Annotated in this window: 105 protein-coding genes, 2 tRNA genes, 1 other RNA gene and 1 pseudogene (2 of these 109 running past the window's edge); 87 read left to right on the top strand and 22 right to left on the bottom strand. The window is 63.5% G+C overall.

The annotated features are described in order from the left end of the window. The 6 genes from AC1ZQA_RS14415 to AC1ZQA_RS14390 all read left to right on the top strand — a co-directional run. On the top strand, positions 1-122 hold the 3' portion of the coding sequence (locus tag AC1ZQA_RS14415) for a sulfurtransferase (RefSeq protein WP_482677531.1). Its footprint begins 670 nt before the window's first position; 122 of the gene's 792 nt are visible here — the last part of the coding sequence; its start codon lies off the left edge, out of view; it ends in the stop codon at positions 120-122. 105 nt (positions 123-227) lie between these two features. Continuing rightward, a complete protein-coding gene (locus AC1ZQA_RS14410; RefSeq protein WP_482677530.1) occupies positions 228-1,484 on the top strand; it encodes an RNA-guided endonuclease InsQ/TnpB family protein in 1,257 nt (418 codons plus the stop codon). 284 nt (positions 1,485-1,768) lie between these two features. Further along, positions 1,769-2,107, top strand: coding sequence for an IS66 family insertion sequence element accessory protein TnpA (gene tnpA, locus AC1ZQA_RS14405; protein WP_482676863.1), 339 nt, complete (start codon positions 1,769-1,771; stop codon positions 2,105-2,107). Beyond that, on the top strand, positions 2,107-2,454 hold the full coding sequence (gene tnpB / locus AC1ZQA_RS14400) for an IS66 family insertion sequence element accessory protein TnpB (RefSeq protein ID WP_482676862.1): 348 nt from the start codon (positions 2,107-2,109) through the stop codon (positions 2,452-2,454). The genes tnpA (AC1ZQA_RS14405) and tnpB (AC1ZQA_RS14400) overlap by 1 nt, the downstream gene beginning before the upstream one ends. A gap of 62 nt (positions 2,455-2,516) precedes the next feature. Next, a complete protein-coding gene (gene tnpC, locus AC1ZQA_RS14395; protein WP_482676861.1) occupies positions 2,517-4,112 on the top strand; it encodes an IS66 family transposase in 1,596 nt (531 codons plus the stop codon). Further along, positions 4,109-4,657, top strand: coding sequence for a hypothetical protein (locus AC1ZQA_RS14390; RefSeq protein ID WP_482676860.1), 549 nt, complete (start codon positions 4,109-4,111; stop codon positions 4,655-4,657). Before tnpC (AC1ZQA_RS14395) ends, AC1ZQA_RS14390 begins: the two co-directional genes overlap by 4 nt. 11 nt (positions 4,658-4,668) lie before the next feature. Here AC1ZQA_RS14390 and AC1ZQA_RS14385 read toward each other — a convergent pair whose 3' ends face one another. Together AC1ZQA_RS14385 and AC1ZQA_RS14380 are read right to left on the bottom strand one after the other, a co-directional pair. Continuing rightward, the gene (locus AC1ZQA_RS14385; RefSeq protein ID WP_482677529.1) at positions 4,669-5,607 is read right to left on the bottom strand and encodes a DMT family transporter; all 939 of its coding nucleotides are present in this window, start codon (positions 5,605-5,607) and stop codon (positions 4,669-4,671) included. 36 nt (positions 5,608-5,643) lie between these two features. Next, entirely contained in the window at positions 5,644-5,835 is a 192-nt protein-coding gene (locus tag AC1ZQA_RS14380) for a ribbon-helix-helix protein, CopG family (RefSeq protein ID WP_482677528.1), read from the bottom strand. Positions 5,836-5,910: 75 nt separating this feature from the next. Here AC1ZQA_RS14380 and hyfB point away from each other — a divergent pair, with 75 nt between their 5' ends. The 6 genes from hyfB to AC1ZQA_RS14350 are packed head-to-tail and all read left to right on the top strand — an operon-like array spanning position 5,911 to position 13,088. Further along, positions 5,911-7,902, top strand: coding sequence for a hydrogenase 4 subunit B (gene hyfB, locus AC1ZQA_RS14375; protein WP_482677527.1), 1,992 nt, complete (start codon positions 5,911-5,913; stop codon positions 7,900-7,902). Next, positions 7,899-8,861: a respiratory chain complex I subunit 1 family protein gene (locus tag AC1ZQA_RS14370; protein WP_482677526.1), complete on the top strand. Its 963-nt coding sequence runs from the start codon at positions 7,899-7,901 to the stop codon at positions 8,859-8,861. The genes hyfB and AC1ZQA_RS14370 overlap by 4 nt, the downstream gene beginning before the upstream one ends. 10 nt (positions 8,862-8,871) lie before the next feature. Further along, complete coding sequence (locus tag AC1ZQA_RS14365) at positions 8,872-9,600, top strand: formate hydrogenlyase (protein WP_482677525.1); 729 nt, start codon at positions 8,872-8,874, stop codon at positions 9,598-9,600. After that, positions 9,600-11,057, top strand: coding sequence for a hydrogenase 4 subunit F (locus AC1ZQA_RS14360; RefSeq protein ID WP_482677524.1), 1,458 nt, complete (start codon positions 9,600-9,602; stop codon positions 11,055-11,057). The genes AC1ZQA_RS14365 and AC1ZQA_RS14360 overlap by 1 nt, the downstream gene beginning before the upstream one ends. A gap of 2 nt (positions 11,058-11,059) precedes the next feature. Further along, positions 11,060-12,565, top strand: a complete 1,506-nt coding sequence (locus AC1ZQA_RS14355) for a hydrogenase large subunit (RefSeq protein ID WP_482677523.1) — start codon at positions 11,060-11,062, stop codon at positions 12,563-12,565. 4 nt (positions 12,566-12,569) lie between these two features. After that, entirely contained in the window at positions 12,570-13,088 is a 519-nt protein-coding gene (locus AC1ZQA_RS14350; protein ID WP_482677522.1) for an NADH-quinone oxidoreductase subunit B family protein, read from the top strand. Positions 13,089-13,118: 30 nt separating this feature from the next. Here the strand turns inward: AC1ZQA_RS14350 and AC1ZQA_RS14345 are convergent, their stop codons facing one another. After that, positions 13,119-14,117, bottom strand: a complete 999-nt coding sequence (locus AC1ZQA_RS14345; RefSeq protein ID WP_482677521.1) for a ChaN family lipoprotein — start codon at positions 14,115-14,117, stop codon at positions 13,119-13,121. Positions 14,118-14,197: 80 nt separating this feature from the next. On the opposite strand from AC1ZQA_RS14345, the gene AC1ZQA_RS14340 reads away from it, so the two are divergent. Further along, the gene (locus tag AC1ZQA_RS14340) at positions 14,198-14,770 is read left to right on the top strand and encodes a 2'-5' RNA ligase family protein (protein ID WP_482677520.1); all 573 of its coding nucleotides are present in this window, start codon (positions 14,198-14,200) and stop codon (positions 14,768-14,770) included. 38 nt (positions 14,771-14,808) lie between these two features. Here AC1ZQA_RS14340 and AC1ZQA_RS14335 read toward each other — a convergent pair whose 3' ends face one another. Continuing rightward, a complete protein-coding gene (locus AC1ZQA_RS14335; RefSeq protein WP_482677519.1) occupies positions 14,809-15,486 on the bottom strand; it encodes a cytochrome b/b6 domain-containing protein in 678 nt (225 codons plus the stop codon). A 16-nt stretch (positions 15,487-15,502) separates the two neighbouring features. Next, on the bottom strand, positions 15,503-16,516 hold the full coding sequence (gene hemB, locus AC1ZQA_RS14330; RefSeq protein WP_482677518.1) for a porphobilinogen synthase: 1,014 nt from the start codon (positions 16,514-16,516) through the stop codon (positions 15,503-15,505). 255 nt (positions 16,517-16,771) lie between these two features. Between hemB and AC1ZQA_RS14325 the strand changes: the two genes are divergently transcribed. The 5 genes from AC1ZQA_RS14325 to AC1ZQA_RS14305 all read left to right on the top strand — a co-directional run bounded on the left by AC1ZQA_RS14325 (position 16,772) and on the right by AC1ZQA_RS14305 (position 20,858). Further along, complete coding sequence (locus AC1ZQA_RS14325; RefSeq protein WP_482677517.1) at positions 16,772-17,215, top strand: CopD family protein; 444 nt, start codon at positions 16,772-16,774, stop codon at positions 17,213-17,215. 63 nt (positions 17,216-17,278) lie between these two features. After that, a complete protein-coding gene (locus tag AC1ZQA_RS14320; protein WP_482677516.1) occupies positions 17,279-18,415 on the top strand; it encodes a VanZ family protein in 1,137 nt (378 codons plus the stop codon). 19 nt (positions 18,416-18,434) lie between these two features. Then, a complete protein-coding gene (locus tag AC1ZQA_RS14315) occupies positions 18,435-18,773 on the top strand; it encodes a (2Fe-2S) ferredoxin domain-containing protein (RefSeq protein WP_482677515.1) in 339 nt (112 codons plus the stop codon). A 15-nt stretch (positions 18,774-18,788) separates the two neighbouring features. Beyond that, entirely contained in the window at positions 18,789-19,469 is a 681-nt protein-coding gene (locus AC1ZQA_RS14310; RefSeq protein ID WP_482677514.1) for an alpha/beta hydrolase, read from the top strand. A gap of 147 nt (positions 19,470-19,616) precedes the next feature. Beyond that, entirely contained in the window at positions 19,617-20,858 is a 1,242-nt protein-coding gene (locus AC1ZQA_RS14305; protein ID WP_482677513.1) for a D-alanyl-D-alanine carboxypeptidase family protein, read from the top strand. A gap of 76 nt (positions 20,859-20,934) precedes the next feature. Here the strand turns inward: AC1ZQA_RS14305 and miaB are convergent, their stop codons facing one another. The 5 genes from miaB to AC1ZQA_RS14280 form a co-directional block, all read right to left on the bottom strand. Beyond that, entirely contained in the window at positions 20,935-22,272 is a 1,338-nt protein-coding gene (gene miaB, locus AC1ZQA_RS14300; protein WP_482677512.1) for a tRNA (N6-isopentenyl adenosine(37)-C2)-methylthiotransferase MiaB, read from the bottom strand. A 14-nt stretch (positions 22,273-22,286) separates the two neighbouring features. Continuing rightward, entirely contained in the window at positions 22,287-22,664 is a 378-nt protein-coding gene (locus AC1ZQA_RS14295; protein ID WP_482677511.1) for a hypothetical protein, read from the bottom strand. Positions 22,665-22,788: 124 nt separating this feature from the next. Then, positions 22,789-22,865, bottom strand: a tRNA-Met gene (locus tag AC1ZQA_RS14290). Between the two features lie 31 nt (positions 22,866-22,896). Next, positions 22,897-23,682 (bottom strand): enoyl-CoA hydratase, encoded by a 786-nt coding sequence (locus AC1ZQA_RS14285; protein WP_482677510.1) that lies wholly within the window; start codon positions 23,680-23,682, stop codon positions 22,897-22,899. A gap of 37 nt (positions 23,683-23,719) precedes the next feature. Beyond that, entirely contained in the window at positions 23,720-25,582 is a 1,863-nt protein-coding gene (locus tag AC1ZQA_RS14280; protein ID WP_482677509.1) for a M61 family metallopeptidase, read from the bottom strand. 141 nt (positions 25,583-25,723) lie between these two features. Between AC1ZQA_RS14280 and AC1ZQA_RS14275 the strand changes: the two genes are divergently transcribed. The 13 genes from AC1ZQA_RS14275 to AC1ZQA_RS14215 all read left to right on the top strand — a co-directional run bounded on the left by AC1ZQA_RS14275 (position 25,724) and on the right by AC1ZQA_RS14215 (position 35,246). Then, positions 25,724-26,524 (top strand): EAL domain-containing protein, encoded by an 801-nt coding sequence (locus tag AC1ZQA_RS14275; RefSeq protein ID WP_482677508.1) that lies wholly within the window; start codon positions 25,724-25,726, stop codon positions 26,522-26,524. A 223-nt stretch (positions 26,525-26,747) separates the two neighbouring features. Next, a complete protein-coding gene (locus AC1ZQA_RS14270) occupies positions 26,748-27,677 on the top strand; it encodes an RNA-guided endonuclease InsQ/TnpB family protein (RefSeq protein WP_482677507.1) in 930 nt (309 codons plus the stop codon). After that, on the top strand, positions 27,602-27,940 hold the full coding sequence (gene tnpA / locus AC1ZQA_RS14265) for an IS66 family insertion sequence element accessory protein TnpA (RefSeq protein WP_482676863.1): 339 nt from the start codon (positions 27,602-27,604) through the stop codon (positions 27,938-27,940). The genes AC1ZQA_RS14270 and tnpA (AC1ZQA_RS14265) overlap by 76 nt, the downstream gene beginning before the upstream one ends. Further along, positions 27,940-28,287: an IS66 family insertion sequence element accessory protein TnpB gene (gene tnpB, locus AC1ZQA_RS14260; protein ID WP_482676862.1), complete on the top strand. Its 348-nt coding sequence runs from the start codon at positions 27,940-27,942 to the stop codon at positions 28,285-28,287. Before tnpA (AC1ZQA_RS14265) ends, tnpB (AC1ZQA_RS14260) begins: the two co-directional genes overlap by 1 nt. Positions 28,288-28,349: 62 nt before the next feature. After that, positions 28,350-29,945: an IS66 family transposase gene (gene tnpC, locus AC1ZQA_RS14255; RefSeq protein ID WP_482676861.1), complete on the top strand. Its 1,596-nt coding sequence runs from the start codon at positions 28,350-28,352 to the stop codon at positions 29,943-29,945. Further along, complete coding sequence (locus tag AC1ZQA_RS14250; protein WP_482677032.1) at positions 29,942-30,490, top strand: hypothetical protein; 549 nt, start codon at positions 29,942-29,944, stop codon at positions 30,488-30,490. Before tnpC (AC1ZQA_RS14255) ends, AC1ZQA_RS14250 begins: the two co-directional genes overlap by 4 nt. Before the next feature lie 162 nt (positions 30,491-30,652). Further along, the gene (locus AC1ZQA_RS14245) at positions 30,653-31,081 is read left to right on the top strand and encodes a zinc ribbon domain-containing protein (protein ID WP_482677506.1); all 429 of its coding nucleotides are present in this window, start codon (positions 30,653-30,655) and stop codon (positions 31,079-31,081) included. Then, positions 31,081-31,434: an MFS transporter gene (locus AC1ZQA_RS14240; protein WP_482677505.1), complete on the top strand. Its 354-nt coding sequence runs from the start codon at positions 31,081-31,083 to the stop codon at positions 31,432-31,434. The genes AC1ZQA_RS14245 and AC1ZQA_RS14240 overlap by 1 nt, the downstream gene beginning before the upstream one ends. Next, positions 31,368-31,919 carry an MFS transporter gene (locus AC1ZQA_RS14235; protein ID WP_482679339.1) on the top strand — a complete coding sequence of 184 codons (552 nt, stop codon included), beginning with the start codon at positions 31,368-31,370 and terminating at the stop codon, positions 31,917-31,919. Before AC1ZQA_RS14240 ends, AC1ZQA_RS14235 begins: the two co-directional genes overlap by 67 nt. A 52-nt stretch (positions 31,920-31,971) precedes the next feature. Then, positions 31,972-32,796, top strand: a complete 825-nt coding sequence (locus tag AC1ZQA_RS14230) for a hypothetical protein (RefSeq protein ID WP_482677504.1) — start codon at positions 31,972-31,974, stop codon at positions 32,794-32,796. Positions 32,797-32,897: 101 nt separating this feature from the next. Next, a complete protein-coding gene (locus AC1ZQA_RS14225; protein ID WP_482677503.1) occupies positions 32,898-34,184 on the top strand; it encodes an RNA-guided endonuclease InsQ/TnpB family protein in 1,287 nt (428 codons plus the stop codon). Positions 34,185-34,222: 38 nt separating this feature from the next. Then, positions 34,223-34,768, top strand: a complete 546-nt coding sequence (locus AC1ZQA_RS14220; RefSeq protein WP_482677502.1) for an adenine phosphoribosyltransferase — start codon at positions 34,223-34,225, stop codon at positions 34,766-34,768. Between the two features lies 1 nt (position 34,769). Further along, positions 34,770-35,246 carry an LEA type 2 family protein gene (locus AC1ZQA_RS14215; RefSeq protein WP_482677501.1) on the top strand — a complete coding sequence of 159 codons (477 nt, stop codon included), beginning with the start codon at positions 34,770-34,772 and terminating at the stop codon, positions 35,244-35,246. Between the two features lie 3 nt (positions 35,247-35,249). On the opposite strand, the gene AC1ZQA_RS14210 is transcribed toward AC1ZQA_RS14215, so the two are convergent. Further along, complete coding sequence (locus AC1ZQA_RS14210; protein ID WP_482677500.1) at positions 35,250-35,555, bottom strand: DUF3817 domain-containing protein; 306 nt, start codon at positions 35,553-35,555, stop codon at positions 35,250-35,252. A gap of 338 nt (positions 35,556-35,893) precedes the next feature. Here AC1ZQA_RS14210 and gspE point away from each other — a divergent pair, with 338 nt between their 5' ends. The 20 genes from gspE to AC1ZQA_RS14110 all read left to right on the top strand — a co-directional run bounded on the left by gspE (position 35,894) and on the right by AC1ZQA_RS14110 (position 59,762). Continuing rightward, positions 35,894-37,582 (top strand): type II secretion system ATPase GspE, encoded by a 1,689-nt coding sequence (gene gspE / locus AC1ZQA_RS14205; protein ID WP_482677499.1) that lies wholly within the window; start codon positions 35,894-35,896, stop codon positions 37,580-37,582. 3 nt (positions 37,583-37,585) lie between these two features. Next, on the top strand, positions 37,586-38,821 hold the full coding sequence (locus tag AC1ZQA_RS14200) for a type II secretion system F family protein (RefSeq protein WP_482677498.1): 1,236 nt from the start codon (positions 37,586-37,588) through the stop codon (positions 38,819-38,821). Positions 38,822-38,882: 61 nt separating this feature from the next. Further along, positions 38,883-39,284, top strand: coding sequence for a type II secretion system major pseudopilin GspG (gene gspG / locus AC1ZQA_RS14195; RefSeq protein ID WP_482677497.1), 402 nt, complete (start codon positions 38,883-38,885; stop codon positions 39,282-39,284). 5 nt (positions 39,285-39,289) lie between these two features. Beyond that, entirely contained in the window at positions 39,290-39,730 is a 441-nt protein-coding gene (locus AC1ZQA_RS14190; RefSeq protein ID WP_482677496.1) for a GspH/FimT family pseudopilin, read from the top strand. Between the two features lie 31 nt (positions 39,731-39,761). Further along, a complete protein-coding gene (locus AC1ZQA_RS14185) occupies positions 39,762-40,130 on the top strand; it encodes a type IV pilus modification PilV family protein (RefSeq protein WP_482677495.1) in 369 nt (122 codons plus the stop codon). Next, positions 40,127-40,795 (top strand): prepilin-type N-terminal cleavage/methylation domain-containing protein, encoded by a 669-nt coding sequence (locus tag AC1ZQA_RS14180; protein WP_482677494.1) that lies wholly within the window; start codon positions 40,127-40,129, stop codon positions 40,793-40,795. Before AC1ZQA_RS14185 ends, AC1ZQA_RS14180 begins: the two co-directional genes overlap by 4 nt. Next, a complete protein-coding gene (locus tag AC1ZQA_RS14175) occupies positions 40,792-41,706 on the top strand; it encodes a type II secretion system minor pseudopilin (protein WP_482677493.1) in 915 nt (304 codons plus the stop codon). The genes AC1ZQA_RS14180 and AC1ZQA_RS14175 overlap by 4 nt, the downstream gene beginning before the upstream one ends. 83 nt (positions 41,707-41,789) lie before the next feature. Continuing rightward, entirely contained in the window at positions 41,790-43,100 is a 1,311-nt protein-coding gene (locus tag AC1ZQA_RS14170) for a PilN domain-containing protein (protein ID WP_482677492.1), read from the top strand. Next, positions 43,097-43,684, top strand: coding sequence for a type II secretion system protein GspM (gene gspM / locus AC1ZQA_RS14165; protein WP_482677491.1), 588 nt, complete (start codon positions 43,097-43,099; stop codon positions 43,682-43,684). The genes AC1ZQA_RS14170 and gspM overlap by 4 nt, the downstream gene beginning before the upstream one ends. Then, positions 43,681-44,400, top strand: coding sequence for a type II secretion system protein N (locus tag AC1ZQA_RS14160; RefSeq protein ID WP_482677490.1), 720 nt, complete (start codon positions 43,681-43,683; stop codon positions 44,398-44,400). Before gspM ends, AC1ZQA_RS14160 begins: the two co-directional genes overlap by 4 nt. Before the next feature lie 86 nt (positions 44,401-44,486). After that, on the top strand, positions 44,487-45,404 hold the full coding sequence (locus tag AC1ZQA_RS14155) for a class I SAM-dependent methyltransferase (RefSeq protein ID WP_482677489.1): 918 nt from the start codon (positions 44,487-44,489) through the stop codon (positions 45,402-45,404). Beyond that, positions 45,385-48,483 carry an O-linked N-acetylglucosamine transferase family protein gene (locus AC1ZQA_RS14150; protein WP_482677488.1) on the top strand — a complete coding sequence of 1,033 codons (3,099 nt, stop codon included), beginning with the start codon at positions 45,385-45,387 and terminating at the stop codon, positions 48,481-48,483. Before AC1ZQA_RS14155 ends, AC1ZQA_RS14150 begins: the two co-directional genes overlap by 20 nt. Positions 48,484-48,846: 363 nt before the next feature. Then, complete coding sequence (gene gspD, locus AC1ZQA_RS14145; RefSeq protein WP_482677487.1) at positions 48,847-51,069, top strand: type II secretion system secretin GspD; 2,223 nt, start codon at positions 48,847-48,849, stop codon at positions 51,067-51,069. A gap of 393 nt (positions 51,070-51,462) precedes the next feature. Then, positions 51,463-52,410, top strand: coding sequence for a hypothetical protein (locus AC1ZQA_RS14140; protein WP_482677486.1), 948 nt, complete (start codon positions 51,463-51,465; stop codon positions 52,408-52,410). A 148-nt stretch (positions 52,411-52,558) separates the two neighbouring features. Continuing rightward, the gene (locus AC1ZQA_RS14135; protein ID WP_482677485.1) at positions 52,559-54,319 is read left to right on the top strand and encodes a hypothetical protein; all 1,761 of its coding nucleotides are present in this window, start codon (positions 52,559-52,561) and stop codon (positions 54,317-54,319) included. A gap of 63 nt (positions 54,320-54,382) precedes the next feature. After that, a complete protein-coding gene (locus AC1ZQA_RS14130; protein WP_482677484.1) occupies positions 54,383-55,159 on the top strand; it encodes an ABC transporter permease in 777 nt (258 codons plus the stop codon). Between the two features lie 71 nt (positions 55,160-55,230). Further along, positions 55,231-56,493, top strand: a complete 1,263-nt coding sequence (locus AC1ZQA_RS14125; protein WP_482677483.1) for an ABC transporter ATP-binding protein — start codon at positions 55,231-55,233, stop codon at positions 56,491-56,493. A 49-nt stretch (positions 56,494-56,542) separates the two neighbouring features. Continuing rightward, entirely contained in the window at positions 56,543-57,916 is a 1,374-nt protein-coding gene (locus tag AC1ZQA_RS14120) for a GNAT family N-acetyltransferase (protein ID WP_482677482.1), read from the top strand. Between the two features lie 9 nt (positions 57,917-57,925). Beyond that, positions 57,926-59,083 carry a glycosyltransferase family 4 protein gene (locus AC1ZQA_RS14115; protein WP_482677481.1) on the top strand — a complete coding sequence of 386 codons (1,158 nt, stop codon included), beginning with the start codon at positions 57,926-57,928 and terminating at the stop codon, positions 59,081-59,083. Beyond that, positions 59,076-59,762 carry a PIG-L deacetylase family protein gene (locus tag AC1ZQA_RS14110; protein WP_482677480.1) on the top strand — a complete coding sequence of 229 codons (687 nt, stop codon included), beginning with the start codon at positions 59,076-59,078 and terminating at the stop codon, positions 59,760-59,762. Before AC1ZQA_RS14115 ends, AC1ZQA_RS14110 begins: the two co-directional genes overlap by 8 nt. Before the next feature lie 37 nt (positions 59,763-59,799). Here the strand turns inward: AC1ZQA_RS14110 and AC1ZQA_RS14105 are convergent, their stop codons facing one another. Further along, complete coding sequence (locus AC1ZQA_RS14105) at positions 59,800-63,717, bottom strand: glycosyltransferase (protein ID WP_482677479.1); 3,918 nt, start codon at positions 63,715-63,717, stop codon at positions 59,800-59,802. Positions 63,718-64,501: 784 nt separating this feature from the next. On the opposite strand from AC1ZQA_RS14105, the gene AC1ZQA_RS14100 reads away from it, so the two are divergent. Together AC1ZQA_RS14100 and AC1ZQA_RS14095 are read left to right on the top strand one after the other, a co-directional pair. Further along, positions 64,502-65,461 carry a glycosyltransferase family 2 protein gene (locus AC1ZQA_RS14100; RefSeq protein ID WP_482677478.1) on the top strand — a complete coding sequence of 320 codons (960 nt, stop codon included), beginning with the start codon at positions 64,502-64,504 and terminating at the stop codon, positions 65,459-65,461. A gap of 99 nt (positions 65,462-65,560) precedes the next feature. After that, positions 65,561-66,370, top strand: coding sequence for a glycosyltransferase family 2 protein (locus tag AC1ZQA_RS14095; RefSeq protein WP_482677477.1), 810 nt, complete (start codon positions 65,561-65,563; stop codon positions 66,368-66,370). Here the strand turns inward: AC1ZQA_RS14095 and AC1ZQA_RS14090 are convergent. After that, entirely contained in the window at positions 66,355-67,941 is a 1,587-nt protein-coding gene (locus tag AC1ZQA_RS14090) for a DEAD/DEAH box helicase (RefSeq protein WP_482677476.1), read from the bottom strand. The genes AC1ZQA_RS14095 and AC1ZQA_RS14090 overlap by 16 nt on opposite strands. A 271-nt stretch (positions 67,942-68,212) precedes the next feature. Between AC1ZQA_RS14090 and ettA the strand changes: the two genes are divergently transcribed. Further along, on the top strand, positions 68,213-69,877 hold the full coding sequence (gene ettA, locus AC1ZQA_RS14085) for an energy-dependent translational throttle protein EttA (protein ID WP_482677475.1): 1,665 nt from the start codon (positions 68,213-68,215) through the stop codon (positions 69,875-69,877). A 12-nt stretch (positions 69,878-69,889) separates the two neighbouring features. Next, positions 69,890-70,240, top strand: a complete 351-nt coding sequence (locus AC1ZQA_RS14080) for a thioredoxin family protein (RefSeq protein WP_482677474.1) — start codon at positions 69,890-69,892, stop codon at positions 70,238-70,240. 135 nt (positions 70,241-70,375) lie between these two features. Here the strand turns inward: AC1ZQA_RS14080 and AC1ZQA_RS14075 are convergent, their stop codons facing one another. Next, positions 70,376-70,645: an acylphosphatase gene (locus AC1ZQA_RS14075; protein WP_482679338.1), complete on the bottom strand. Its 270-nt coding sequence runs from the start codon at positions 70,643-70,645 to the stop codon at positions 70,376-70,378. Between the two features lie 33 nt (positions 70,646-70,678). After that, positions 70,679-71,362: pseudogene (locus AC1ZQA_RS14070) on the bottom strand (YggS family pyridoxal phosphate-dependent enzyme); the annotation flags it as partial. A gap of 147 nt (positions 71,363-71,509) precedes the next feature. On the opposite strand from AC1ZQA_RS14070, the gene AC1ZQA_RS14065 reads away from it, so the two are divergent. From AC1ZQA_RS14065 to AC1ZQA_RS14055, 3 genes are all read left to right on the top strand, one after another. Then, positions 71,510-72,556, top strand: a complete 1,047-nt coding sequence (locus tag AC1ZQA_RS14065; RefSeq protein ID WP_482677473.1) for a type IV pilus twitching motility protein PilT — start codon at positions 71,510-71,512, stop codon at positions 72,554-72,556. A 44-nt stretch (positions 72,557-72,600) separates the two neighbouring features. Then, positions 72,601-73,239 (top strand): cyclic nucleotide-binding domain-containing protein, encoded by a 639-nt coding sequence (locus AC1ZQA_RS14060; protein WP_482677472.1) that lies wholly within the window; start codon positions 72,601-72,603, stop codon positions 73,237-73,239. A 62-nt stretch (positions 73,240-73,301) separates the two neighbouring features. Further along, positions 73,302-74,438, top strand: a complete 1,137-nt coding sequence (locus AC1ZQA_RS14055) for a PilT/PilU family type 4a pilus ATPase (RefSeq protein ID WP_482677471.1) — start codon at positions 73,302-73,304, stop codon at positions 74,436-74,438. Between the two features lie 176 nt (positions 74,439-74,614). Here the strand turns inward: AC1ZQA_RS14055 and AC1ZQA_RS14050 are convergent, their stop codons facing one another. From AC1ZQA_RS14050 to mutM, 4 genes are all read right to left on the bottom strand, one after another. Further along, positions 74,615-75,481 carry a DUF429 domain-containing protein gene (locus tag AC1ZQA_RS14050; protein ID WP_482677470.1) on the bottom strand — a complete coding sequence of 289 codons (867 nt, stop codon included), beginning with the start codon at positions 75,479-75,481 and terminating at the stop codon, positions 74,615-74,617. Positions 75,482-75,483: 2 nt separating this feature from the next. Continuing rightward, positions 75,484-76,608: an A/G-specific adenine glycosylase gene (gene mutY / locus AC1ZQA_RS14045; protein ID WP_482677469.1), complete on the bottom strand. Its 1,125-nt coding sequence runs from the start codon at positions 76,606-76,608 to the stop codon at positions 75,484-75,486. A gap of 78 nt (positions 76,609-76,686) precedes the next feature. Then, a complete protein-coding gene (locus AC1ZQA_RS14040) occupies positions 76,687-78,609 on the bottom strand; it encodes a dynamin family protein (RefSeq protein WP_482677468.1) in 1,923 nt (640 codons plus the stop codon). 79 nt (positions 78,610-78,688) lie between these two features. Next, entirely contained in the window at positions 78,689-79,528 is an 840-nt protein-coding gene (mutM, locus tag AC1ZQA_RS14035; RefSeq protein WP_482677467.1) for a bifunctional DNA-formamidopyrimidine glycosylase/DNA-(apurinic or apyrimidinic site) lyase, read from the bottom strand. Positions 79,529-79,631: 103 nt separating this feature from the next. On the opposite strand from mutM, the gene AC1ZQA_RS14030 reads away from it, so the two are divergent. The 6 genes from AC1ZQA_RS14030 to AC1ZQA_RS14005 all read left to right on the top strand — a co-directional run bounded on the left by AC1ZQA_RS14030 (position 79,632) and on the right by AC1ZQA_RS14005 (position 84,877). Then, entirely contained in the window at positions 79,632-81,338 is a 1,707-nt protein-coding gene (locus AC1ZQA_RS14030; RefSeq protein ID WP_482677466.1) for a tetratricopeptide repeat protein, read from the top strand. Beyond that, positions 81,338-81,925 carry an outer membrane lipoprotein LolB gene (locus AC1ZQA_RS14025; RefSeq protein ID WP_482677465.1) on the top strand — a complete coding sequence of 196 codons (588 nt, stop codon included), beginning with the start codon at positions 81,338-81,340 and terminating at the stop codon, positions 81,923-81,925. Before AC1ZQA_RS14030 ends, AC1ZQA_RS14025 begins: the two co-directional genes overlap by 1 nt. 20 nt (positions 81,926-81,945) lie before the next feature. After that, on the top strand, positions 81,946-82,938 hold the full coding sequence (gene ispE / locus AC1ZQA_RS14020) for a 4-(cytidine 5'-diphospho)-2-C-methyl-D-erythritol kinase (protein ID WP_482677464.1): 993 nt from the start codon (positions 81,946-81,948) through the stop codon (positions 82,936-82,938). Positions 82,939-83,012: 74 nt separating this feature from the next. After that, positions 83,013-83,089 (top strand) — tRNA-Gln (locus AC1ZQA_RS14015). A gap of 116 nt (positions 83,090-83,205) precedes the next feature. After that, a complete protein-coding gene (locus tag AC1ZQA_RS14010) occupies positions 83,206-84,177 on the top strand; it encodes a ribose-phosphate pyrophosphokinase (RefSeq protein WP_482677463.1) in 972 nt (323 codons plus the stop codon). Between the two features lie 91 nt (positions 84,178-84,268). Further along, positions 84,269-84,877: a 50S ribosomal protein L25/general stress protein Ctc gene (locus AC1ZQA_RS14005; RefSeq protein WP_482677462.1), complete on the top strand. Its 609-nt coding sequence runs from the start codon at positions 84,269-84,271 to the stop codon at positions 84,875-84,877. A gap of 64 nt (positions 84,878-84,941) precedes the next feature. On the opposite strand, the gene AC1ZQA_RS14000 is transcribed toward AC1ZQA_RS14005, so the two are convergent. Further along, complete coding sequence (locus AC1ZQA_RS14000) at positions 84,942-85,334, bottom strand: acyl-CoA thioesterase (protein WP_482677461.1); 393 nt, start codon at positions 85,332-85,334, stop codon at positions 84,942-84,944. Between the two features lie 135 nt (positions 85,335-85,469). Between AC1ZQA_RS14000 and AC1ZQA_RS13995 the strand changes: the two genes are divergently transcribed. The 6 genes from AC1ZQA_RS13995 to pyrC all read left to right on the top strand — a co-directional run bounded on the left by AC1ZQA_RS13995 (position 85,470) and on the right by pyrC (position 91,736). Continuing rightward, positions 85,470-87,314: an ABCB family ABC transporter ATP-binding protein/permease gene (locus AC1ZQA_RS13995; RefSeq protein WP_482677460.1), complete on the top strand. Its 1,845-nt coding sequence runs from the start codon at positions 85,470-85,472 to the stop codon at positions 87,312-87,314. 99 nt (positions 87,315-87,413) lie between these two features. Continuing rightward, complete coding sequence (locus AC1ZQA_RS13990) at positions 87,414-88,307, top strand: transporter substrate-binding domain-containing protein (protein ID WP_482677459.1); 894 nt, start codon at positions 87,414-87,416, stop codon at positions 88,305-88,307. An 86-nt stretch (positions 88,308-88,393) separates the two neighbouring features. Then, positions 88,394-89,122, top strand: a complete 729-nt coding sequence (locus tag AC1ZQA_RS13985; protein WP_482677458.1) for an amino acid ABC transporter permease — start codon at positions 88,394-88,396, stop codon at positions 89,120-89,122. Continuing rightward, positions 89,122-89,808, top strand: a complete 687-nt coding sequence (locus tag AC1ZQA_RS13980; protein WP_482677457.1) for an amino acid ABC transporter permease — start codon at positions 89,122-89,124, stop codon at positions 89,806-89,808. The genes AC1ZQA_RS13985 and AC1ZQA_RS13980 overlap by 1 nt, the downstream gene beginning before the upstream one ends. Positions 89,809-89,868: 60 nt before the next feature. Beyond that, entirely contained in the window at positions 89,869-90,603 is a 735-nt protein-coding gene (locus tag AC1ZQA_RS13975) for an amino acid ABC transporter ATP-binding protein (RefSeq protein ID WP_482679337.1), read from the top strand. 71 nt (positions 90,604-90,674) lie between these two features. Continuing rightward, on the top strand, positions 90,675-91,736 hold the full coding sequence (pyrC, locus tag AC1ZQA_RS13970) for a dihydroorotase (protein WP_482677456.1): 1,062 nt from the start codon (positions 90,675-90,677) through the stop codon (positions 91,734-91,736). Positions 91,737-91,742: 6 nt separating this feature from the next. Here the strand turns inward: pyrC and AC1ZQA_RS13965 are convergent, their stop codons facing one another. Continuing rightward, the gene (locus AC1ZQA_RS13965) at positions 91,743-92,534 is read right to left on the bottom strand and encodes an oxygen-binding di-iron domain-containing protein (RefSeq protein WP_482677455.1); all 792 of its coding nucleotides are present in this window, start codon (positions 92,532-92,534) and stop codon (positions 91,743-91,745) included. A 176-nt stretch (positions 92,535-92,710) separates the two neighbouring features. On the opposite strand from AC1ZQA_RS13965, the gene rnpB reads away from it, so the two are divergent. From rnpB to lpxC, 16 genes are all read left to right on the top strand, one after another. Next, an RNA gene (gene rnpB / locus AC1ZQA_RS13960) (RNase P RNA component class A) lies at positions 92,711-93,054 on the top strand. A 332-nt stretch (positions 93,055-93,386) separates the two neighbouring features. Continuing rightward, on the top strand, positions 93,387-93,815 hold the full coding sequence (gene mraZ / locus AC1ZQA_RS13955) for a division/cell wall cluster transcriptional repressor MraZ (protein WP_482677454.1): 429 nt from the start codon (positions 93,387-93,389) through the stop codon (positions 93,813-93,815). Between the two features lie 6 nt (positions 93,816-93,821). After that, entirely contained in the window at positions 93,822-94,775 is a 954-nt protein-coding gene (gene rsmH / locus AC1ZQA_RS13950; protein ID WP_482677453.1) for a 16S rRNA (cytosine(1402)-N(4))-methyltransferase RsmH, read from the top strand. Positions 94,776-94,782: 7 nt separating this feature from the next. Next, positions 94,783-95,115, top strand: a complete 333-nt coding sequence (ftsL, locus tag AC1ZQA_RS13945; RefSeq protein WP_482677452.1) for a cell division protein FtsL — start codon at positions 94,783-94,785, stop codon at positions 95,113-95,115. After that, positions 95,112-96,902 (top strand): peptidoglycan D,D-transpeptidase FtsI family protein, encoded by a 1,791-nt coding sequence (locus AC1ZQA_RS13940; RefSeq protein ID WP_482677451.1) that lies wholly within the window; start codon positions 95,112-95,114, stop codon positions 96,900-96,902. Before ftsL ends, AC1ZQA_RS13940 begins: the two co-directional genes overlap by 4 nt. Continuing rightward, complete coding sequence (gene murF / locus AC1ZQA_RS13935) at positions 96,899-99,826, top strand: bifunctional UDP-N-acetylmuramoyl-L-alanyl-D-glutamate--2,6-diaminopimelate ligase MurE/UDP-N-acetylmuramoyl-tripeptide--D-alanyl-D-alanine ligase MurF (protein ID WP_482677450.1); 2,928 nt, start codon at positions 96,899-96,901, stop codon at positions 99,824-99,826. The genes AC1ZQA_RS13940 and murF overlap by 4 nt, the downstream gene beginning before the upstream one ends. Then, a complete protein-coding gene (gene mraY, locus AC1ZQA_RS13930; RefSeq protein WP_482677449.1) occupies positions 99,816-100,994 on the top strand; it encodes a phospho-N-acetylmuramoyl-pentapeptide-transferase in 1,179 nt (392 codons plus the stop codon). The genes murF and mraY overlap by 11 nt, the downstream gene beginning before the upstream one ends. Continuing rightward, positions 100,991-102,514 carry a UDP-N-acetylmuramoyl-L-alanine--D-glutamate ligase gene (gene murD / locus AC1ZQA_RS13925; RefSeq protein ID WP_482677448.1) on the top strand — a complete coding sequence of 508 codons (1,524 nt, stop codon included), beginning with the start codon at positions 100,991-100,993 and terminating at the stop codon, positions 102,512-102,514. The genes mraY and murD overlap by 4 nt, the downstream gene beginning before the upstream one ends. Next, positions 102,507-103,742 carry a putative lipid II flippase FtsW gene (gene ftsW, locus AC1ZQA_RS13920; protein WP_482677447.1) on the top strand — a complete coding sequence of 412 codons (1,236 nt, stop codon included), beginning with the start codon at positions 102,507-102,509 and terminating at the stop codon, positions 103,740-103,742. Before murD ends, ftsW begins: the two co-directional genes overlap by 8 nt. Then, positions 103,739-104,839, top strand: a complete 1,101-nt coding sequence (murG, locus tag AC1ZQA_RS13915; protein ID WP_482677446.1) for an undecaprenyldiphospho-muramoylpentapeptide beta-N-acetylglucosaminyltransferase — start codon at positions 103,739-103,741, stop codon at positions 104,837-104,839. Before ftsW ends, murG begins: the two co-directional genes overlap by 4 nt. Beyond that, complete coding sequence (gene murC / locus AC1ZQA_RS13910) at positions 104,836-106,248, top strand: UDP-N-acetylmuramate--L-alanine ligase (protein WP_482677445.1); 1,413 nt, start codon at positions 104,836-104,838, stop codon at positions 106,246-106,248. Before murG ends, murC begins: the two co-directional genes overlap by 4 nt. Then, positions 106,245-107,219, top strand: coding sequence for a D-alanine--D-alanine ligase (locus AC1ZQA_RS13905; RefSeq protein ID WP_482677444.1), 975 nt, complete (start codon positions 106,245-106,247; stop codon positions 107,217-107,219). The genes murC and AC1ZQA_RS13905 overlap by 4 nt, the downstream gene beginning before the upstream one ends. Further along, complete coding sequence (locus tag AC1ZQA_RS13900; RefSeq protein ID WP_482677443.1) at positions 107,216-108,028, top strand: cell division protein FtsQ/DivIB; 813 nt, start codon at positions 107,216-107,218, stop codon at positions 108,026-108,028. Before AC1ZQA_RS13905 ends, AC1ZQA_RS13900 begins: the two co-directional genes overlap by 4 nt. Before the next feature lies 1 nt (position 108,029). Further along, positions 108,030-109,274, top strand: coding sequence for a cell division protein FtsA (ftsA, locus tag AC1ZQA_RS13895; RefSeq protein WP_482677442.1), 1,245 nt, complete (start codon positions 108,030-108,032; stop codon positions 109,272-109,274). Between the two features lie 97 nt (positions 109,275-109,371). After that, on the top strand, positions 109,372-110,559 hold the full coding sequence (gene ftsZ, locus AC1ZQA_RS13890) for a cell division protein FtsZ (protein ID WP_482677441.1): 1,188 nt from the start codon (positions 109,372-109,374) through the stop codon (positions 110,557-110,559). Between the two features lie 379 nt (positions 110,560-110,938). After that, entirely contained in the window at positions 110,939-111,865 is a 927-nt protein-coding gene (lpxC, locus tag AC1ZQA_RS13885; RefSeq protein WP_482677440.1) for a UDP-3-O-acyl-N-acetylglucosamine deacetylase, read from the top strand. A gap of 6 nt (positions 111,866-111,871) precedes the next feature. Here lpxC and AC1ZQA_RS13880 read toward each other — a convergent pair whose 3' ends face one another. Further along, positions 111,872-112,315 carry a DciA family protein gene (locus tag AC1ZQA_RS13880; RefSeq protein WP_482677439.1) on the bottom strand — a complete coding sequence of 148 codons (444 nt, stop codon included), beginning with the start codon at positions 112,313-112,315 and terminating at the stop codon, positions 111,872-111,874. 175 nt (positions 112,316-112,490) lie between these two features. On the opposite strand from AC1ZQA_RS13880, the gene secA reads away from it, so the two are divergent. Continuing rightward, positions 112,491-112,961: the beginning of a preprotein translocase subunit SecA gene (gene secA, locus AC1ZQA_RS13875; RefSeq protein WP_482677438.1), read on the top strand. Its footprint extends 2,319 nt past the window's final position; 471 of the gene's 2,790 nt are visible here — the first part of the coding sequence; the start codon lies at positions 112,491-112,493; its stop codon lies beyond the right edge, outside the window.

Here is a 112,961-nt window from a genome sequence, read left to right as displayed (position 1 = left end):
AGCAGGTCGGCGGCGCTCACTACCAAGGCGGGTGTTTCGTGTTCGACGCACGCGAGGTGCTCGGCTCCAACCTGCGGCCGATCGATGGCACCATCGCCCCGCCAGCAAGGCCGCACCGCTGATCAGTTGCGCGACAGACCCCGCCGTTCAGGGCGTGGAAGGATGGTGCGGCGGCGCAAGACGCCTCATTTTTGACACGCGAACTGGCTGCGTGTTACTGTGCCGCAATGCAAGTCCAGCGCGCCTATCGCTACCGCTTCTACCCGACGCCTGAGCAAGCCGAGCAGCTTGCAAGGACGTTCGGGTGTGTGCGCGTGGTGTACAACTGGGGTCTGGAAGAGCGCACGCGAGCGTTCTACGACCGCCAGCAGCGCCTGTACTACAAAGACCTGGCACTTGCCCTCACGCACCTCAAGAAGACACCCGAGCGGGCGTGGCTTGGCGAAGTGAGCAACGTCGCGCTGCAACAGGCGCTGCGGCATCTTGACCGTGCGTTTGGCAACTTCTTCTCCAAGCGTGCTGCGTATCCGGCGTTCAAATCCCGGCGCGACAGCGTGCAGTCGGCCAGTTACATGCGCAATGGTTTTGCGCTGCGTGATGGCAAGCTCACGCTGGCCAAGCACGACGCGCCGCTCGATGTGCGCTGGAGCCGTCCGCTGCCAGAAGGCGCGCAGCCGTCGAGCGTGACGGTCACGCGCACATCCGCCGGGCGCTACTACGTCTCGTTGCTGGTTGAGGAAACCATGCAACCTCTGCCCGCATCGTCCGCGCAGATCGGCCTGGACATGAACACCGGCGCGATTGTGGACTCCAGCGGCGGCGTGCACCGCCTGCCGCGGCGGCTTGTGGATCTGGAGGCCCGCAAGCGCCGGTATCAGCGCGCGCAGCGGCGCAAGATCGCTGCGGCCAAGGTGCGCATGGGCCTGACGCCCAACGCCCCGCTGGCCAAGGGCCAGCGCCTGCCGGTGTCGAACAACCTGCGCAAGGCCAGTCGCAAGGTCGCACGGGTGCAAGAGCGCATCGCTGCAATCCGCCGCGACTGGCAACACAAACTCACCACTCGAATCGTGCGCGAGAACCAAGTGATCGCGATCGAGGATCTGGCCGTGCGCGGCATGACGGCAAGCGCCCGTGGCACGGCGCAGCAGCCGGGCAGGCGCGTGCGCCAGAAGGCCGGCTTGAACCGCGCCGTGCTGAACGCAGGTTTCGCGGAACTGCGCCGACAGATCGAACACAAGGCGCAGTGGGCCGGTCGGGAGGTCATCGCGATCGACCGCTGGTATCCGAGCAGCAAGCGCTGCGGTGCCTGCGGTCATGTGCTGTCCAAGCTCGCCTTGTCAACGCGCCGCTGGACGTGTCCATCGTGCGGGCAGCTTCACGACCGCGACGTGAACGCGGCGAAGAACATCCTGGCAGCAGCCCTTGCGGTCAAAGCAGGCGCTGCGGCGCTCAGAATCGATGAACCCAGGGACGCTGGGGGATAGTCTGCGGAGCGGTGGCTGCGGGTGCGGGACTGGTTCCCGCATAGCAAGCGCCGCGTTGAGGCAGAAATCCGTGCCCGCGAGGACACGGCGGACATGCAACGACAGCATGGGAATCCTCGCCCGTCAGGCTGGGGAGGATGTCAACACATCCCTCTGCGCGCCAGGTAGATGCCCGCGAGCACCAGACCCGCGCCGAGCGTAACCGGTAAGCCAGCGGCGTTCTTTCGTTCGTTTCGGATCCCACGAAGAATGTTTCCCATCGCAGGGATGAGGAGACATTCGAGATGGAGAACGACGCGGCAGAGGTGGCCGAGGTCAAGCGGCGGCGGCACCTGGACGAGGCGTGCTGGCGCGACGTGATTGAGCGTTTCCCGGCCTCGGGGCTGACGCTCAAGAGCTTTTGTCGGCAGGAGCGAGTGTGTGTGAGCAGCTATCGGCGCTGGCGTGAGCGGCTGTCGGGCAAGGTGAAGGCTGCGCCCGTGACGGCCAAGACTGGGCGTATGGAGCAGCGTGCCGCGGGGTTCATCGAGTTGGGCGAAGTCGGTACCGGCGGCATGCATGCGCCCATGGAGTTGCGGCTGGACCTGGGCGGCGGCATGAGCCTGCATCTGGTGCGCCGCTGATGTTCTTTCCTGAGGGGCGCATCCGGGTCTTCTTGTATGGGCAGCCTGCCGACATGCGCAAGTCCTACGACGGGCTGTACGCGCTGGCGCGCCAGGGCTTTGAGGTCGACCCGCTGGGCGGGCATCTGTTCGTGTTCGCGAACCGTCGGGCTGACCAGATCAAGGTGCTGTACTTCGATCGCAGCGGCTGGTGCGTGTGGAGCAAACGGCTGGAGGCCGGCCGCTTTGTGCGCGACTGGGGCGGGCAGCGCAGCGCCGAGATCGACTTCACCGCGCTCAAGCTCCTGCTCGAGGGGCTGCAGGTGACGCGGCAGTTCAAGCGGCATCGACACGTGGAGTGGCGATAACGGGTTTTGCAATGTGGCAAAGCCCGATTCCCTTCGGGCTTTGCCATGGGCACAATGCTTTCATGCGTGCAGACCCCGCTCAAGTGCAGACCTATACCGCCCAGATCGTGGCGGGCATGGCGGTTGAGGCTCTCGTGCGGTTGCTGCAATCGCAAGCGCAGACCATCGTTGAGCAGCAGCGGCAACTGGCGTGGTTCAGGCGACAGATCTTCGGCAGCAAGAGCGAACGGCTGCAGAGCGTGGCCGATGCGCAGCAACTTCATCTCGGCCAGATTCTGGGTGATCTGCCGATCCCGCCACAAGCCCCCGAGGCTGGACGCCAAGTGGCCGGGCACACGCGGCGCGCACGCACGACAGATTGTGCTGGCGACCAGGACGCGACGGCGTTCTTCGACGCCGAGCGGGTCGAGGTGCAGGTCATCCACCTGCCGTGCGCCCAGGCGCAGGGGTTGCGTGCCGAGGAGTACGAGGTCATCGGCGAGAAGGTCAGCTACCGCCTGGCGCAGCGCCCGGGCGCCTATGTGGCGCTCAAGTACGTGCGCCCGGTGATCAAGCGGCTCGACACCGCGACCCTGCACTGCGCGCCGGCGCCGGCCAGCGTGTTCGAGGGCAGCCGCGCCGACGTGAGTTTCGTCGCCGGCATGGCGGTGGACAAGTTCCGCTACCACCTGCCGCTGTACCGCCAGCATCAGCGGCTGGCCGATGCCGGCTTCAAGCTCAGCCGGGCCTGGTTGACCCAGCTCATGCAGCAGACTGCGGCGCTGCTCGAGCCCATCGTGGATGCGCAGCTGGCCTCGATCCTGGGCGGGCATGTGATCACGATGGACGAGACCCCGATCAAGGCCGGCCGCGCCGGGCCGGGGAAGATGAAGGGCACGTACTTCTGGCCGGTGTATGGCGAGCACGACGAGGTGTGCTTCCCCCACTTCGCCTCGCGCCGCCATGAGCATGTGAGCCAAGTTCTTGGACAGTTGCCCAGTGGCACGGTGCTGCTGAGCGATGGCTACGCGGCCTATGCCCGCTATGCGAGGCAGACCGGAGTCACCCACGCGCAGTGCTGGGCGCACGCGCGGCGCCTGTTCTTCGAGGCGCAAGACGCCGAGCCGCGGGCGGCCACGCAAGCCTTGCAGCACATCACCGCGCTGTACCGTATCGAGGCCGAGATCCGCGCCGCCGGGTGGGAGGGTGCGGCCAAGCTGGCGCATCGCGCCACCCACAGCCGGGCGCGGGTGCAGGCGTTCTTCGCCTGGGTCGAGCAGCAGTTCGCGCAGCAGGGCCTGCTGCCGAGCAATCCGTTGACCAAAGCGCTGGCCTACGTGCGAGAGCGACGGGCAGCGCTGTCAGTGTTCATCGATGACCCGGCGGTGCCCATCGACACGAACCACATCGAGCGCGCGCTGCGTCCGATCCCGATGGGGCGGCGCAACTGGCTGTTCTGCTGGAGCGAGGTCGGCGCACGCCATGTGGGCATCCTGCAAAGCCTCATCGCCACCTGCGTGCTGCAGGGTATCGACCCGTACACCTATCTGGTCGACGTGTTGCAGCGCGTGGGCCGACATCCCCAGTCCCGGGTGGTCGAACTCACCCCCAGGCTGTGGACGCAGCACTTCGGGCAGGACCCGCTGTGCTCGGACCTGGACAGGGCCGCGCCCCGATGACGCAGCGGATCTCCACGCGCATTGTTGCCCAGGCGATCCTCACCGTCGACCGCATGGATCTGCGCGCGCGCGAGGCGCTCGCCGACGAGATCCATGCGCACCAGCCCACGCTGCTTGCCAGTGTGCTGGTCCTGCCGCGCCTGGGCGCCAGGCTGGAGCAGGTCGAGATTATCCTCAACATCCTCTTCGTGGTGTACCAGGCGATGAAGATCAGCGGACATGCATGGCCGATGGTCTGCGAGGATCTGCAAGATCGCTGCCTCGACCGCCTCGTGGCGAAGATGCTCTTCCTCGACGGCTTGACCACGCTGCAGCAGGCGCAGGCGCTGCAGCAGCAGATCGACTCCCACGCCGAGCCCAACCTGCTGGCGTTCGTCTACAGCCGCCTGCAGGATCACGACCTGCTGGACGTGAAAACCGATGCGATCATGTTCATGCTTCTGGCAGCGGTGAACCTCACCGAGTGCGTCGCAGCAGTATGCCCATCGCACACCACCAAGGCGGTGCAGCGGCGCACTGCCCGACGCGTGAAGACTGCTGCCTGATGCTGCTGCATCTACCCACCCAATAGCTCGAGCGCAATCACGCCGCTGGCTGAACGCTTACCGCCGAGCAGCTGCGCGGCGGTGAGCGCCTCGCCGAGCAGGATCCAGGCATAGACCACGGCCATTGCCGGCTGCACCAGCAGGCCGACCGACGACAGCGCCGGGTTGAGCCGCCGCACCGCGTAGGCGATGACCACCTGCCCGCCGATCTGCACCAGCAGCGCAAGCCCGATCACCCACACCCAGCCGATCGCCGCAGTCGGCCACAGCCGCCCCTCGGCCAGCGCGAACGGCCACAGCACGACGGCAGCGAGCAGCGTGACCACGGCCATCAGCGGCGCGGTGGACAGGCGCTGCCGCGCCTGCTGGATCCCGACCTGATACGCGGCGTAGAACACCGCAGAGAACAGGCCGCTGGCATCGCCCAGCAGCGCGGAGCGGTCGCCGAAGTTCGGGCCGATCATCAGCGCGGCGCCCGCGAGCGCCGCCGCCAGCCCGGCGAGGAACACCGGCCGGGGCGCATGGCGCGTGATGATCCAGAACGCCAGGGTGATGAACACCGGCGCGAAATTCGACTCCAGCGTCGCGTTGCCGACCGCGGTGGTGATCACCGCCAGGTGGAAAAACACCAGATCGAGCGCGAACATCGCCGCGGCAAACAGCGCCAGCGCCCAGGTCGGCCAGTGCGCGAGCAGCGCAGGCGGGGCAGGGCGGGTGCGGAAAACTTGCGGCGGCGCTCGCCCGGGGTCAGGGTCGGGCGCAGCAACCCGGGGTTTGCGCTGCAGCCGCCACTGCACCATTGCCCAGGCGAGCAGACACGGCGCAGCCAGCGCCATGCGCCAGAACGCGCTGGCAAACGGGCCGAGGTGGGCCGTGGTGTCGGCCAGGCGCACGAACACCCCGGCCAGCCCCAGCACCGCGCCGCCGAGCAGCAGAACGAAAAAGTCCATGCGGCATTGTCGCCTGCATAGCGGCTCAGACCGGGTTCAGCGGCGCAGCGCGTCTTCCGGGGTTTCGCCGGGTTTCCACGGCCGCCCGAGCTGCGCCTCGATGTACTCGCGGATCAGCCGCCGCACCACCTGCGACGGGGTTTGGTCTTCCCGCGCGCACAGGTGTTCGAACACCGCCTTTTTCTGCGGGTCGATCAACACGGTCAGCCGGCTGGTGCGTTGTTCCATTTGAATGCGAACAGGATTAACATTTCATGCACATCTTATGTGAATTGCATCATCATGCAACCCAACCAGGACTCCATGCTGCTCCCCGTCGCTCTCGGCGTGGCGGCGGCCTGGGTGTCGATGGGGCTGGCCGGGTTCGTGCATCCGCGCTCGGTGCGCTGGGTGGCGCGGGTGATCTTTCCGCTGGGCGCGGCAGGCAGCGTGGTCATCGCAGGTGTCGGTCTGCTCGGGCTGGTCGTGCCGCCGCAGCATCTGGTGCTGCCCATTGGTCTGCCGGGCTTGCCGATCCATCTGCGGCTCGATGCCCTCTCGGGCTTTTTCCTGCTGCTGCTCGGCGCAGCCAGCGCGGGGATTTCCATTTTTTCCGCCGGGTATTTCCGCGAAGGCGAGGGCACCGCGCCGGGGCTGCTCGGCATGCAGTACCACGTGTTTCTCGCCGCGATGAGCCTGGTGCTGCTCGCCGCCGACGCCTACGGCTTCATGCTGGCGTGGGAGGTCATGGCGATGGCCTCGTACTTTCTGGTCATTTCGCAACACCGCATCGCCGAGATCCGCAGCGCCGGCTATGTGTATCTGCTGCTTGCGCACCTCGGCGCGATTGCGCTGCTGCTGTGCTTTGGCGTGATGATGCAGGGCGGCGCTGCGGGCCTCACGTTCGCGGCGATGCGCCAGGGGCATTTATCGCCGCTGTGGGCGAGCGTGGCGTTCGGTCTGGCGGTGATCGGCTTTGGCGCCAAGGCGGGGCTGGTGCCGCTGCACATCTGGCTGCCCGAGGCGCACCCGGCGGCGCCGTCGCCGGTGTCGGCGCTGATGAGCGGGGTGATGCTCAAGACCGCGATCTACGGTCTGCTGCGCGTGAGCTTCGACCTGCTGCACGCGCCGCTGTGGTGGTGGGGTGTGCCGCTGCTGGCGCTTGGGCTGTTCGGCGCGCTGTTCGGCGTGCTGTTCGCCACGGTGCAGACCGATATGAAGCGGCTGCTGGCGTATTCCTCGATCGAGAACATCGGCATCGCCTTTGCCGCAATGGGGCTGGCGCTGGTGTTTCGCGGTGTGGGCATGCCGCTGCTGGCTGCGCTGGCGCTGGCCGCCTTGCTCTATCACGTGCTCAACCACGCGTTTTTCAAAAGCCTGCTGTTTCTCACCACCGGCGCGGTGCTGCACGCCACGCACGAGCGCAGCCTGGGGCATCTGGGCGGGCTGCTGCGGCAAATGCCCTGGGTGGGATGGACCGCGCTCGTCGGCACGCTGGCGATCGCCGGGCTGCCGCCGCTCAACGGCTTTGTCGCCGAGTGGCTGCTGCTGCAGGCCTTCCTGGTCACGCCGCAGATTCCGCAGCCGTTTTTCAACCTCATCATTCCGCTGGGCGCGGCAGTCCTCGTGCTCGCCGGGGCCTTGGCCGGGTATGTGATGGTCAAGTTCTATGGGGTGATCTTTCTCGGCCGCGCGCGCGAGGCGCAGCTCGCCGCGTCGCACGACCCAGGGTGGCTGGAGCGCGCCGGTCTGCTGTGGCTGGCCGCGGGCTGCGTGCTGCTGGGGCTTTTGCCCAGCACGGTGCTCACCGGCATCGATCAGGTCAGCGCGCTGCTGTTGCAGCAGCCACTGGCGCCCACCGGCAACTGGCTGTGGCTGGTGCCGGTGTCGGCGCAGCGCGCGGCGTACAGCCCGCTGGTCGTGCTGCTGGTCGGCGCGTTCGTGATCGCGCTCACCGTGCTGGCGACGCACCGGCTGTACCACGGCCGCAGCCGGCGTGCGCCCGCCTGGGACTGCGGCTCGCCGGGGCTGACCGCGCGCATGCAGGACACGGCCGAGGGCTTCGGACAACCGATCCGGCGGATTTTCGAGCCGTTCTTCCAGACGCATGTCGAGCTGCCGCGCCCCGATGACGCTGCGCCGCGCTACCGCGTGCAGGTGGCCGACCGCTTCTGGGCGCAGGCGTACCAGCCAGCGGCAGCCGCCGTGCTGTGGCTGGCGCGGCAGGCGGCGCGGCTGCAGCAGGGCAAGATTGCGATCTACCTGCTCTACAGCTTCGTCACCCTGCTGGTGTTGTTGCTGGTGGTGATCCGATGAACCTGTCGATCGGTCCGGCGGCCTTGTTCGTCCAGCTCGTCGCGGTGCTGCTGTCGGTGGCGGTGGCGCCCTTGTTCTCCGGCTGGGTGGCGCAGTGCCGCGCCTGGCTGTCCAACCGCAGCGCGCCGCCGCTGTGGCAGCCGTATGCGCGCATCGCCAAGCTGCTGCGCAAGGACGCGGTGCTGGCCGACGATGCCACCGCCCTGTTTCGCTTTGTTCCGTACATCCTGTTCGGCAGCATGGTCGCGGCGGCGGCGATCATCCCGTCGCTGTCGACCGATCTGCCGTTTGCGCAGGCGGCGGACGTGATCGCGCTGGTCGGCCTGTTCGCGCTCGCGCGGGTGTTCATCGCGCTCGCCGGGATGGACATCGGCACCGCGTTCGGCAGCCTGGGGTCGCGGCGCGAGATGTTGATCGGGTTTCTCGCCGAGCCGGCGCTGCTGATGGTGGTGTTCACCGCTTCGCTGATGACCGGCAGCACCCTGCTGCCGACCATCGCCGAGGCGCTGCAGTCGCAAAAGCTCGCGCTGCACGCCAGCCTGGCGTTCGCCGGAGTCGCCTTCGTCATGGTGCTGCTGGCGGAAAACGCGCGCATTCCGGTGGACAACCCGACCACGCATCTGGAGCTGACCATGATCCACGAGGCCATGGTGCTCGAATACTCGGCGCGGCACCTGGCGCTGATCGAATGGGCGAGCAGCCTGAAGCTGTTCAACTACGCCTGCATCGGCTTTGCGCTGTTCCTGCCCTGGGGTATGGCCGGGCGCGCCGACGGGCTGCTGTGGCTGCTGCCGGCGCTGCCGCCGTTGCTGCTCAAGCTCGCCGCCGCCGGCCTGGGCATTGCGCTGATCGAGACGCTCAGCGCCAAGCTGCGGCTGTTTCGCGCACCGGAATTTCTCGCCACCGCGTTTTTGCTCGCGGTGCTCGGGCTGCTGGTGCGGCTGATGCTGGCGCATTGAGGACAGGCCGATGACCGCTCCCGCCATTTCCGCCGCATCCGCTCCTGCTGCCGCCGTGCAGGCGATCGCGCCGCTGGTGAATCTGCCGCTGCCGGTGCAGATCATTCACCTGTGCGCGGCGCTGCTGCTGTTGCTGTCGTTTGCCATGCTGGCGCAGCGGAGGGTGGCCAATCTGGTGACTCTGTTTGCCGCGCAGGGGGCGTTGCTCGTGGTCAGCGCAGCGGTGGTGGGCTATTCGACCCATCAGGCCGAGCTGTATCAGTCGGCCGTATTGACCCTGGTGATCAAGGTCATCATCCTGCCGTGGGTGCTGTTCAAGCTCATCCATCGCCTGCGCGCCGACTGGGACATGGAAACGCTGGTCAACATTCCCAGCCTGCAGCTCCTCGGCATCGTGCTGGTGATTTTCGCTTTCGTCGTCGTGCAGCCGATTGCGCAATTCACCGGGGCGAACATGCGCGGGGTGCTGGGCATCGCGCTGGCGCTGGTGCTGCTGGCGTTTTTGATGATGATCGTGCGCCACACCGCGATCGCGCAGGTGGTCGGTTTTCTGTCGATGGAAAACGCCTTGCTGTTTGCCGCCACCAGCGCCACGCAAGGCATGCCGATGGTGGTCGAGCTCGGCATCGGGCTGGACGTGCTGGTCGGCGTGTTCGTGCTCGGCATTTTCTTTTTCCAGATCCGCGAGCAGTTCGACAGCCTGGATCTGCAGCAGATGGAATCGCTCAAGGACGACTGATGCCAGCGCTGCTCGCAACACTTCTTTTGCCGCTGATGGGCGGCGGGCTGTTGGCCCTTCTCGGACATCGGTGGTTTGCGCCGTGGATCAACATCGCGGCCAGCGCGGCGACCTTTGCCGCGGCGTGTGCGCTTACCGCACTCGTCATCGCGGACGGCCCGATGCAACTGCTCGCGGCGCAGTTCTTCCTCGATCCGTTCAATGTGTTTCTGGTGGCGCTCACCACGTTTGTCGGGTTGACCACGGCGATTTTCTCTGCGCCTTACATGCGCATCGAGCAGGATCGTGGGCGCCTCACGCCCGCGCGGCTGCGGCTCTACCACAGCATGTACCAGCTGTTCATGTTCACCATGCTGCTGGCGCTGACCACCAACAACCTGGGCCTGCTGTGGGTGGCGATGGAGGCGGCAACCCTGTCCACCGTACTGCTGGTGTCGCTCTATCGCACCAAGGCCAGCCTGGAGGCGGCGTGGAAATACTTCATCCTCTGCGGCGTGGGCATTGCGCTGGCGCTGTTCGGCACCGTGCTGCTGTACTTCGCCGCCGAGCGGGTGCTGGGCGCGCAGGGCATGAGCGCGCTGCTGTGGACGCATCTGGACGCGGTCAAGGGCCGGCTCGAGCCCGGCATCATCAGCATCGCCTTCGTGTTCCTGCTGGTCGGCTACGGCACCAAGGTCGGTCTGGTGCCGCTGCATTCCTGGCTGCCCGATGCGCACGCCGAAGGGCCCACCCCGGTGTCGGCGGTGCTTTCCGGGCTGCTGCTCAATGTCGCGCTGTACGCGGTGATGCGCGGCAAGGCGCTGGTCGACGGCAGCCTGCATGCCGCCTGGCCGGGGCAGATGCTCATGGCGTTCGGCCTGCTGTCGGTGCTGGTCGGCGCGCTGCTCATCTGGCGACAAAAGGATGTCAAGCGCATGTTCGCGTACTCGTCGATCGAGCACATGGGCATCATCACCTTCGCCTTTGGCATGGGCGGGCCGGTGACCAACTTCGCCGCGCTGCTGCACATGACCGGCCACGCGCTGACCAAGAGCGCCATCTTCTACACCACCGGGCACGCGGCGCAAAAGGCGCATTCGCAGCGCATCGACGCGATCGAGGGCTTGCGCGAAGTCTCGCCGCCGCTGGGCTGGGGCTTGATGATGGGGGTACTGGCCATCGTCGGCATGCCGCCGTTCAGCGTGTTCGCCAGCGAATTCCTCATCCTCACCACGGCGATGCAGCAACAGCCCTGGGCCGCGCCGGTGCTGCTGTTTGGGCTGGGCGTGGCGTTTGGTGCGCTGTTCCTGCGCGCGCAGGGCATGGTGTTTGGCCGCAGCAGCCTGCAGCGCCTGCCGCACGCGCCGAACATGCTGCCGGTGTTCGTGCATCTGGCGCTGGTGCTGCTGCTGGGCTTCTGGATTCCGCCGGTGCTGGTCGGCTGGTGGCACACCACTGCGGCGATGATCGGAGGCTAGTCATGCGCGCGCCCTGCCCCATCCTGCCGCTGTCGCACCACCACGTCGATGCGCTGCAATGGCAGGCGCTCGCACAAGATCTGCACCAGCGCGGCGCGCGGCTGCTCGCGCTCTGGGCCGATCGGCAGGCGCGTGCGGTCCATGCGCTATGGCTCGACGGTGGTGCGCTCGTGCTCGCGCAGCACGACCTGCCTGCGGGTGCGGTGCACTATCCCGGCCTGCACGAGCTGTTTCCGGTGGCCGATCGCCTGCAGCGCGCATTGCGCGACTTGAGCGGCCTGCATGCGCTGGGCATGGACCCGCGGCCCTGGCTGCGCCACACCGCCTGGGCAGAAGACGCGCGCCCGCTGGGCGACGCAGCGGTCGAAGTGCCGCCGTGCGGGGAACTCGCTGCCGACGCCTATCCCTTCGTCGCGGTCGATGGCGAGGGCGTGCACGAGGTGCCGGTCGGGCCGGTGCACGCCGGGGTGATCGAGCCGGGGCAGTTTCGCTTTTCCGTGGTCGGCGAAAAAATCCTGCGGCTCGAAGAGCGTCTGGGCTTCACCCACAAAGGCGTAGAGCGGCGCTTTGCCGGCCTGACGTTGCCTGAGGGCGTGCGGCTGGCCGCGCGGCTGTCGGGCGACAGCGCGGTGGCCAACGCCTGGGCGTATTGCATGGCCGCGGAAGCGCTGGCCGACATCACCCCGCCGCCGCGTGCGCTGCACCTGCGCGCGCTGCTGCTCGAGCGCGAGCGGCTGGCCAACCATCTCGGCGACCTCGGCGCGATCGCCAACGACGGCGGCTTTGGCTTTGCGCTGGCGCAGTTTGGCCGCCTCAAGGAAGACCTGCTGCGCGTCAACGCCGCGGTGTTTGGCGTGCGCTATCCGTTCGACGCGGTGCAAGTGGGCGGGGTCGCGGTCGATCTGGATGACGCCGGCGCGGCGACGCTGCGCAACCAGCACGCCGCGCTGAGGCGCGAAGTGCAGCAACTCAAGGCCATCATCGACGACCACGAGGGCCTGCAGGACCGGCTGCGCACCACCGGCCGGGTGCGGCCAGAGCTGGCGCAGCGCCTGGGAATGCTCGGGCTGGCCGCGCGCGCCAGCGGTCAGGCGCTCGATTTGCGCGCCGCGCCCGGGTTTGCGCCGTATGCGGCGCTGCAGGTCGAGGTCGCGCTCGCGCACGACGGCGACGTCGCCGCACGGGTTGCGGTGCGGTTTGCCGAAGTGTTCACGAGCCTTGCGCTCGCCGATGCGCTGCTCGGGTCGCTGCCCGCGGGCGCGGTGCGCGCCGATGCGCCGAGCGACGTCGCGCCGGGGCTGGCGATCGGGCTGGTCGAGGGCTGGCGCGGGCCGCAGCTGATCGCGCTGCACGCGGGCGAAGACGGGCGCATCGCCCGCTGCCATCCGCACGACCCCTCGTGGCAGAACTGGCCGGCGATCGAGTGGGCGGTGATCGGCGACATCGTCGCCGACTTCCCGCTGATCAACAAATCGTTCAATCTGTCGTACTCCGGGCACGACCTCTGAAACCATGTGGAAGACTCTGCGCCAAATCGCCCGTGTGGGCCGCATCAGCGAGCCGCTTCCTGCCAGCGAGGCCGATGCCGGGCAAGAGCCAGCGGTCGAACGCCTGCACGCCGAGGTGCTGCGGCTGCTCGGCCGCGCTCTGGCGATCCGGGTGGTCGATGCCGGGTCGTGCAACGGCTGCGAGCTGGAAATCAACGCTTTGTCCAACCCCTACTACAACCTCGAAGGGCTGGGCATCCATCTGGTCGCAAGCCCCCGCCATGCCGACCTGCTGCTGGTCACGGGCCCGGTGTCGCGCCACATGGAACTGGCGCTGCGCCGCACCTACGACGCGATGCCCGAGCCCAAGCTGGTGGTTGCCGCGGGCGACTGCGCCGCAGGCTGCGGGGTGCACAGCAGCGGCTATGCGGTGTGCGGCCGGGTGGCTGCAGTGTTGCCGGTGGACGTGACCATTCCCGGCTGCCCGCCCAGCCCGCAGGACTTGCTGCAGGGCATTTTGCGCGCGGTGCGGCGGCGGGCGTAGTGCGCGGAGTGCCGCGTCACGGAGAGGTGGTCAAGGCTTGGTCTGACCTTTCATCATCTTGCGCAGTTCTGCGCAATGGTCGACCGGCGGTGTGCCAGGGGTGAACCACACGGCGTCGTAGCCCGATGGTCGTTCGGCTTGCAGATCGGGGGCAAGGCCCTGCAGCAGCAGGCTGAACACCGTGAGCGGACGCGGCACGCCGGGCGGAGTCTGTGCAGCGTGCGCGGCCAGATGCAGGGCGATGCCCAGGGTGCGATTGGCGTGAAAGCTGCCGGTGAGCAGCACCACGGTTTTGCCTGGCTGCGTCAGCGCCAGGCAGTGCGCGGCCATGCTGTCGTCGCGGGCGAACTGGATGCGGGCCATGGCGGGCAGTTGCGACGCGGGCAGCAGGCCGCAATGGCTCTCGGCCACGTCGTCGAGAATGCGCTGGCGCACCGCGGGGGGCACACTGTCGTCCCAGCGTGCCTGCTGCATGGCGGGGCGCATCCTGGCCTGCGGCAGATTGACACCGACCACCGGCACCCCGGCGCGCACCGCGGCCATGAGCGGCGGGGCGTACAGCGCCCATGGCCAGCCGTCCTCGTCCCAGTGCAGACTGGCGCGCACCGTGGCCTCGGGTGCATCGCGCGGGCCGTCGAAGCGCAGGCCTGCATCGGCCATTTCCAGCGCAAGCGCAGCAAGCTGGCCGCGCTGCGCCAGGGCGGTGACGATCCAGGCCTGTACCGCGTGGTGATCGGGATGATCGTGCTGTTCGCCCAGCATGCACAGTGCGGCGCGGGCGCAGTCGTCGAGGACTTGGTGCGGGGAGATGAATTGCTGCCCCCCTTGCAGGATGCGCCCGACCAGAGGCGAGTTTGCCTCGACCGGCTGGGTGTAGCGCGGCAATGGCGCAAGCGCAGCGGCCTGTGCCGACGGCCCGCCGCGCCAGAGGGGTCCCCCTGCGGCCAGGCCGAGGGCAACCGTCAGGCGCCTGCGGGTGGGGTTGTGCGGCGCAGACGGCGCGCGCGGTGTGCGGCCGGAAGTCGTCATGACATGGCATTCAATAGCATGGACACTGCAAACTTACCCCAACCCCGCAAGTCCGCGCCGCCATCAGGTCAACCCGAGCCATGCTGTCCTGCGCTTCCAGCCCAAGCACCCTGCGGCTGTTCTTCGCCCTGTGGCCGGACAGCGCCATGCGAGACCGTCTTTGCCGTCATCAGGCACTTTGGTCGTGGGAGCCACCGGCAAGGCCGACGCCAGGCAGCAAGCTGCATCTCACCCTGCTGTTCATGGACGGCGTGCCGGTCGATCAGCTCGGGGTGGCGCGGGAACTGGGCGAAGCGGTTTCGCGCGAGTGGACCGATTTCGATCTGCTGCTGGACCGCGCTGCCGTGTGGCGGCAGGGTGGCATCGCGCACCTTGCGCCCAGCCGGATTCCGCCGTGTCTGCGCCATGTCCATGCGACACTGGCTGCGCAGGCTGCACGCCGCGGTCTGCCGTTCGACGCACGCCCCTACGCGCCGCATGTCACGCTCGGGCGCCGCGCCGACAGGCTGACTGCGCCGGCAGCCTTTTCCCCGCTGCACTGGCCGGTGCGCGACTTTGTGCTGGTGCAGTCTGTGCTCGGCACGGGGCGCTATGCGGTGCTCGGCCGCTGGCCATCCCACCCCAGCCTTCCCCGCCAGCGGGGAGGGGAGTGAGCACGCCTCCCCCGCCGCGGGGAAGATGGAAGGGGGCTTCAATAACTGCCGACGCTGCCCAGGGTCGAGATCCACCACGCCAGTGCGCCGCCTGCAGCCACGATGACCAGCGCCAGCAGGCGCAGCGCCCAGGTGTCGCGTGCGGCGGGGGCGCCGGCGACGGTCTCGATGTCGCCGGTAAGCATGGGGCGTATCAGGTTTTCGCGCTTGATGACGGCGTAATAGGCAATCGCTGCGAGGTGCAGCCCGACCAGCGCGTAGATCAGCGGCTGGCCGATGGTGGTGTGATAGAAGGTGAGAACCGCGCTGGTGCGGCCGCTGACATAGCTGGCCAGCGGGCCTTCGTTGAAAATTTCGTCGTTCGCAAACAGCCCGCTGATGACCTGCAGGCTGACGACGAGCAGCAGCGCGATCACCGACAGGCTGCCCAGCGGGTTGTGGCCAATGCGCAGATGCGGCGGCCGCGGATCGTCGCCGCGCACATAGCGCAGGATGGCGCGCGGGCCGCGCACGAAATTCCAGAATCGCGCATGGCGGCTGCCGATCAGGCCCCACGCCAGCCGGAACACCAGCAGCGCGATCAGACAGTAGCTGCTCCAGTAGTGGTACTGCATCGCGTTGCCGCCGATCAGACCCGTAAGGATGGAGACCGTCACGCAAGCCGCGAGCAGCCAGTGAAACAGGCGCAGCGGCAGATCCCAGACGCGGACTTTCATCGCATGGCTCCGCAGTTCAGCCGTGTTGCAGCTTGCGCGCCGCGTCGATCGCGAAATAGGTGAGGATGCCATCTGCCCCGGCGCGCTTGAACGCCAGCAGACTTTCCATCATCACCGCGTCGTGGTCGAGCCAGCCGTTTTGCGCCGCAGCCTTGAGCATGGCGTATTCGCCGCTGACCTGATAGGCGAAGGTCGGCATGTGGAATTCGTCCTTCACCCGCCGCACGATGTCCAGGTAGGGCATGCCCGGCTTGACCATCACCATGTCCGCTCCCTCGGCGATGTCCAGCGCCACTTCGCGCAGCGCTTCGTCGGAGTTGCCCGGATCCATCTGATAGACCTTCTTGTCGGCCTTGCCCAGGTTGGCGGCCGAGCCCACGGCGTCGCGGAACGGGCCGTAGAACGCACTGGCGTACTTGGCGCTGTAGGCCATGATGCGGGTGTGAATGTGGCTGTCGGCCTCCAGCGCCTGGCGGATCGCGCCGATGCGGCCGTCCATCATGTCGCTGGGAGCGACGATGTCCACGCCGGCTGCCGCCTGCGCCAGCGCCTGCTTCACCAGCATGGCCACCGTGGGCTCGTTCAGGATGTAGCCGGTGTCGTCGAGCAGGCCGTCCTGGCCGTGCGAGGTGTAGGGGTCGAGCGCCACGTCGGTGAGCACGCCGAGCTGCGGGTAGGCGGCCTTGAGCGCCCGCACCGCGCGCGGCACCAGGCCGTCGGGGTTGGTCGCCTCGACGCCGTCCGGAGTCTTGAGCGCGGGGTCGATCACCGGGAACAGCGCCAGCACCGGAATGCCCAGCTTCACGCACTCGCCGGCCACCGGCAGCAACTGGTCGATGGACAGACGCTCCACGCCCGGCATCGAGGCCACGCTCTGCCGCTGCTTCTGCCCATCGAGAATGAACACGGGATAAATCAGATCGTCTGCGCTGAGCCGATGCTCGCGCACCAGTCTGCGGCTGAAGTCGTCGCGGCGCAGACGGCGCATGCGGGTGCCGGGAAATCCGGGCAGGTTCACAAAGTTTTTCATCTTTGATGGGCATGGAAGAGGAACTTGATGCAGCCAATGCTATCTTTTTCAAGTGGATGGTGCGTTGCAAGATGTGCCATCCCCCGCTTCTCCTCCCTGAGCGGGGCCTTGAACCAAGGCTTGAATCCCCGGCCAGCACTGCCGGGGATTTTTTTGTCTGTCATGCGTGCATCGCCCCGCCATTTTGCCCCCTGGCAACAATCCGCCCGGGCAGGTCTTTTACACTGCCCCTCTGATTGAACAAGGGAGTCTGCAATGGCATTTCAATGGGTGCTGACCTGGCACATCATCTTCGTGATCGCGTGGTATGCGGGTCTGTTCTATCTGCCGCGGATTTTCGTGAACCTCGCCATGGTGCCGGCGGACAGCATTGCCGAGCGCGACCGCCTGCTGCTCATGGGCCGCAAACTCTACCGCTTCACCCACATCCTGATGTGGCCAGCCATCATTCTCGGGCTGGTGATGTGGCTGTATCCTAGTTACGGAATCGGCCTGCACGGCCCGGGCAACGGCTGGATTCATGCCAAGGTGACCCTGGTCGTGCTGCTGGTGATCTACATGTTCTGGTGCAAGCGCATCCTGCGCCAGTTCGAGCAGGGCACCAATACCCGCAGTCACAAGTGGTACCGCTGGTTCAACGAAATTCCGACCATCATCCTGTTCATCATCATTCCGCTGGTCGTCATCAAGCCATTCTGAGGATGCCCACGGGACGCGGCACGCCGTGTCCCGTTTCGAGTCCAGGCGTGCGCCACGTCTTCCATGCCTACGCCGCCCCATCCAGCACGCCCGGTCTCCCGCTTTTCGCGCTATGCCTTGACGGGCTATGTGCTGCTGATCGTCTACGCCAGCCTCTATCCGTTTTCCGATTGGCGCTGGCAGGGCCTGATGCCCTTCGACTTTGTCCTTGCGCCGCTGCCACGCTTCATCACCGCAAGCGATCTGCTGATCAATGTCGGCGGCTACTTTCCACTGGGCTATCTGCTGGCACGCACCCTGCCGGCGCGCTGGTCGCGCGTGCTGTCTTGGCTGGTCGCAAGCGTCCTGGCCAGCGCGCTGTCGTTCACCATGGAATCGACGCAGGCGTTTCTGCCGATGCGGGTGTCGTCCAACCTTGACTGGCTGACCAACTCCCTTGGCGGCATGCTCGGCGCAGCGGTCTGCGTGTGGCTGCTGCCGCGGCTGCGGCTGGCGGCCCTGCTGCGGTTGTGGCGCGAGCGCTGGTTTGCGCCGCATGTGGGCTACGGTCTGCTGCTGCTGGCGCTGTGGCCGGTGGCGTTGCTTTGGCCCGCGGCGGTGCTGTTCGGCACCGGGCAGATCGGCCCAACGCTGTTGCAGCCCGCGTTCGAGACCGATACCTGGCGCATCCTGTCGGCATGGTTCGTCAACAGCGGGCTGCAGTTGCCGGACTTCGCCCCCATCGGCGCGCTGAGACAGACCGGCATCACCGCATCCATGCTGGTGGCCAGCATCCTGCTGCTGACCGCGCTGCTGCGGCCGGGTGCGCCCCGGCTGCGGCTGGCGCTGGCGCTCACCCTGTCTGGTCTGTTCGCCGTGAGCCTGTCGGCCGCACTGAGCTTCGGTCCCGATCACGCTCTGGCCTGGGCCACGGTGCCCACGCTGCGCAGCGTTCTGGTCGGGCTGATGATCGGTTTGCCGCTGACCTATCTGCCGCCGCGCTGGAGTGCCGCCGCAGGCGCGCTGAGCCTGCTGCTGGCGCTGGCGTGGATCAATTTTTCCGGCCCCGGGCCGTACTACGCGCTGAACCTGCAATCGTGGAGCCAGGGTCTGTTCATCCGGCTGTACGGACTGCCGCAGTGGCTGAGCTGGCTGTGGCCGTTCGCTGCGCTGATTTATCTTGTGGTGCGCGCTCTCAGTTCCGGGCGCCACAATCCCTGAAGCACAGACGGTTTGCCACATGAGCTACTACACCCATCACATTTTTTTCTGTCTGAACCAGCGTGAGGCCGGCGCGGCTCGTCCCTGCTGTGCGGCCAGAGGCGCCGAAGCCGCATTCGAGCATTGCAAATCCGCGGTCAAGAGCCTTGATCTCGCGGGCGCTGGCAAGGTGCGGGTCAACCGCGCGGGCTGTCTCGACCGCTGCGAGGAGGGGCCGGTCTGCGTGGTCTATCCCGAGGGCGTCTGGTACACCTATGTCGATCAGAGCGACATCGACGAGATCGTGCAATCGCACTTGCTTGGCGGGCAGGTGGTCGAGCGCCTGCGCCTGCCCGACGCACCCGACCTTGCCAAATAGCCGGAGCGCGCGCCGATGAACGCCCAGACCCGCAAGCTCCTGGTGGACGGCCCGGTCGGGCCGGTCGAAGTGGCGGTGGACAGGCCCGCTGGCCCGCCACGTGGCCTGGCACTGGTCGCGCATCCCCACCCGCTGTTCGGCGGCACGCTGGACAACAAGGTCGCGCAGACCCTGGCGCGCGCCTGGCTGCAGCTGGGGTTTGTGAGTGTCCGGCCCAACTTCCGCGGCGTGGGGCAGACTGCCGGAACGCATGACCACGGCATCGGTGAAGCCGACGACCTGCTCGCGGTGCTGGCGCATTTCCGCGCCGAGATTGCCGCGCAGATGGGCGTTGACCTGCCCGCCGTGCCGCTGGCGCTGGCCGGGTTTTCCTTTGGCGCCGCTGTGGCGGCACGCTGCGCGCAGGCTCTGCAGCAACAGGGCGTCGCGCTGCAACACCTCACCCTGGTCGGCACGGCGGTCACGCGTTTCGAGGTGCCGCCGGTCAGCCCGCCCGGAGCCCCGCCGCTGGCCGAAACCGTGCTGGTGCTGCACGGCGAGCAGGACGATGTGGTGCCGCTTGCCGCCGTGCTCGACTGGGCGCGGCCGCAGCAACTGCCCGTGGTGGTGTTTCCTGGCGCGGGGCATTTTTTCCATGGCTTGCTGCTGCCCCTGCGCGACTGGGTTTGCCGCTGGCACAGGGCGGGGCCTGGCTGAATCAACGATCGAACCTTCGCTCGACAAACGGCTCTGACTGCACTGTCGCTCCACTGCGACACCCGTGCAGCAAAACTTCGTCACCCCTGCGCGCGCAGCGTGCTGCTAGGGTGTTGGCTTTCGAGTTGTCCGCATCAGGATTTGCCCATGTCCCTTTCATCATTGATCGCCGCCTGCAGCGCGGCCTGCCTGTTTGCCCTGTCGCCGCTGGCACAGGCCGCATCCACCCCCGCCCCCATCGCCGCAGCGCCGACGCCCGCAGCCAGCGCCGCGGCCACGCCGCTGACCCCCATGCAGGCCTTGCTGGCCAACGTGCCGCCGCCCAAGCTCGATGCCCGCGCCTGGCTGGTGGTCGATCTCACCAGCGGCCAGATTCTGGCCGAGCACAATGCCCACGAACAGGAAGCCCCGGCCTCGCTGACCAAGCTGATGACCGCCTATCTCACCTTCAAGGCGCTGAAGGACGGCACGATCAAGCTCAACCAGATGGTGACGGAGTCGAAGGAGGCCTGGCAGACCGGCGGCTCGCGCATGTTCATCGATCCGCGCGTGCCGGTGTCGGTCAACGATCTGCTGCTGGGCATGATCGTGCAGTCGGGCAACGACGCGGCGATGACCCTGGCGCAGACCGTGGCCGGGTCCACCAGCGCCTTTGTCGCCATGATGAACCGGCAGGCGCAGCAGTGGGGTCTCAAGGGCACGCACTTCATGGACCCGACCGGCCTGCCCGACCCTGGCCACCACACCACGGCGTATGACCTCTCGGTCATCGCCACCCACATCATCCGCGACTTTCCGGCCGACTACGCGCGCTATTTCAAGGTCAAGGAGTTCACCTACAACCACATCACCCAGCCCAACCGCGTCAGCCTGCTGTTCACCGACCCCTCGGTGGATGGCATGAAGACCGGCTACACCGCAGAGGCCGGGTACTGCATGATCACCTCGGCGCAACGCGAATTTCCCAATGGCCCGCGCCGCCTGCTCACCGTGGTGATGGGCACGCCCACCGAGCGCGCACGCGGCGAGGAGAGCCAGGTGCTGCTGAACTGGGCCTATCAGAACTTCGACGACATCGTGCTGGCCACGCCGGGCAAGCCCGTGCTCACGGCGACCGTGTGGAAGGGCACTGCGGACAAGGCGGAGCTGGGCTCGACCGTGCCGGTGGTGATCTCGGTGCCGCGCGGCATGGGCAAGGACATCCAGACCAAGGTGGTGCGGCCTGATCCGCTGGTGGCGCCGCTTGCGGCCGGGCAGCGCATCGGCCAGCTCGAGGTGAGCATCAGCGGCAAGCCGCTGGCCACCTATCCGCTGCAGGTGATCAAGGCCGTGCCCGAAGCCGGCATTTTCGGCCGCGCCTGGGACAGTCTGCGGCTGATGATCAAGTAAGCCTGGGAACGGAGCCGATCGGGGCCGCGCTGAATCAGTCCTCGCGCGCCGCGCAAGGGACTTGGTCGGTGTTGCCTCAGGCCGTGAGGGCCTGTTCGGTCTCTGCCACGCACACCTCGCCGCGCAGTGCATGCGGATAGGCGGTGGTGATGCGCACCGGCACCAGTTGCCCGATCAGGCGCGCGGGCGCCGCCAGATGCACGATGCGGTTGTTTTCGGTGCGGCCCTGCAGTTCGGTCGGGTCTTTTTTGCTCGGCCCTTCCACCAGCACGGTCTGCACCGTGTCCACCATGGCCGCGCTGATGGCGCTGGCCTGTGTCTCGATCAGCGCCTGCAGGGTCTGCAGGCGCTTGAGCTTGACCTCGGCGGGCGTGTCGTCAGCCAGATTGGCTGCCGGGGTGCCGGGCCGCGGACTGAAGATGAAGCTGAAGCTGGCGTCGAACTGCATGTCCTCGATCAGCTGCATCAGCAGCGCGAAATCGGCGTCGGTCTCGCCCGGAAACCCCACGATGAAGTCCGAGCCGATGCAGATGTTCGGCCGCACCGCGCGCAGCCGCCGCACGATGCTCTTGAACTCCAGCGCGGTGTAGCCGCGTTTCATCGCGGCCAGAATGCGGTCGCTGCCATGCTGCACGGGCAGATGCACATGGCCCACCAGCTTGGGGATGCGGCCATAGGCGTCGATCAGCCGCTGGGTGAATTCCTTGGGATGGCTGGTGGTGTAGCGGATGCGCGCAATGCCGTCGATCTCGGCCACGCATTCCAGCAGGAAGGCAAAATCCTCGCCCTCGCCGCCGCGCCAGGCGTTGACGTTCTGCCCCAGCAGCGTGACCTCGCGCACGCCCAAGGCGGCGAGTTCGGCCACCTCGGCCAGCACGTCCACCAGCGGCCGCGACACCTCCTCGCCCCGGGTGTAGGGCACCACGCAGTAGCTGCAGTACTTGCTGCAGCCCTCCATGATGGAGACGAAGGCGCTTGGGCCCTCCACCCGCGCGGGCGGCAGGTTGTCGAACTTCTCGATCTCGGGAAAGCTGATGTCCACCTGCGCCCGGCCTTGCGTGCGGCGCTGTGCAATCAACTCGGGCAGGCGGTGCAGGGTTTGCGGGCCGAACACCAGATCGACATACGGCGCGCGCTTCACAATCGCCTCGCCCTCTTGGCTGGCCACGCAGCCGCCCACGCCGATGAGCAGCGCGGGGTTGTTCGCCTTGAGTTCACGCAGCCGCCCCAGATCGCTGAACACCTTTTCCTGCGCCTTTTCGCGGATCGAGCAGGTGTTGAGCAGGATGAGGTCTGCGTCCAGTGGGGTGGATGTGGACACATAGCCCTCGGCGGCGCCGAGCACGTCTGCCATCTTGGACGAGTCGTACTCGTTCATCTGGCACCCGAATGTCTTGATGTAGACCTTTTTCATCGCGTCACACCGTCTCAATTACTGAAAAACAGGCCACACTGCCCCGGCGCCCTGGGCACCTGGAGCTGGGCCACAGCCTCGGGCTTGACCAGCCAGACGCGGAACACATTGCCGGTCGCGTCCAGCTGAAACACCACCGGGGCTTGAATGCCCCCGAGTTGCTGGTGGGGAATGATGCGCTGCTGCGGACTGAGCACGCGCACCCCTGGGCCCAGGGTGTAGTCGGTGCAATTGATGCTCACCTGGGGAAACGCACCGAACTGCGCATTGCCCTGCAGGCTGCCCATCGGGTAGGTCATCTGCGCCCGCGCCGCACCGAAGCCGCCCAGGCACAGCACCATGCCCAGGGCGGCCCGTACAGCGATCCGGCGGATCGACGGTTGAAATTTCATTGCAGACTCCCTGGACAATGACCCGTTTGCCATCACGCAAAACAAAAAAGCCCGCGCAGCATCGCAAGGGCTTTTTGACCGCGCCCGGCAGATTCGGCGCAAGGGTAAGACTGGACTGGATCTGTGGTGGCGCTTCAGGGACTCGAACCCCGGACCTGCGGATTATGATTCCGTCGCTCTAACCGACTGAGCTAAAGCGCCAACTCCCAAACAAGCGGCGCAGTATAGCGCATCAGCCGTGGGTGAAAAGCGGTTTGCGCTTTTCCAGAAAGGCGGCCATGCCTTCCTTCTGGTCGGCGGTGGCGAACAGCGACTGGAACAGGCGACGCTCGAAGCGCAGCCCTTCGCTCAGGCTGGTCTCGAAGGCGCGGTTCACACTCTCCTTGGCCATCAGCACCGACGGGCGTGAAAAGGCGCTGATGGTCTCGCCCATGGCGACAGCCTCGTCGAGCGCTCGATCCAGCGGCACCACACGCGCCACCAGGCCGCTGCGCTCGGCCTCGGCGGCGTCCATCAGCCGCCCGGTGAGCACCAGATCCATCGCCTTGGCCTTGCCGACCGCGCGCGTGAGGCGTTGCGTGCCGCCGGCGCCAGGAATGATGCCGATCTTGATCTCGGGCTGGCCGAACTGGGCGTTGTCCGCGGCGACGATCAGGTCGCACATCATCGCCAGCTCGCAGCCGCCACCCAGGCAGTAGCCGCGCACCGCGGCGATCACCGGCTTGCGCGTCTGCAGCACCGCTTCCCAGTTGCGGCCGATGAAGTCTTCGGTGTAGCTGGCCGGAAAGGTTTTCTGCGCCATCGCCGCGATGTCGGCGCCCGCGGCAAACGCCTTGTCGCTGCCTGTGAGCACGATGCAGCCGATCGCCGGGTCGGCGTCGAACGCCTTGAGCGCGGCGCCCAGCGCGTCCATCAGCGCGTCGTTGAGGGCATTGAGCTGCTTGGGACGGTTGAGAGTGATCAGCCCGACCGGGCCGCGGGTTTCGGTGAGGATGGGGTTGTCGTCGGTGGCTTGCATCAGCGGTCTCCTTGGATTGGCGATAGCGGATTGTGCGTCAGGCATCCTGGCCCAGCCAGGCCCGCAGGCGCTGGCGCTGCGTGGCCTGCGGCCTGGCGGCAGCCTGCAGTTGCACCCGGCTGCTCGGCAGGGCAAACCAGGGGGCCTGCGCATGCATCAGCCGGTCTTGTCGCAGGCTGTCGATGCGCCAGACATCGCCGGGCCGCGCCAGCGCATGGCTGCGCTCGATCAGGCTCTTGCGCGCCCGCTCGCCATTGAGCGCCACCAGCAGGTCGCCCGCGGCCAGCCCGGCACGCTCCGCCCAGCCGCCGCTGCGCACCCGCTGCACGCTCAGCCAGCCGCCGGCCTGTTCCTGCACGCCCAGGCCGAGCGCGTCGAGCGCGGTGTCGTCCTGCGCGGTCCAGGTCACGCCGAACTGCGCCAGTTGGGCCTTCAGCGGCGGCAGGGTGGTGCCGTGGACATGGCGGCGGAAAAAGCCGCGCCAGTCCAGCCCGCTCAGCTCCGCGAGCAGCGCGGGCAGCGCATCCTCGGCCACGCCCTGCAGGCGCAGCGGCGCATCAATGCGGCCATAGCGTGTCCAGAGCAGGCGCATCAGATCGTCGAGCGTGACGTCGCTCTCGCGTCGCAGCCGCAGGTCGATCGACAGCGCGATCAGCGCGCCGAGCTGGTAGTAGCTCACCGTGGCATTGGCGGTGTTCTCGTCCGGGCGGTAGAACTTGGTCCAGGCGTCGAAACTGGCTTCAGCCACGCTCTGCACCAGCCGACCCGGGGCGCGCAGCACCGCGCTGATGGTGCGCGCCAGCCCGTCGAGGTATTGCTGCGGGGTCATCAGCCCGGCGCGCAGCACCATCAGGTCGTCGTAATACGCGGTAAAGCCCTCGAACAGCCACAGCAGCCCGGTGGGGTTTTCGCGCTCCAGGTCGTAGGGCGTGAACGCCAGCGGCTTGATGCGCTTGACGTTCCAGGCGTGGAAATACTCGTGGCTGCACAGGCCGAGAAAGTCGCGGTAGTCGCTGTCGGCCTCCGTCCTGCGCGGATGCGGCAGGCTGCGGCGGCTGCACATCAGCGCGGTGCTGTCGGCATGTTCCAGCCCGCCGTAGCCGTCAGCCGTGGGCGCGACCAGGAACAGATACTGCGCAAACGGCGCGCGCTTGCTGCGCGGCTCGAACAGCGCGATCTGCGCGCTGCAGATGCGCTGCAGGTCGCGTGTCAGTCGTTTGGTGTCCACCGCGTCGCGCAGCTGGTCTGCGTGGGCGATCACCATCGCATGCCGTGCGCCGCCCGCGCTGAATTCCAGCCGCAGCAGCCTGCCCATTTCCACCGGATGATCGATCAACTCGGCGTAGCTGCCGGCCTGCCGCGTGCCAAAACCGTTATCCGCGCAGCGCAGCGCGGGCAGGGTGGTGGCCAGCGTCCACTGCGGGGCGAAATCCGGACAGACGATATCCACCGTGTGCGGCCGCTGTTCCTGCCCGGTTGCGGCGAGCAGCAGGCTGCTGGGGTTGAAAAAGCCGCGTGCATCGTCGAGATACGCGGTGCGCACCGACAGATCGAAGGCATAGACCGTGTAGCGCAGCCGCACCGGGCCACGGCAGGGGGCGACCCGCCAGCGATTCTTGGCGATCTTGTCCACGGCAACCGGCTTGCCTGCGCACCACGCCTGCAGCTGCAGCACATGTCTGGCGAACTCGCGCACCAGATAGCTGCCGGGAATCCAGACCGGCAGCCAGAATTCCTGGCCCGTGGGTGTGGGCTCGGGCAGGTCGAGTTCGACGAGGAATCGATGCGCCTGCGCGTCCTCCACGCTGACCCGGTAGGCCGGGCCGACCGCAGGGGTCTGCGCTGCTGGGAGGCTTGCGCGGTTCGCAGGGGTGGAGCGGGATCGGGTGGGTGGCTTCATGGTGAGGTCTGCAAGAAATGGGGCGCTTACGCCGTTGTCATGCCGCAAAAGAGGTGTCGATCCCGAGTGGAACTCTTCAAAACCCATGCTAACCTGCGGGAAACATTCAGGCTTGATCCTTCACTACAGCGGCACAGCATCGTGGAACGCGACGTCTTTTCTGAAATAGCCGCACATGCGGGGGCGGGGGCTCCGGCACTGGTTTATCAACCGCAGGTCAGTTTTCCATCGGGTCAGGTGATCGGTCTGGAGGTGCTGTTCCGCTGGCGCGCGGAAGATGCGCCCAAGCGCCATTCACCGCTGATGTTCCTCCCGCAGCTCACGCCGGCGCAGACCAGTGAGCTGTTTTTCTGGGTGATGGAAGAAGCCATTTCCGAGGCGCGGGTGCTGTCGAACTGGACGGGATGGAATGGCTACATCTCGGTCAACATCGAGGCCGATCAGATCGGCGATCCGGCGCTGATCGAGCACATCAACGCCACCCTGCAGCGTTACACCTGGGCGCCCGAGCGCCTGATGGTCGAGGTGACCGAGCGTCGTGCCATTCCTGCATTTCCCAGCGTGGCCCGCAATGTGCAGTCGCTGCGCAGGGGCGGGGTGCGGGTGGCGATGGACGATTTCGGCGAGGGCTATGCCTCGTTCGAGTACCTCAAGATCCTCGACCCCAGCGACCTCAAGATTCCCGCCAGCTTCACCTCGGATGTCACCAAGGATGTCCGCAACGCGGAAATCGTGCGGGCGCTGGTCGAGTTTTCCCGGCGGCTGTCGATCAATGTGGTGGCCGAGGGCGTGGAAACCCGCGAATGCGCCGCTGCGCTGCACAGCCTGGGTCTGCAGCACATGCAGGGCTACCTGTTCGGCGAGCCGCGCGAGCTGGAGGAATGGGCGCAACTGCTCAAGCAGCCCGGCGCAGGGGTGGCGCAGCCGAGTGCGTCGCAGTAACGCCCGCTCACGGTTCGACACAATCAGACGCCCCATCTCCCCGGTTTTGGCTCCATGATGGAGCACACAAAAAACCAGGAGACGATATGAACACATGCCCGCGCATTCCCCCTCCTAGGCTGGCCTGCCGCGCAGCGGCGCATAGGCGACGCCGTCCGGGCAGGAGGGGGTCAAGCGGGCGGTTTCGGTTGTCATTCCTCACTCTGCTGGATAAAATAACAGCATGCAACGTCGTAAAGTCACCCTCAAGCTCTATCCGAACGCCGCGCAAGCTGCGCGGCTGGAGGCATGGACACGACTGCACTGCGAGTTGTACAACGCAGCACTGGAGGAGCGCATCGACGCCTGGCGCAAGGCGGGCAAATCGATCAGCTACTACGACCAGCAAAACGCCCTGCCGGAGATCAAGGCGGCGCGCCCTGAGTTCGCAGAACTCGGCAGCCACGCCTTGCAGGCCACCCTACGCAAACTCGATCTAGCCTTCCAGTCGTTCTTCCGCCGCGTCAAGGCTGGGCAAACGCCTGGCTTTCCACGCTTCAAGTCCGCCAAGCGCTTCTCTGGCTTCGCGTACCCTGACCCGGCTGGATGGAAGCTCATGGAGCATGGCGGCAGCGGTGCGACGCTGCGCCTGGGTAGCGGCAAGGATGCCATGTCGATCCGTGCACGCGGGCGCCACCGCTTTGGCGTTCAGGCCAAGCCCAACGACATCACCCTCACGAGCAGGAACGATCAGTGGTTCGTGTCGGTGACGCTGCGTGTGCCCGAAGAAGCCTGCGCGCGGCAGCGCACGGGCGATGCACGCCGGGGCGTCGACTTCGGTGTGAGCGCATGGGCCACGTTCGACGACGGACAGACGATTGCGAACCCGCGCTGGATGCGCAAGGAACTGCCGCGCCTTGCCGCGCTGCAACGCCAGCGCGCACGCAAGCGCAAGGGGTCGTTGCGCTTCAAGCGCATCGGCGCTCGCATTGCCAAAATGCACGAGCGCATCGTAACCGGTAAGCCAGCGGCGTTCTTTCGTTCGTTTCGGATCCCACGAAGAATGTTTCCCATCGCAGGGATGAGGAGACATTCGAGATGGAGAACGACGCGGCAGAGGTGGCCGAGGTCAAGCGGCGGCGGCACCTGGACGAGGCGTGCTGGCGCGACGTGATTGAGCGTTTCCCGGCCTCGGGGCTGACGCTCAAGAGCTTTTGTCGGCAGGAGCGAGTGTGTGTGAGCAGCTATCGGCGCTGGCGTGAGCGGCTGTCGGGCAAGGTGAAGGCTGCGCCCGTGACGGCCAAGACTGGGCGTATGGAGCAGCGTGCCGCGGGGTTCATCGAGTTGGGCGAAGTCGGTACCGGCGGCATGCATGCGCCCATGGAGTTGCGGCTGGACCTGGGCGGCGGCATGAGCCTGCATCTGGTGCGCCGCTGATGTTCTTTCCTGAGGGGCGCATCCGGGTCTTCTTGTATGGGCAGCCTGCCGACATGCGCAAGTCCTACGACGGGCTGTACGCGCTGGCGCGCCAGGGCTTTGAGGTCGACCCGCTGGGCGGGCATCTGTTCGTGTTCGCGAACCGTCGGGCTGACCAGATCAAGGTGCTGTACTTCGATCGCAGCGGCTGGTGCGTGTGGAGCAAACGGCTGGAGGCCGGCCGCTTTGTGCGCGACTGGGGCGGGCAGCGCAGCGCCGAGATCGACTTCACCGCGCTCAAGCTCCTGCTCGAGGGGCTGCAGGTGACGCGGCAGTTCAAGCGGCATCGACACGTGGAGTGGCGATAACGGGTTTTGCAATGTGGCAAAGCCCGATTCCCTTCGGGCTTTGCCATGGGCACAATGCTTTCATGCGTGCAGACCCCGCTCAAGTGCAGACCTATACCGCCCAGATCGTGGCGGGCATGGCGGTTGAGGCTCTCGTGCGGTTGCTGCAATCGCAAGCGCAGACCATCGTTGAGCAGCAGCGGCAACTGGCGTGGTTCAGGCGACAGATCTTCGGCAGCAAGAGCGAACGGCTGCAGAGCGTGGCCGATGCGCAGCAACTTCATCTCGGCCAGATTCTGGGTGATCTGCCGATCCCGCCACAAGCCCCCGAGGCTGGACGCCAAGTGGCCGGGCACACGCGGCGCGCACGCACGACAGATTGTGCTGGCGACCAGGACGCGACGGCGTTCTTCGACGCCGAGCGGGTCGAGGTGCAGGTCATCCACCTGCCGTGCGCCCAGGCGCAGGGGTTGCGTGCCGAGGAGTACGAGGTCATCGGCGAGAAGGTCAGCTACCGCCTGGCGCAGCGCCCGGGCGCCTATGTGGCGCTCAAGTACGTGCGCCCGGTGATCAAGCGGCTCGACACCGCGACCCTGCACTGCGCGCCGGCGCCGGCCAGCGTGTTCGAGGGCAGCCGCGCCGACGTGAGTTTCGTCGCCGGCATGGCGGTGGACAAGTTCCGCTACCACCTGCCGCTGTACCGCCAGCATCAGCGGCTGGCCGATGCCGGCTTCAAGCTCAGCCGGGCCTGGTTGACCCAGCTCATGCAGCAGACTGCGGCGCTGCTCGAGCCCATCGTGGATGCGCAGCTGGCCTCGATCCTGGGCGGGCATGTGATCACGATGGACGAGACCCCGATCAAGGCCGGCCGCGCCGGGCCGGGGAAGATGAAGGGCACGTACTTCTGGCCGGTGTATGGCGAGCACGACGAGGTGTGCTTCCCCCACTTCGCCTCGCGCCGCCATGAGCATGTGAGCCAAGTTCTTGGACAGTTGCCCAGTGGCACGGTGCTGCTGAGCGATGGCTACGCGGCCTATGCCCGCTATGCGAGGCAGACCGGAGTCACCCACGCGCAGTGCTGGGCGCACGCGCGGCGCCTGTTCTTCGAGGCGCAAGACGCCGAGCCGCGGGCGGCCACGCAAGCCTTGCAGCACATCACCGCGCTGTACCGTATCGAGGCCGAGATCCGCGCCGCCGGGTGGGAGGGTGCGGCCAAGCTGGCGCATCGCGCCACCCACAGCCGGGCGCGGGTGCAGGCGTTCTTCGCCTGGGTCGAGCAGCAGTTCGCGCAGCAGGGCCTGCTGCCGAGCAATCCGTTGACCAAAGCGCTGGCCTACGTGCGAGAGCGACGGGCAGCGCTGTCAGTGTTCATCGATGACCCGGCGGTGCCCATCGACACGAACCACATCGAGCGCGCGCTGCGTCCGATCCCGATGGGGCGGCGCAACTGGCTGTTCTGCTGGAGCGAGGTCGGCGCACGCCATGTGGGCATCCTGCAAAGCCTCATCGCCACCTGCGTGCTGCAGGGTATCGACCCGTACACCTATCTGGTCGACGTGTTGCAGCGCGTGGGCCGACATCCCCAGTCCCGGGTGGTCGAACTCACCCCCAGGCTGTGGACGCAGCACTTCGGGCAGGACCCGCTGTGCTCGGACCTGGACAGGGCCGCGCCCCGATGACGCAGCGGATCTCCACGCGCATTGTTGCCCAGGCGATCCTCACCGTCGACCGCATGGATCTGCGCGCGCGCGAGGCGCTCGCCGACGAGATCCATGCGCACCAGCCCACGCTGCTTGCCAGTGTGCTGGTCCTGCCGCGCCTGGGCGCCAGGCTGGAGCAGGTCGAGATTATCCTCAACATCCTCTTCGTGGTGTACCAGGCGATGAAGATCAGCGGACATGCATGGCCGATGGTCTGCGAGGATCTGCAAGATCGCTGCCTCGACCGCCTCGTGGCGAAGATGCTCTTCCTCGACGGCTTGACCACGCTGCAGCAGGCGCAGGCGCTGCAGCAGCAGATCGACTCCCACGCCGAGCCCAACCTGCTGGCGTTCGTCTACAGCCGCCTGCAGGATCACGACCTGCTGGACGTGAAAACCGATGCGATCAAGTTCATGCTTCTGGCAGCGGTGAACCTCACCGAGTGCGTCGCAGCAGTATGCCCATCGCACACCACCAAGGCGGTGCAGCGGCGCACTGCCCGACGCGTGAAGACTGCTGCCTGATGCTGCTGCATCTACCCACCCAATAGCTCGAGCGCAATCACGCCGCTGGCTGAACGCTTACAGCGCATCGGCAACCTGCGCCGGGACTTCGTGCACAAGGAAACGACCAGGATGGTGCAGCAATGCGCTGTCCTGGCGACGGAGCAACTGGCTCCGAAGAACATGAGCCGCAGCGCCAAAGGCACGGTGCAAGCGCCGGGCCGGCGTGTGCGGCAGAAGGCCGGGCTCAACCGGGAAATTCTCTCGGCGGCGTTCGGCCTGGCGCATCAGATGCTCGCGTACAAAGCGGAGGAAGCTGGTACGCGCCTGCACCTGAGCAACACGCGCCAACTCAAACCATCGCAACGGTGCTCAGCCTGCTGGGAGATCGTGCCCAAGACGCTCGCAGACCGCATGCACGTCTGCCCGCATTGCGGGCACGTCATGCAGCGCGATCAGAACAGCGCTGCGGTGGTGCTCATCGAAGCATTTCAAACGCAGGACACGCTTGGAACGGGCGTGGCGGCGAGACCAAAACCTCTGCCACGGCAACGTGGCAAGTCCAGGTCCTTGACCCGCGAAGCCCCCACGACAACCGCGCAAGCGGTTTAGTGGCGGGAGAGTTCATCCAGTTCATCACCTTCAGCGCCGTGCCCATCGTGGCGTTTCTCGGCTGGCTGCTGGTGCCGCACACCCTTGCCGGGCTGGACGGCTGGCGCTGGGTGGCGATCATCGGCGCGTTCGGCGCCATCCCGATCTGGTTCATCCGCCTGCGCCTGCCTGAATCGCCGTGCTGGCTGGAGCAGAAGGGGCGCCACCACGCGGCAGACGTCATTCTCAGCCGCATCGAGGCGCAGGTGCAGCGCGAAACCGGCCAGCCGCTGCCACCCCCAAAGTCATCCTGTTCAACATCCTGCAGACCGTGGGGTATTACGGCTTCGCCAGCTGGGCGCCGACCTACCTGATCGCCAAGGGCTACGACATTCCGAAGTCGCTGCTCTATACCTTCATCATCGCGATTGCCTACCCGGTGTCTTCGCTGATCGGCGCGACCTTCGGCGACCGCTTCGAGCGCAAATGGCTGATCGTCGTGCCGGCGCTGGGCGTGGCGCTGTTCGGGCTGCTGTTCGCCAACGCGGGCAGCGCGGCGGCCATCATCGTGTTCGGCATTCTCGTGACCTTCTGCAACAACATCATGAGTTATGCCTTCCATGCCTACCAGAGCGAGCTTTACCCGACGCGCATCCGTGCGCAGGCGGTGGGCTTCGTCTATTCGTTCAGCCGCATCAGCGCGGTGATCAGCGGGTTCATCATCGCCGACCTGCTCAAGACTTCGGGCGATGTCGGCGTGTTCACCTTCATCGCTGCAGCGATGATGGGCGTGGCGCTGGTGATCGGCGTCATGGGGCCGCAGGTCACGCGCCAGCGGCTGGAGGATATTGCGTGGTAAGCCCGACAGATCGGCGGCAGATAATGGCAGCCTGTTCCACTGGTAGCCTGCCATGACCGCCACCGATCTCGTTGTTCCCGACCCCACGTTCCGTCGCGTTTCCGCAGCCGCAGCCCTGCGGTGGTGGGCGCAGGGCTGGCGCAGTTTCATGCAGGCGCCACTGCCCTGGGTCGGTCTGGCCGCAGCCCTGCTCGCAGTGCTGTGGCTGCTGGGGGAGTTGCCCATGGGCGGGCTGCTGTCGCAATGGCTGAGTCTGCCCCTGCTGGCGCTGGGCGTCATCTTTGCCGCATTGCTGCGGCGACGCGCGGCGCGGGCGCGCGAGATCACGCCGGTCGGCATGCCGCTGGAACCGGAGAATGAGGGCGCACTGAGCGCGTCCAGCAAGGTGTGGACGCAGCGTATCGGTCCGCTGCTGCTGGCCTCCCTGCTGGTGCTGGCGCTGGGTGGCGCGATTGGCGCAGTGATCGTGATTGGCCTGGGCGCGATGTTCGGCCTGGGCCTGGCCAGTATCGGCGCATTCGCCCGGATGATGACCCCCGGCATGGGCATGGCTGCTGGCATGGGCGCGGTGGCCGGGTCGCTCATGACCCTGCTGCTGCTCGTTCTGCTGGCGCTCTATCTGTTCAGTGTGGCGTTCTGGTTCGTCAACACCCTGGTGGCGCTCGGCGGCGTGAGCCCGTGGAATGCGGTGAGGCTGTCGGTGCGCGCCGGGTTTGCGAATCTGGCGCCCATCACCCTGTTCACCGTGTTGCTGCTGCCGATCTCGCTGCTGGCCGTGCTGCCGATGGGCCTGGGGCTGCTGGTGCTGTTCCCGGTGCTGTCCGGGGCGTCATCGGCGTCGTATTTCGAGGTGTTCGGCGACGACACGTCCGCATGAACACTTGCCCGCGCATTCCCCCTGCTAGGCCGAAGGCCAGGAGGGGGGCAAGCGGGCGGTTTTGGCTTGTGGGCCGTCTATTATCTGGATAAAAACACAGCATGCAACATCGCAAGGTCACGTTCAAGCTCTACCCTAATGCCGCGCAATCCGCGCAGCTTGAGGCTTGGATGCGGTTGCATTGCGAGTTGTACAACGCCGCGCTCGAAGAACGCATCGACGCCTGGCGCAAAGAGCGCAAATCCATCAGCTACTTCGACCAGCAGAACACGCTGCCGGAGATCAAGGCTGCGCGCCCTGAGTTCATCGAACTCGGCAGCCACGCTTTGCAGCAGACGTTGCGCCGCCTCGATTTGGCGTTTCAGTCGTTCTTTCGCCGCGTCAAGGCCGGGCAGACGCCCGGATTTCCGCGCTTCAAGGCTTTGAGGCGATTTTCCGGCTTCGCGTACCCCGACCCGGCTGGATGGAAGTTGCTGCAAAACGGCCATCGCGGTGCGACGCTGCGGCTTGGCAGCGGCGAATCGGCCATGTCCATCAGGGCGCGTGGGCAGCATCGCTTCGGCGCTGATGCCAAGCCCAACGACATCACCCTCACGCGCAGGAACGGCGCATGGTTCGCGTCGGTGACGCTGCGCGTGCCCGAAGAAGCCTGCGCACGGCAGCGCACAGGTGACGCACGCCGGGGTGTGGACTTTGGCGTCACGGACTGGGCGACGTTCGACGATGGACAGACGATTGCGAACCCGCGCTGGATGCGCGAGGAACTGCCCCAGCTTGCGACCCTGCAACGCCAGCGCGCACGCAAGCGCAAGGGGTCGATCCGATACAAGCGATTGAGCCAGCGCGTGGCGCGGCTGCATGATCGCATCGCCAACCTGCGCCGGGACTTCGTGCACAAGGAAACGACCAGGATGGTGCAGCAATGCGCTGTCCTGGCGACCGAGCAACTGGCTCCGAAGAACATGAGCCGCAGCGCTAAAGGCACGGTCGATGCACCGGGCCGGCGTGTGCGGCAGAGGGCCGGGCTCAACCGGGAGATTCTCTCGGCGGCGTTCGGCCTGGCGCATCAGATGCTCGCGTACAAAGCGGAAGAAGCTGGTACGCGACGGCACCTGAGCAACACGCGCCAACTCAAGCCATCGCAACGCTGTTCGGCGTGCTGGGAGATCGTGCCCAAGACGCTCAAGCAGCGCACGCACTGTTGTCCGCACTGCGGGCACGTCATGCCGCGCGATCAGAACAGCGCCGCGGTGGTGCTCATCGACGCATTTCAAACGCAGGACACGCCTGGGACGGGCGTGGCGGCGAGACCCAAACCTCTACCCCGGCAACGGGGCAAGTCGAAGTCTGCGACCCGCGAAACCCCCGCTACAACGCCATGCGTTTAGCGGTGGGAGAGTTCATTGCCCTTTTCGCTGGTTTCATCATGAACGTCATCGACTATCTGCGCCAACACATTCGTACCGTGCCCGACTGGCCGTCTCCCGGGGTGCAGTTCCGCGACATCACGCCGTTGCTGCAGAACCCGCGGGTGTTCCGGGTGCTCATCGACCAGTTCGTGCATCGCTACATGGCACCCGATCTGCGGCCCGATGTGGTGGCCGGCATCGACGCCCGCGGCTTCATCCTGGGTGCGGTGATTGCGTATGAACTCAACATCGGATTCGTGCCCATCCGCAAGAAGGGCAAGCTGCCGTTCGATACCGTGTCCGAGGAATACGAGCTGGAATATGGCAGCGCCACGGTGGAAATCCACACCGACGCGGTGCGCCCCGGCGATTGCGTGCTGCTGATCGACGACCTCATCGCCACCGGCGGCACCATGATGGCCGGCAAGCGCCTGCTCGAAAAACTCGGCGCCAGCGTGGTGGAGGGCGCGGCCATCGTCGATCTGCCCGAGCTGGGCGGCTCCAGATTGCTGCGCGAGGCAGGCCTGCCGCTGTTCACCCTGGTCGACTTCGCCGGCCACTGAGATGCGGATCCACCCCCGTGCCCGCGATGCGCTGTGGCGCATGGTGTGGTGGGTGCTCGCGGCGGTGGTGTGGGCATTGCCGGTGCAGGCTCAGCAGTCGGCCATTCCCGAAGTCTCGCTGCGCAGCGTGGACGGCATGGCGCTGCAGGGTTCCAACGCCATCCTCGATCTCACCCTGAATATCCGCAACACCGGCGCGCTGACCCTGCCGCTGCAAAAACTGCGGTTTGCCCTGCAGTTCAACGGCCTGGACGTGGCGAAAGGGGTGAGCACCGCGCCGGTTGCCATCGCGGCGCAACAGCAGGCGCAGGTGCCGGTGCAGGTGAACGTGGACAGTGCCACCCTGCTGACCCTCATCGCCACCCTGCCACCCGACGGCACAGTGAATTACCTCATCAAAGGCACGGCGGAAATCGGCCAGACCCTGCTGCAGATTCCCTTCCGCCACAGCGGAGCGGTGCGGCTGGATTTGCAATGACAGTCAGGCGCGGGCGGCGTCGAGCTGGCGGCGCATCATGCGGTGCGACCACAGCCCGCCGAACGGAATGAGCGAGGCCAGAAACACCGCAGCCCCACGCGCGGGCGTCAACTGCCCGCGTGACAGGGTCACAAACAGGGCAAGCGTGGCCCAGAGGAACAGCGCGCCATGAATCGGCCCGATGATCTTCACCCCGACCGGCCAGTCCGCCAGGTACTTCAACGGCACGGCCAGCAGCACCAGCGCGATCAGCGAGGAACCTTCGATCAGCGCCATGACGCTGAGGTGATTGAGGGCAGACTTGAACATACGGGCAACTCCGGCAACAGGAATGGACAGATGTGCCGAATGCTATGTGCCGGAAAATCCCCTACATCCCGAATGCGGCCCGGCCTTTTCCGGGAAATTGCTGATCCGCAAACCTCCAGTCACCGCCCGCGCTGACCGCCGCCCGGGCGACATTCAGGTGTGGCATCGCCCGGTTGAGCGCTTTTAGGTGGGCGTCGTGATCCTCCCCAGTCCCCAAATATCCTGCCCCTCCATCAACCGCAACGGTGTGCCGTGTGTACTTGAAGCTGGCCGGTCAACCTGAAATTTTCGTTTGTCCTGTTATAGTTTTCCGTTACCCGAAATATGAAGAGTCATTCGTGAAAAAACGTCTTGGCGAGATTCTGATTGAACAGGGCAAGGTTGATCAGGCGCAGGTCGACCGCGCCTTGCGCTTGCAGCAAGACGATCAGTCCGGGCGGGTTGGTGAGATCCTGCTGCGCCTTGGGTTCATTACGGAAGTCGATCTTCTGCAAGCGCTGTCGGTACAGAGCGGAGTCCCTCCCGCAAGACCGGAAGATTATCCGGAGCTTCCCCTGTTTGCCCATCTCATTTCGCAGAGGTATTTGAGAGAGGCCTTGGCACTTCCTCTGGCGGACGATGGCAAACGAGTGACCGTCGCCATTGCAGATCCATTTGATGGTTTTTTAAAGGAATCCCTGGGGTTGGCCACCGGGAGAGTTGTTGACTTCGTTCTTGCGACGCCGACCGATTTGCAAGCCGCATTCGACCGGCTTTACGGGTCTGGGAAGTCGTCGATGGATCAGATCGTCGGCGACATCGAAATGCTCGAGGACGAGTCCGGCAACGAAGACCTGCAGCAATTGAAGGACCTGGCCAGCGAGGCGCCCGTCATTCGCCTGGTCAGCCTGATCATCAGTCGGGCCATGGAATCCCGGGCGTCCGATATTCACGTGGAGCCTTTCGAAAATCGGCTGATCGTTCGCTACCGGATTGACGGCGTGCTGCATGAAGTTGAATCGCCACCACGCCGGCTGTCAGCTGCGGTGATTTCCCGCATCAAGATCATGGCAAGTCTGGATATTGCCGAGCGCCGTCTGCCTCAGGACGGGCGCATCAAACTGCGGATTCATGGCAAAGAGGCCGATTTGCGCGTGTCCACCGTCCCGACGCTCTACGGCGAAAGCGTCGTCATGCGGATTCTGGACAAGTCATCCACTCTGCTGGATTTCGACCGTCTCGGATTTGATGCGCAAAACCTGAAAGTCTTCAAATCAGCACTGATGCAGCCGCATGGCATTCTTCTGGTTACTGGGCCGACGGGCAGCGGCAAAACCACAACGCTGTACACCGCACTGCAGACCATCAACCAGCCCGATCTGAAGATACTGACCGTCGAAGATCCGGTGGAATACCAGATGGACGGCATCAATCAGATCCAGGTCAAGCCGCAGATCGGCCTGACCTTTGCCAATGCCCTGCGTTCCATCGTGCGGCAAGATCCTGACGTCATCATGGTGGGCGAGATCCGCGACCTGGAAACGGCGCAGATCGCCGTCCAGTCGGCCTTGACCGGCCATATGGTGCTGTCCACCTTGCACACCAATGACGCCGCGAGCACCATCAACCGTCTGCTTGACATGGGCGTTGAAGACTACCTGCTGACCTCCACCATTGTCGGCGTGCAGGCACAGCGCCTTGTGCGCAATCTATGTACGGCGTGCCGTCAACCCTACACGCCAACGACGGAGCTTCTCGAAGAAATCGGTCTGAAGCGGTATTTCGCCGACAGAGAACCCGTGCTCTATCACCCCAGGGGCTGTGAACTTTGCGGTAACACGGGCTTCATAGGCAGAAGCTGTATTGTGGAGGTGTTGTTGATGAATGACACCGTGCGGCAACGTGTGATGGCCCACGCCACTGCGGGAGAAATCCGGCGTGTTGCGATGGAGCAGGGAATGGAAACCATGTACGAAAACGGCTTGCGCAAGGTTGCGGCAGGGATGACCACCCTGGAAGAGGTCTTGCGCGCGACGCGCGAGGAGTGAGAGTTGCCTGTCTATGTGTACAAGGCGGTGACGGGAGGCGGTGAGGTCGTCGAAGGCACGATGGACGCTCGCAGTGATGCCGTCGTCGTCGAGCGGCTGCAAAGCAGCGGACATCTGCCCATTCGCGTCACCGAGTCCGCTGCCAATGGTGCAGAGGGGCAGAACACCTCGAACGCATCGCGAGGTCTGTTCCAGAGCCGGCGTGTCACACGCGGCGAGGTCATGGAACTCACCCGCGAGCTGGCAACTCTGTTGCGTGCCGGGCTGCCTCTCGACCGTTGCCTGGACATCATGGTTGGCATGGCGTCCAGGCCCCCAGTTGCCGAATTGCTGGCCAGCATCCAGGCGGAGGTGCGCAGTGGGGCATCACTGTCCGTCGCCCTCGAAAAGCACAAAGACGTTTTCGACCGCTTCTATCTGAACATGATCCGTGCTGGGGAAGCCGGGGGGGCGCTGGACGTGGTGTTGTTCCGGCTGACGGATTTCATGGAGCGCGCAAAGGAATTACGCGAGACCGTGACCTCCGCCATGATCTATCCAATGATCCTGGCAGCCGTCTCGGTGCTCTCTGTTCTGCTGTTGCTCATGTTCGTGGTGCCGCAGTTCACGCAAATGTTCGATCAGGCGGGCAAGTCCTTGCCAGTTCCCACCCAGGTCGTGATCGCCGCTGGAAATTTTGTGCGCAAAGATTGGTGGGCCTTGTTGTTGGGGGTGGCAATCATCGTCTGGTTCATGCGCGCACAATTACGCAACCCGATCAGCAGGGCGAGATGGGATCGTTGGTTTCTTGGACTTCCACTCTTCGGTGAGATGATCCTCAAGCTGGACGTCGCCCGTCTGACACGCACCTTGGGCACCTTGTTGGAAAATGGCGTCGTGCTTCTGTCGGGTTTGTCCATCGCGAAGGAAACCGTCGGCAATTCCATCCTGCGCGACAGCCTGGACCAGGTGACCGCCAGCCTGCGCGAGGGCAAGGGTTTGGGCAAGCCGCTGATGCAGACCGGCCTGTTTCCCAAACTGGCGGTGCATATGGTGATGGTCGGCGAGGAAACGGGGCGCCTTCAGGAGTTGTTGATCCAGGTCGCTGATGTGTACGACCGCGAGGCGCAGACCACCATCAAGCGTTTGCTTGCGCTGATGGAGCCGGTGCTGATTCTCAGCTTGGGTCTGATGATCGGCGGCATCATCATGTCGATTCTGTTGGCGATTCTCAGTGTCAACAATCTCGCATTTGGGTAATCGAAATTTGAATTTCCAGGAGTTTTCAATGTTTTTAGTCAAACAACGACAAGTCGCCCGAATGCGTGGCCTCACTCTGATCGAGTTGCTGGTCGTTCTGGTGATCTTGGGTCTGCTGGCGGGTCTGGTTGCACCCCGGGTGATCCACTATCTATCCACCTCCAAAACGGAAACGGCGCATTTGCAGATCAAGCACTTCGAGGCAGCTCTTGACCTCTACCGCCTCGATGTCGGAAGCTATCCCAACACCCAGCAAGGGCTGGAGGCGCTCATCAAAGATCCTTCCGGTGTGAGCAATTGGCATGGCCCTTACCTCAAGAGCCCGGACGTGCCCAAGGATCCCTGGGGGCATGCATTCATCTACACCAGTCCAGGCAAGCATGGCGCATACGACATCGAGTCCTACGGTGCAGATGGGCAGCCTGGAGGAACAGGCGAAAACGAGGACGTCAAGAGTTGGTAGTCACTGTGCGCCGCAGCACCGCAGGCTTCACATTGCTGGAACTGCTTGTGGTGCTGGTTTTGATGGCATTGATGACTGGTCTGGCCATCCCGCTGATTTCTGCGGGCACGCCTGGCGCGCAAATCAAGGCGGCATCGCGCGAGTTGATGGCAGGTCTGCGGCAAACTCGAGAGCAAGCCATCGTCTCCCGCCAACCTGCCGCACTCACCATCAACGTGGATGACCGGCGCTTTCAGATTTCCGGGCAGCCCCGGGCCTTTCAACTCCCGGGGAAGCTGCAAATCGGGCTGTTCGTTGCCGAGGTCGAGGATAACGGCAAATTGGGCTCCTTCGTCTTCTATCCAGATGGCAGTTCCACGGGCGGTCGGGTCACGCTATCGCTCGACGGGCAGACCAATCGGATCGATGTGGACTGGCTCACTGGCGCTGCACGCCTGCAGGATTAGTGTGAAACGGCCCTTTGCCCCGCGACACACCGTGCGCGGTTTCTCCTTGCTGGAAGTGCTGGTGGCCTTTGCCATTCTGGCGCTGACGCTGGGTGTGCTGATGAACATCTTCTCCGGGGGCTTGCGCAATCTCGGCGATGGGCAGCAGTACACCCGAGCCGTGCTTGACGCCCAGTCCAAGCTCTCGGAGATTGGTGTGACACAGCCCTTCGTGCCTGGCGAGGTCACGGGCGAGTTTGCTGGCGGCTACCGCTGGTCGGCACGCATGACGCCGGTGGCCCAGTCCCCCGGCAGCAATCTGTCGCTGTACCGGGTCGATGTCACAGTCCAGTGGGGCGAGGGCACGGCACAACGCGCTGTCAGTCTGCGCACTTTGAAAATCGGGGCTTCCGCATCATGAGGCCGGGCAGACGCGGCGTGCAGCAGGGCTTGACTCTGCTGGAAATGATGATTGCCCTGCTTTTGCTCAGCATGTTGCTCATGCTGCTGTTTGGTGGCCTGCGACTGGCCTCCAGCAGTTGGGATCGCGGCAGTGCCTTTACTGACAATGTCTCGCAGATGCAGCTTGTCGAGAACTTCATGCGCCGTGAAATTTCACAGGCTGTTCCTTATCGTCTGCAACTGAACCCGCAAGATCCGAATGCGCTGCTGGCTGGATACGAGGGGGGTGCAAGCCGACTGCGGTTCGTTGCGCGCATGCCCGCGGCAGCCGCCAAGGGCGGGCTTTACGTTCTGACGTTCGCGTTGATGCCCCATAACGACGCTCAGGCACTCGTGCTGTTGCGTGAGCCAGTCGATCACACCGGATCAGCAACGCAAGGACAGGCCGACGACACCACGAACGCACCACTTGTGCTGATCGATCGGGTTTCGCATCTGGATTTTGCGTATTTTGGCGCGCCTGCCGGGAGCCAGCGCCCCGCTTCCTGGCTGTCGAATTGGCCGGACAGTGCCAACGCGCCGCAACTCATCCGCATGCGAGTGACACTCGATGACGGCTCCGCATGGCCTGATCTCGTTGTGGCACCGCGGGTGGACATGGCCGCTGCTGCGAGTGTGAAATGACGCAAGCCCAGACACTGTGCTGCCGAAAAGGTCAGCGAGGCATTGCGCTGATTCTCGTGCTTTGGGTTCTCGTGCTTCTGACCATCATTGCGGGTAGCTTTGCCTACAGCGTGCACAGCAGCACGCAAATGGCGGCGAATTCTGTGGATAGCGCCAAGGCGCAGGCACTCGCCGACGGCGGAGTGTTTCGCGGCATCTTCGAACTCCTTGGGCAGCAGACCGTGCCGACCGCGTGGAAACCCGACGGGCAAACGCATCAGATGCGGTTGGATGGTCAGGACATCGCCGTCACCCTGACCGACGAATCCGGCAAAATCGACCTCAACGGCGCTCCGCCCGCGCTGCTCCAGAGCCTATTTCAGTCTGTCGGATTGGACGACGGTCGCGCTGGCCAACTCGCGCAGACCATCGTGGCATGGCGCGCGCCGCTGCCAACAGGGGCGGGCTTGCAGCCGCAGCTCGGCCTCATCCAACCCCATGGACCCTTCCTCAACATCGAGACACTGCTCCAGGTGCCCGGCATGACGCCGGGTCTGTTTCGACGCATCGCTCCGTTGGTCACGGTGTACACCGGTTTGCCTGGCGTCAACACCCTGATTGCGTCGGAATCCGTGCTCAGTGCCATCCCTGGCATGAGCCCAGAGCTTGCGCGTGCCTATGTGCAGCAGCGTGACGCGCTGCTGCAGGCGCGGCAACCCGTGCCGGCACTCCCCCAGGCCGGTCCCTACAACATCGCGGCACTCTCGGGAATCGTTGGTGTGCGTGCAGCAGTTCGTTTGGCGGACGGTGTCGGTTTCACCCGTGAGGCCATTGTGCGCATCACCAACCAGCCGGGACATCCCTATCAGATCCTGTCGTGGCGCGAAGATTTCCCTGTGCCGGCACAGACCACGGCCTCGCGTGACACCTAGTGTGCTCGTATCGAGCGCAGACGTCGATCCAATACACTTCTCCCCTCGGTGGGCATCCTCCGCCCGCGCTGCACGATTCCCTGATGGCAACACCCCCTCCACGTACCGCCGACATCCGGCAGACATTGACCGCGCAATGGCGCGCCTTCCTCGGCTGGTGGGCATCGGAGCTGGCCGCACTGCTGCCCGCCACCTGGCGGCCCGGTGATGTCGACATGTTCGATGCCTGTCTCACCAGCGTCGAGGATGGTCAGTTCTCAGCCCGCAGATACCAGTCTGGACGCTGGGTGGAAGTGGCGCGCAAAAACCTGGAAGGCAGCGACTTTCGCGCACAGCAGCAGGCCGTGAGCGCCGTCCTCAAGGCGGCGCACATTCCATCCGGACAGACGCATTGGGTTGCCCTGCCGCCCAGGCTGGTGCTGCGCAAGCAAATTTCGCTGCCCATTGCGACCGAGGAAAATCTCCGCACCGTCCTGCAATACGAGATCGACCACTACACCCCTTTCCGCGCCGATCAGGTGTATTTCGACTACCGCCTGATCCACCGGGATGTGGCACTGGGAAAACTCACGCTGCTGCTCGGTTTGGTTCCGCGCACCGTCGTGGATCAGGCCGTGCAGCACCTGCGCCAGTGCGGCTTGAAACCCGCAGCCGCCGTCACGCTGGACGATCTTGTGCCCCACGTCGCGCCGCTGAACTTCCTGCCTGAATCTGTGCGTCCCAAGCGTACGCTTCGGCTGAGCAAGCTCAACATCGCCCTTGTCGCCCTGGTTGCCGTGCTGGGCGTGTCGGCCATTGCGTTGCCCATCTGGATCAAGCGTGAGGCGTCCATTCGTCTTCTCCCTGTCGTGCACCAGGCCGACATCGCCACGCAAAAAGTGGAACAACTCCGCGACCGGGTGCAGGCTGAGCAGCAGACCTACAACCTCCTCAGCGAAAAAAAGCGCACGCAACCGTCCGCCATTCTGCTGCTCGATGAACTCACGCGCCTGCTCCCCCAGGACACCTGGGTGCAACAGCTCAACCTCAATGGCAACACCTTGCAGATTCAGGGCGACACCGGGTCTGCATCCAAGCTCATCGGCTTGATTGAAAATTCCCGCGTTCTGAGCGGCGCCAGTTTCACAGCGCCACTCACCAAAGGCGCGGGTGAAAATACCGAGCACTTCCAGCTCAGCACCCAGGTCGAAACAGCCTCGCTCGTTCCAACGCAGGCCACGGTGATCGGCAAGAGCATGCCACCGCAAGCTGCCGTATCCCGGCCAGCGCCGTCTGCATCTCACGCCCTTGCGAAGGCGTCTGCACCCCGCGCCCCTGCAAGTTCCGCAAGCGCGGCAAAAGCGCCTGCGGCCAGCGCGCCCAAGTCGGCCTCCTCCGCACCCAAGACATCATGAACCTCACCCTGGCTCCCATGACGCCCAGGCAAAGCCGCATGCTGGCCTTGCTTCTGCTACTGGCCGTACTTGCTGCTGCAGTTGCCGCCATCGCCATTCCCGCGATGCAGTTGCATGCGTACTACCAGTCGGCCATCGATCAGCGCATTGATCGCCTGTCTCGCGAGCAGCGCATCATCTCCATGGCGCCTGCCCTGCAGAAACAGATGGTGCAACTGCAGCAACTCAACCCGGCGCGGTTTTATCTGCGCAATAACAACCCCGTGCTTGCTGCTGCCGAAATTCAGGAAAACGCCAAACACCTCATCGACGCGAATGGCGGCAAGCTGCTCAGCATGAATATCCTTCCTCCCAAGGACGAAGGGCAACTCACCCGTGTCGGCGTCAATGTCCAGCTCACCGCAGGGCTCGACGGTGTGGAAAAGCTGTTCTACGGGCTCGAAACCGCCACCCCCTACCTGTTCATCAACAACCTCAGCATCCGCACCATCAATGCCTACACGCCGCCCAACGGCACAGCGCCGCCGCTTCAGCTCCAGGTGCAGTTCGATCTGAGCGGTTTCGCGCGAAAGAAGGCAGTATGAGCATCCTCCAGATGTCGGGGCAAAAGCGTCTCAGCGTCGTCTTGCTCCTGGCGACAGGGGCACTGGCCGTCCTGTTGGCGTATGAATGGCAGCAAGGCATGGCGCTGCGGGAGAGTGTGCTGGCGCTGAAGTCGCGCCATGCGGCAACGCCGCCCGAACTGAAGCTGGAACCGCCGTTTCAGCTTCAGCCGCTCCCCAGTTATGCGCGCATCACCGACCAGCCCCTCTTTGTCGCCTCGCGCAAACCTGCGCAACAGGCGTCCGCCCCTGTCGCCCCGCCGACGCAGTTCGAGCTGACCGGCATTGCGCAGACGCCCAAAGAAGCCGTCGTCCTGCTGCGCAACGCGAAAACGGGTCAGACACAACGCCTGAAGTCTGGCGAGAAAACGACCGACGGTCTCGAACTCGAATCCGTCAAGCCTGACGCTGCCACGATCAAGCAGAATGGTCAAAACCAAACCCTTGACCTCCAGGTTGAGTTGAGTGGAAAGCGGTCCGTCGCATCAGCACAGCCAGCAGGGCCGCTATCGCCTGCCCATTCCGCATCTGCCCCATCTGCTGCGCAGCAGCCACAAAAAGCACCTCCGGGACCAGCAGCACAGGGAAAGCCTGGCAGTACCTCACAGGCGATCGACCCAGGATTGCAGCAACTCAATTTGCAGCGAGCCAAAATGGGATTGGCGCCATGCACGAGCGACGGGGTCTGTCCTAAATAAGTCTCCGTACAACCTGATTCGGCCCTGTACTCTGGCTTGCCATAAAAAGACGCAATGCTCCACGGAACAGCTTGAGGAATTCAGTTATGACACGGAATGATCGCATCACGCAATTTATCAATAAATCCCAACGTGGAATAGAAATTGCCCCATGGCACAGCCCGATTACACCAAAAAAAGCGGGATGGAACTGTCTGTCGCTCGACATATTCGACACTGAAACCTTGCGGTCGCGCTCGCAAAACGACCAAAACCTCGATCCCAAATTGGTTGCCAACATCGAGGCGGTCGACATCGTGGGCTCTGCCAGTGATTTGAAGGAACTCATTGCCACGACCGGAGAGCTTGGAAGATTTGATTACATCATTTCCAGCCATAATTTTGAACACCTGCCAAACCCGATCAAATTCCTGCAGGCATGCGGTAACGTGCTCAAGCCGGGTGGTATGCTTTCTATGGCAATTCCTGACCGTCGGGGGACGTTTGATTATTTTCGCCCTGTGACCGAACTGGCCGATTGGCTGCGTGCTTTTCAGCAAAACCAGCAGCGACCCGATCCCTATCAAATTTTCGCGCACAACGCTGCGAATGCACGTTACCAGGGAAATATCGTATTCCTGCAAAACATCGATCCGCGCGGGGCGCAAGCCAATACCAATTTGCGAAATCACTATGCCGAACTAACGCAAAATGGCAATGAATGGCAGGATCGTTATGCAGATGTGCATTGCAGTATTTTTGTTCCGGCATCGTTTTATTTGCTGATGATCGAATTGCAATATCTTGGATTGTCTCCTTTGGAAGTGGCCCAGATTGAGCCCACCGGGGGTGCGGAGTTTTTTGTGCACCTTAGAAATATTGGAAAGCAACTGCAGATCGATGAGGAAAAATTTCACCAATTGCGCCAGACCTTGATGCATGCCGTCATCGATGAGGTCGCTAGCAATTCCGGATATGCGTTCAGCCTGCGTCAGATCTTGGCCCATGAACAAAAGAAACATTGAGCTGATGGCGCCTGTGGCGAATTCGGCAAAGGCCAGGCTCGAAGGGCAGCTCGCCAAGGCCAAAGACGCATTGCGGCGAGGTCAGTACGACCTCGCGATTCGCGTGTGCAAAGCCCTGCTCAAGGAGGCGCCACAAGCCTTGGTGGTCATGGATCTCCTCGCACAGGCGTACATCCAAGGCCAACAACCGCGAGAGGCTTTGACGATTTTGCGGGCAATGTCCAGTTTGGCGCCGACCAATGCGCAAGTTTGGTTCAACCTGGGCAACCTGCAATTGCAACTGCGCCATCCGTTTGACGCCAAAAGCAATCTGGAGCGTGCATTACAAATTGATCCCTCCCTCTCGGTAGCGCGCAATAGTCTTGGCGTTCTCATGATGAACATGGGGCAGGACAAGCAGGCCGAGCAGATATTTCACGAAATTCTCCAACACCAGCCATCTGACTATTTTGCGCTGCGTAATCTGGGCGCCCTGAAGGCCAAGAATCAGGCTCTGGATGATGCCGTGTTGTTTTATGAGCGCGCGCTGTCGATTGCTGCAACGGGTCGCGCGCGGTACGAGCTTGCCGACGTCCTGTTCAAGCAGGACCCACAAGCGCACGCCGAACGAATCAAGCTGTTGCTGAAGCCAGCCTTGGCTGCCGAACCAGAATCAGAAGTCCTTATCGATCTGCTGGCGCGGGTCCATGCGGCGTGTCGGGAGGCGCAACAAGCTGACGACCTCTTCCAGCGTGGCATGCATCTCCCTGCCGTGTCTCCCGCATTTCAACTGCATTACGCCGATTTTCTTGCTGCAGAAAAACGTTATGCGGAAGCGGACGCTATTTACCGTCTGCTTGTCAAGCGTGAGCCCTCAAATTGGATTCCCTACGCCAATCGAGCAAATAACCTCAGCAAACAGGGCGACGTGTTTGCTGCCTTGCAACTCATCCAGACGGGGCTCAGAAAAGGGGTGGTCCAGGCTGCGCCGCTGAGATTGACCGAGGGCAATATGCTTCGGCGAACCGGCGACTTTGCCGGAGCCGAGGCGAGGTACATGGAAGGATTGCTCGAATCGCCCACAGAACCGGTTCTGCACAGCAACCTCTGGTTCCTGCGCGACGCCAATTGCTCTGGTGTTGATGAAGATAGCAACTCAACAGGCGAGCGCATCGACTACGGCGTCATGATGAGTTGGCATGGTGTGTTTAACCGCATCGCACCAAGCGGTGAGCCGCATCGCAGCGGCCCCTTGCGAATCGGCCTGGTCTCGGCGGATTTGCGGGATCACGTCGTCGGACATTTCCTGCGGGGCGTCCTCCGTGTGCTGCATGCGCAACACGCGCAGCGGCTCACGGTGCATGCCTTCGTCAACCATGATGCAGCCGACCCGATTGCACGCGATATTCAGAATCACTGTGCTTCCTGGCACAACATCAGCAAACATGACGATCTCACAGCCGCACAGCGCATTGCGCAGGAACGCATCGACATCCTGATCGACCTGGCTGGACATACGGCAGGCAATCGCCTGCCGCTGTTCACCTATCGCCCGGCGCCCATTCAGGTGAGTTGGTTGGGGTATTTCGCAACAACCGGGTTGTTCGAGATGGACTACCTGCTGACTGACCCATGGAGTCTGCCCAAAGGGCATCGGCAGTATTTCAGTGAAAGCCTGTGGCAGTTGCCGCACACCCGGTTGTGCTATTTCGAGCCGGACCTTCCTGTTCACGACACGCCGCTGCCAGCATTGGAAATCGGATACCTCACTTTCGGGTGCTTCAATCAGTCTTTCAAGCTGACGCCGGACACGCTGAATGCCTGGGCAGAAATTCTGCGCCGTGTACCTCGCAGCCGTCTTTATCTCAAGAATTCCGCCCTCGTCAGCGCGCAATACCGCGAACAACTGACGCGCCATTTCGCCCGCTTCGAGATCGACGCCGCACGCCTGCTGTTCGAGCCTGCCAGCTCCCATGCAGACTACCTCCAGTGTTTTGCCAAAGTAGACATTGCCCTCGACCCCTTTCCTTACACAGGAGGAGGCACTACGGTGGACAACCTGCGCAGCGGTGTGCCAGTGCTCACCCGCTATGGAGACAGTCTGATCAGCCGTCAAAGCTTTGGAATGCTGATGATGGTTGGCCTCGACGAATGGGTGGCAGCCGACTGGGCGCAATACATCGACCTTGCTGTGCGCTGGGCAACTGACTTGCCGAAGTTGTCTCATCTCAGGGCCGAACTGCGCATGCGAGTGCTTCAATCCCCGTTGTTCGATGCCGATGGCATGGCAGCGGATCTGGCGGATGCTTTCGAGGCGATGTGGGCGCACAGGGAGCAAGGCAAACAGCCGGACCCCTTGCAGAAATTCAGCACGGCCCTGCAGAACCGCTACATGCAAAGCGAGATCAGCAGCGCGCCGGTCTGGATCATTGCGGCAACACAGAAGACCGAGGAACAATTCTGGGAAAGCAGTGCTTTGGGCCGCTCCTTGAAGTGGCTGATGCCAATCGATGCCCGTCTGCATCCGCACATCTCCTACACAAATCGTCGCGGACTGCCGGAAATCTACAACGCCGCGATCGATGCCGCCCCGAGTGATGCGGTGCTGGTGTTCATGCATGACGACGTATGGATTGATCATCTCACAGGGTTTACCAAGGCGCTGGACGAGGGACTTCAGCGCTTCCAGGTGCTGGGCGTGGCGGGCAATCGCCGTCGGCAGGCGCATCAACCTGCCTGGGGGTTCATCAATCGGCATCTGCATCCAGAGGAGCCGCGCTTTGGATCGGGTGGGGTGGCGCACGGCAAGACTCCGGGGCAGGCGACCTGGAGCTACTTCGGCCCATCCCCGGCCGCCTGTGAACTTCTCGATGGGCTTTTTCTGGCTACCACCAAAGCCGCGCTGCAGGCCGGCCGGGTGCGCTTCGATACCCGCTTCATGTTCCACTTTTACGATCTGGATTTTTGCCGTAGCGCTCGCAAGGCGGGCATGAGCATGGGTACATGGCCCATCCGGCTCACCCATCAAAGCGCTGGCAACTATTTCAACCCGACCTGGTTGGAGCAGTCAGCGCAGTACTTCGAGAAGTGGAAGCATTGAGGGCTGCAGTTGCGCGCTGACCTGAGCACGCGGCGCATCAAATCGGGCTTTCTCGCGCACGCTTGCCCTTGCTTGTGGCCAGGGTTGCCTGGCTTCTGCAACGGCTTCACCGATAATGAAAGGTTGATGAAATAAAACATCGCCCTATTGTCGGCGAGGCTCTTCACGTGCCGATGTACGTTGATGAACTCTTTCTTTCCCTGAATCCCCTGCCCTGAACGGTCGCGCAGGGGACGTCACCCAGCAAGGAATGCACCAGAAATGAGCGCAAAACGCCAACACACCCTCCGTCCTCTCGCGGCACTCATCAGTGCCGCACTGTTATTGGGCGGTTGCGCCACGCCGCAGTCCGGGCAGCCCCTGATGCCCGATATCTCCTCTCTGCCCAGCCACTTCCCCGCGGCCAGTGCGCCGCTGACCGCCGCATCAGGCCCGGCAGCGCCCGCCAGCAGCGCCAGCGCGGCGCAAAAAAAGGCGGATGACGGCAAGTCGAAGTCATACCTCTATCCAGGCACCGGCAAATTCCTCAAGGAACCCAGCACAGGCCAGGCCACGCACACCACGGGAGCGGAAGGCACCACGCTTAACCTCGAAGGCGCCGACATCCGCGAGGTTGCCCACGTCATCCTGGGCGACATTCTCAAGGTCAACTACGTGGTCGATCCCCGCGTGCAGGGCAATATCACTATCCGCACCAGCAGCCCCATCCCCAAGGACGCCCTGGTCTCCACCCTCGACACCGCCCTGCGCATGAACGGTGCTGCGCTGGTGCACGACCCGCGCGAAAACCTCTACAAGGTCGTTCCGCTGTCTGTGGCCATCAAGGGCTCGGTCGATCCGCAGGTTGGTGGGGCCAACATCCCGCTGCGTCCCGGCTTCAGCGTGCTGGCGGTGCCGCTCAAATATATCGGTGCTGCCGACATGGCAAAAATCCTGCAGCCCCTCACCCCGGATGGCGGCATCGTCCGTGTGGACGCGGTGCGCAATCTGCTCATCCTGGCCGGTGGCCAGGGGGAACTGCGCCACATGCTCGACACCATCGACATGTTCGACGTCGACTGGATGGCCGGCATGTCGGTGGGCATCTACAAGCTGGCCAATATGGATGTCAAGAGCGCCGAACCTGCAGTGGAAAAGCTGTTTGGCGACAAGACCAACAGCCCACTCACCGGCCTGGTGCGCGTCATCCCGCTGGAGCAGCTCAACGCCTTCATGGTGGTCACCTCGCAACCCGAATACCTCGAAAAAGCCAAAACCTGGATCCAGCGCATCGACCAGGCCGGTTATGGCGGCACGCAACTTTTCGTCTATCCCGTCAAGAACGGCAATGCCACCAAGCTGGCCGCCGTGCTGAGCTCGCTTTACTCATCCAAAGCGCAAACTGCGTCGTCCAGCGCGGCCTCCGTTGCGCCGGGTCTCACCGGCAGCAGCATTTTTTCGAACACTACCACCGGTGGAGCCTCCTCGCCGCTCACCACCGGCGCGGCATCCACATCCACCACCACGCCCGGCCTGGGCACAGGGCTCACCATGCCGGGCTTCACCACGAGCAACGCCAGCCAGGACAGCGCCGTCACCACCGGCGGCGATCAGAACGTCACCCTCAAATCGGAGGGCGGTGTGAAGATCATTGCCGACAAGGACAACAACTCCCTGCTCATTCTCGCCACCGCGCAGGAGTACGAAAAAATCGAGGCCGCCCTGCGGCGCCTCGACACCAGCCCCCGCCAGGTGCTCATTCAGGTCACCATTGCCCAGATCACCCTCAACAACAACATGCAGTACGGGCTGGAGTGGTTTTTCAACAACAACGGCGGCACGGTCAACGGCCAGCTCGTGACCAATCTCGGGTCCACAGGAGGGTCCATCCCGTCCACCCCCACCTCTCTGGCAAACGGCTTTTCCGTCTACAAACTTGGCGCCGCCGGAGACATCCGTGTGCTGTTCAACGCCCTGGCGCAAGACTCCGATCTCAAGATCCTCTCCACCCCGCAGTTGATGGTGACAGACAACCAGACCGCGCAAATTCAGATTGGCGATCAGGTGCCCACCCTGGGCAACACCCAGACCACTTCCACCGGCACCATCACCAGCGTCAACTACATCAACACCGGCGTGCAGCTCACTGTTACACCACGCATCAATGCCGGCGGGCTGGTCTCCATGGACATTTCCCAGGCCGTCAGCACCCCCAGCGCCACCAGCACCTCGGCCATCAATTCGCCCACCGTCAGCCAGCGCTCCATACAGACCCATGTGGCGGTGCAGTCCGGCAAAACGCTGGTTCTGGGCGGCCTCATACAAGACCAGGATGGCGGGGGCAACACCGGCCTGCCCTACCTCTCCCGCATCCCTGTGCTGGGCGCGCTGTTCGGCACGCAGAGTGTCACCAAGGTGCGGAATGAGCTTGTCATCCTCATCACCCCGCGCGTCATCAACAACCCTGAAGAAGCAACCGACGTGACCCAGGAATACCGTCGGCGCGTGGACGAGCTCAGGCAACAGATCGAGGGCGCGAAACCCAAGATCGCAATCGATGGACAAGGCACCCAGCTCCATCCTGCCACTGTGGAAATGGGGCGTTAAAAAAAAACAACAATGCGCAGGAAATGCTGTGCAGAGAGAGCCGCCAAAGACGCGGCCCATGGGTATACTAATCAACGTTACAAAAGCTCGAGATAAAAACGGGCTGCTGCAACAGCTTGGCACAATGCTTGCTTTGTTGATGTGAGTGATCAACAGCAAGGGTGAGCAAATGGAGAAGGTTTTGGGTATTGGCGGCTTGCCGTCAATGCAGGTTGGAATGCGGCAGATCAATCGATCTCTCGCAACATTCTTCCAACAACCTGCCTGACCAACGCACAAACCCTTGACGATGATTCACTTTGGCATGCTAGTATTGATTTCAGCGCAGTGATCGCAACAACTTCGTCATCACCGCTATCTGTGTTTTTAACCCGTTCTGAAAGGAAGTTCTCAATGAACAACATCAAATTCAAGAAAAGCCTGATGGCCGCTGCTGCTGGTGCCGTGCTGGCCACTGTTGGCATGTCCGCCGCCAATGCAAACTCACTGCTGTTCCCGTACTGGACCACCAACAACGGTGCGCAAAGCGCTCTGTCGTTGACCACCGACGGCTCCCTGGGTACCGCCCGCAAGCTGCACTATGTGTACAACTACGGCCCGAGCTGCACCCACTACGATGCCTACGGCTCGATGACCGGTAACGACCTGTTGCAACAGTCGGTGGCTTCTCCTGCCGCTGGTGGATTTGGCAAGGCGGTCTCCACCGATGCATCCACTCCTGTCTACTTTCCGCTGGCCAACCAGACTGGTTTCCTGGTTGTGACCGATACGACCGCTTCTACGGCCGCTGCGATTGCTGGTGACATGGCCATCGTTGACCCCACCACGGGTTTGGTTGCGTCCTACGCAGCGACGAGCAACGGCCTGAACACTTCTGTCGCTGGTGCGGAAGGTAATTTCTCTGCGGTCACGCAAACCTCTTACTCGCTGAGCTTCTACCCGCAGCCTATCGTCCAAACGTCTTGGTACTCTATCATCATGGGTAACATGAACGCGGCCATTACCGGCGGCCGCAACTGGACAGCCACTGCAACGATCTCGAACTCCACCGGCGGTACTGGTGGCGTCTACAACAACGACGAGGCGTTCTTCTCTGGCACCAACAGCAAGACGCTGACCTGCGCTGGTTCGGTCGCCCCGACCGATCTGATGACCACTGCGCAAACGGCGGCTGTCGGAACGAATGGTGGCTTGATCCAGGCTGCATGGACCGGGGTGCCTACAAACGGGACCACCATCCTGGATACGACCACAGGTGTACTCATGTACAAGATGCAATTGGTTAATGCATCGGTTGGGGGCGTGTTTGGCGGCAAGCAGTTCATGTTCCAACAGCAGTAATCGATCTGGGCAGTTTTTGCCCGTTGCGTCTCAAAAGGCCCCGCTCCGGCGGGGCTTTTTGATTGGTATCGATATGCTTTTTGCGGTCGGATTGAACTCGTACCGGTAGGTTCAATCAGATTGCGTCTACGCTTTTCCCAGATTGCCCATGAATCTCCTGAGAACCCTCATCGCCCTGGTTGGTGCCTTGCTGTTGTCCTCCTGTGCCGACATGCAAGCGCATACCGCTGCCACCCCCATTCTCAAAATCACGGGTCTGGTGACGGGTGCGCCCGAAAGTATTCCGGCCATCCTCCGGCTGCCAGACGGAAAGCCTGTTGCACTTTATGAAAACAAGGACAACCGAATCGTGCTGCAGGTTGACGGAAAAACCACTCTGCTGGATGAGACGGCACCCTATAAAGGCGGAAATCAATTTCAGCTTCATCTGCATGACAACCATGTGTATGCAAGCTGGTGGTCTCACGAGGGCAACAAAAACCTGTACATCACGCGCGGCGATCAAGCCGCGCGCAACTTCGGCACAGTTTCGATCATCAACGATAATCACGGAGTCCTTCCGCCATATTCGCTGAGCTTTCTGAAGGATGATGTGATTGGCGCCACGTACTCCGATGAGCGTCAGCCCAAGTATGAGGTGTATTTCAACCGCTCGCTTGACGGCGGCCGCACATGGCCCCGGCCCGACGTCCGAATCGATGAGCCGCCCGCAAGTCCCCAGCAGAGTTTCGCTCTGGAACCCCGCACATTGCAAATTGGGCAGACTTTGATCACTGTTTGGGACGACACGATTCCCATCTTTTCAGGAGTCAATGTTTATCGCTTGCTTGAACGGACCTCCGATGATGCAGGGAAAACTTGGGGCCCGGTCAAAGAGCTCTACCGCTCACAGAATCAGATTAGTGCACTTCAGGCGACGTCCGTTGGGGAAAAAATCGCTCTGGTTTTTGATGATTACCAACATGGGCTGAAGACCGTTGTTTCCCACGACAAGGGGCAAAATTGGCTGCCTGTCTCCACATTGGAGGGCAGCACCCAGATGACGAACAGTGGCATCAATCTAAGTTCTGCAGACGGACATGTTTATGTCATCTGGAGCTCTCAGACACAGACCAAAAAACCGGACATTCTTTTTGGCAGAATTGATTTGAACGCGGGCAAGTGGACCGGTGGTGCCAAGAGACTTGACATTAAAAAATATGACAACACACAGTCGTTCTTGCCGACTATTTATGCATTTGAAAAGGGCGATGTCGTTGCTGCGTGGGTTGACTATCGCGATATCCGTCCGAATATCTACTTGAGCCTCTCGACTGATCAGGGAAAAAACTGGAGTGAACCAGCGCCGCTTGGAGTGCCCGGTGACGAGAATCTCACTTTGCCAGTTCTCATGAACTGGGGGGGCGATTTGGCATTAAGCTATGAATCTTACCCAACTGGGCAGCCAGCCAATGGAGAATATCGTCTGGTGAATCTCGGTGTCAAACCGGACTCAAAGGAGTTGCCGGTGTATGCGAAGTTCAAGCTGTTCACCCCGGAAGAGAAGGAAAAAATGCTTTTGGATCGTGTAAATAGCCTTTGGGCATTGCGCATGCATTCCAAATACGATGATACATATGGTTATTTTGACTTCGCCATGCGTGCATTCATGCCGAAAAAAGATTTTCTTGAAAAATCAGGATTGATTAACTACTATAAATATGAATTAGTTAGCCATTCAATAGATGGAAACGTCGCCACGGTTGATCAGAAAATCACCTATGACAGTAAGCCCTTCCCTCTGCCGAATGGGCAAATGACGCAAGTAAAAAAAGTAACCGTGGATGTGAAGAATACATGGGTATGGGTCGGTGATAATTGGTATCTCGTGTACGCTCCGTCCTTTGGACGACCGCTATTGACTTACTGATAGTGCAGCGTATATCAAAAATAAGCGCGTCAGCCTCGCTAATGTTTTCTCAAGCGTTTCCGGGTGAACTCTTTGCGTAAGTTTTTTGGGAATACGCGTCGCCAGGATCTGATCTGGTTGCTTGTTCAGCGTGACGTGAAGGCCAGAACGTCTGGCACAATCCTGGGTGGGTTCTGGATGTTTGCTCAACCTGCCCTGCAGGTTGCCGCGCTGTGGTTCTTGCTTGATGTCGTGCTCAAGGTGCGCTTTCCCGGCTTGGATGGGGGCTTTGTCGGCTATTACCTAACAGGAATGTTGCCTTGGCTGATGTTGAGCGAGGTCATTCAACGAAGCTTGGGCGTGATGACAGAATATGCAGCCCTCTACCAGAGGGCTGTTTTTCCTCTGATCATCATCCCGTTCATTCCGCTTTTAGTCACAGGAGCAATTTATACGGCAATCTTTATTGTTGTCGCCTCGTTGATTGCTGGAGGCATGGCAGCTTTGGGTGCGCTGACCTTTATGCTTGGTCTCATGTTATGGATTTTACCTTTTTGTTACCTTTTCGCGGTCCTGGGGCTGTTTGTACGTGACTTGCAGCAGTTGGCCCCTTTCGTGCTGACCATGTTGATGTATGTCACCCCAATCCTTTATCTGCCCTCTGCATTCCCTGAAAACCTGAGGTGGTGGCTTCAGGTTAATCCGTTCGCACATCTGATGGTGTTGGCGCATGCCTTGGTTCAAGGGCAAGCATGGACGTGGAACAGCGTGGCGATGCCGGGCATCCTCTGGCTTGGCGTTCTTTGGCCTTCGTTTGCCGTGTTTCGTCGCGCACAACCGCACATGCGCGAAGCATTGTGATCTTTGGTGTTTTCAGATGATCTTGACGAAGTTTGACCCCTTTCAATTCCGTTGTCTGGGGACGTGAGCCCATGATCGCCGTCCATTTGCAAGGGGTCAGCAAGACTTACAGCGTGTATAGGCATGGAGTCGATCGCTTATTAGAGGTGGCGACTGGTCGGAAACGGCACAGTGAGTTTTTCGCGTTGCACGCGCTAGACCTCACGATTGAAAAAGGTGAGGTGCTTGGGCTTGTGGGGATGAATGGTGCCGGGAAGAGTACATTATTGAAGTTGCTGGCGCGGACATTGGTTCCCACCACAGGCACGCTTGAAGTTCAGGGGCGTGTTTCTGCGCTTTTGGAACTGGGTACGGGTTTTCACCCTGAAATGACGGGTCGGGACAATGTGTATCTATCGGCAGCTGTATTGGGTATAGAGCGGGCGCAGATTGATGCACTGTATGAAGAGATTGTGGAGTTCTCCGGCTTGCGAGATTTCATGGAGCAGCCGGTCAAAACCTACTCTTCGGGTATGTTCGTGCGGTTGGCGTTTGCGGTTGCGACCAGCGTTGACCCGGATGTGCTGATTGTCGATGAGGCTTTGTCAGTTGGTGATGGCGCCTTTGCGCGCAAGTCTTTTGACCGCATCATGGGATTTAAGAAGGCGGGTAAAACCATACTGTTTTGCTCACATTCGCTGTATCAAGTTGAAGCCATTTGCACGCGTGTGATTTGGGTGCACCAGGGCCGCATCATGATGGATGGCGATCCAGCGCAGGTTGTCGCAGCGTATAACGGGTTTTTGAGCAGTCAGGATCGGCAGCCTGGTGTATCGGCAGTCGAGATGTCGCAAGTCAACGATGCCCCGGTGCTGATCCCAGTTGGCCACGCCAGGTTGACAAAGGTGACTGTCTCCGCCGATGGACAGAGCGGAAAGCAATTGCAGTTGCGTTCTCGATTGACGGATTTGCGCATAGAAGGATGCTTTTCTTCTGACCCTGCCTTGCCGCCTCCCACTTTGGCTTTCGCTATTACCGGTTCAGATGGCAGATGGATCTGTAGTGCGGGCAGCCTGAACGATGGAGTTGACATCCGACGGGATGCGATGGGGCACGGCCAGGCGGTGCTGACATTTCCCCGACTTCCCTTGCTCAAGGGAGAGTATTGGGTGCAGGCCTTTTTGCTCAGTGAGGACGGCGTGCATGTCTACGATCAAGCCAATGATGTGGCGGAACTCCATGTCACACAAACAGGCCTCGAGCAAGGTATCGTTGCAATGCCGCATCAATGGATAACGGACGAGACCCGTGGCACTGAGGATCTGCACGAGGGTGTGTTGTCGCATGTCGGATGAGCCGATCGACAAAATGTATGCCCCTGGCAATGGAACGACGAGTCAATCGATGGACCTACAGAAGGGCTTGTCGCTGTTGCCAAGAGCTCCAGCTACGCTGCTGTTTTGGTCGCCAGAACCTGTGAACGCTGCAGCGGAATTGCAGGCTGAAGGTTATTTGGTTGGTGTCGGCGCCACGCGGGAACTTTGCGCTGCTGGGCGTCATGCGCGTCTGGGCTGGGATTTCTCGCGTGCGAGCATGGCCCCTGCTCATGCCGTCTGGCTTGCGAATCTGACTCCCGAGGCAAACGCCCTGGCTTGTTTGCAAACCGCGCTGGATTCTCTGGCACCTGAGGGCATGGTGCTGTTGAGCTTTGCCGAGGTGGAGAACCTCCGGCTTCCAAAGTGGCGGCAATACTGGATCAGCATTGCGCAGCGCCTTGGGTTGAACTTGCAGCATGATGCAGGCGAGCTGAAAGGCCTAGTGCGCATGGAGCGAAAGCCGAGATGGCAAATCCGGCTGGCGGCGCAGCAGGACATGCCGCAAATTCAATCATTGTTCCGCGCGGTATTTGGACACGAACTGAGCGAATCAGCCTGGGCCTGGAAGTATGCACAGGGCCGAGGAAATGCCATTCTGGCCTACCAAGAAGGGCAGTTGGTTGCGCACTACGGTGCCATGTACCGCGACATCTTGCTCGATGGTCAGCACAATTGGGCGCTTCAGGTGGTCGATGTCATGGTGCATCCAGGACATCGCGCGGTCATGACCAAGCAAGGGGCTTTTTTTCTCATGACAGCTACTTGGGACGAAGTGTACGGCCCGCTGGCGTTCGGCTTTCCGACAGTGCGCAGCATGCAGCTCGGGCAGCGCCTGGGCATCTATGCCGATGCGGGTGCCATCGTCGAATTGCGTTGGCCCCCGGGTCCAAGACGCCCACACCTGAGAACCCATCTTGTCGCAGTCGATCTCCAAAACCCTGTGCATCGAAAAAAAGTCGAGGCGTTGTGGAGCTCGATGTTGGAGGATCTGCGCGATCGTGCAGTTGGCGAGCGGGGGGCAGACTGGCTCGCCCATCGCTTTGCAGGACATCCAAACCAACGTTATGAGATTCTTGCGGTGAGTGGCAGACTTGGCGGTGCTTGGGACGGGGTGATCGTCTGGCGTGAGTCGGGTGAGCGAATCGAGGTGCTCGACGTCATCGGGCCGGCTCGAAAGTTGTCAGCATTGTTCAGACAGGCACAGCGTGTTTGCGCTCTGCGTGGCTTAAAGGAGGTGTATTTTTGGATCGCAGAGGCAAGTGCAGATCGGGTCTGCAGTCAGGAAGCAACTCGGCATGAAACGACTATGCACATCCCTACTGACCGCTGGACCGGAGCGCCGCTGGCTCAACGCTTGATTGATCGTTGGTGGCTGACTGGTGGAGACACGGATTTTCGTTGACGGGGAACAATGCAATTACTTATCGTCACGCGGGAGAGGCAGGGAGACTTTCGTTTCGGCCTTGGCAAGGCGGTACGTCGCATCGCTGCGGAGCTGCGTAGCAGAGGGCATTCGGTAGATTTAATCAGCGTTGCAGAGTGGACCACGATGGACTCGGTTCGACATCAGCGTGCAACGCATGTCTTGCAACGTATGACGGCACCAGAGCCGCTGGCCAGCGCCTTGGCTGAACGCTGGGTGCAAGCGCGGCGCACGCGCAAGCTTCTACAAAAAAAAACCTATACCCATTTATGGTTCCAAGATCCCTGGCTGGCAATCGCTTTTTTGTTTTTGAGGCCGTTTAACCAAGTTTCCCGTTCGGTGCGTTGGGGATTGTCGGAACATGGGTATGGCACGTTTGCGCATGCTGTCATGCTTGACGGACTGGTCCTGCCGCAGATCTGGCGTCGTCTCTTGCTCTGGCTTGAGTCATTGTGCTTGCGGAGCGCAGATTTTGTGTTGCTGCCAACTTTGGCGGTCGATTTTCAGTTGCGGGATGAACTGAAATTCGAGAAGACACCTGGGAATTGGACAGTCCTCGGATACGGGCGTCCGATGGAATTGCCGATGTCGCGATCGCAGGCGCGAAATGTTCTGGGATGGGACGAAGCGAGCTTCTATGCTCTAGTGCTCGGGCGCACGGCGCCTGTCAAACGAATCGATGTCATTTTGAACGCCTGCCTAGTTGCGCAGAGCAAGGGGGTTGAGGTGCATCTGGTCATTGTCGGCGGTGGTCTTAATGCCGCTCTGCGAGCTCTTGCCGATAGTCTACGGATTCAGCCAATTTGCGTCCAAGTTGACGATCCGTCCCCATTTCTCGCGGCTGCCGATGTCTATCTGAGCGCATGCGCCGTAGAGTCTTTTGGATTGGCAAATCTGGAGGCGATCGCCGCTGGCCTACCCAGTGTCGTGGCACGCGGCGGAGGGGCATCTGAGGTATTGGCCGACGGGGCCTGGTTGATTGAGCCAACACCAGAGAACTTTGCGCAGGCGTTGAACCATCTTGTCAATCAACCAGCTCTCAGGGCGCATTGGGCGAAGGCCGCGTCCGATCGTACGGCGAAAATTCCCACCTGGAAGCAACTCGTGCCTCAATACGAGGGCACTATCGTTGGCGACCATGGCTAGATCACTTCCTCCGCAACCGTTTCCACTTGAGACATTCGAGCGGGCACTGGTATTCGTTCCTCATCCTGATGATGAAGCTTTGGGATGTGGAGGCTTGCTGCGCCGCTTGGTGGATTGCGGGAAAAGAGTCGAGGTCGTGCTCGTGAGCGACGGCAGTGGGGGACCAGACCACCCGACAAATCTGACAGCAGAACGCCTTCCCGAGTTTGCTCTTTCGCTTCGAATTCTTGGTATCGAAACGCACGAGGCGTGGATGTTGCCAGATGGTTGTCTTGATCAGGTGCCCGATCTGAATGAACGCATCGACAAGCGAATCGAAGTGTCACCTGCTGATCTGATCATCGCGCCATGGCAGGCCGATTTGCACCCAGATCACGCGGCCGTCGGTGCTGGGGTTGCAGTTAGCCCCGCAGCAGCAAGACGCACGGTCGCGTGGTTCGAAGTATGGTCACCGTTGCCCGCGAGTCACCTTCTGGACATCACCGATGTGATGGAAACCAAGATGCGAGCATTAAACGCCCATGCCACCCCTCTGCGTTTTGGGAACTATTTGCAAGCCATGATGGGGCTGTCCGCATATCGTAGTATCAGTCTGCCCTTCAGAGGCACGCAGAGTTATGCAGAGGCCTACTTACTAAGACATCCTGTAACTATCAATAATGAAAAAATTACTGGATAGCCGCGGTTTCACGCTGATTTTGACGAACATAATTGTTCTATTCCGGGGCAATTTTCAGTGCGTGGTCGCGCCCTACCCAAAATCCATCGCTCAATATTAGTCGGTAGAGGCGCTCCGGCAAGCGTACTCCCAGGGAATCGAGCCAGTTCACTAGGGGCAAAAGCGGCGGGACGATGATTCGCGCCATGCATTTCCAGAGCTTGGGCCGATCGGCCGGTGGCATGAGTGGATCGTGGACTAGGTCTGGATGGAGTGCGTACATGGTCCCGATGGCGTTTCCCACCTTTATTTGGCGGCGGTAAAAGTCACGCAAGACCATCGGATGGCAGTGGTGTACTCGTGCTTGCGCGTTGTAGATAATGCGGACGCCCCGGCGACTCAGCCGTAAGCCAAGGTCGATATCCTCCCAGCCATAGGTGCGAAAATTCGGATCGAAGGGCTGCGCACCCAAAATTTCACGCGGTAACGAAACGTTGGAGGTATAGAAGCAGGTGTAAGGCACATCGCTGCCATCACGCATGTAGCGATAGCCGAACTGATGGCCTCCCTCATTCACATATTCGAGAAACGGGGTCACCTTCATCCCTTCGCGATCCCACTGTGTGTAACCTACAACCGCACAGGGCATACCGACTTCGCGATGCTTAAATACATGCCGCTCGACGAAATCGGGCTCGGGAATGGTATCGTCGCCAATGAAAAGAACCAAATCTCCTCGAGCGTATTGCAGGCCTTGGTTCCGTGCAACGCCTTGGCCAGTATTGGCCTGAGTGAAAATCTGTAACTGCATGCGAATACCGTGATCCCGCTTCCAAGCTTGCAGGTTTTCCCAGGTTCCATCGTCAGAGCCATCGTCGACTAGCACGACGTCAAAGTCCTGCCAAGTCTGGCGCTTAAGCGCCTCCAGCGTGCGAACTAGTACGGGCCAACGCTTGTAGGTCGTAATGAGGACGGTGACTGAGTGTGGGGAGTGTCCATCGGGGGACTCGATGGCATCAAAAGCGATCTGGTGCACAAAGGCGCCAAGGCGACGCATGTCGCCGTTTTGAAAGACCCTATGGGAGGACCACGAGGGGACATCAAGCACCAAATCCAGCATGCCCTGCGGCCCTGCCTGCACTGGTATGTCGAACTGCTGCCAGAAGCTAAGCGGCTCCAGCGGGACAACGACTCGACGTCCGTTGCATGAGATAGTGAACGCTCGTTGCGCGCAGAGCTGGTTTGGGACATGCAGCTTGATCACGAGTTTCCCCACTGCCCCAGCGGCAACTTTGAGTCGCGCAAATCCTCGTCCGGTCGTGGCCCGAACATCCAGCCCGGCGACCACTTCTGGTGCATACCAGCCCGGGCCCAATCGTCCAAGGCCAGAAGACCTGCCGGGCCAGAGAAGTGGATTCTCAAGCAGAGGTTCGGATCTCGCTGCGTCTGATGCCACCGATAAATCTGGCTGGGGTGGAACATGGAGCGAGATTAGTCCGCGCTGGATCAGTTCCTGATCCGATATTCGTCGATCACGCTGAATGTTTTTTCTCGCTCGCCATGTGCTCGGTGCGTGCCGAAGATTCCAAGACAAAACCGCCCAGGCGAAATCTACATGCCCACCGCGCAGCCATCCGCGGAACAACCGGTACGTCGCACCCAGCGCACGGCGAAAATCGTAATTTTTCCAAAGTGTGCGCAGGTTGTGGCGATTGCCCATTACATGGCGCCATGCACTCCCCTGTTCGACTCCAGTCGTGCCCCCGAATGCATGAAATACTACCGAGCGAGGGCACATCACGACCTTCTGCCCTTTCAACCAATAGCGCCAGCCGAGATCCACATCCTCGTGGTACATGAACATGGTGGGGTCAAACCCTCCCATTGCGATGAATTCATGCTTACGGACCAGCATGGCAGCGCCCGACGGAAACAGGACCTCCGTAGGCCGTCCGTCCGCGTCGGATTCCGACTCAACATACGGAAACCCGGCGTCGATGTCATAACCAAACCCCTCGCGTGACATGCCTCCCCCTCGCGCGTTCAGCAGTTCAGGGCGCGCCAGCAGGCGAAGCTGCGAGCAGGTCGCCCCCACCTCGGGATGCAGAAGCAAAGGCTGAATCAAGTGGATGAGCCAATCGGGCGTGACGACGGTGTCACTATTGAGCAGTGCAACATAGCCTGCGTCGGAAGCTTGTATGCCAATCAAGTTGCCATGCCCGAAACCGTGATTCCGCTGTTCGGCGATGACTTTCACCTGGGGCCAGTTGGCAAGCAGCCATACAACGCTGTTGTCCTTAGAAGCATTGTCAACGACGATTACGTCGAATCTGACATGCCGCGTAGTCATTAGCGATGGGATAAGTTTCTCGAGGTGGTGCCTACCGTTGTAATTCACCACGATGACTGCTACGCGCAAAGCCTGCTCTGCAGCATGCAAAGGAGAAAGACGGAGTTCGTGAAGCTTCAGTTGCAATAGCTCTCGCTGTGCGAGTTCCACTTCTCGCATCTGACGGACGGCCTCCGAGGCTTCCAAGCGGATAGCGCGGGGAATGAGTTTCTCCTTGACGGCGATATGGGCGTTTGCCAGCAACGAAGCCTCGCCGCAGCGCAAGTGTTTGGCATAGATTCTCGTCAAGCCACTGATCTGTTGTGTGACACCTCCTTTGCCGCTGGCAAAAGTACTGTTGAAACTGCGGTACTCAGCGACGAGTTGGTCGACAAACTCGAATGGGCATTTCTCGGCTAGACGGAGGTAGAGATCCCAATCCTCGAAACACTCCAAAGATTCATCCAGCCCGCCGATTGACAGCAGCGCCTGACGCGGCATCAGAGAACCAATGAATGGGATTTGGTTTTCGAATGCCATCAGTGCGGCATCGTAGGGTGCGCCGAAACGGCGTAGGAGCCGCCGATTCGGCCCCCGGTATTCCACAAGGTCTACTTTGCCGAAGTACACCGCGCCAGGATCCTGCGCTGCAGAAACAAGTGCGTCAATTCCGCCTGGCAGATAGACATCATCATCGTCGAGTATGGCAATCCAATTACCGGTTGCCTGACGAATCCCGATATTGGCGGCTGCGGCTCGCCCTACCGATTCCGTATGTTCGATCAGCGATGTGCATAACCGACCTTTGAACTGCCCGACGACATTTTCGACAGGGACACCCCCATCGTTGATTACGATCACTTCAAGCCCATTCGTGCGCTGGGATTCCAGACTTTCTAGAGCTTCGCGCAAAAGTTCTGGCCGGTTTCGCGTTCGGATGACCACGCTCACCGTATTTCTATCGCTACCGCTGGTGCCGTCGTAAAGAACTTGTGGGGCGGACAGGGCTGAAGACGAAAGGTGCCGAAACTCTAATGGCGAACTCTGTGCTGCGAAATGGTCCATCGCCCAAAAGCCCTCAGCGGCTGTAGCCCCTGAAACGTGGGAGGCATGAGCATGTAGCCGCTTCAAGAGGGTCGACCAATCAAACTCTGGGCACTGACGACAATAGACGTCAAGGATGTCGAGGTTGCTGGAAACGTCGAGGTAGCGGTTACAAGAGCCATCGCTGGAATCGATATAAGCCCACAGCGCTCCTTCATAGCCCGCGTCGCGAAGTGCGAACTCCACCTCTTTGGCAAACACACGGTCAGCGTCAACCGTTGAGAGGAGCGAGGGGGCGAAGATTGTTGCTGGTCCAATCTCTGCAAGCCACTGCGAAATTTGTGCCTGCGCGCTGCACGATGCGGTTGATTCCGTCAGATATTCCCGTCGTATTTCCGGGAGGAACCTATTCGGCTCCAATTCGGCTGAGGGCGTCAATGCACTGTAGACAATGCCGACATCCAACCCTGCCATCCGCGCCCGAGCAAGGCTCGCACCCATGGCGATTAGCTCGTCCCCAGATTTACGAACAAAAACCAACCATGGACCCGGGGGCAGCGGGGCGACTGAGATGGGATGCTCCGTGGAGTAGTTTTTTTTCATTTAAAGCAAACATCCAAGTTTTTTTCTAGCGCGAAGCGCGACACTCGCGGTGCGCGGACTAACAGAGGCAAGCGCCCGTTCAGCGTGTCCCTCAAGCGGGTGTTGAGAAGGTCGGCGATGGTGTCGAGATCCGCATGGGAGTGGACAGGTCAGGTCAGTGACTTTGGAGTGGTATTGACGCTGCAGGCAGTTGGGGCTCTCGCAGTTCCCGCACTACCCGGAGAGAAAGCGATCGAAGAAGCACAGTTGCACGCCTATTGCGGCGGTGAATTCAGCATGACGGTTCATCTCGCACCCTTGGTCATCGGTTTTGGTTTGGCGCAACGGGGCGAACAAGGAATATAACTTCGCCCGTGAAGGCAGCCAAGGCTGATGCTACGCTGGTCACTTGAAACTTCCAAAAATTGACGCGCACTCACTCTTTGGATTGAAGTTAACGGTACGCGATTCTTATCATTCACGGCACCTTACCGTATGGCAAGGCGACACAACCCAGATTTTAGGGGTATTCGGTCCTTTTATTTTTTTCAATATGCTCTAGCCACCGCCAGAGCAAAACAGAAAAGAGATATATTTTCATCGAGAAAGACTTCCGCCGCGACGCCCCAAAGAGGGCGGCGAAATTTCTGGGCGCGCGGGACTGCGAGAGGAGCGTTCGTGGAACTGTTGAACGCCACAGGCGATTTCGGTATGAGCTGAATTGGAGGCAGTCAAAAATGACGCAAGGTTGGCACCAGACATGGCAAGGCTTATGAGGGGAGCACCGACGAGGAAGAGGGAGCCGATGAGTGCAGCGCGGTTAGGTCGATCAGTTGCAAAAAAATGTTTAGATGTGGATCAGCCGTGTGTGATCGCAGTCGCCGTCACTTACCAGCCAGATCTCGCTTTATTTCGCCAGGCTGCAAGGGCATGTCGGAATCAGGTCGCGCGCTTTTTTGTAATGGATAACGGATCATCAGAGCACTGCCTGAGCGCACTGGCGGAACTTTGTGAAGATGAAGGGTGCGAATTCGTGCCTCTCGCGGCTAATCTGGGAATAGCAGCGGCACAAAACAAAGGCATAACCTTGGCGAGAGATGCCGGTGCAACCCATGTTTTGCTGCTTGATCAAGACAGTGTGGCGGCGACTGATATGGTGAACCGTATGATGGATGTGCTTAGCGTGTCAATACTGGCTGGACTGCGTGTGGCGGCGGTCGGACCAAGACTGGTCGACCGCCGCACGGGTAAGAGCACGCCATTTGTTCGTATCGGCTTGTTTGGAGTGAATCGATTTGTATGTTCAAAAGAGACTGGTGCTGCGCTTGAGACAGACTTTCTGGTCGCTTCAGGGTCGATTACTCCAATCAATGTTTTCGAAAAAGTTGGAATGATGGAGGAGGGATTATTTATCGATAATGTCGACTTGGAGTGGTGTTTCCGTGCGCGACATAATGGATTTGTTCTGCTAGGGGCATGCGAGGCCGTGCTTGAGCACACAGTGGGTGATCAAGTTTTGCAACTAGCGGGGAAGACTCTGTATCGACATGGCCCACTGCGTCAGTACTACATCATGCGCAATCGCATTTTGCTTTATCGCAGATCTTACAGTCCCTGGGGTTGGGTGTTACAAGATTCTTTGCGCATGCTAGCAAAGGTGGCTTTGTTCTGTTTTATATATTCGCCACGAATTCAGAACATGCGCATGATGGCGCGCGGCCTCCTCGACGGCTTGCGTGGGCGCACGGGGCAGTTTCCAAGCTGATCTTTGCATTTCAGGCTTTTGGACGTTGCACTTCACTCTTGAAATCGTTTTTGTTTGGTGTGGCGTTTTATTTTTACAATAAAATTTTAACTAGTTGAAATGATTTCCGGAAAATCTCTAGATCATAGCTCTAATCGCAGAATTTCTGGAAAAGTCACTGTTTCTGTGGTCTCGCATGGGCAAGAGCGGCTGTTGAGTCTTCTTTTGGATGATCTAATGGAGCATGCCTCTCAATTGGTCCATCGTGTTGTGGTGACTCATAATTTGCCGTCAAATGGCGTTTTATGCCATGCGGGCGTTGCAGCTGACTTTTTCTGTCAGATTTATAATAAAAAACCTAAAGGATTTGGAGAAAATCATAACGCGGCTTTTCTTCACTGTGATACGGAGTGGTATGCGGTTGTTAATCCAGATATTCGCTTAAGCTCCGATATTTTTCGGGAGTTAATTGAAAAAGCGATGCCAGATGATGTCATCTTGGGTCCTGCGTTATTTGACCCAGAACGCAATGCGACTGCGAAAAATCGCGGGCTGTTGACGTTGTTTGAGATTCTTTTTAGAAAATTTTCAAGTATAAATCTTAATGAAGATATCGTATGGCTTCCTGGCGCATTTTTATTGATCCGGTCGAAAGCTTTTTTTCAGGTGGGGGGGTTTGATGAAAGATTTTTTTTGTATGTCGAGGATTTTGATCTTTCGGCGCGCATGAGACTGGCCGGAGGTAATCTACGATTCGTGCCAGAAACGCGGGTGACTCACGCAGCACAACGGGGTAGCCACTCGAAGTGGCGCTATCTGCGATGGCATGCAATGAGTCTTTTGCGATTATGGATGAGTCCGAGCTTTTGGAATTATCGCGCCTTGTTGCAAACGCAAGCAACAAGACGCACAAATCACCGCCCGCGCTGACCGCCACCCGAGCGGCGTTGGCCGAAGCTGTTGCCGTTCGACGAGGCTGAGCGTACTCCGCCACCGGCAGCGGCAGGCCGATGGCCTCGGCCCTGACCATTGCGCATGTGCGGGGGCAGATCGAGTTCCACCCACGGGGTGCTTTGCCAGGAGTCGGCGCGGCGTTCCGGCGGCAGGGTGCCTGCGGATGTCGAAGCACCAGCCGGTTTGTTGCCGTTGCCCGATTGACGCTGGCCTTGCGGTTTAGCGCTGGCGGGCGCCTGGGAGCGGCCCTGTCCGGAACCGTTGCGGCCTGCGCCGCGATTGCCGCCATTGCCGCCGCCTGGTCCATTGCGACGCTGGCCTTGACCGGCGCCGCCTGCGCCACGGCGTTCGCCGCCGTGCAGCACGGTGCGGCCCATGACGATGGGTTGCGCCTTGGCGTTGGGGTCGGGCTCGAAGCCGGGGATCACTTGCTGGGTGATGGGGTTGCGCACCAGTTTTTCGATGTCGCGCAGGAAGCCGAGTTCGTCCACGCAGACCAGCGAGATGGCTTGCCCATTGCTGCCGGCGCGGCCAGTGCGGCCGATGCGGTGCACATAGTCTTCAGGGATGTTGGGCAGTTCGTAGTTCACGACCACCGGCAACTGGTCGATGTCGATGCCGCGCGCGGCGATGTCGGTGGCGACCAGCACCTGCAGCTTGCCGCTCTTGAAGTCGGCCAGGGCGCGCAGGCGGGCGGATTGAGTTTTGTTGCCGTGGAAGCCGGTGGCGACGATGCCGTCCTTGTCGAGTTGTTCGGCCAGGCGGTTGGCGCCGTGCTTGGTGCGGGTGAATACCAGGGTCTGCGGCCAGTTGCGCTCGCGGATGAGGTGGACCAGCATGTCGCGCTTGCGCTCGCGGTCGACCGGGAACACGATCTGTTCGACCAGATCGGCGGTGGCGTTCTGCCGGGCCACGGAGACTTGCTGCGGGTTGACCAGGAAGTCACCCGCCAGGCGCTTGATGTCCTCGGAGAAGGTGGCGGAGAACAGCAGGTTCTGGCGCTGCTTGGGCAGCAGGGCGACGATGCGGCGCATGTCGTGCACGAAACCCATGTCGAGCATGCGGTCGGCTTCGTCGAGCACCAGCATCTGCACGGCCGACAGGTCGATATTGCGCTGCCCTTGATGGTCGAGCAGACGGCCCGGCGTGGCCACCACGATGTCCATGCCGCGCGCCAGTGCGTTGATCTGCGGCTGCATGCCGACACCGCCATACATGGCCATGCTGTGCAGCTTGAGATGGCGTCCGTAGGCGGCGAGGTTTTCATGCACCTGCGCCGCAAGTTCGCGCGTGGGGGTGAGGATCAGGGCACGGGGAATGACCTTGCCCTTGGCGTTGCGGGCGGGCTCGCCGCCGCTCAGACGCTGCAGCATGGGCAGGGTAAAGCCCGCGGTCTTGCCGGTGCCGGTTTGCGCGGCGGCCAGCAGGTCATGGCCTGCAAGGACCACCGGAATGGCCTGTTGTTGAATCGGAGTGGGCACGGTGTAGCCTTGCTCGGCAACAGCGCGCACGAGGGGCGGGGTCAAGCCCAGATCTTGAAAAGACATGTGAAAAGCTTTCGGGGGCAGTGTGTGAACTGCTCCAGGACTCTGCCACCACGCTTGAAGAAGCGCGCCAGTCTGCAACAGATGGAGTGGGCCGAGAGGCTCGGCAGGAGTCAAAAGTGACTGCGGCTGGGAGACTGGACATGGCCGCTGACCGCTATGTTAATGGAATTCATGCTGCTGCGCGTCATCGCCAACTTCTTGCAGCGACAATAGCGGCTTGCCCCAGGGAATGCGGGCGTGCAGCTTCACCACATACAGGTCTGAAATCCAGATGGCTCAATACGTTTTCACCATGAACCGGGTCGGCAAGATCGTGCCGCCCAAGCGTCAGATTCTCAAGGACGTTTCGCTGAGTTTTTTCCCGGGCGCCAAGATCGGCGTGCTCGGCCTGAACGGTTCGGGCAAGTCGACCCTGCTCAAGATCATGGCTGGGGTGGACAAGGACATCGAAGGCGAGGCCGTGCCGATGGCGGGACTGCGCATCGGCTACCTGCCGCAGGAGCCGCAGCTCGACCCCAAGCAGACGGTGCGCGAGGCGGTGGAAGAAGGACTGGGCGGGGTTCTTGCGGCGAAGAAGCGTCTTGAGGAGGTGTATGTCGAATACGGCAATGCCGATGCCGATTTCGACAAGCTGGCCGAGGAGCAGGCGCAGCTCGAAGCCATCATCGCCGCAGGCGAGGGCGACAATACCGATCTGCAGATGGAAGTGGCCGCCGATGCGCTGCGCCTGCCGCCATGGGAGGCGCTTGTCGGGCCGCTGTCGGGCGGTGAAAAACGCCGCGTGGCGCTGTGCCGTCTGCTGCTGTCCAAGCCCGACATGCTGCTGCTCGATGAGCCGACCAACCACCTCGACGCCGAGAGCGTGGACTGGCTGGAGCAGTTTCTGCACCGCTTTCCCGGCACCGTGGTGGCCGTGACCCACGATCGCTATTTCCTCGACAACGCCGCCGAGTGGATTCTCGAACTCGACCGGGGGTCGGGCATTCCGTTCAAGGGCAACTACAGCAGCTGGCTGGAGCAGAAGGAGGCGCGGCTGGAGCAGGAGTCGCGCAGCGAGGCGTCTCACCTCAAGACCATGAAGCAGGAGCTCGAATGGGTGCGGCAGAACCCCAAGGGCCGTCAGGCCAAGAGCAAGGCGCGCATGGCCCGGTTCGAGGAGCTGTCGAGCATCGAATACCAGAAGCGCAACGAGACCAACGAGATTTTCATTCCCGTGGCCGATCGCCTGGGCAATGAAGTCATCGAGTTCAAGAATGTGCGCAAGGCGCATGGCGACCGCCTGCTGATCGACGACCTGAGCTTCAAGCTGCCGCCCGGAGCCATTGTGGGCGTCATCGGCCCCAACGGCGCGGGCAAGTCCACACTGTTCCGCATGATCGCGGGCAAGGACAAGCCCGACGCGGGCGAGATCGTCATCGGCCCGACGGTCAAGCTGGTCTATGAGGACCAGAGCCGCGATGCACTGCCCGATGACAAGACGGTGTGGGAGGCGATTTCCGACGGGCTGGACATGCTCAACGTGGGCAAGTTCCAGGTGCCGTCACGTGCCTATTGCGGGCGGTTCAATTTCAAGGGCGGCGATCAGCAGAAGATCGTCGGCAACCTCTCCGGCGGCGAACGCGGACGGCTGCATCTGGCCAAGACCCTGATTTCCGGCGGCAATGTGCTGCTGCTCGACGAACCAAGCAACGACCTCGACGTGGAAACCCTGCGGGCGCTCGAAGACGCGCTGCTCGAGTTCGCCGGCTGCATCATGGTGTCGAGCCACGACCGCTGGTTCCTCGACCGCATCGCCACCCACATCCTCGCGGCCGAGGGCGATTCGCAGTGGACCTTCTTCTCCGGCAACTATCAGGAATACGAGGCCGACAAGAAGCGCCGCCTGGGCGAGGAAGGTGCGCGGCCGCACCGCCTGCGTTTCAAGGCGCTGCGCTGAGCCGGAGTGCGCATGGAACCGCTGCGCGTGGCCTGTCTGTGCGCGCAGTGGTGCGGCGTCTGCCGCGACTGGCAGCCGCAGTTCGCCACGCTGGCCGGGCAATTGCCCGCTGCGCAACTGCTCTGGGTAGATGTAGAGGACGCTGCCGATCTGCTGGGGGGCTACGAGCCGGAGAATTTTCCTGTGCTCGCAGTGCAGCGCGGCGCCGATCTGCTGTATTGCGCCACCTTGCCGCAGCAGGCGGCAGTTTGGCGCCGATTGATCGAGGAATTGGCCGGGCTGGACGCAAACACTGCGCGGCAACAGGCGGCGCGGCTGGCCGCGCAGGCAGTGCCACTGCCCGATCTGCGAAAACTGGTTTGATCCCTCTCCCAGCCTCCTCCCAACCTTCCCCACAAGTGGGGGAGGGGATCGCGCGGCGCCGGAAGAAGGGCTTGCTTGCTCCCTCCCCACGCGTGGGGAGGGTTGGGGTGGGGCGGCGGGGGTGGATCGGCGGCTTTACCCGGCCCGAAACCCATCCCCGCATGCATCGCACGTCGCGTCCTCGGCGTGCACGGAATCGACGCGGCTGGCGGGCGAGCCTTGCCAGAGCCATTGCTGCAGGGCGCCAAGGGCATCGGGCGCGCCGCAGGCGAGAACTTCGACCGTGCTGTCTGCGCGGTTGAGCGCGTGACCACGCAAACCCAGGCGCAGCGCTTCGGCCTGGACATGGGCGCGATAGCCGACACCCTGCACCTTGCCAGCGATGCGAAAGCGGCGACAGACCATCCCATGCGCACCAAGGCGCGGCTTGACAGCGGTGCGTGGGCCGAACAGCGCCGACCCCACGCGCACGATGGTGGCGCCCTCGAGCACGGCAGCCTCGAGATCGGCGCTCATGCCCATCGACAGGGTGTCGAGCGTCAGCCCGTGCTCGGCAGCGACGGTGTCTCGCAGGGCCCGCAACCGGGCGAAGGGCGCGCGCTGCGCGTCCAGACCTTCGCGCGGCGCCGGGATGCACATCAGCCCGCGCAGCCGCAGGTTGGGCAATGCGGCCACGGCCGCGGCAAGCGCGCCGACGTCTTCCGGGGACACGCCGCTCTTGGTGGCCTCAAAGTCCACATTCACCTGAATGCAGACCTGCAGCGGCGGCAACTGCGGCGGTCGCTGATCGCTCAGGCGCTGCGCGATCTTCAGTCGCTCGACGCTGTGCACCCAGTCGAACTGCGCGGCAACCTCGCGCGTCTTGTTGCTTTGCAGCGGCCCGATGAAATGCCACTGCAGCGCAGGCCAGTCCGCGCGCAAGGCGGCGATCTTGTCCAGCGCCTCCTGCACATAGTTCTCGCCGAAGGCCGTCTGCCCGAGCGCCGCGAGCTGCGCCACGTCCTGCGCAGGAAAGGTCTTGGACACGGCCAGCAGGGTGACGGACTGCGGATCGCGGCCCGCAGACTGCGCGGCCTGCGCGATGCGCTGGCGCACTGTGGCGAGGGGGTGGCTCTGTGACATGGTGAAGAATCGGGGGATCGATACAACAAATCCGGGCAGCTGCGCGCAGCCCGTGGGATGAAAATAGCGGAAAAGTGCAATTCTGACCTTAAGATAGCCCAATCGCTTCGCGCCATCACGCACAAGCTTGCTCGGGGGAGACATCGCTTGGACATCACGCAACTGCTTGCTTTCAGCGTCAAGAACGACGCATCCGATCTGCACCTCTCATCGGGGCTGCCGCCCATGATCCGGGTGCACGGCGACGTGCGGCGCATCAATGTCGAGCCGCTGGACCATAAGGCGGTGCACGCCATGGTCTACGACATCATGAGCGATTCGCAGCGCAAGCACTACGAAGAATTTCTGGAGGTCGATTTTTCCTTCGAGATTCCGCAGCTCGCGCGCTTTCGTGTCAACGCCTTCAATCAGGCGCGCGGCGCGGCAGCGGTGTTCCGCACCATTCCGAGCAAGGTGCTGACCCTCGACGACCTGAACGCGCCGAAAATCTTTGCCGATCTGGCGCTCAAGCCGCGCGGGCTGGTGCTGGTGACCGGGCCGACCGGCTCGGGCAAGTCCACCACCCTGGCGGCAATGATCAATCATTACAACGAGACCGAGTACGGGCACATTCTCACCATCGAAGATCCGATCGAATTTGTCCATCAGTCCAAGAAGGCGCTGATCAACCAGCGCGAGGTCGGGCCGCATACCCTGAGCTTTTCCAACGCCTTGCGCTCGGCGCTGCGCGAAGATCCCGACGCGATTCTTGTGGGCGAAATGCGCGATCTGGAGACCATCCGCCTGGCGCTGACCGCCTCGGAAACCGGCCACCTGGTGTTCGCCACGTTGCACACCTCGTCGGCGCCCAAGACCATCGACCGCATCGTCGACGTGTTCCCGGCGGAGGAAAAGGAAATGGTGCGCGCGATGCTGTCCGAAGCGCTGGTGGGCGTGATCTCGCAGACGCTGTGCAAGAAGAAGGACGGCTCCGGGCGGGTTGCGGCACACGAAATCATGATCGGCACCCCGGCGATCCGCAACCTCATTCGCGAAAACAAGGTGGCGCAGATGTATTCCATGATCCAGACCAGCCAGTCCTTCGGCATGCAGACCCTCGACCAGAACCTGGCCGATCTGGTCAAGCGCAACATGATCTCCTCCACCGAGGCGCGCACCAAGGCCAAGCAGCCGGAAAATTTCCCTGGCGCCTGACCGTTCGCACCACAACACAAAAATCAGCAAGCACCCGCCTGGCCATGAAACTCTTTGACAAAATCATCGGCGCCTCGCGCAAAGACGCGGTGGACGACGCTCCGGAATCGCAGTTTTTCACCACGGGTTTTCATGACGCGGAAGTGGCCAGTCTCGACAGCGTGGTCGACTGGTCGCAGCGCGCGGCCGAAATCGGAGCGACCAAGCTGTCGCGCAGCGTGGGCGGGCAGCGGCTGTTCGAGCTTTGGCAGCAGGACAAATACATGGCCGGGCTGACGCCTGCGGACCTGGAGCGCTGTGTCAGATACTTCCATTTCTACACCGTCAAGGCCAACGCCGACCTCATCGCCCAGGGCGAGACCGGCAGCTTCATGGTGGTGCTGTTGCGCGGGGCCGTGGCGGTGGATCGCCTGCAGCCCTGGGGAGACCGGCTGCGCCTGACCGAGGTGCGCGCGGGCAGCATGCTGGGAGAAATGTCGCTGGTCGATGCAGCGCCGCGCTGGTCGTACTGCACCACCTTGACCGACAGCGAAGTTGCCGTGCTCGAAGCCAGTGATCTCGACCGCATGATTGCGCAAGACCCGGCTGCGGCCTGCCGTCTCATTGGTTCGCTGGCACGCAGGCTGTCGCTGCGCCTGCGCAAGCTCAGCGCCCGCGTGGCGGCCACCACGCCCGGCGGCTGATGCGCCCTGTCAATTGAACATGGACCGCTGAATGCAAAAGATGCGGCAAATCGGGGGATGGTATGGATCGTGATCAGGCATCGAAATTCATCAATGATCTGCTCAAGCTGATGGTCAGCCGCGGCGGTTCGGATCTGTTTCTCACCGCAGACTTCCCGCCAGCCATCAAGGTGGATGGGGCCGTGTCCAAGCTGTCGTCTCAGGCCCTCAGCAGCCAGCACACCCTGGCGCTGGCGCGCTCGATCATGAACGACAAGCAGTCCGCCGAGTTCGAGCGCACCAAGGAATGCAATTTCGCCATCTCGCCCGCAGGCCTCACGCGCTTTCGCTGCAACGCGTTCTTGCAGCAGGGCAAGGTGGGCATCGTGCTGCGGCAGATTCCGCAAGAGCTGCCGTCCATCGACGCGCTGGAACTGCCCCAGGTGCTCAAGACCCTGGCGATGCACAAGCGCGGGCTGATCATTTTTGTCGGCGCCACCGGTTCGGGCAAATCGACCTCCATGGCCGCGATGCTCGACTTCCGCAACGAGAATTCGCATGGCCACATCATCACGGTGGAAGACCCGATCGAGTTCGTGCATCCGCACAAGAATTGCATCGTGACCCAGCGTGAGGTGGGCCTCGATACCGAGAGCTGGGAAGCCGCGCTGAAAAACACCCTGCGCCAGGCGCCGGACGTCATTCTCATGGGTGAAATCCGCGACCGCGAGACCATGGAACACGCAGTGGTGTTCTCCGAAACCGGTCACCTGGTGCTGGCCACGCTGCACGCCAACAACGCCAACCAGGCACTCGACCGGATCATCAACTTCTTCCCCGAGGAGCGCCGCACCCAGTTGCTCATGGACCTGTCGCTGAATCTGCGGGCGCTGGTGTCGCAGCGGCTGGTGCCGCTGCAGACCGGCAAGGGGCGCGTGGCTGCGGTGGAGATCATGATCAATTCGCCGCTGATTGCCGATCAGATCTTCGAGGGCAAGCTCACCGAAATCAAGGATGTGATGCGGCGCTCGCGCGAACTGGGCATGCAGACCTTCGACCAGTCGCTGTTCGACCTGTTCGACGCCGACAAGATCAGCTACGAAGACGCGCTGCGCAATGCCGACTCGGTCAACGACCTGCGCCTGCGCATCAAGCTCGACAGCAAGCGCGCGCGCAATGCCGACATCGGCAGCGACACCGGCCACCTGGCAATCGTTTAGGGCGACACTGAATCAGTCCGTGTGATGCTGCGCGCCGGGCTACGGGATGGGATGCAAGGCGCGCTCCAAGACAATAGCCCAAGCGATGGCAACGCAGCAGACCGCCCGCAGACCGGATGCGCAGCGCGCAAGGGGCTTGTTCAGTGTTGCCTCAGGGCATGCCCTGATGTTGCGGGTCAGCCCTGCGGCACACTGACGATCCATCCCTCCACCGGATCGATCTGCGACGGCAGGCCCCAGCCCTGGGCACGGCGTGCGCTGGCCCAGGCGGCCTGCATCAAGCACAGTGCGGCATCGAGATGGTCGCCGCTGGCATCGCCCAGCATGGTCTGGTGCAAGGGGTCCGCGCATTGCAGACGCAAGCCCAGCGGATGTCGGCCAGATTCCAGCACACGCAGCAACTCAGCCCGCGCGGACTGGCGCTCCTCGGTCTGCTTGCTGCGCGCATCGCTCTTGTAGCTGCGCCGGCCCAGAACCGCCCGCGCAGCAAACCCCGGATAGCCTTCGAGCGCGACACGCTGCGGGTCTCCGGCATGGAGTCCGGGCAGGTCCACGTGGGCGCCGAGCAGCAGCGGGGTGGCGGTGTGCAACATCCAGGCCACCGGCGGATTCACCCATTTCATCGACGGCGATGACCCGGCAGGGCGGTCGCACGCGCGATGGGCAAACTTTGCCCCTGCCGGGCGCGTTGCGCAGAATTGGCGAAACACCCCACGCAACTCGGCACGGGACTGGGTCTGAAGATGCTCGATCAGCCGTTTCCAGGGCAGGGGCGCGCTGTCGTTGTCGTGACCGGGCCAGCCCAGGGTGTTGATCAGTTCTCGTGGCAGACCGAATGGCAGATCGAACACGCCGAGCCAAGGGCCGGGCTGCAACAGCCACTGTGCAAACGCCTCCAGCGTGTCGAGCCGGGTAAAGCCCTCGAGGGTGACGCGGTCGGGTTGGGTGGATCGCCATGAACCATGCGCGATGACGATGGGTTTGCGTCGATTCGGCGCACTGCTGAAATCAATGCCATGCAGCGAGAACGCACCGGGCTCCATGCCTAGCCTTGATGCGGGATCAGCGGCGCATCGGCCGGGGCGGTGGTCATGTTCTGGAGCAGCAGATTGCGCACCGGGGCCGGAAGACCCAGTTGCACCGCTTGCGCAATGCTCAGCCACTGCCCCTGCCTCTCGGTGGCATGCTGGGGTGCATCAAGGTCGATCAGCAAGGGGTGCACGGTCAACTCGAAGTGGGTGAACACATGGCGAAAGGCCGGCAATGCACGCTGGCTGACCATGCGTCCGCATTGCGCAGCGTGCACAGTCGCCTGCTCCAGCGTCTCGAATTGCGGCAGGCTCCAGAGTCCCGGCCAGATGCCATGTGGCGGTCGCTTTTCCAGCCAGATTCGCTCGCCGGGAATGCTGCGCAGCCACAGCATCACGGTGCTGCGCTGTGGCCGGGCGCCGCGGGAGGGTTTGCGCACCGGCAGGCGTTGCGGATCGCCGGACAGGCGCCCGTGGCAATCGGCCGCGAACGGGCATTGCATGCACAGCGGCTGGCGTGGTTTGCACACGGTCGCGCCCAGGTCCATCAAGCCCTGGGTGTAAGCGGCCATGTCCACGGCTTCGGGCAGCAGGCTGTGTGCGAGCGCCCACAGCTTGCGGGTGGTGGCTGCGGAGGGGATGGGGTCGCTGATGCCGTGCGTGCGGCACAGCACCCGCTGCACATTGCCGTCGAGGATGGCGGCGCGCTCGTCGAAACAGAATGCAGCGATCGCGGCTGCGGTGGAGGGGCCGATGCCGGGCAGTGCGGCCAGTTCCCGTGCGGTTTGCGGAAACATGCCGCCAAAGCGCTCGACCACGATCTGCGCGCAGCGATGCAGGTTGCGCGCCCGCTGGTAATAGCCCAGTCCGCTCCAGGCCGCCAGCACCGCATCCTGCGGCGCTGCAGCCAGCGCCTGCACCGTGGGAAAGCGGGCGATGAAGCGGGCAAAGTAATCCGCCACCACGGCAACCTGGGTTTGCTGCAGCATGATTTCCGACAGCCACACAACGTAGGCGTCGCGCACCTGCCAGGGCAGATCGTGCCGTCCATGCTGGCGCTGCCATTGCACCAGGCGGGTGGCGAAGCGCGGCGGGCCGGGTTGGGCTGGCGTCAGAGGAGAAGCACGCGGTCGTTCAGGCACGGGAGCGTTGAGTCGGCGCACCAAGGCGCGAAACGCCGCATTGTGCCAGCGCTGCGTCGCAGGCGCCGGGCGATCGGACTAGGACTTGACGCGCTCGATCTGTTCAGCCAGCCCGCGCTGCAGGTTGCCGATGTGCGCGATCTGCGACTGCAGCTCGGCGATGCGGTCGTGCAGGCTGTCCTTGGTGTCTTCGATGCGCTGCAAGGTGGCAAGGCGGCGGTTGAGCTGCTTCTTGCGCTCGCGGACCTGACCGTCGAGCTGGGCAATGGCCGAGCGGTCCCAGTTTTCGATGTCGCGCAGGGCGCGCTCGAACAGATCGCGCACCCGGGCCGACAGCGCGCGCAGGGTGCGCAGGGTGTAGGCGTTGTTCTGCAGCTTGAGCCAGTTCACTCCGGACAGGTGTTCGGTGTAGGCGGCTGCCACGCGGTCGAATTCCTGCATCAGTCCACTCATGCGCAGCACGCGCGGGGCCGAGACGGTGAAGCCGAATTCGCTATTGGCGCGCATGAAGGCCGCCGCGAGCATCTGGCGAATTTCCTCGATCTGCGTTTCCGCGTTCACCAGCCGCGCGCGCAGATCGGTGGTGATGCGGGTCAGCTCACCCTTGACGCCGACCTTGAGCAGGGCGCTGCCCATGCGGGTTTCGAGCTGTTCGAGATCGCGCAGCACGGATTTGGCGTCGAACTGTTCGCGCAGCTTTTCCAGCATGCGGTTGTTCACCGCGCGCAGGGCCAGCACTTGCGCCATGCCGGCGTCGAATTCATTGCGCTCGGCGGCCAGGCGCTGCAGCATCAGCACCACCATGTTGGCGTTCTTGCCGCGCAGGCCGAGGAGTTCGTCGAGCTGGTCTTGCGCGTCCTGAAGCTGCTTGCGCAATTGTTGCGAAACATCGGCCTGCACTTGTTCGACCGTTTCGCGCAGGCCGCCTTGCAGCATGCTGCGGCGGTCGATGTTGGCCGCGCGGTTGAGCGCGTTTTCCAACTGCCCCATGCCGGAGCGGGCCAGCAGCGCGCCGTCGGACTGAATGCGCGCCAGCAGCGCCTTGTGCGCCGAGACCGGGAACACGCGGTCGGACGCGAGGCGCAGGGTCTGCGCCGTGGTCTGCACCTGGTGGTCGATGCTGGCCGCGATCTGCGGCGCGGTGAGCAGCGGGTCCCAGAGCGCATCGACCTTGTTGAGTGCCACCAGGGTCTGCGCGCCACTGGTGGGGGCGATGTGGCGGTTCCAGATGTCCAGGTCGCTGCGGGTCACTCCGGTATCGGCGCCGAGCACGAACACCACGGCGTTGGCCGAGGGAATGAGCGAGAGGGTCAGCTCGGGTTCGGCGCCCACGGCGTTCAGGCCGGGCGTGTCGAGAATGGTCAGCCCTTGATCGAGCAGGGGATGGGGGAAGTTGACCAGCGCATGCCGCCACAGCGGAATTTCCACCTCGCCATCTGCGCCCGCGTTGATCTGTGCCAGCTCTTGCGCGTCATGGAAAAAACCCAGCTCCTGTGCCCGCTCCAGCGGCACGCGCTGGGTGTCCGACAAATGTGTGAGCGCCTGCGCCAGACCTTGCGCGTCCTGACTGGGCAGGTCGAACTGCGTCCACACCTGCGGACTCGATTTCCATTGCGCCAGGGTTTGCGACTGCAGCCGGGTGTCGATGGGCAGCAGCCGCAGGCCGCGCGGCTGCGTGGCGTCGGAAAACAGCTCCATCGGGCACATGGTGGTGCGCCCGGCGCCTGCGGGGAGGATGCGCTGGCCGTGGCCGGAAAAGAAGATGGCATTGATCAGCTCGGACTTGCCGCGCGAGAACTCGGCAACGAAAGCCAGGGTCATACGGTCGTTGTCCAGCCGGGCGATCTGCTGCTGCAACAGCGGACGCGACTGGTCAAGCAGCAGTCCACTGTCCTCGAGCCAGGCCAGCAGGGACCGTACGCGCTGCAGGCGTTCGGCGCGCCACTCGGCGTAGTCAAACAGGCCAGCGGTGAGGATGGGGGCTTCGACGTGTGGATTCATCGCGGCTGCGCATCAGGCAAGTCATTCAATGTGGGGGAAAGTAAAACACAGCCGCCCCTGAATTTCGATCAGCGATTTCCTACCTGGACCTTGCTTTGAGAACTTTTTGGCACTTGGGGCAGAAATAGGTACTGCGCTGCCCCTGCACGATCTGCCGGACGGGCGTGGCGCAGACGCGACAGGGCAGGCCCTCCCGGCCATACACCTGCGCCTGCATCTGGAAATAGCCGAGTTCGCCGTCGCTGTGGGCGAAGTCGCGCAGGCTGCTGCCGCCCAGCGCCACGGCCTGCTGCAGCGTGTCGCGCACGGCCAAGGCCAGTCGCTCGCAGTCGGTGGGCCGCAGGTTCGATGCGGGCGTGCGCGGGTCGATGCGGGCGCGAAACAGCGCCTCGCAGGCGTAGATATTGCCGATGCCTGCGACGAGATGCTGCGACAGCAGCAAGGGCTTGATCGCCGCACTGCGTCCGCGCAGCGTGCGGCAGAGCGCGGCGCCACTGAAGTCGACGCTCAAGGGCTCCGGTCCGAGCACGCGCAGCAGCGGGTGAGTTTGGACGTCGGCACCCGCATGCCACAGCACGGCGCCGAAGCGGCGCGGGTCGCGCAGACGCAGCACACCGCGGTCGGTCTGCAGCTCCACATGCTCGTGCGGCGAAAGCGGCTCGGGCGTCTGCTGTGCGGGCGTCCAGCGCAGCGAGCCCGACATGCCCAGATGCACGATGAGCACACCGGACTCGGTATGCAGCAGCAGGTACTTGCCACGCCGCCGCAGAGCCGTGATGTGCTGCCCGACCAGCGCCGCCGGGTCGATGTTCAACGGCCAGCGCAACGGCTTGCCCAGCCGCAGCGCACACAGCCGCGCGTGCAGCAGCGCGGGCTCCAGACCCTGGCGGGTGACCTCGACTTCGGGCAGTTCAGGCATGCAGCACATTGTTCATCACACGATGGGGTTGCTGGCCCGCAGGGATAACCGCGCACTTCTACAATCGCAGCCTCTCGCTCTTCGACCCTCTTTCAGGATTCCCATGCGCGCTGCCGTTCTTGTGTCGGCCCTGCTGTTCCCGGCGATGTGTTCCGTCCCGGTTGTCGCCCAGGCGCAGCAGTCTGCGGCGCGGCTCAGTGCGCAAGACACCGCGCGCCACGTGTTTGCCGTCCTGGCGGGAGAGATTGCCGCCAACACCGGCCATCCCGGCGTGGCCTACACCGAGTTGCTCAAGGCGGCGAACGACCTCGACGCCGAATCGCTCTACCGCCGTGCCGCGGAAATCGCCCTGCGCGCAGGTGCGCCCGACAAGGCGCTTGCGGCGGCACAGGCCTGGCGCAAGGCCAGACCCGATTCACGCGAAGCCGGTGCCTGGGTGGTGCAGTTGCAATTGATGACGGGCCGCACCAGCGAGGCGGGCGCAACGATTGCGCAAGACCTCGCCGCCACGCCGGAACCCCAACGGGGCCAGGCCATTGCCGATCTGTTGCCCCTGGCCGCGCAGGCCAGCGATCCGGCTGCGACCCTGACCATGATGCGCACCGCCCTGGCCGGGCAAAGGCAGTTTGCCCAGACCGATGTGGTCCTCGGGCTGCTGCGGGCCCGTGCCGGCGACCAGAAGGGCGGCTTTGCCGATGCCCTGCATGCGCTGAGCATCCAGCCCGGTCTTGCCCCGGCCGCGGCCTTGCTGCTGCAGCTCTACACCGTCAACCCGCAGGCGGCGGACGCCGCGATGCAGAAATTCGCGACGGCGCAACCGAAGGACACGGGGCTGCGTCTGGCCTGGGCGCAGGCTGCCCTGGGCCAGCAGCGCGATGGCATCGCGCTGGACGGCCTGGGCAAGCTGGTGGCCGAGGCGCCCGATCAGGCGCAGGCCCGGCTGTTGCTCGGCAGCCTGCAGTCCGAGTTTGGCGAGCCAGCAAAGGCTGTTGTCTCGCTGCAGACCTACCTGAAGCTGGCTCGCGGAGAGAGCACGCCGCCGCTGCTCACCCCGGCCTATCTCGCTCTGGCGGAGGCGTCGCGCAAGCTGGGTGACTTTGACCAAGCCAATCGCTGGCTCGACCAGGTGGTGCCGAACTCCGGCAATCAGCTTGCCGTGCTGAGCAATCGCGCAGCCATTCTGGTGCAGCAGGGCAAGATCAACGAAGCGCTCAAGCTGACCGACACCCTGCCGGACGCCACCGCTGCGCAGCGCAAGGATCGGCTGCTGGCGCGCGCGCAAGTCCTGCGCGAGGCGGGGCGGTTCGACGCCTCGTACAAGCTGCTGCAGTCCGGCCTGAAGCAAATGCCGGGCGATGTCGATCTGCTGTACGAAGCGTCGATGATGGCCGACAAGAGCGGGCACTTCAAGGAGATGCAGCAGATGCTGCGCAAGGCCATTGCGATCGACCCCGAATCGCAGCCTGCCTACAACGCGCTGGGCTATACCCTGGCCGAGCGGGGCGAAAACCTGCCCGAGGCGCGCAAGCTGGTGTCCCGTGCACTGGAACTCTCGCCGGGCAATCCCTTCGTGCTCGACAGCATGGGCTGGGTGGAATACAAGATGGGCCGCAACGATCAGGCCCTCGATCTGCTGCAACAAGCCTATGACGCCCGGCCCGACCCGGAAATCGGCGCGCATCTCGGCGAAGTGCTTTGGCAGCTCGGCCAGCACGACAAGGCGCGCGCCATCTGGAAAGCAGCGATCGAGCGCGCGCCGCACGACGCGATGGTGCAGGCCGTGCTGCGCAAGTACGGCGTGACCTTCTGATGCGCCGCCGCGTCCTTGTCTGGGGAACTGCGGGCCTGGTGCTCGCCGCGCTTGGCGGCTGCGCTGCGCCGCACATCACGTCTGCCAGCGCGGCAAGCGACACCCTTGCTGTAGCTGGACGGCTGTCTCTGGTCAGCGGCCCGCCTGACGCGCAAAAAGCGCTGTACGGCGGCTTTCGCCTGGAGCTGCGCGGCGCAGATTCAGGCGAGTTCGAGGTCTTTTCGCCGCTGGGGCAAATGCTGGCGCGCGCCCGCTGGAGCCCGGGTCAGGCCAGCCTGAACGACGGCAGGCAAACGCAAACCTACGCCTCTTTCGACGCCATGACCCGCGCGGCGCTCGGCGTGGCCTTGCCGCAGGCCGCGCTGCAGGATTGGGTTCGCGGCAGGCCCGCTTCCGGCCTGCCGGTGCAGCATCTGGCCGACGGCCGCTTCGAACAGCTTGGCTGGCAGGTGCAGCCGGTCTGGCGAGATGGACATCTGGCCCTGCTCAAGGCGCAGCGTGCAGGCGGCGATCCGGCCGAACTGCGCATGGCGATCGAGTCGACCACGCCGCAAGACAAGGGCACAGGCACGGCGGGCGGCAACTGAACCGGCTGGACGGCTTCTCCATGCGCGCCCTGTTCAATCTGCCCGCCCCGGCGAAGATCAACTGGTTCCTGCACGTCACCGGCAGACGCCCGGACGGCTATCACACCCTGCAGACCGTGTTCCAGTTCATCGACTGGTGCGACACGCTCGATCTCATCCGGCGCGAGGACGGCGTCATCCGCCGCCTCGGAGCCGACGATCTGCCCGAGCACGACCTCTGCGTGCGCGCAGCGCAGTTGCTGCAGCAGACAACACAGTGCCCATACGGCGTGGACATCCACCTGCGCAAGGTCATCCCGCAGCAGGCCGGACTGGGGGGCGGCAGCTCCGACGCTGCCACGGTGCTCATCGGCCTGAATCGGCTTTGGCAGCTCGGCCTGTCGCGCCAGACCCTGATACAACTCGCGCTGCAACTCGGGGCCGATGTGCCGATTTTCATTTTTGGCCGCAATGCCTGGGCCGAAGGCGTGGGCGAGCAGTTGCAGGCCATTGCGCTGCCCACGCCCTGGTTTGTTGTGGTGCATCCGGCACGTGGCCTGTCGACGCAGGCGGTGTTTTCCACCCTTGACTTGACAAGCCAAAAGCCCGAAGCAAAAATAGCAGGCTTTGCTGAATGGTTGAAATTGAGCTGGGCGGAGAATTCACCGCTTGGGCCGCGAGGTAGACGGCAAGAGCGCAGTTTCCTGGTTGAAAACCCCGTGCGGATGGCCAACGCCATGTGGGGCAGAAATGATTTGCAGCCGGGTGCGATGGCGCTGGAGCCTGAAGTTGCGCGGGCCTTGTCGGTATTGCGCACGGTGTTGACGCAAAGCGCATTGCAGCCATGCTTTGATGGACGCATGACCGGATCGGGCAGCGCTGTGTTTGCCTGGGTTTGTGATGTCGGCAGCGATTCTGGCAAATTGGAGGAGCGGGAGTGCGGTGTCGCATGGAACGCTTTGCCGACGGGTTGGCAGGGATGCTGCTGTCGCGGTCTGGCTCAGCATCCGCTGCGCGATTGGGTTGACGCATAATGCGGATTTGCGCGGTGCGTGTGCGCCGCGACGCGGGTTGATCGGTTTTTTCATTCGCTACGTGCGAATGGTGTTGGGGAGTCGCCAAGTTGGTTAAGGCACCGGATTTTGATTCCGGCATGCGAGGGTTCGAGTCCTTCCTCCCCAGCCACAGATTCAAAGAGCAGTTTTTTGAAAAGCGTTTCGCCTGCGGCGCTGCAGACCGCGGGCTCGCCTAGGCCAAAAGCTCACGGCACTTCTGGCGCAACAAGCGCGCAACACCCCACCATGACACCGAATCCGGCGGACTTCATCCTGTTCACCGGCAATGCCAATCCGGCGCTTGCCCAGGAAGTTGCGGAACAGCTTGGCATCGGCCTCGGGCAGGCCTACATCGGGCGGTTCTCCGACGGGGAAATCACGGTCGAAATTCAGCAGAACGTTCGCGCCCGCGAGGTGTTCATCGTTCAGTCCACCTGCGCGCCGACCAACGACAACCTGATGGAACTGCTCATCATGGTCGATGCGCTCAAGCGCGCCTCGGCCGAGCGCATCACCGCGGTCATTCCCTATTTCGGCTATGCACGCCAGGATCGCCGTCCGCGCTCCGCCCGCGTGCCCATCACCGCCAAGGTCGTGGCCAATGTGCTGCAGGCCGCTGGTGTGGCGCGGGTGGTCACGATGGACTTGCACGCCGATCAGGTGCAGGGGTTTTTCGATATTCCGGTCGACAACATCTACGCCTCGCCCATTTTGCTGAGCGACCTGCGCGAAAAGAATTACAGCGACCTCATCGTGGTGTCGCCCGATATCGGCGGCGTGGTGCGCGCCCGCGCGCTGGCCAAGCTGATGGAGTGTGATCTGGCCATCATCGACAAGCGCCGCCCCAAGCCGAATGTCTCGGAAGTGATGAATGTCATCGGCGAGATCGATGGGCGCAACTGCATCATCATGGACGACATGGTCGACACCGCAGGCACGCTGACCAAGGCCGCCGAGGTGCTCAAGACCCGCGGCGCCAAGCGCGTGATGGCCTATTGCACCCACCCGGTGCTGTCCGGTCCGGCGATCCAGCGCCTGCAAAGCAGCGCGATCGATGAACTGGTCGTCACCAACACCATTCCGCTGCGCCAGGAAGCGCGCGATTGCACCAAGATCCGCCAGCTTTCCGCGGCGTCGCTGATCGCGCAGACCATCCAGCGCATCGCGTATGGCGGTTCGGTGCTGCAGTTGTTCAACGAACAGGAAACACTGTTCTGAGTTTTTGCCCGCTGGAGTCCCGGCGGGTTGTCACGGCGCTGGTCGCAGGCGCCGTTCACCACGGGGCATCGCCCCATTTTCAGGAGCCGACATGAAAGTCGTCGCATTCGAACGTAGTCTGCAGGGCACTGGTGCGAGCCGCCGCCTGCGTCGCGCCGGGAAGACCCCCGGCATCATCTATGGTGGCGAGCAAGCCCCGCAAATGATCGAACTCGATCACAACGCGCTGTTCCATGCGCTGAAGAAAGAGCAATTCCATTCTTCCGTTCTGGAGATGGACGTTGCGGGCAAGACCAGCCAGGTCCTGCTGCGCGACTATCAGATGCACCCCTACAAGCAACTGGTGCTGCACGTCGATTTCCAGCGCGTCGAAGCCGGTCACAAGATTTCGATGAAGGTGCCTCTGCACTTCACCGGCGCGGAAGAGTCGCCCGCTGTCAAGCTCAGCCACGGTCTGGTCAACCATGTGATGACCGAGGTGGAAGTGTCCTGCCTGCCGGCAGACCTGCCCGAATTCATCGCGGTGGACCTGAGCGCGCTGACCCTGCACCAGAGCGTGCATGTCAGCGACCTCAAGCTGCCCAAGGGTGTGACCGTGCTGACGCACGGCATGGACAACCCCGCGGTCGTCACCGTCAGCCCGCCGCCCGGCGGCGTGGGTGAAGACGGTGCCGCAGCTGCGGAAGGCGAAACCAAGTAATCGCCGCTGCTGCAAACGCACAAGGCCGCCTTCGGGCGGCCTTGTTGCATTCAGGTGCGGTGGATCAGGGCTGATCCACGGGCCGCGGTCGGCGGTCGGCTCCCACGGCTACATAGGTCAGCAGTGCTTCGGTCACCTTGATGACTTCGACATTCGACGGCGTGCGTTGTGCGTAGACCTCCACGCGGACCGTGACCGAGGTGGTGCCCACATGATCGACCTCGGTGAAGAACGAGAGCACGTCGCCCACCAGCACCGGCTGCTTGAACACGAACTCCTTGACCGCGACCGTGGCGACACGGCCCTTGGCACGCCATGCTGCGGTGATGCCGCCGGCAATGTCGACCTGCGCCATGATCCAGCCGCCGAAGATGTCGCCGTGCATGTTCACATCGGCCGGACGGGCCTGGGTGCGCAGGGTGGGCGCGCAATCGGGAAGTTGGGGGGCGTGGGTCATGAGTGGCTCCCTGCAGAGCGCCGTTGCGGCGCAGATAATGAGTTGAATGACGCGCGTAGTTTAGGGTCTGTTCACGCCGCGGCTGCGCGCCGTTCTTCCCGATGCAAGCCTTGCTTGCTGCATTTCATTCCATCCATGCACGCCAGAACTTCCTCCGCTTTGCCTGAGCCACCGGGCGCTTCACGCGCGGCGCCGCAGCGCTCGCGCTGGGCCGTGGTCGCGGCCCTGTGGCCCTATCTGTGGGAGTACCGCGTGCGCGTGGTGCTGGCGCTGTTGATGATGGTGGCGGCCAAGGTGTCCAACGTCGGCGTGCCCATCGTGCTCAAGGACATTGTCGATGCGCTTGACCTGAAGCCGGGCGATCCGCGCGCTGCGCTGGTCGTGCCGGTGGCGCTGCTGGTGGCCTATGGGCTGCTGCGGTTGAGTGTGTCGCTGTTCACCGAACTGCGCGAAATCGTGTTCTCGCGGGTCACTCAGGGGGCGGTGCGCAAGATCGCGCTGCAGGTGTTTGACCATCTGTTCAGCCTGAGCATGCGGTACCACCTGGAGCGGCAGACGGGCGGCATGTCACGCGACATGGAGCGGGGCACGCGGGCCATCTCCAGCCTGGTGTCGTTCACGCTCTACAGCATCCTGCCCACGCTGGTCGAGATGGCGCTGGTCATCGGCATCCTGCTGGTCAAGTACGACATCTGGTTCGCTGGCATTGCACTGGCTGCACTGGTTCTGTATGTGGTGTTCACCATCACGGTGACCGAGTGGCGCACGCATCTGCGGCGAGAAATGAACACGCAGGATTCGCGCGCCAACCAGCGCGCCATCGACGCCCTGCTGAACTACGAGACGGTCAAGATGTTCGGCAACGAGGCGCTGGAATCCACGCGCTATGACGACACCCTCAAGAGCTGGATGCAGGCCGCGATCAAGTCGCAGAACTCGCTGTCGCTGCTCAATCTGGGGCAGAGCCTGATCATTGCCACGGCGGTCACGCTGCTGGTCTGGCGGGCCACGGTGGGCGTGGTGAGCGGCAGCATGAATCTGGGCGATCTGGTGCTGGTCAATGCCTTCATGCTGCAGCTCTATGTGCCGCTGAACTTTCTTGGCGTGATTTACCGCGAGATTCGCCAGTCGACCACCGACCTGGAGCGCATGTTCACCATTCTGCAAGAGCACCGCGACATCGAGGACGCACCGAACGCACCCGCGTTGCAGGTGTCTCGCGGCGAGGTGCGCTTCGAGCGGGTGCGCTTTGGCTATGGGGCGGATCGCACCATTCTGGACGGGCTGGATTTCACTGTGCCCGCAGGGGAAACGGTGGCGATCGTCGGGCCGTCGGGTGCGGGCAAGTCCACGCTGGCTCGGCTGTTGTTCCGGTTTTACGCGCCGCAGTCGGGCCGCATCCTGATCGACGGGCAGGACATCGCCCAGGTCACGCAGGCCAGTGTGCGCCGGGCCATTGGCATCGTGCCGCAGGACACCGTGCTGTTCAACGACACCATTGGCTACAACATCGCCTACGGCAAGCCGGGCGCCAGTGCCGCAGAGGTCGAGGCGGTGGCGCGCGCGGCGCACATCCACGACTTCATTGTCAGCACCCCGCAGGGTTACGACACCCAGGTTGGCGAGCGCGGACTCAAGCTCTCCGGCGGGGAGAAGCAGCGCGTGGCGATTGCCCGCGCCCTGCTGAAAAACCCACCCATCCTGATTTTCGACGAGGCCACTTCGCAGCTCGACTCGCACAACGAAAAGGCGATCCAGGCCGAAATCCGGGCCGCGGCACGCAACCGTACCGCGCTGGTCATCGCCCATCGCCTGTCCACGGTGGTGGACGCACACCAGATTCTGGTGATTGAGCAGGGCCGCGTGGTCGAACGCGGCACGCATGCGCAACTCTTGCAGGCGCAGGGCCTGTACGCCCGCATGTGGAGCCTGCAGCAGGACCTGGCCGCCCATGCTGGGGAATCTGCCGCCCTGGCTTGATGCCGCAGCGGAGTTTGCATCGACCTATTGCGCAATTGTGACGGGCGGTTACACTTGCCTGCGTCGTTCACAAGACATCACAATTTTCCGGAGATTCGCATGATCAAAACATTGTTGGGTTTGACGGTCGTGGCTGCTGCCACCTTGTCCAGTGCGCAGGCTGCCGAGCTCACTGGCACGCTCAAGAAGGTGAAGGAAACCAACAGCATCACCGTCGGCTACCGCGAGTCGTCGATTCCCTTCTCTTACCTCGACAACAATGGCAAGCCCATCGGCTACGCGATGGAGCTGTGCGGCAAGGTGGTCGACGCCGTGAAAACCGACCTGAAAATGCCCGACCTGAAGGTGAACTACGCCCCGGTGACGTCGAGCAACCGCATCCCGCTGCTGGAAAACGGCACCATCGACCTGGAATGCGGCTCGACCACCAACTCGGTCGCGCGGCAAAAGCAGGTGGCGTTCGGGCCGACCTACTTCGTCATCAACGTGACCGCCGCCGTGAAGAAGGACTCGGGCATCAACGACTTCGCGCAGCTTGGCGGCAAGACCATCGTCACCACCTCGGGCACCACGTCCGTGCCGCTGCTCAAAAAATACGAAAAAACCAAGGACATGGAGTTCAAGGAAATCTACGGCAAGGATCACGCCGAGAGCTTCCTGCTGATGGCCGATGGCCGGGCTGCGGCCTTCGTGATGGACGACATTCTGCTGGCCGGCCAGATCGCCAATTCCAAAGACCCGGGCGCCTACAAAATTCTTCCCGGCTCGCTGCGCAGCGAGCCCTACAGCATGATGCTGCGCAAGGACGATCCGCAGTTCAAGGCGCTGGTCGACAAGACCGTGGGCGGCGTGATGAAGTCCGGCGAGATCAACAAGATCTACGCGAAATGGTTCACCAGCCCGATTCCGCCCAAGGGCATCAATCTCAACTTCCCGGAAACCCCGGCGATCAAGGAAGCCTTCGCCCACCCGAACGACAAGGGTGTCGAATAAGCAGCGTCGAGCGGACACGGAATGAAGCCGGCAGATCTGCCGGCTTTTTTCCATCGCAAGTTGGCGTGGGCCGATGAGGAGACGACATGCTGGGTTTGGGAATTTTTCTGGAAGACACGCCAGACGGCGACACCACCTGGGGCATGTCCCTGCTTTCCGGGCTGGAGTACACCTTGCTGCTGGTGGTGTGCGCCTGGGTCATCGCCATGGTGCTGGGGTCGGTGCTGGGCGTGGTGCGCACCACAAAGAGTCGGTTCTGGGTGACGCTGGGCAACGGCTATGTGGAGTTGTTTCGCAACATTCCGCTGCTGGTGCAGTTTTTCCTCTGGTACTTCGTCCTGCCCAGCGTGATTCCGCCGCTCAAGCGTTTTGCCAATACGGTCGATCCGGGCACCTTCCAGATCATCACGGCGATCGTGTGCCTCGGGCTGTTCACCGCAGCGCGGATTGCCGAGCAGGTGAAGTCGGGTCTTCAATCGCTGCCGCGTGGTCAGACCTATGCCGGCCTGGCGCTGGGTCTTACCCCGGTGCAGACCTACCGCCATGTGCTGCTGCCCATGGCCTATCGCATCATCATTCCGCCGCTCACTTCCGAGTCGATGAATCTGGTGAAAAACTCTGCGGTGGCCTATTCCATCGGCCTGACCGAATTGTTCTTCCGCACCCGTGAAATGGGCGAGATGACCTTCCGCTATTTCGCGGCCTTCGGTGCCGCCACCGTGCTGTATGTGGCTGTGGCGTTCTCCATCAACCGCATCATGGCGTGGGTGGAACGCGCCACCGCGGTGCCCGGCTACATGGGCGGGAGCAAGTGATGGGCGGCTTTGACTTTGGCTCCATCGTGTCGGTTCTGCCCTTTCTGCTCAAGGGGCTGACCTACACGGTGCAGCTCACCGTGGTCGCGGCGATCGGTGGCACGCTGCTGGGCATTCTGCTGGCGCTGGCGCGGCTGTCGCATCTCAAATGGTTGTCCCTGCTCGCGGCGGGCTACATCAATCTGATGCGCTCCATCCCGCTGCTGCTGGTGATTTTCTGGTTCTACTTTCTGGTGCCGGTGATGCTGCAGTCGATCACCGGGGCGGACTATCCGCCCAAGATCGGGGCCGAGCGTTCGGCCTATTTCACCTTCATCCTGTTCGAGGCGGCGTATTTTGCAGAGATCGTGCGCGCGGGCATCCAAAGCATTCCCAAGGGGCAGCTTGGCGCCGCCTATGCGCTGGGGCTGACCTATGCGCAGGCGATGCGGCTGGTCATCCTGCCGCAGGCGCTGCGCAACATGCTGCCGGTGCTGCTCACCCAGACCATCGTGCTGTTCCAGGACGTGTCGCTGGTGGCGCTGCTCAACGTCACCGACTTCGTCGGCGCGGCGATGAAGATCGCGCAGCGCGACAGTCGTGTGGTGGAGATGTACACCCTGGTGGCCGTGGTCTATTTCGTGCTCAGCTTTACGTTGTCTCAGGGCGTCAAGCGTCTGCATCAGCGCATCGCCGTTCAGCTGTGAACAGACTCTTCAACGGATCGTTCGATGAACCCAAGCTCTCCTCAAGGCGCCGCCGCGCCGATGATCGATATCCGCCAGATCAGCAAGTGGTATGGCGACTTCCAGGTGCTCACCGATTGCTCCACGCAGATCGCGCGTGGCGAGGTGGTGGTGGTGTGCGGGCCGTCGGGCTCGGGCAAGTCCACGCTGATCAAGTGTGTCAACGCGCTCGAACCCTTCCAGAAGGGTGATGTGATCGTGGACGGCATCTCGATCGCCGACCCGAAGACCAATCTGCCCAGGCTGCGATCGCGGGTGGGCATGGTGTTCCAGCATTTCGAGCTGTTCCCGCATCTGACCGTGACCGACAACCTCACGCTGGCGCAGATCAAGGTGCTGGGGCGCAGCAAGACCGAAGCGCGGGAGAAGGGCTTGCTCTATCTCGACCGGGTGGGGCTGTCGGCACAGCGCGACAAGTTTCCGGGCCAGCTCTCCGGAGGGCAGCAGCAGCGGGTGGCGATCGCCCGCGCGCTGGCGATGGACCCGATCGCGATGCTGTTCGACGAACCCACCTCGGCGCTCGACCCGGAAATGGTCGGCGAGGTGCTCGAGGTCATGGTCAAGCTCGCCGAGGAGGGCATGACCATGATGGTGGTCACGCACGAAATGGGCTTTGCCCGCAAGGTGTCGCACCGCGTGGTGTTCATGGACGCCGGGCGGGTGGTGGAAGACTGCCCGACCCAGCAGTTTTTCTCGGCCAGCGAACCACGCAGCGAGCGGGCCGCGCAGTTTCTGGCAAAAATTCTGCAGCATTGACCGATCGCTTCATCGCGCCTCGGGGCGGGGCGTAGCATGGCGTCGATTGGACTGACGCCAACAGAATCGCCATGCAAACGCTGACACTCACTCGCCCCGACGATTTCCACCTGCATCTGCGCGACGGCGCGGCCATGCGCGACGCGCTGCCGTGGTCTGCACGGCAGTTCGCACGGGCCATCATCATGCCCAACCTCAAGCCCCCCGTGGTGCGCTTGCAGCAGGCGCTGGACTATCGCGACCGCATTCTCGCGGCCTTGCCCGCAGGCAGCGACTTCACGCCGTTGATGACCCTGTATCTCACCGACGACACCACGCCGGAGATGGTGGAGGAGGCCAGGACCAGCGGCGTGGTGCATGCCTTCAAGCTGTATCCGGCCGGGGCGACGACCAACTCCGACAGCGGCGTCACCGAGCTCAAGCGCATCTATCCGGCGCTCGAGGCCATGCAGCGCGTGGGCATGCCGCTGCTGATCCACGGCGAGGTGACCGACCCGGATGTGGACGTGTTCGACCGCGAGGCGGTGTTCATCGACCGTCATCTGGTCGCGCTGCACCGCGCCTTCCCCGAGCTGAAAATCGTGCTCGAGCACATCACCACGGCGCATGCGGCCGCCTATGTGCGCGAGGCATCCGAACTCGATGCGCAGGGTGTGCCGCGCCTGGCGGCGACCATCACCGCCCACCATCTGCTGCACAACCGCAACGCCATGTTCCGGGGCGGCCTGCGGCCGCATTACTACTGCCTGCCGGTGCTCAAGCGGGAAACCCATCGTCAGGCCCTGCTCGATGCAGCGACCAGCGGCGACCCCCGGTTTTTTCTCGGAACCGACTCCGCGCCGCACGCGCGCAACACCAAGGAAACCGCCTGCGGCTGTGCCGGCTGTTTCACCGCGGCGAATGCGCTGGAGTTGTATTGCGCCGCGTTCGAGCAGCGCGATGCGCTGCAACGTCTCGACGACTTCGCCAGCCGCTTCGGCGCGGCGTTTTATGGGCTCCCGCGCAACTCCGGCACCTTGACCCTGGAACGCAGTGCGTGGGATGTGCCGGCCATGCTGCCTTACGCGGATGCAGAGATCGTGCCACTGCATGCCGGGGAGGTCATGGAGTGGCGGCTTGCGGCCGCCGGCTGATGCGACTTACGCCGCGAGAGCGATCGGTTGGTCGGGGACGCGGTAATTGTTCGTGGTCATCAGGTCGATGCCGCAGCTCAGGTTTTCGGCCCAGTCGATGAATTGCGTCACCGCCTGCCTGCCCTTGATCGGCGCCCCGTGCTGCGGCACGATCATGTCGATGTCGAGTCCACGCACCATGTTTGCCCAGTAGCGCAGGATCTTGTTCGACACCATGTAGCGCCGGTGGAACGCCTCCATGTTCGGCAGGGCCTCGGTCAGGTCGGTGACCGGGCGTGCCGCCTGCGCGCCGCTGACCAGTGACACCCCCAGATCGCCCGAGAACAGGATTTTGCTCACCGGATCAAAGAACTGGAAATTGCCTTCCGCATGCATGAAATGCGCGGGCAGCACAATCAGGTCACTCTTGCCCAGTCGCAGCGTACCGCCTGCGTCCGGCACCGAGATGATGCGCTTGTCCGTCTTGCCCAACTTGCAGAAATGCGGTGCGAAACGGGCCCAGAGCCGGGAAATCACCAGATCGGCCTTCGACGCGGTCATCCAGCGATCCAGCGAGGCGATGATGTCCGGGTCGGCATGCGAGGCCAGCAGGTAATGCAGATCCTGCGGCGCCATGTACTTGCGCATGGTGAGCGTGAGCTCGTTGAAGGTCATGTTCCCGCCGGGGTCGATGATGGCGCCCTGGCCATGATCGATGAGCAGAAACTGGTTGGCCTGCACCGCGTCCCCGTCATCTTCGACCAGGTCGCTGAACATCAGGCACAGATGCTTGCCGTCATTGAAAAGTTCTGTTGTCACGAAAGGCTCTCTTGCGCATTGCAAGGAATGTAAAGGCGATGAATCTAGTCTTTTGAATGCATGCGGACTTTGCCCTCGGTCAAGGTCTTGGGCATTCTCGGGGGCGTCGGCACGATGTGGCCCCACGTGTTGTGCCGCACCGGCGCCTGCTGGAAGCCGCGCATAATGTGCGCTGCGAAGCGGGGTGGGCAGTCGCGGTGCGCGCAGCGCATCGAGGAAGGTCCGGACTCCACAGGGCAGGATGACGGCTAACGGCCGTGCACGGTGACGTGACGAACAGGGCCACAGAGACGAGCAAGCGCCGGGCAACCGGCGTGGACGTGAAACGCGGCAACCTCCATCCGGAGCAACACCAAATAGGCAGACGCGTCGGCGGCAACGTCGGCACAGCGCGGCCCGCGCGAGTCTGCGGGTAGGTGGCTAGAGCCGTGCAGCAATGCGCGGCCCAGAGGAATGGCTGCCACGGCGCGGGTTTTCAGCCCGCGCTGCACAGAATCCGGCTTACAGCTCCGCTTCGCACTTTCCCCCTTGAACATGATTGGCCAGCGGGTCGGGCCTGCCCGCGCCTGGAGAGCGCTTGCGCGGCGTGATGGCGAGCTGCGCCTGATTTTCTCGAAAGAACTTTTACGAAGATCTCTAAAGCATTCATTTCTATGGGAAAGTTATCTTTATACTGGGATGATGAACAGTATCTAAGTCCTTGTTTTGTAAAAGAATTTTCAGGTTTCCAGGCTTGACCGCGGGCCTCGCCATCCCCTAAAGTGGCGAATAGTGCAAAAAAGTGGGGAATCGTGCAGGGCGCTGCGCAATTTCACCGGCCTCCACTGCAGCACGGCAACCGCGGGCGACTTCATGTTTATTGGCATTTCGGCACTCACACTGGACGGCAAGGGTCGCATGACCGTGCCTGCCCGGCATCGTGATCTGCTGATGGCGCGCGCGCAGGGCAAGCTGACCCTGACCAAGAGCCCGGACGGCTGTCTGCTGATGTTTTCCGACGACGAGTGGACGAGCTTTCGCGACAAGGTGCTGCAGTTGCCCATGTCGGCGCAGGGCTGGAAGCGCATCTATCTCGGCCATGCCACCGAGACTGAAATGGATGCGACCGGGCGGGTGCTGATCTCGCCCGAGCTGCGGCTGGCCGCAGGCCTGGAGCGCGAGGTCGATCTCATCGGCATGGGCAGGCACTTCGAGATCTGGGACCGCGCCAAGCATCAGGCGCAAGAGGCGACGGTGATCGAGGCAGGCATGCCCGAGGCCGTGCGCGACATTGTGCTGTGACCGTGTATGCGCCAGACCGTCCCCAACCCCAGCGCCGAATCGGCGCATCGCACCGTGTTGCTGCACGAAGCCGTCGATCAATTGCTGACCGACCCGGATGGCGTGTATCTGGACGCCACCTTCGGTCGCGGCGGACACAGCCGGGAAATCCTGCAGCGGCTGTCGCCACACGGTCGGCTGATTGCCATCGACCGCGATCCGCAGGCGGTGGCTGCGGCCGCGCAGATTCAAGACCCACGTTTTGTCGTGGTGCACGCCCCTTTTGCCGAGCTGTCCCGGGTGCTGCAGGCACAGGGCGTGCAGCAGGTGGCGGGGATGTTGTTCGATCTGGGGGTGTCTTCGCCACAGCTCGACCAACCCGAGCGCGGCTTCAGTTTTCGCGGCGATGGGCCGCTGGACATGCGCATGGACACCAGCAGCGGACAGACCGTTGCTGAGTTTCTGGCCGCTGCCAGCGTGGACGAGATTGCAACTGTGCTGAGGGATTATGGAGACGAACGGGCGGCTGTCCAGATTGCAAAGAAGATTGTGGCTCGCCGCGATGCCGGAGCGCCCCTCACGCGCAGCAGCGAGCTTGCCGCGCTGGTTGCCACAGCGGTCAAGAGCCGTGAACCGGGGCAGGACCCGGCCACCCGCACGTTTCAAGCTCTTCGGATTCATGTCAATGCCGAGCTTGCACAAATCGAAGCGGCGCTGAGCCAGGTCCTGTCGGTGCTGAGAATCGGCGGCCGCCTGGTGGTGATCAGCTTTCACTCGCTGGAGGATGCGCTGGTCAAGCGTTTCATTCAAACCCATGCTCGCCCGCCCGCGGTGGATCGCCGCCAGCCCTTTGTGCCCGGCGTTTCCGAGGAATTTGCACCTGCGCTGAAGGAAATTCTGCGCAGGCGACCGTCTGTGGACGAAATCAGCGGCAACCCCCGGTCGCGTTCGGCCATGCTGCGGGTGGCACAACGGGTGTGACGCTGCCATGATGACCCGCATCAATTTCCTTCTGCTGTTTGCCGTGGTGCTGTGCGCCATGTCGGTGGTGCGCGCGCAATATCAGGGGCGGAGGACGTTTGCGGCACTCGATGTGGCACAGCAGCGTGCCGAGCAGTTGCAGATGGACAAGGACCGCCTGCAGGTGGAGTATCGCGCCATGAGCGCGCCGGGCCGCATCGAACAGATCGCCCGCACCGAGCTGGACATGCGCCCGATCACGGCGGCGCGGACCGTGTTTGTCCGGGAGGGGCAGGTCACCCTGTCGCCCTTGCCGGTCCTGCCGCAGACGGCGCCAGCCAAAAAGGGGGCGCGTCGATGAAAAACCCGGCGTTGCGATCGCATGCGGCACCGGCCAGCTACGGCAAGAGCCCTCTGCTCAATGTCAAGCTGCCGCCGGGCCGCGCCTGGCTGGTGAAGTGGCTGCTGTTCGTCGTGTTTGCGGCGCTTGCGCTGCGCGCATTCTGGGTGCAGGTGTGGACGACCCAGTTCTATCAGAACCAGGGCGAGCTGCGCTTTGTGCGCACCATCGAGCTGCCGGCCATGCGGGGGCGCATTCTCGACCGCAACGGCAACATTCTGGCGTCCAGCATTCCGGCCAAGACCATCTGGGCCGATCCCACGCAGGTCGAGTCGAGTGACGACAAGGTGCGCCGCCTGGCTGAACTGCTCGGTCTGAACGCCGCCGATCTGCAGCGCCGCCTCGACTCGAACAAGCAGTTCGTCTACCTCAAGCGCCAGGTCGACATTGATGTGGCCCGGCAGGTCAAGGCACTGGGCATCAAGGGCATCTATGAATCGCCCAGCTACAAGCGCTATTACCCGGAAGGTTCGGCCGCGGCGCAGCTCATCGGTTTCTCCAATATCGAAGGCCAGGGCCAGGACGGCATGGAGCTGGCGCTGCAGCAGCGGCTGGCCGGGCATCCGGGCGTGCGCAAGGTGGTCAAGGACCGGCTGGGCAATGTGATCGAGGACGTCTCGGGCGGAGTGCCCCCGGTGGATGGGCAGGACGTGGTGCTGTCGATCGACAGCAAGATCCAGTACCTCACCTATCAGGCGCTCAAGCAGTCGGTGGTGGACAACAAGGCCAAGAACGGCAGCGCCGTGGTGATCGATGCCAAGACCGGCGAAATCCTGGCGATGGCCAACTACCCCAGCTTCGATCCCAACAGCCGCAGGAACATGAGCGAGTCGGACATCCGCAACTACGCGGTGACCGACGCGTTCGAGCCCGGCTCGGTGCTCAAGCCCATCACCCTGAGCGCGGCATTGCAGGCCGGCCTCATCACGCCGACCACGGTATTCCATACCGCGCCGGGCTGCCAGCAGTTCTTCGGCGCCAACATCTGCGACGACGACAACAACGGCAATATCGAGCTGCCGCAGGTCATCCAGTATTCGAGCAACGTCGCCACCTCGCAGGTGGTGAGCAAGATGCCGGCGCAGGTGCAGTGGAACATGTACACCGCGGTCGGCTTCGGCCAGCGTCCGCAGATCGAGTTTCCGGGCGCCACCAGCGGGCTGATGCGGCCGATGAAGCGCTGGCGCCCAATCGACCGCATCACCATGGGCTTCGGTTACGGCCTGGGCATTTCCACCCTGCAACTGGCGCATGCCTATCTGATTTTTGCCGACCGCGGCCGCATCTTCCCGGTCACGCTGTTCAAGCACGACCAGGCGCCCGAAGGCGTGCAGGTGGTCTCGCCCACCGTGGCACGCGAGATGCGCGGCATGCTGGCATTGGTCACCCAGCCCGGCGGCACTGCTCCGGCGGCGGCGGTGCCCGGCTACTCCACGGGCGGCAAGACCGGCACGGCGTGGATTGCCAGGAACGGCAGGTATGACAAGAAGTTGTTCCGTGCGCAGTTTGTGGGGCTCGCGCCGATCAACCACCCGGTGCTGGTGATGGCGGTCTCGATCGATCAGCCCACGGGCGGCAAGCATTTCGGCGGCCAGGTGTCGGCGCCGGTGTTTGGCGCGGTGGTGCCCCAGGCCCTGCGCATCCTGGGTGTGCAGCCCGATCTGCCGGTCAAGCCCGATCTGGTGCCCGCGCAGACCGCGCAAGCGCTGCAACTGCCTGCCGGTCAGACGACGAAGGGGGGCGCATGACCGCGGCGCTGCATTCCGTCGACGCCGTGCTTCAGGCTGTGCGCGCGCTGGGCGTGTCGCCCGCTGCGCCGTGGTCCACCGACACGCGCGCGCTGGCCGCAGGCGATGTGTTCGTCGCCTGGCCGGGCGCGGCGCGCGATCCGCGTCAGTTCGTCGCTCAGGCGCTGGCCGCGGGCGCAGCCGCCGTGCTGATCGAGGCCGATGGCGCGCAGCACTTCGGCTTTGCCGATGCACGCATCCTCGCCGTCCACGGGCTCAAGGCGCTGGCCGGGCCGCTGGCCGCCGCGTGGCATGGACATCCTTCGCAGACTGTGCGGCTGCTCGCGGTCACCGGAACCAACGGCAAGACCTCGTGCGCGCTGTGGACGGCGCAGGCGCTGTGCGCCGCGGGGCAGCGCTGCGGGGTGATCGGCACGCTGGGCGCCGGCTGGCCCGATGCGCTGCAGCCCACCGGGTTCACCACCCCCGACCCGGTGCGGCTGCAGGCCGTGCTCGCGGCGCTGCGCGACCAGGGCGCGCGCTGGTGCGCGATCGAGGCATCGAGCATCGGTCTGGTCGAACACCGTCTGGACGGCTGCGCCGTGCACGCCGCGGCGTTCACCAACCTCACCCAGGACCATCTGGACTACCACGGCGACATGGCCGCGTATGCGCAAGCCAAGCAGCGACTGTTCACCTGGCCCGGGTTGCGCCATGCCGTGCTCAACCGCGACGATGCGTTCGCTGCGCACACCCTGCTGCCCGACTGCCGCGCACGCGGGTTGCAGGTGCAGACCGTCTCGCTGCACACCGAGGCCGACTGGCGGGCTGAAGACCTGGTGCAGACCGCCATCGGCCAGCGGTTGACCCTGGTACATCATGGCGCGCGGCACAGCCTGGAATTGCCGGTGCTCGGCACGTTCAACCTGAGCAATCTGCTGGTGGTTGCCGCGCTGCTGCACACCACAGGGCTGAGCGACGACCAGATTCTCGCCGCGCTGCGCACCATCCGCCCGGTGCCCGGCAGGATGCAGATGCTCGGTGGGCGCGGCGCGCCGCTGGCGGTGATCGACTACGCGCACACCCCAGACGCGCTGGACAAGGCGCTCGCGGCGCTGCGCCCGGTGGCCGCAGCGCGCAAGGGCAAGCTGTGGTGCATCTTCGGCGCTGGTGGCGACCGCGACGCGCGCAAGCGTCCGCTGATGGCGCAGGCGGTCGAATCCCGCGCCGACCGTCTGGTGCTGACCATCGACAATCCGCGCAGCGAGGCGCCGGGCGCGATCCTGCAGGACCTGCTCGCCGGTCTGCAGCAGCCCGCGCAGGCGCTGCTGATCGAAGACCGCGCCGTGGCCATCGCCCAGACCCTGGCACATGCCGCGGTGCACGACGTGGTGCTGATCGCCGGCAAGGGCCACGAGGCCACGCAGGAGATCGCCGGGCGCAGGCTGGCGTTCAGCGATGCGTTTCATGCCCGCATTGCACTGGCCGAGCGCGGCGCCGGGCTGTTCACCCTGGGCGAGGCGCAGGGCTGGATCGGCAATGCGGCGCGGCTCCATGGCGACCCGGACACCCCGATCCACAGCGTGCAGACCGACAGCCGCAAGCTCACCCCGGGCGCGCTGTTCGTCGCGCTGCGCGGCGAACGCTTCGATGCGCACGACTTCTTGCCGCAGGCCGCTGCCGCGGGCGCAGCGGCGCTGCTCGGCGAGCGGGGCGTGGCGGACAGTGGGCTTGCCGGCATCGAGGTGCCCGATGCGCGCCGCGCGCTGGGCCTGCTGGCGCGCGGCTGGCGGCGGCAGCAGGCCCTGCCGTTGATCGCGGTGACCGGCTCCAACGGCAAGACCACGGTGACGCAGATGCTCGCCGCCATCCTCGCCGCGTGGCACGGCGAGCAGGCGCGGCTGGCCACGCAGGGCAATTTCAACAACGATGTCGGCGTGCCGCTGACCCTGCTGCGGCTGCGGCCGCAGCATCAGGCCGCGGTGGTCGAGCTCGGGATGAACCATCCGGGCGAGATCGCCTGGCTGGCGAGCCTGGCCGAGCCGACCGTCGCGCTGGTCAACAACGCGCAGCGCGAACATCAGGAATTCCTGCACGGCGTCGACGCGGTAGCGCGGGAAAACGGCGCGGTGCTCGCCGCGCTGCCGCCGCAGGGCGTGGCGGTATTCCCGCTGGACGAGGAGCACGGCCCGGTCTGGGCCGAACTCGCCGGCCGTCGCCGCTGCCTGCGGTTTGCGTTGCGTGAGACCGATGCTTTGCGTGTCGATGCCGAAGTCAGCGGCGTGGCGTTCTACCAGCAGGGCCAGCTGCGGCTGCAGCTGCACACCCCGGCCGGGCATGCCGAAATCGGCCTGCAGTTGCTCGGGCGGCACAACGCGCGCAACGCGCTGGCGGCAACCGCCGCGGCGCTGGCCGCGGGCGCGCCGCTCGATGCGATCTGCCGTGGACTCGAATCGTTTGCGCCGGTTGCGGGACGGCTGGTGCCGCATCGCCTGCAGTTTGCGGATGGACACCCTCTGCTGCTGATCGACGACAGCTACAACGCCAACCCGGATTCGGTGCGCGCCGCGATCGACGTGCTTGCCGAATTGCCGGGGCGCAGCCTGCTGCTGCTCGGCGACATGGGCGAGGTCGGCGACAACGGCCCGGCCTTCCATGCCGAGGTCGGCGCGTACGCGGCACAGCGCGGAGTCGCCGCGCTGTGGGCCTGCGGCGAATCGACCACGCAGACGGCAGCAGCCGCGCGCGCAGCGGGCATGGCCGACGTGCTCCACGCCGCCGACCCGACCGCGCTGCCGCTGCAGGCTGACACGCTGCGCGGCTTCGACACCGTGCTGGTCAAGGGATCGCGCTTCATGCACATGGAGCGGGCGGTGCAGGCCATTGTCGCGCTGGCCGCTTCCGCCCAAGGCACATCGCACCGGGAGGCGCCCCATGCTGCATAGCCTGGCGCTGTGGCTGATGGCGCAATCGCCCGAACTCGGTTTTTTCCGGGTGTTCAACTACATCACCTTCCGCGCGGTGATGAGCACGCTCACCGCGCTGATCATCGGCCTGCTCGCCGGCCCTGCGGTGATCCGCAAGCTCACCGCGATGAAGGTGGGGCAGGCGGTGCGGCAGGACGGGCCGCAGACCCATTTGATCAAGACCGGCACGCCGACCATGGGCGGGGTGCTCATCCTGCTGGCCATTGGCGTGTCCACGCTGCTGTGGATGGATCTGTCCAACCGCTTCGTCTGGCTGGTGCTGCTGGTGACCCTGGGCTTTGGCGCCATCGGCTGGGCAGACGATTACCGCAAGGTGGTGTACCGCGACCCCAACGGCATGCGCTCGCGCGACAAGTATTTCTGGCAGACGCTGATCGGCGTGGCGGCGGCGTTCTATCTGGCGTTTGCGGTGTCGGGCAAGAGCAATGCGGCGGTGTGGCATTTGTTCATCGAATGGCTGCGCAGCGGCATGACCATGCCGCTGCCGCCGGCGTCCGACCTGATCGTGCCGTTCTTCAAGTCGGTGAGCTATCCGCTGGGGGTGACCGGCTTCATCGTGCTGAGCTATCTGGTGATCGTCGGCAGCAGCAACGCGGTCAACCTCACCGACGGCGCCGACGGCCTGGCCATCATGCCCGTGGTGATGGTGGGCAGTTCGCTCGGCGTGTTCGCCTACGTGACCGGCAACGCGGTGTATTCCAAATACCTGCTGTTCCCCTTCATTCCCGGCACCGGGGAGCTGCTGATCTTCGTTGGCGCGATGGTCGGCGCGGGCCTGGCGTTTCTGTGGTTCAACGCCTATCCGGCGCAGGTGTTCATGGGCGACGTGGGCGCGCTGGCGCTGGGCGGGGCCCTGGGCACCATCGCGGTGATGGTGCGGCAGGAAATCGTGCTGGCCATCATGGGCGGGGTGTTCGTCGCCGAAACCGTGTCGGTGATGATCCAGGTGAGCTATTTCAAGTACACCAAAAAGAAATACGGGGTCGGGCGGCGCATTTTCAAGATGGCGCCGCTGCACCATCACTTCGAGCAGCTCGGGGTCAAGGAATCGCAGGTGGTGGTGCGGTTCTGGATCGTCACCATGATTCTTTGCCTGGTCGGGCTGGCCAGCCTGAAGCTGCGATGAAGCTGCGCGATCTGTCCGTTCTGGTGCTCGGCCTGGGCGAATCCGGCCTGGCGATGGCGCGCTGGTGCGTCGCGCAGGGCGCGCGCGTGCGCGTGGCCGACAGCCGCGAACAACCGCCCGGGCTGGCCGCGCTCGCGCAGGAATTGCCCGAGGTGGGCGCGAAGTGCGGCAGGCTGAACGCCGACGCACTGGGCGATGCGCAACTCTTGCTGCGCAGCCCGGGCATTGCGCCGCATGCGGCCGAGTTCGCCGCCATCGTCCAGGCGGCCGAGCAGCGCGGCGTGCCGATCGCCGGCGAGCTGCATCTGTTCCAGTGGGCGCTCGATGCACTGCGCGCCGACAGCGGCTACGCGCCCAAGGTGATTGCGATCACCGGCACCAATGGCAAGACCACGGTCACGCGCCTGACCGGGCTGATGCTCGAACGCGCCGGGTGGAGCGTGGCCGTGGCCGGAAACATCTCGCCGGCCATGCTCGACGTGCTGCGTGAGCGCATCGCGCAGCACACGCTGCCGCAGGCCTGGGTGCTGGAGCTTTCCAGCTTCCAGCTGCACGGCACGACCAGGTTCCGGGCGGATGCCGCCACCGTGCTCAACCTCACCCAGGATCATCTCGACTGGCATGGCGACATGGCGGCGTACGCCGCAGACAAGGCGCAGATTTTCGGCGATAGCGATTGGACCGGCGTCATGGTGCTCAACCGCGACGACGCCGCGGTGATGGCGATGCAGCGGCCCGGTCGGCGCGTGCGTCGCTTCGGTCTGGCTGCACCGCAGCAGCCGGGAGACTGGGGCGTGGTGCGCGACGGCGGCATCGACTGGCTGGCGCGCGCGCTGCCCGATCTCGAGTCCGAGGACGCGCTGCTGGCCGCCAAGCCCGCGCGCCACGGCAAGCCGGCTGCGCAGCCGGCCGAGCTCACGCTGCAACGCCTGATGCCAGCGGAAGCGCTGCGCATCCAGGGCGCGCACAACATCGCCAACGCGCTGGCCGCGCTGGCGCTGGCAGATGCGGTCGGCGCGCCGCTGGCGCCGATGCTGCACGCGCTGCGCGATTACCGCGGCGAGCCGCATCGCATGCAGACCGTGGCAGAGATCGGCGGGGTGCGCTGGATCGACGACAGCAAGGGCACCAATGTCGGCGCGACGGTCGCGGCACTGGCCGGAATGGATCGTCCGGTGGTGCTGATCGCCGGCGGCGACGGCAAGGGGCAGGACTTTTCGCCGCTGCGCACGCAGGCCGCGCGGCTGCGGGCCGCGGTGCTGATTGGCCGCGATGCGCAGGCCATTGCCGACGCGCTGCAAGGGCTCGTCCCGATCACGTTCACGCAGTCCCTGGAGCAGGCAGTGCAGCACGCCGCCACGCTGGCGCAGACCGGCGACGCGGCGCTGTTGTCTCCCGCCTGTGCCAGTCTGGACATGTTCCGCAACTATGCGCACCGCGCCGAGGTGTTCGCCGCTGCCGTGCGCGATCTGGCAGAGCAACGCGGCCAGCCGTGGGTCGAAGGAGGCGCTCATGCTTGAGCGTCTGCTGCCATCGTTCGGACGTCGCCGCGACAAGGCGGCGGCCGACCTGCCGGTGCGTGTGGGCCATGTGGCGCCGCGCCAGTCGCGCATGCTCGACTACGACCAGAACCTGGTCTGGGTCACGCTGCTGCTGCTGGCCTTCGGCCTGGTCATGGTGTATTCGGCGACGATTTCGTTTCACGACTCGCCACGCTATGCGCAGTGGTCGCCCTATCACTATTTCGTGCGCGATCTGTTTTCCATCGCCGCAGCGCTGCTGGCGAGCTGGATCGTGGTGCAGATTCCGATGGTCGAACTGCAGAAGTGGTCATCGCGTTTCTTCTTCCTTTCCCTGATCGGGCTGGTCGTGGTGCTGTTGCCGCACATCGGCAAGGATGTCAACGGCTCCAAGCGCTGGGTGGTCTTCCCCGGCGGGCTGAACTTCCAGCCGTCCGAGCTGGTCAAGCTCACCGCGCTGCTCTACGCCGCCGACTTCATGGTGCGCAAGCAGGACGTGAAGCAGAGCTTCCTCAAGACCTTCGCCCCGATGATGGCGGTGATGGTGGTGGTGGGGGTCTTGCTGCTGGCCGAGCCCGACATGGGCGCGTTTCTGGTGATCGCCTCGCTGACCATGGCCATCCTGTTCCTCGGCGGGGCCAACGGCAAGCTGTTCGCACTCGCCAGCGTGGCGGTGATCGGCGCGTTCGTGCTGATGATCGTGCTGTCGCCCTGGCGGCGCGATCGCATCTTCGCCTACCTCAATCCCTGGGCTGAAGCGAATGCGCTGGGCAGCGCGTATCAGCTCTCGCACGCGCTCATCGCCATGGGACGTGGCGAATGGTTCGGCGTCGGCCTGGGCGGCAGCATCGAGAAGCTGCATTACCTGCCCGAGGCGCACACCGACTTTCTGCTGGCCATCATCGGCGAGGAACTCGGGCTGGTGGGCGTGGGTGTGGTGATCTTCGCGTTCTTCTGGATCGTGCGTCGCGCCTTCGACATCGGCCGTCAGGCGCTGGTGCTCGACCGCATGTACAGCGCGCTGGTGGCACAGGGCGTGGGGGTGTGGATCGGTGGGCAGGCCTTCATCAACATCGGTGTGAATCTCGGCCTGCTGCCCACCAAGGGGTTGACCCTGCCGCTGATGAGCTACGGCGGCTCGGCCCTGCTGCTCAACTGCATGGCGATTGCCGTGCTGCTGCGGGTGGATTTCGAGAACCGGGTCTTGATGCGTGGAGGTCATGTATGACCGAACGCAAACCGGTTGCCGTGATCATGGCCGGCGGCACGGGCGGCCATATCTTCCCCGGAATCGCCGTGGGGCAGGGGCTGCGCGCTGCGGGCTGGGCGGTCCACTGGATGGGCGCGCCCAGCGGCATGGAGGCGCAGCTCGCGCCGCAGCACGGCTTTGACATGCTGTGGGTGCGCTTTGGCGGGCTGCGCGGCAAGGGGCTGCTGACCAAGCTGTTGCTCCCCGTGAATCTGCTGCGGGCGTTCTGGCAGGCGCTGCGCGGGCTGCGCCGCATCAAAGCCGACGTGGTGGTGAGCATGGGCGGTTACATCGCCTTTCCCGGCGGGCTGATGAGTGTGTGGGCCGGCGCCAGGCTGGTGGTGCATGAGCAGAACGCCGTGGCTGGTCTGGCCAACAAGGTGCTCGCGCGCCTGGCCGATCGCAGCTACACCGCGTTTCCCGATGTGCTGCCCGGGGCGCAGTGGGTAGGCAATCCGATGCGTGCCGAGATCTGCGCGCTGCCCGCGCCCGAGCAGCGCTATGCCGCACGCAGCGGGCCGCTGCGCCTGCTGGTCGTGGGCGGCAGCCTGGGCGCGCAGGCGCTCAATACCCTGGTGCCGCAGGCGCTGGCGCTGCTGCCCGAGAACGAGCGCCCGCAGGTGCGGCACCAGAGTGGCGCCAAGCATCTGCCCGCGTTGCAGCAGGCGTACGCCGACGCCAAGGTGCAGGCCGACTGCGTTGCGTTCATCGACGACATGGCTGCGGCGTATGCGCAGGCAGACCTCGTGATCTGCCGCGCCGGTGCCTCGACCGTCACCGAAGTGGCCTGTGCGGGGGTGGCGGCGCTGTTCGTGCCATTTCCACATGCGGTCGATGACCATCAGACGGCCAACGCGCAATTTCTCGCAGGCCGCGCGGCGGCGCTGCTGGTGCAACAACGCGACCTCGGCGCGCAGGCGCTTGCCGATTCTCTGCGCGGACTGGACCGCACGCGGCTGCTGCAACTGGCCCGCGCCGCGCGCGCGCTGGCGCAACCCGGTGCGGTGCAGGCCGTGGTGGACGGCTGCAACGCGCTGCTGTCGCGGCACACATCCATCCAAGGACAAGGGCGATGAAACACGCCATTCGCAAGATTCATTTCGTCGGCATCGGCGGCGCCGGGATGAGCGGCATTGCCGAGGTGCTGCACAACCTGGGCTATGGCATCAGCGGCTCTGACCTGAGCGAGAGCGCCACGGTGCAGCGTCTGCGCGGTCTGGGGCTGCGCGTGGCCATTGGGCACGACGCGGCGCATGTGCAGGACGCCGATGCCGTGGTCATCTCCACGGCGGTGCAGGGCAACAACCCCGAGGTGCTGGCTGCGCGGGCGCGCCATATTCCGGTGGTGCCGCGTGCGGTCATGCTGGCCGAGCTGATGCGCCTCAAGCGCGGCATCGCGATTGCCGGCACGCACGGCAAGACCACGACCACCAGCCTGGTGGCCAGTGTGCTGGCCGAGGGCGGGCTCGATCCGACCTTCGTCATCGGCGGCAAGCTCAACAGCGCCGGGGTCAACGCCAAGCTCGGGCAGGGCGAGTACATCGTGGTCGAGGCCGACGAGTCCGACGCGTCTTTTCTGAACCTGCTGCCGGTCATGGCCGTGGTCACCAATATCGACGCCGACCACATGGACACCTACGGCCACGATCCGGCCCGGCTGCGCCATGCCTTTGTCGATTTCCTCTCGCGTCTGCCGTTTTACGGCGCCGCAGTGCTGTGCGTGGACGATGCGGCGGTGCGCCAGATCCTGCCCTTCATCTCCAAGCCCATTACCAGCTACGGGTTTTCCGAGGACGCGCAGGTGCGCGCCATCGACGTGCAGGCCGACGGTGCGCAGATGCGCTTCACCGCGCTGCGGCGCAATGGCGTGCAGCTGCCGCCCCTGCCCATCACCCTGAACCTGCCTGGCCGCCACAACGTGCAGAACGCGCTGGCGGCCATTGCCGTGGCCACCGAGCTCAATGTGGACGACGCGGCCATTCAGCGCGCGCTGGCCGCCTTCCACGGCGTGGGGCGGCGCTTCCAGCGCTACGGCGAAGTGCCTGCGCAGGGCGGTGGGTACTTCACCCTGATCGACGACTACGGCCATCACCCGGTGGAAATGGCCGCGACCGTTGCTGCCGCGCGCGGCGCGTTTCCCGGTCGTCGGCTGGTGCTGGCCTTCCAGCCGCACCGCTACACCCGCACCCGCGACCTGTTCGAGGACTTTGTGAAAGTGCTGGGCGACGCCGACGCCGTGCTGCTGGCCGAGGTCTACGCGGCAGGCGAGGCGCCGCTGGTGGCGGCAGACGGCCGCAGCCTGGCGCGCGCCGTGCGCGTGGCCGGCAAGACCGAGCCGGTGTTCGTCGAGGCCATCGCCGACATGCCGCGTGCCATTGTGGACATGGCCCGCGACGGCGATGTGGTGATCTGCATGGGCGCGGGCTCGATCGGCGGCGTGCCTGCGCAGACCGCCGCGCTGGCGGCAAAGGAGAACACGCCATGACTTCCTGGCCGCAAATCGATCCGCGTGGCATGGGCCGTGTCGCCGTGCTCATGGGCGGCATGTCCGCCGAGCGCGAGATCTCGCTGATGTCGGGCAAGGGCGTGCTCGCCGCGCTGCAGTCGCGCGGGGTGGACGCCTTCGCCTTCGATCCGGCGGTGGACGATCTGGCTGCGCTCAAGTCGTTTGGCGCGCAGCGGGCGTTCATCAACCTGCATGGCCGCTGGGGCGAGGACGGCACGGTGCAGGGTGCGCTGGAGCTGCTGGGCATTCCCTACACCGGCCCCGGCGTGCTGGCGTCCGCCCTGGCCATCGACAAGGCCATGACCAAGCGGCTGTGGCATTTCGAAGGTCTGCCCACGCCGCAGTGGCGCGAAGTCGACTCTCTGGACGCGGCGCGTGCTGCCGCCGCCGAACTGGGTTTTCCGCTGATTTTCAAGGCCACGCATGAGGGCTCGACCCTGGGCCTGAAGCGCGCCGACAGCGCCGCAGAGGTGGAGGCCGCTTACCTGGAGGCCGCGCGCTACGACAACAAGGTGCTGGTCGAACAGTTCATCGTCGGCGACGAAGTGACCTGCGGCGTGATCGGTGCGGGTGACGCGGCCCGCGCGCTGCCGCTGATCCGCATCGTCGCCCCCGACGGCAACTACGACTACGAGCACAAGTATTTCAGCGACGACACCCGCTACATCTGCCCGAGCGAGTTGCCAGCGGACGAGGAGGCGCGCATCCAGGATCTGGTGCTGCGCAGCTACCGCGCCCTGGGTTGCCGTGGCTGGGCGCGTGCGGACATCATGATCCGCGCCACCGACCGCCAGCCCTTCCTGCTGGAAATCAACACCTCGCCGGGCATGACCGGGCATTCACTCGTGCCCATGGCCGCGCGCGTGGCCGGGCTGGAGTATGCCGACCTGTGCCTGCTGATCCTGAGCATGGCGGCACTCGATCAACCGCACCGGAGTGTGAGTCGATGAGCCGCACAGCCCCGCGCGAACTGCCGCTCGACATCCGCCTGATGCAGGGTACCTCGCGTGCCCTGTTCTGGCTAGTGGCGCTGGGCTGCCTGTTCGTGGCCGGGCACTGGCTGATGCAGCGCAGCTGGTGGGACATCCGCGCCGTGCGCCTGCAGGGCGATCTGCAACGCATCAGCCCGGTCACGGTGCGGGCAGACGCCCTGCCGCAGTTGCAGGGCAATTTCCTCACCATCAACCTGGCGCAGGCGCAGCGGGTGTTCGAACAACTGCCCTGGGTGCGGGCCGCGGTGGTGCAGCGCCTGTGGCCCATGCAGCTGGCCGTCACGCTCCAGGCGCAGCAGCCGGTGGCCCTTTGGCGCGAGACCGGGGGTGCGCCGCAGCTGCTCAATGCCGAGGGGCAACCGTTCAACGCCAACCTGGGCGAAGTCCAGGGTCTTGGACTGCCGCAATTGAGCGGGCCGTCCGGCAGCGGCATGCAGGTGCTGCAGATGAGCCAGACCCTGCAACCCGTGCTGCAGGGCGCGCACCAGAGCCTGTCCGCGCTGACCCTGGGCAGCGGAGGCAACTGGAGTCTGCAGACCCGCACCGGTCTGCACATCGACATGGGCAGCGCGCCCGACAGCATGGCAACCCAGCAGCGCCTGAAGCAGTTCCTGGAACTGATGCCGCAACTGGAGGCGCGCTACGGCCGCCCGATCGACAGCGTGGATCTGCGCTACCCCAATGGCTTCGCCGTGCATCTGCAGGGCGTGGAGCTGCCGGGGATGGACAAGACGACAAAACCGCATTCTGCGGGGAGGAAAGACTGACATGGCCAAGGACTACAAGGATCTGGTGGTGGCGCTGGACATCGGCACCTCCAAAGTGCTGGTGGTGGTTGCCGAAATGCTGGCGGATCGCGACAACCCGGCAGCCGGCTTCAAGATCGTCGGCATGGGTCAGGCGCCCACCGCGGGCATGCGCCGCGGCGTGGTGGTGGACATCGAGGCCACGGTGCAATCCATCCAGGCGGCACTGAAGGAAGCCGAGCTGATGGCCGATTGCAAGATCACCCATGTGATCACCGGCATCACCGGCAGCCACATCCGCGGGCAGAACTCGCACGGCATGGTGGCCATTAAAGACCGCGAGGTCACGCAGGCCGATGTCACCCGCGTGATCGAGACAGCCAAGGCGGTGAACATCCCCGCCGACCAGCGTCTGCTGCTGGTCGAGCCGCAGGAATTCATCATCGACGGCCAGGAGGTCAAGGAGCCCGTGGGCATGAGCGGGGTGCGGCTGGAGGTCAATGTGCACATCGTCACCGGGGCGCAGACCGCAGCGGAGAATGTGCTCAAGTGCGTGCGCCGCTGCGGGCTGGAGGTCGAACAACTGGTGCTGCACCCGCTGGCGTCCAGCCACGCCGTGCTGACCGACGACGAAAAGGAGCTCGGCGTGGCGGTGGTGGACATCGGCGCCGGGGTGACCGACATTGCCATCTACACCGGGGGCGCGATTCGCCACACCGCCATCATCCCGGTGGCCGGTGAACTGGTCACCAGCGACATCGCCATGGCGCTGCGCACGCCGACGCGCGACGCCGAGGACATCAAGATCGAGCACGGCATTGCCAAGCAGGTGCTGGCCAACCCCGAAGAAACGCTGGAGGTGCCCGGGCTGGGCGACCGCGGGCCGCGCATGCTGTCGCGCCAGGTGCTCGCCAGCGTGATCGAGCCGCGCACCGAGGAAATCTTTGCGCTGGCGCAGCAGGTCATCCGGGAATCCCGCTTCGAGGAGGTGCTGTCCTCCGGCGTGGTGCTGTGCGGCGGGTCGGCGCAGATGCCGGGCATGGTCGAACTGGCCGAGGACATTTTTCTCAAGCCGGTGCGGGTCGGGGCGCCCAGCTACAGCGGCCCGCTGGCCGACATGGTGCGCAATCCGCGCATGGCCACGGTCATGGGACTGCTCGCCGAAGCGCAGCACCAGCGTCAACGCGGTGCACGCATCGCGCAGAAGGGCAGTTCGGTCAAGGGATCGCTCAGCCGCTTCAAGGAATGGTTTGCAGGGAATTTTTGAGTTCTGCGCGGCCGCATCCGGAGGGTCCGGGTGCGGCCGCGCAGGGTGTGTTCGGCGGGCGTAGGGTGCGCCAGCCGGTTTTCAACGGAGGTGTGACATGGCTTTTGAAATGATCGAGAACGACGCCCACAGCGCGTTCAACCAGGGAACCAACATCAAGGTCATCGGTGTTGGCGGTGGCGGCGGCAACGCGGTCGAACACATGATTGCCTCGGGCGTGCGCGGGGTGGAATTCATCTGCGCCAATACCGATGCGCAGGCGCTCAAGAGCTCCAGTGCCCACCAGTTCCTGCAACTGGGCAAGACCGGTCTGGGCGCGGGCGGCAAGCCGGTGGTCGGGCGCGAGTCGGCCGACCAGGCGCGCGGCCAGATCCGCGATGCGCTCGAAGGCGCGCACATGCTGTTCATCACCGCCGGCATGGGGGGCGGCACCGGCACCGGCGCCGCGCCGGTGATCGCCAAGATCGCCCGCGAAATGGGCATTCTGACCGTGGCCGTGGTGACGCGCCCGTTCGACTTCGAGGGTTCCAAGCGCATGGCCAACGCCGAGCAGGGCCTGGCCGAGCTGGAGGCCAATGTCGACTCTCTCATCGTGGTGCTCAACGAGAAGCTGCTCGAGGTGTACGGCGACGACATCAGCCAGAAGGAGGCGTTCGCCAAGGCCAACGACGTGCTGAAGAACGCGACCGGCGGCATTGCCGAGATCATCAATGTGCCGGGCCTGATCAACGCGGACTTCGAGGACGTCAAGAGCGTGATGGGCGAGCCTGGCAAGGCCATGATGGGCACCGCGATGGCCAGCGGCCCGGACCGTGCTCGTCTGGCTGCCGAGCAGGCCGTGGTCTGCCCGCTGCTCGATGGTGTCGACCTGTCCGGTGCCAAGGGTGTGCTGGTGAACATCACTGCCGACGACTCGCTGCGTCTGGGCGAAACCCGGGAGGCGATGAACGCCATCCGCGCCTATGCCTCGCCGGATGCCAACATCATTTTCGGCACCGTGAATGATCCGACCATGGGCGACGCTCTGCGCGTCACCGTGCTGGCGACAGGACTGAGCGGCAAGGCCGAGAAGGCCGCGCCGGAACTCACCGTCATCCGCACCGGCACCGACAACGTGCCGCTGCGCACCCAGGGGTATGGCGGGCAGGCTGGCACCGATCCGTATCAAAGCCCGGCCATCTGGCGCAGTGGTCGTGGCGCACCGTCGGCGCATGTCAACGCGCTGATGCAAAGCGGCATGGACGAGGTGGAAATCCCGGCCTTCCTGCGCCGACAGGCCGACTGATCCACAACCTCGGACGCGCCCGGTGACCGGACGCGGCGATGCGCTGTGGCCGGATGAGCCCTGCCGCAGCGGCCGCCCGTCCCTCCGGCGGAGTGACCCGACTCCGTGGGAAGCCTCGCGGCAGCGTGGGCGCCGACGCAGGGGTTTCGCCCTGACAGATCACCTCCCTGTCAGGGCGGACTTGGCGTCGGCGCTTTCGGAGCGCCCCCAGGGCCGGCTCGCCGACCCGCCCCCGTGGGGATCAAGCAAACTTGGAGCGGCCCTGCATTTGCTGGACAGCCAGTGGGATTTCAGGCCGTTTTGCTCTGAGCACATCCGGCGCAAAGTCTCTAGAATGCATAGCCTCACGCAATCGAGAAATCCGTTTCCATAAAAAATCATGCTGGCGCAACGCACCATCCAATCCGTCAATCGCGCTGTGGGCGTGGGTCTGCACAGCAGCGAACGGGTGGAACTCACCCTGCGCCCGGCACCGCCCGATACCGGCATCGTGTTCACCCGCACCGACCTGAGCGAGCCGGTGGAGATCGCGCTGAATCCGTTTGCCGTGGTGGACACCCGCATGGCCACCACCCTGGGGCGTGGCGACGTGAAAATTCACACTGTCGAGCATCTGCTGTCGGCCTGCTCCGGTCTGGGCATCGACAACCTGTATATCGACGTCACCGCCGAGGAGATTCCGATTCTTGACGGTTCGGCTTCCTCCTTTGTGTATTTGCTGCAATCTGCGGGCATTGCCCTGCAAAATGCGCCGAAACGCTTCATTCGTGTGCGCAAGCCGGTGGAGTTGCGGCTCGGTCAGGGCAATGACCAGAAATGGGCGCGGCTGGAACCCTACGACGGCTTCAAGCTCAGTTTCGACATCGACTTCGACCATCCCGCGGTCGATCAGACGGCGCAGTCCACCGTGTTCGATCTCGGGCGCGATTCCTATGTGAAAGACATCGCACGCGCCCGTACCTTCGGCTTCATGCGCGATGTGGAAACCCTGCGCGAACGCGGCCTGGCGCTGGGCGGCAGCATGGAAAACGCCATCGTCATGGATGAATACCGCGTGCTCAATCAGGAGGGCCTGCGGTTCGACGACGAGTTCGTCAAACACAAGACGCTCGATGCCATCGGCGATCTGTATGTGGCGGGCAAGGCGCTGATCGGCGCGTACAGCGCGTTTCGCAGCGGCCATGCGGTGAACAACCTGCTGCTGCGCGAACTGTTTGCCGATGAAAGCGCGTTTGAAATCGTCAGTTTCGAGGACGCGAGCCGTGCGCCTGCGGCATTTCGCGCCATCCCGACGTTTGCCTTCTAGCGCCTGTCAGCGCGGTGCCGAGTCCGTTTTTGCGAGCAGGGCACGCAGGCGGGCCTGCACTGACGAAGGGCAGCTTGGTTCCTGAGACGGGGGCGGTGGCGCTGCCGCTCGGCGTTCCTCGCGGGGTTGCACCCGGATGCGAATGTCGCGCACGGCGAAGCCGCCCGCCTGCAAGTCGCGCAGCAACGTTGGCTTGAGCTGACTGAGCTTGGCCGCCACCGCGCTGGAACTGGCGGTCAGGCTCCAGACGCCCTCCTGCCATCGCCCCGGTTGCACGCCACCGAGCAGGGCCGCAGGGAGCACCCGTTGCGCAACCTCCCACATGCGTCGCGACAGCAGAGCGGCGTCGCGCAGCGCGGCAAGGGGCAACGTGACCTGCGCCCAGGCCGACAGCGACCTAGCCCCCTTTTGCAGAGACGGCGTAGCGGACGAGGAACGATGGCGGGGCATGAACGCAGCGTGACGGAACGGACTGGAAAAGCATGAATCCATCCGCATTGTGCCAGTGCGAAAGGCGTCAAAACGCACGCATACAATGAAACGTTCTGGAAACCACGCGGTTGTGTGTTGCGGCGGTCTTCCCATCAAACCCATTCCCTACTGCGGGCCAGGAGTCCGCCTCCCCATGCCAGTCAAATTCCTCACCAGTCTGTTCGGCAGCCGAAACGAGCGTTTGCTGCGCCAGTACCGGCGCGTGGTCGAGCGCATCAATGCCCTGGAGCCGCAGTTCGAGCAACTCAGCGACGATGCGCTGAAGGCCAAGACCGCAGACTTCCGGCAACAGATCGCCAATGGCCGCAGCCTCGACGATCTGCTGCCGGAAGCCTTTGCCGTCGTGCGCGAAGGCGGCAAGCGCGCGCTGAAGATGCGGCACTTCGATGTGCAGATGATTGGTGGCATCGCGCTGCACCAGGGCAAGATCGCCGAAATGCGTACCGGCGAGGGCAAGACCCTGGTGGGCACGCTGCCGGTCTACCTCAACGCGCTGACCGGCAAGGGCGTGCATGTGGTCACGGTGAACGACTACCTTGCCCGGCGCGATGCCGAGTGGATGAGCCGCCTCTACAACTTTCTGGGCCTGAGCGTGGGCATCAAC

It is taken from the genome of Thiomonas sp. DCM-2 (genome assembly GCF_056820905.1).
Note: the sequence above shows the minus strand (reverse complement) of the source record. Positions and strands in the feature narration are given on the sequence as shown.

Coding starts and splice junctions, on each gene's coding strand:
- ispE (WP_482677464.1), top strand. CDS start 81,946: ATGCGCGCCCTGTTCAATCTGCCCGCCCCGGCGAAGATCAACTGGTTC.
- AC1ZQA_RS14090 (WP_482677476.1), bottom strand. CDS start 67,941: ATGTCTTTTCAAGATCTGGGCTTGACCCCGCCCCTCGTGCGCGCTGTT.
- AC1ZQA_RS13880 (WP_482677439.1), bottom strand. CDS start 112,315: ATGCCCCGCCATCGTTCCTCGTCCGCTACGCCGTCTCTGCAAAAGGGG.
- AC1ZQA_RS14305 (WP_482677513.1), top strand. CDS start 19,617: ATGTCCCTTTCATCATTGATCGCCGCCTGCAGCGCGGCCTGCCTGTTT.
- hemB (WP_482677518.1), bottom strand. CDS start 16,516: ATGAAAAACTTTGTGAACCTGCCCGGATTTCCCGGCACCCGCATGCGC.
- miaB (WP_482677512.1), bottom strand. CDS start 22,272: ATGAAAAAGGTCTACATCAAGACATTCGGGTGCCAGATGAACGAGTAC.
- AC1ZQA_RS14060 (WP_482677472.1), top strand. CDS start 72,601: ATGAAACTCTTTGACAAAATCATCGGCGCCTCGCGCAAAGACGCGGTG.
- AC1ZQA_RS14155 (WP_482677489.1), top strand. CDS start 44,487: ATGACACGGAATGATCGCATCACGCAATTTATCAATAAATCCCAACGT.
- AC1ZQA_RS14335 (WP_482677519.1), bottom strand. CDS start 15,486: ATGAAAGTCCGCGTCTGGGATCTGCCGCTGCGCCTGTTTCACTGGCTG.
- murC (WP_482677445.1), top strand. CDS start 104,836: ATGAAACACGCCATTCGCAAGATTCATTTCGTCGGCATCGGCGGCGCC.
- AC1ZQA_RS13940 (WP_482677451.1), top strand. CDS start 95,112: ATGAAAAACCCGGCGTTGCGATCGCATGCGGCACCGGCCAGCTACGGC.
- mraY (WP_482677449.1), top strand. CDS start 99,816: ATGCTGCATAGCCTGGCGCTGTGGCTGATGGCGCAATCGCCCGAACTC.
- tnpA (WP_482676863.1), top strand. CDS start 1,769: ATGGAGAACGACGCGGCAGAGGTGGCCGAGGTCAAGCGGCGGCGGCAC.
- AC1ZQA_RS14345 (WP_482677521.1), bottom strand. CDS start 14,117: ATGACGACTTCCGGCCGCACACCGCGCGCGCCGTCTGCGCCGCACAAC.
- AC1ZQA_RS14410 (WP_482677530.1), top strand. CDS start 228: ATGCAAGTCCAGCGCGCCTATCGCTACCGCTTCTACCCGACGCCTGAG.
- AC1ZQA_RS13905 (WP_482677444.1), top strand. CDS start 106,245: ATGACTTCCTGGCCGCAAATCGATCCGCGTGGCATGGGCCGTGTCGCC.
- AC1ZQA_RS14350 (WP_482677522.1), top strand. CDS start 12,570: ATGTGGAAGACTCTGCGCCAAATCGCCCGTGTGGGCCGCATCAGCGAG.
- AC1ZQA_RS13995 (WP_482677460.1), top strand. CDS start 85,470: ATGCACGCCAGAACTTCCTCCGCTTTGCCTGAGCCACCGGGCGCTTCA.
- AC1ZQA_RS14325 (WP_482677517.1), top strand. CDS start 16,772: ATGGCATTTCAATGGGTGCTGACCTGGCACATCATCTTCGTGATCGCG.
- ftsW (WP_482677447.1), top strand. CDS start 102,507: ATGCTTGAGCGTCTGCTGCCATCGTTCGGACGTCGCCGCGACAAGGCG.
- AC1ZQA_RS14100 (WP_482677478.1), top strand. CDS start 64,502: ATGAGTGCAGCGCGGTTAGGTCGATCAGTTGCAAAAAAATGTTTAGAT.
- murG (WP_482677446.1), top strand. CDS start 103,739: ATGACCGAACGCAAACCGGTTGCCGTGATCATGGCCGGCGGCACGGGC.
- AC1ZQA_RS14110 (WP_482677480.1), top strand. CDS start 59,076: ATGGCTAGATCACTTCCTCCGCAACCGTTTCCACTTGAGACATTCGAG.
- AC1ZQA_RS14025 (WP_482677465.1), top strand. CDS start 81,338: ATGCGCCGCCGCGTCCTTGTCTGGGGAACTGCGGGCCTGGTGCTCGCC.
- pyrC (WP_482677456.1), top strand. CDS start 90,675: ATGCAAACGCTGACACTCACTCGCCCCGACGATTTCCACCTGCATCTG.
- AC1ZQA_RS14160 (WP_482677490.1), top strand. CDS start 43,681: ATGAGCATCCTCCAGATGTCGGGGCAAAAGCGTCTCAGCGTCGTCTTG.
- AC1ZQA_RS14120 (WP_482677482.1), top strand. CDS start 56,543: ATGGACCTACAGAAGGGCTTGTCGCTGTTGCCAAGAGCTCCAGCTACG.
- AC1ZQA_RS14105 (WP_482677479.1), bottom strand. CDS start 63,717: ATGAAAAAAAACTACTCCACGGAGCATCCCATCTCAGTCGCCCCGCTG.
- AC1ZQA_RS14355 (WP_482677523.1), top strand. CDS start 11,060: ATGCGCGCGCCCTGCCCCATCCTGCCGCTGTCGCACCACCACGTCGAT.
- AC1ZQA_RS14295 (WP_482677511.1), bottom strand. CDS start 22,664: ATGAAATTTCAACCGTCGATCCGCCGGATCGCTGTACGGGCCGCCCTG.
- tnpC (WP_482676861.1), top strand. CDS start 28,350: ATGCGTGCAGACCCCGCTCAAGTGCAGACCTATACCGCCCAGATCGTG.
- AC1ZQA_RS14040 (WP_482677468.1), bottom strand. CDS start 78,609: ATGAATCCACACGTCGAAGCCCCCATCCTCACCGCTGGCCTGTTTGAC.
- AC1ZQA_RS14150 (WP_482677488.1), top strand. CDS start 45,385: ATGAACAAAAGAAACATTGAGCTGATGGCGCCTGTGGCGAATTCGGCA.
- AC1ZQA_RS14050 (WP_482677470.1), bottom strand. CDS start 75,481: ATGGAGCCCGGTGCGTTCTCGCTGCATGGCATTGATTTCAGCAGTGCG.
- AC1ZQA_RS14175 (WP_482677493.1), top strand. CDS start 40,792: ATGACGCAAGCCCAGACACTGTGCTGCCGAAAAGGTCAGCGAGGCATT.
- AC1ZQA_RS14360 (WP_482677524.1), top strand. CDS start 9,600: ATGCCAGCGCTGCTCGCAACACTTCTTTTGCCGCTGATGGGCGGCGGG.
- AC1ZQA_RS14245 (WP_482677506.1), top strand. CDS start 30,653: ATGAGCCGCAGCGCCAAAGGCACGGTGCAAGCGCCGGGCCGGCGTGTG.
- AC1ZQA_RS14125 (WP_482677483.1), top strand. CDS start 55,231: ATGATCGCCGTCCATTTGCAAGGGGTCAGCAAGACTTACAGCGTGTAT.
- AC1ZQA_RS14220 (WP_482677502.1), top strand. CDS start 34,223: ATGAACGTCATCGACTATCTGCGCCAACACATTCGTACCGTGCCCGAC.
- AC1ZQA_RS14285 (WP_482677510.1), bottom strand. CDS start 23,682: ATGCAAGCCACCGACGACAACCCCATCCTCACCGAAACCCGCGGCCCG.
- AC1ZQA_RS14340 (WP_482677520.1), top strand. CDS start 14,198: ATGCTGTCCTGCGCTTCCAGCCCAAGCACCCTGCGGCTGTTCTTCGCC.
- AC1ZQA_RS14075 (WP_482679338.1), bottom strand. CDS start 70,645: ATGGTCTGTCGCCGCTTTCGCATCGCTGGCAAGGTGCAGGGTGTCGGC.
- AC1ZQA_RS14080 (WP_482677474.1), top strand. CDS start 69,890: ATGGAACCGCTGCGCGTGGCCTGTCTGTGCGCGCAGTGGTGCGGCGTC.
- AC1ZQA_RS13980 (WP_482677457.1), top strand. CDS start 89,122: ATGGGCGGCTTTGACTTTGGCTCCATCGTGTCGGTTCTGCCCTTTCTG.
- tnpC (WP_482676861.1), top strand. CDS start 2,517: ATGCGTGCAGACCCCGCTCAAGTGCAGACCTATACCGCCCAGATCGTG.
- hyfB (WP_482677527.1), top strand. CDS start 5,911: ATGCTGCTCCCCGTCGCTCTCGGCGTGGCGGCGGCCTGGGTGTCGATG.
- lpxC (WP_482677440.1), top strand. CDS start 110,939: ATGCTGGCGCAACGCACCATCCAATCCGTCAATCGCGCTGTGGGCGTG.
- AC1ZQA_RS14390 (WP_482676860.1), top strand. CDS start 4,109: ATGACGCAGCGGATCTCCACGCGCATTGTTGCCCAGGCGATCCTCACC.
- AC1ZQA_RS14385 (WP_482677529.1), bottom strand. CDS start 5,607: ATGGACTTTTTCGTTCTGCTGCTCGGCGGCGCGGTGCTGGGGCTGGCC.
- AC1ZQA_RS14095 (WP_482677477.1), top strand. CDS start 65,561: ATGATTTCCGGAAAATCTCTAGATCATAGCTCTAATCGCAGAATTTCT.
- AC1ZQA_RS14115 (WP_482677481.1), top strand. CDS start 57,926: ATGCAATTACTTATCGTCACGCGGGAGAGGCAGGGAGACTTTCGTTTC.
- tnpB (WP_482676862.1), top strand. CDS start 2,107: ATGTTCTTTCCTGAGGGGCGCATCCGGGTCTTCTTGTATGGGCAGCCT.
- AC1ZQA_RS14225 (WP_482677503.1), top strand. CDS start 32,898: ATGCAACATCGCAAGGTCACGTTCAAGCTCTACCCTAATGCCGCGCAA.
- gspD (WP_482677487.1), top strand. CDS start 48,847: ATGCCCGATATCTCCTCTCTGCCCAGCCACTTCCCCGCGGCCAGTGCG.
- tnpA (WP_482676863.1), top strand. CDS start 27,602: ATGGAGAACGACGCGGCAGAGGTGGCCGAGGTCAAGCGGCGGCGGCAC.
- AC1ZQA_RS13900 (WP_482677443.1), top strand. CDS start 107,216: ATGAGCCGCACAGCCCCGCGCGAACTGCCGCTCGACATCCGCCTGATG.
- AC1ZQA_RS14250 (WP_482677032.1), top strand. CDS start 29,942: ATGACGCAGCGGATCTCCACGCGCATTGTTGCCCAGGCGATCCTCACC.
- AC1ZQA_RS14180 (WP_482677494.1), top strand. CDS start 40,127: ATGAGGCCGGGCAGACGCGGCGTGCAGCAGGGCTTGACTCTGCTGGAA.
- mutM (WP_482677467.1), bottom strand. CDS start 79,528: ATGCCTGAACTGCCCGAAGTCGAGGTCACCCGCCAGGGTCTGGAGCCC.
- rsmH (WP_482677453.1), top strand. CDS start 93,822: ATGCGCCAGACCGTCCCCAACCCCAGCGCCGAATCGGCGCATCGCACC.
- AC1ZQA_RS14030 (WP_482677466.1), top strand. CDS start 79,632: ATGCGCGCTGCCGTTCTTGTGTCGGCCCTGCTGTTCCCGGCGATGTGT.
- AC1ZQA_RS14140 (WP_482677486.1), top strand. CDS start 51,463: ATGAACAACATCAAATTCAAGAAAAGCCTGATGGCCGCTGCTGCTGGT.
- AC1ZQA_RS14370 (WP_482677526.1), top strand. CDS start 7,899: ATGAACCTGTCGATCGGTCCGGCGGCCTTGTTCGTCCAGCTCGTCGCG.
- AC1ZQA_RS13990 (WP_482677459.1), top strand. CDS start 87,414: ATGATCAAAACATTGTTGGGTTTGACGGTCGTGGCTGCTGCCACCTTG.
- AC1ZQA_RS14000 (WP_482677461.1), bottom strand. CDS start 85,334: ATGACCCACGCCCCCCAACTTCCCGATTGCGCGCCCACCCTGCGCACC.
- AC1ZQA_RS13975 (WP_482679337.1), top strand. CDS start 89,869: ATGATCGATATCCGCCAGATCAGCAAGTGGTATGGCGACTTCCAGGTG.
- AC1ZQA_RS14055 (WP_482677471.1), top strand. CDS start 73,302: ATGGATCGTGATCAGGCATCGAAATTCATCAATGATCTGCTCAAGCTG.
- ettA (WP_482677475.1), top strand. CDS start 68,213: ATGGCTCAATACGTTTTCACCATGAACCGGGTCGGCAAGATCGTGCCG.
- AC1ZQA_RS14010 (WP_482677463.1), top strand. CDS start 83,206: ATGACACCGAATCCGGCGGACTTCATCCTGTTCACCGGCAATGCCAAT.
- ftsZ (WP_482677441.1), top strand. CDS start 109,372: ATGGCTTTTGAAATGATCGAGAACGACGCCCACAGCGCGTTCAACCAG.
- AC1ZQA_RS14320 (WP_482677516.1), top strand. CDS start 17,279: ATGCCTACGCCGCCCCATCCAGCACGCCCGGTCTCCCGCTTTTCGCGC.
- murF (WP_482677450.1), top strand. CDS start 96,899: ATGACCGCGGCGCTGCATTCCGTCGACGCCGTGCTTCAGGCTGTGCGC.
- ftsA (WP_482677442.1), top strand. CDS start 108,030: ATGGCCAAGGACTACAAGGATCTGGTGGTGGCGCTGGACATCGGCACC.
- AC1ZQA_RS14230 (WP_482677504.1), top strand. CDS start 31,972: ATGACCGCCACCGATCTCGTTGTTCCCGACCCCACGTTCCGTCGCGTT.
- tnpB (WP_482676862.1), top strand. CDS start 27,940: ATGTTCTTTCCTGAGGGGCGCATCCGGGTCTTCTTGTATGGGCAGCCT.
- murD (WP_482677448.1), top strand. CDS start 100,991: ATGAAGCTGCGCGATCTGTCCGTTCTGGTGCTCGGCCTGGGCGAATCC.
- AC1ZQA_RS14280 (WP_482677509.1), bottom strand. CDS start 25,582: ATGAAGCCACCCACCCGATCCCGCTCCACCCCTGCGAACCGCGCAAGC.
- AC1ZQA_RS14215 (WP_482677501.1), top strand. CDS start 34,770: ATGCGGATCCACCCCCGTGCCCGCGATGCGCTGTGGCGCATGGTGTGG.
- ftsL (WP_482677452.1), top strand. CDS start 94,783: ATGATGACCCGCATCAATTTCCTTCTGCTGTTTGCCGTGGTGCTGTGC.
- AC1ZQA_RS14005 (WP_482677462.1), top strand. CDS start 84,269: ATGAAAGTCGTCGCATTCGAACGTAGTCTGCAGGGCACTGGTGCGAGC.
- AC1ZQA_RS14380 (WP_482677528.1), bottom strand. CDS start 5,835: ATGGAACAACGCACCAGCCGGCTGACCGTGTTGATCGACCCGCAGAAA.
- gspG (WP_482677497.1), top strand. CDS start 38,883: ATGCGTGGCCTCACTCTGATCGAGTTGCTGGTCGTTCTGGTGATCTTG.
- mraZ (WP_482677454.1), top strand. CDS start 93,387: ATGTTTATTGGCATTTCGGCACTCACACTGGACGGCAAGGGTCGCATG.
- AC1ZQA_RS14210 (WP_482677500.1), bottom strand. CDS start 35,555: ATGTTCAAGTCTGCCCTCAATCACCTCAGCGTCATGGCGCTGATCGAA.
- AC1ZQA_RS14170 (WP_482677492.1), top strand. CDS start 41,790: ATGGCAACACCCCCTCCACGTACCGCCGACATCCGGCAGACATTGACC.
- AC1ZQA_RS14135 (WP_482677485.1), top strand. CDS start 52,559: ATGAATCTCCTGAGAACCCTCATCGCCCTGGTTGGTGCCTTGCTGTTG.
- AC1ZQA_RS14365 (WP_482677525.1), top strand. CDS start 8,872: ATGACCGCTCCCGCCATTTCCGCCGCATCCGCTCCTGCTGCCGCCGTG.
- gspM (WP_482677491.1), top strand. CDS start 43,097: ATGAACCTCACCCTGGCTCCCATGACGCCCAGGCAAAGCCGCATGCTG.
- AC1ZQA_RS14310 (WP_482677514.1), top strand. CDS start 18,789: ATGAACGCCCAGACCCGCAAGCTCCTGGTGGACGGCCCGGTCGGGCCG.
- AC1ZQA_RS13985 (WP_482677458.1), top strand. CDS start 88,394: ATGCTGGGTTTGGGAATTTTTCTGGAAGACACGCCAGACGGCGACACC.
- AC1ZQA_RS14315 (WP_482677515.1), top strand. CDS start 18,435: ATGAGCTACTACACCCATCACATTTTTTTCTGTCTGAACCAGCGTGAG.
- AC1ZQA_RS14270 (WP_482677507.1), top strand. CDS start 26,748: ATGCAACGTCGTAAAGTCACCCTCAAGCTCTATCCGAACGCCGCGCAA.